A 115,343-nucleotide genomic window follows, 5' to 3' on the forward strand; every position below is an offset into this window, starting at 1 on the left:
CCTGTTCTGATAGTGTGACAAGATAACAAAAAGAGTCTGAAGTAATACAAAAAGAAATAACCCTAAGTTGCTATCACCAATATAAATATCCTTATAATAAAATTTAAATATTTGGGGTATTTCTAGTATTTCTCGTAAAATAAATAAATTTCTAGTACAAATTAGTAGGTTAACTTACAATAAATCTAAAATAGAAAAGTGGTTAAACAAGAGCGATTATGAAGAGATAAAAATATGACTTACGTTCCTTATATTCCATTAACTTTTTAATGTCTGTTACTTTATGAGTCGGTAAACTATCAACGATTACACAAGCTTATGGACATAGGCTTGTCTGGTAGTTACTTTTGTTTCATAAATAAGAAAACCTCTTTTGTCTATCTATCTTTCAAAAGGATAAGAGAGCAAGAAGCTCGATGTAGTGAGCGCTCCAATTAATGTAATATTTATTTTTAGATTATTAAGAAGTTTTCCATAAGCTAGTTCTCCTTTAGTTGCTATGACAGAGTGATGATTCTTAGCTATATAAACTCCGGTTTCATTAATCAAAATTATATCTAAAAATTTGAATCCTATTGTTGTAAAGTTCCATAGTATGAAGTGTTTTTTTAGGTTAAATTAAGTTTTTGGATGAAGTGGTATATGTTGGAGATCTGAACTTCAATATCGATTTTTTCTGTATAAGCAAGTACTTAGTTCTTATAGAAGAGCACCGTTATCTTATATTAATAATTGTTCTATAACATTAAGTAATTGTCTCAATTAAAGAGAATTTTCCTAGTCTGTTAGGCATCTTTGTCTACTTTTTATTTTTAATAAAGGTCTAAAAAGACGACTAATAAAATTATAATCGACCTGGAGACACCCTGCTAGTTGTTAAGTTTATTTATTGGTATTATTGTTAGTATATATTACTTTAGTGGTAATATTTATGAAGCCTGTTCTCATTTTTTTCTCTTGAGAGAAGCTCATGAATATCTCGATGTTTTCATTAAAATTTTGTGCGGTCAAAAAGAAATCATCTTAAATCTATAAACTATGATATTAAAGTGCATTTATAATATTTTTAGGTGTAACTATCTTCGGAAATAGACAATTCTGTATCGTACTTGATCTTTAATATCTACTTAATTAGATATAAAAAGCGCAAGCAAAGAGGGTTTTTAGTTAAAATTTTCTAAAGTAACTATTGAGATAAAAACTTTATTTGACTGTTTTGGTTAAATAATATCTATCTTCAAACATCAAATTTTTACCTGATGCCATTTTTTTTATCTACTATTTTAACATTTACTTCAACTAAACTATTTCTACATAATGAGTAACTATTATTAATAGTCACTCATTATGCATTCTTTTATTTTTGCTACTTTTTTATACTTCTCTAACTTTATTTTATACGATAAAAATTAATTTTCACATTCACTTTTGCTTCTTTCCATCTCTAGCTTTTTTAAATCTAAATTTTTTCGTAAATTAATTAGATTTTCTATCCATTTAAAGAAAATGATAGTTATTCAAACTATCTTATATCTTATTTTTTATAGTTTTCTGTTTCTATTATTGAATGATCCGCCCAGAAATTATTTTTTTAAAAAAAATTTACGCTATTGTCTAGCTATATAAAAACTTTTGGCGGTAAATTAACTTTGTATTATGCTTTTTCTTTAAATTAAACTAGTCTAAAACTTGGATAAGTTTATGTCTAAAAATTACTCTTAATTAGCTATTTTTTGTATTTATTATAACTAACCTTTTAAACTCACTTATTTAGTTAACAGTGTTACTGATAGTTATGCTTTAACTTTAATCTCCAAAGTAGCATTATAGCCAAAGTAGTGTGTACTAATTTATAAATTTTAGCAATGATGTTTTTAATTAACTTAAAAACATCATCGCTAAACATCCTGTCACTATTTTAATTTTTAGTAAAATTATCTAAAAAAAAGGATAGTCATTATATTTTTACAATTTTAAGTTTTAGATATTAAAATAAAAGTTTCGACAGCTTATAAGAGAAAATCAGGAAACTATCAAAAATATACTGATTACTAATATTTAAATTTTAATTAATAAAAAAGTTGTTAGTAAGCCTTGATCTAAACTATATTTACCTCTAATGGTAATATATAAATATATTTTATTTTTCTGTTTGCAATTATTTATCTCTGGTAATTATTAATTTGTTATTTAAATAATCTTTAAAAGATTGCATAAAAATTTAACTAAAATTTTAGAAAAAAACTCTCAAGTGCAACTAATTTGATTAGTATTTAATGCACTTATGTGAAGTTTTTTCTGGATATATTTGACATAATTGCTAAAACATGCGTAAAAAAGATAGGGACATCGGCTGCAACGAGTTGATGCCTCGATGTATCACAATGAAAAGGATTAACATCACTTAATCTATCCATGACCCAGAAAAAATCATTGAAACGTCTTCGCTGGCTTAGCCTGATTTGTATTACCATGTTCTCAGTATTGATACTGCGGCGGGTACCCGCGATCGCCCAAATTCCAAAACACTATACTGAACTGGAATTTCCTCCTCTCCCTGAAATTACTATTCCTGATTATGAACGCTATGAACTTGATAATGGAATGGTGGTCTATTTGATGGAGGATCATAAGTTGCCATTGATAAATGGCACCGCTATCATTCGTACTGGCTCACGACTGGAACCATCAGATAAAGTAGGATTAGCAGAAATCACTGGAATACTTATGCGAACGGGAGGAACCAAAGACCACCCCCCCGAAGAGTTAAATGAACTTCTTGAAAAACGAGCAGCTCACGTAGAAACCAGTATTAGTACTGCATCAGGGAAAGCAAGTTTTAATGCCCTGACTGAAGACATTGAAACTGTCTTTAACTTATTTAAAGAGGTGATTCGTGAACCAGCATTCACTCCAGAACAACTAGCATTAGTTAAAACCCAATATAAAGGGGCAATTGCACGACGCAATGATAACCCCAAAGATATTGCCAGTAGAGAATTTCGTAAGTTAGTCTATGGCGAGACCAGTCCTTACGCACGAACGGAGGAATATAGCACCATTGATAATATCTCTCGTGACGATATCATCACTTTTTATCAAAATTATGTGCGCCCCGATGGGATGATTTTGGGAATTGTGGGAGATTTTGAGCCCAAAGCTATGAAAACGTTGATTAATGAAACCTTTGGAGATTGGAAACCGTTAACTCCTAAACCAAACATTGCAATCCCGTCTACTCGACAGAAATATACTCGAGGACTCTTTTTGGTCGATCAACCTCAATTGACTCAAAGTAGTGTCCTAGTAGGACATTTAGGAGGACAATTTGATAGTCCTGATTATCCAGCATTGAGTGTATTAAATGGTGTGGTTAACGGATTTGGAGGAAGGTTATTTAATGAATTGCGATCACGTCAAGGACTTGCCTACTCAGTCTATGGCTATTGGAGTGCTGCTTATGACCATTCAGGAATGTTTTATGGCGGAGGACAGACTCGTTCTGAGACCACAGTTCCTTTTTTAGGATCTTTTATGCAAGAAATTGAACGGATAAGGACAACACCTATTACTGAAGAAGAACTCTCTAAGGCTAAAGAATCTATTCTCAATTCTTTCGTTTTTAAGTTTGAGAACCCCAGTCAAGTCTTATCCCGTTTGATGACCTATGAATATTATGGTTACCATAAAGACTTTATTTTTAGCTATCAACAAGGAGTCAAGGCTACTACTATTAAAGATGTTCAACGGGTTGCTCAAAAATACCTGATTCCTGAAAAGATGATTATCTTAGTCGTTGGTAATAGGGAAGTTATTGAACCTCCTCTTTCTCGTTTAGAGAAAACTATCACTACCATTGATATTACTATTCCCGAATCAAATAAAAGTTAAAAATTTGGGACTCAGGGGAATATACTAAGCACTGGGGGCTTGGCTAAGTTTCTATTCCCCGTTCCCTACCGTCTGGGTTGTACAATATTGGTGTCTTTGATCATAACCACATTGGAGGATCACAGTTTGTCCCCGTCTGTCTTTTGCCTTACACAAAACTAACCCATTTTTATCTCTGTCTTGTCCTTCACATTTCAAAGCGTTCAATTTGTTCCCGTGAGAGAAAGTTCTCAAATTTCTGATAGCTGGTCTTCTAATTTGATGGCTCTCTTGGGTTTCTAAGAGGTTATGAAGAGCAATAACAACAATAATGGTGAGAATTATCACTCCAATGATCAAATCAATTAGGGCAAAACCTCGGTGTTGTTTCCGTTTGAATTTTAAGGGCATTGTACGCTTAATTTAGTCATTAACTATAAATGTCTTATTTTCAACTTTTATTTTATATAAAATCTTAATAAGATTATTGCTGTAAAAAAACTAATCTCTTTAATTTAGGATATCTAGGGTAGATTTAAATACTATTGCCAACAACATAAATTGTAGTTACTCAGTAGAAATTATAATTTTTTTCTGTAAAGGATGATGCAAAATTAAGACAAGGACACTTCAAGATAATTACGGCAGAAATTTTCACTTGATATAAATTTTATGTTATTGATTCTTTTAAAAAAAGGAGCAAGAGTAAACACGGATCCTATGCCACTAGCAAAGTTAATAATTAAACTAGGATCAATATTTGTATTTGATTCTCCTAGCCTACTTGGAAAATAAAGTCCTGTCATGTTAGCTGACTAGGTGTAGCCTCTTATTTTTAATAAAATTAGCACTTACTAACTGCCATAATTTTTCTTGTCAAATTTTATTTGAAGTAAAACTGTAAAAAAATATTTTTCTCTTTAGATATTAATATTTAAGGTCTAGTTTGTATTGCTTTTATTTATATTTTATAATACTGAACTGATGGTACGCAGTTAACTGGTAGCAGGCAAAGTTAGAACCACCAAGAGTTAAAAAATTAACGCAATTTTTTATAGTTAAGACTGACATCTTCTGAAAAAAAGTGTTTTTAAACTATTTAGTTTTTAAAATTAATTTATTTATAATAAAATTATATATATAATAATCTTCGTTTAGATATAAACTAACCCCTTTTCCCAAAAATCTAGTTATTTTACTGTTTATTTAGATCTTTTTACTTTTATAATTTATAGACTTATACGCTCATTATTCTATCTAAATAGACTCATGCTATATGCTTATTTTTTTATTTTTTAATCATATTCTAAAATTTATTTATCTGCAATTTTTGTTCTAAATATTCAAAGATTATTTCTATTTTTCCGACTATATTTTTATTTTTAAAATTTAATATTTCTTGATTATTTTTGTCTCAAATATTTTAGTATCATGTTCTTTTCTTTCGATTTACTTCCATGTTAACTACATTTTATCTAAAGTTTTGAGATGATATATCTTGAGATAGACAACTTTTTTAGTTTAAGGTTAATTATTAATAATTAATTCATTAGTTTAATTAAATTTACTGGTGGTTAAACTACAATAAATGCAAATCAATGTGAGTCTATTTTTTGATAAATAAAATTAAAATCAAGACATTGAGTCTAGTGTATTGTAATTGACAAACAAAATTACCTGATATAGTAACTGTACGTTTTACAAAACTCATTATTGAAAATTAATACATTAATTTTTTTAGTAAAAATGATTAGCAAATATTTGCTAACTTAACTTTTGTAAGTATAGAGATTAAGCTGACTTAAAGATTAAAGATATTAGTAGATAAGCCTCGAGTTCATGAGTATCTTGAAATGGTTAATAAAATATAAAAAGTATTGTTTAATTATTGTTATTGTCTAAGTTAAGTAAAAGAAGAAAGAAATCTAACTTATTATCATTAGTTAGATTTACTCTAATCCTTAGAATAGAACAGTAAGATGATTTTGATCTTAGATGCTTTTCTTCATAGATTTTTTTATAAGCTAAAAATATAGGTAAATACACCAGAAAAATATTAAAAGTAATTTAAAACATTTTAATAAAAATTAAATTAGTTACTATACAGTTGTAATATCTTATCGCACTATTATCACAGTTATTTTTTGTTTAGCTACAATCGAACATATAGAAATGATGCTAATAGATAACAACAAAAGTTTCAACACTTTCATTCAAGTAATGAGCACTATTGATCGAATAATAAACAATAAAATTATAAGGAAAAACATAATCGTTACATTATTAGAATTCGCATTTTTTTTGAACTTTTAAAATTTAAACTTTTAACCTAAAAGCAGGAGTTAACCATCGTTAACCCCTGCTACACTCGGAAACTCGTCAAAGAAACTATTTTACACTGACTTTAGCACCAGCGTCTTCAAGTTTCTTCTTGGTTTCTTCAGCGTCATCTTTACCAGTAGCTTCTTTAATGGTTTTAGGTGCAGATTCCACCATATCTTTAGCTTCTTTGAGTCCCAAACCAGTAATAGCACGAACTACCTTAAGAATGGCGATTTTCTTATCGCTGGGGACTTCTTCGAGAATAACATCAAATTCAGTTTTCTCCTCTTCAGGTTCGGGCGTAGCCCCAGGAACCGCAGCCCCAGGAGCCATCATCATCATACCACCGCCCGCAGGAGCAGCAGCACTAACATCAAAGGCTTCTTCAATCTGTTTTACTAATTCTGAGGCTTCTAATAAGGTCAGAGATTTTAGCTTTTCGAGAATTTCATCAGTTGCAGTAGACATAATTTAACTCCTTGAAAGTAAATAAAAAAAGTGGACAATTGGACAAACAATAGTTTAAATGGAAGCAGACGCTTAAGCTACATCGCCATCTTTTTTGTTGGCCATTGCGTTGATAACGCGACCCAAAGAACTTGGAACTTCGTTGATGCCTCGTCCCACAGATGAAGGCACTTCCTTGATACCAACGGCTAGTTTTGTAGCTAGTGAATTAATCGCTCCAGCTAATTGACCCATCAGTTCCTCTTTCGAGGGTAAGTCAGCGATCGCCTTCACTTGGTTTTCGTCAAGGGCTTGGCCTTGCATGACACCACCGCGAAATTCGGTTTTTTTGGTATCTTTTTTAAAGCTTTGATAAGCCCTAATTGCACCCCCGACATCATCCTTGACGAGAACAAAAGCTGATGAACCTTTAAGAAACTTCATCATCGGTTTCCAGGTTTCATCTTCTTCGACTGCAATCCGCATTAAGGTGTTTTTCGTCACCTTACACACTGATCCTGTTGGACGCAATCGGCCACGTAGATCAGTGATGTCGGCGACTGTCAACCCTTGATAATCAATCACAAAGGCCAGCTGAGCTTCACTCAAGAGTCCCTTAAGATCTGTGATCACTGTTCCTTTGTTTTTATAGGTTCTTCCCATTGATGTTTTCACCTCCTTAAATTTAGGAACGTTAACTAATTAGCAAAAAAAAGAAACCCCCAGCGTTTTGCCGGGGCTGAGGTTGGATAAGAAGAAGACAAAAAGTAAATTAATCCTTTAAATCTTTACTACTTAACTTTCTTCAGGCCTCAACCTCGGCAGGATATTAAGCAAATCGCCCCTGCTGTCTGCGGCATAAGCCAAACAAGCATTTAGTTGTAGTGGATTGCTTTTTAACTGAAATTAACTGATAGTTATTTTTCAATCACGATAATCTTAAACATCAGCTAATTTTAGATCCCTTAGTTCGCTAATGTCAACGCTAATAGACGGTCCCATAGAAGCCGATACAAAGACACTGCGCCAATAACGCCCTTTTGCACCGGAGGGACGCTGACGGTCAATAGTTTCTTGCAAGGCTTTGAGATTGGCCAGCAAATCCTCGGGTGTGAAAGATGCCTTACCAAACATAACATGAACTATCCCTGTTCTGTCAGCCCTAAATTCTAATTTTCCTGCTTTAAATGCGACGATTGCACTTCCTAGATCAGCTGTTACTGTTCCCCCCTTGGGAGAAGGCATCAAACCGCGAGGACCGAGTATACGTCCTAATTTAGCAACTTTTGGCATCATATCAGGAGTAGCAATCAAAACCTCGAAGTCCATCATTCCGTTTTGGATTTCTTCAATCAATTCTTCTGAACCGTAAATATCCGCTCCCGCATTGCTAGCCTCTTGAACTTTTTCCCCTCTAGCAATGACAGCCACGCGAACTTCTTGACCGGTTCCCTTGGGTAAAGAAACCGTAGTCCTTAGTTGCTGGTCAGCATACTTGGGATCAATGCCTAAACGAATGTGAGCCTCTGCTGATTCGTTAAATTTAGCCGTTGCCGTTTCTTTTAGCAGTTGTAGAGCTTCTAAAGGCTCATACAGTTTATCTTCGTCAACCTTAGCTAATGCTTCTTTAAAGCGTTTTGAGAGTTTTTTGGACATGAGCAATTTTCTCCTTGGGTCAATAACGAAGTAATACTTCTCCCCTAAGTTAGTTTTTAGTGATTCAGACTATCCATTAATCGTCGATGGTAACTCCCATATTACGAGCAGTTCCTTCAACAATATTCATTGCCGCTTCAATATCATTGGCATTAAGATCAGGCATTTTAGTTTGAGCAATTTCCCGTAGTTGGTTACGAGTAATGCTGCCTACTTTCTCGTTATTGGGTTGGCTTGAACCTTTTTGAACTCCGGCCGCTTTCCGAATTAATACTGAGGCTGGAGGCGTTTTCAGGACAAAAGTAAAACTACGGTCTTCATAGACGGAGATTTCAACAGGAATTATCATTCCGGACTGATCGGCAGTTTTGCTATTGTATTCTTTGCAAAATGCCATAATATTCACCCCATGTTGACCCAAGGCAGGTCCTACGGGAGGGGCGGGGTTAGCCTTTCCCGCAGGAAGGGCAAGTTTAATCATTGCAACAACTTTCTTGGCCATCGCTAATTTTGCTTCTCTATTTGGTTAAATTCTAGTTCAACTGGGGTATCTCGTCCAAAGATGGAAAGTAAGGCTTTGACTTTACTACGTTCTGGACTTACTTCTACCACTTCTCCTTCAAAATCCTTAAACGGCCCTGAGAGAACGATTATTCTATCTCCCACTTCTGTATCGATTTTGACGACGGGTTCTTGGACTTCTACCTGCTTAAAGATCCGTTCTACTTCTCCTGGACTCAGGGGGACGGGTTTAACATGACCTCTTCCTCTACCGATGCTACGCCTTTGTTCTGACCCAACGAAGTTGATCACGTTAGGGGTATTCTTGACAACTAACCAAGCATCATCATCCATGATCATCCTCACCAATACATAACCGGGAAAGACTTTTTCTTCCCCATGGTGACGAGAACCATCTTTACGAACTTTGACCGTAGGGGTTTTAGGAATTTGGACCCGCAAGATTCTATCAGCTACATCAAGGGTATGAATTCGTTGCTCCAAGTTTGCTTTAACCCGCTTTTCGCAGCCAGAAGCAACCTGAACAGCATACCAACGAGCCGCTTTTTTCTTTTCTTCGAGCTGTTCTATTTCCGGTGAGTTATTTTGGGCAAAACTCATTAAAATACCTTCCCTGCTCCCCAACTGAAAAGATTATCAACAAGATAAATCACCGTAGCCACTAAACTAACCATCAGGATGACTGCCGCCGATTCACTAAGTAGTTGTTGTTTAGACGGCCAGACAACCTTGGTCAACTCATCTTGAGTATTCCCAACAAAATTGGATTTTTGGGCTTCGTCATTGTTGGTTTTTGGCTTTGTCTGATCAACTTTTAAGCTTTCCTTTTTAACCACAGTTACCTCTACTCACCTATAGCAGTTACCCATCATCAAGTTTTTGTTGTTATTTCGATAAATAGATAGTTCACTTGATTCGCACAAAAACACGCCCTGGAGGACTCGAACCTCCGACATCAGGTTTTGGAGACCTGCGTTCTACCAACTGAACTAAGAGCGCACAGTCTGGGCGGTAACTGACAGTTACGCCTTACCGCCTTTCAATCATAGCGCAATTCGATCAAATTTTACGCTTTTATTTGTGCGCGTCGTTGTTGGAGAAATTTATAAAGGGCGATCAAAACGTTGACGAATGCGGGTTGCTTTCCCGACGCGATCACGTAGATAGTAAAGCTTAGCACGACGGACTTTCCCTCTGCGTATAACTTTAATGTCAGCAATCCTAGGAGAGTGTAATAAAAAGACACGTTCAACTCCTACGCCTTGGAAAATCTTGCGAACAGTGATTGTTTCATTAATTCCACCATTACGCATAGCAATTACCGTCCCTTCATAGGGCTGGGTTCTTTCTTTACCCCCTTCTATAATACGGACTCCGACACGAACAGTATCTCCTACATGAATGGTAGGCAAATTCGTCTTAATGTGTTCGGTTTCAATTGACTTGATAGTTTCTTGGGCGCTCATGACCATAGCAAAAACTCACAATTTCTTATTGTATCTCACTTTTTTCAATTAGATACAGACTACCGTAAAATTTAGTAAAAAGTTTATATGAAGTGATTCTTACGTCTTTTAACTAAACATGTTCTTTCATAAATCCTTATTCCTTCTAAATTTCAGTATTTCGTTTGTCAATAACAATGGCAGACAGTTGTGTTGTTTATGACAAGGCATATTCGTTTTTTTTCAAAACAGAGTAAATTTAACCGAATGTGTAATCTCTAAAATAGAAAGTACTTACTGGTCTATTCGAGCTTTGTAACTAATCTGTTAACAGCTGGTGGTGATGGCAGTTTGCTGTTCTAAGTCAGTCCATGAAGATGGGATAAAAAATTTTTTAACAATTCAACTCTTTAATATATAAAACTCAATGCATTGAGCTAAAGGATTTAATTATCAGTAAATCAACAAAAAATACTTATAAGCAATCACTTATCAACAAATTCCATTGATTCAAAAAGTTAGTCACCAGAATAAACCTAATTGTCAACTAATACCAATACAACATCATCGATTAAACTATTTTCTTTCTGATTTTCTTAAGAAAGCAACTTTTGACAGTTAACTATTTTGATAATTGATGGCTTTTGTTTACAATGATGGTTTAATTACGCTATGCCCTATAAATCCGGACGGCGTTGCTTGCCTAGTACAGCAATAGTCCCTCGTAACTCGTTAACTAAATATTCTTTTATTATGGATTACTCAGGGAAAATTTTAGCCCATCTTTTTCATCACTGGGTCGTATGAAATTGTTAATCAAGAGGCCAATGTGTATTACCTAAAAGATTTAATACATAATTATGTTTGTTAAACGACAGAATTACCTCTAACAGATTTTCTCTCTAGTAGATGCCTTTTATTGCTTGGCTGAGAGAGGGTTTCTTGGTAGTCAATCAACTTTTGATAGTTCTCAGTTTTCTAATCCTGAATTATAAGAGGTATCAGGAGATTACTAGGCAGAATAGACAAGTATTACTCCATAATTGAAAGATATAGAGATTATTTAGCTAAGAGAGAATTAATATGATGAAATCAAAATCTCCTGCTAGTCTAAGAGAGTGTTCTTAAGAAGAGATATCAAGCGAAGTACGTTTAGAAAATAGGGTAGTTTGGGTGGTGTTTATTTTTTTTATTGTAAAGTACTACGCTAATGCACTCTGCAGTTTTTTTAAAGTTTACTTTGTAAATGATCTATGAAATGATTTTAAAATGTACTGCCATAATCCATTCTATTTTTGATTAACCTTTCTAATTAACCAATAACTAATAGAAAGTGCTAAACTTGCTGCGGCTAAGGCAAATAAATCTGACTTTTGATGTTTAATCGGATTGAAAATTATGATCTTTCGAGCAACAGCAATTAAGGCAGTTACAACCACTAATTCTACTTGAACAATATGTTTTTTTAGATAAGCAGTAATATTCTCCAGAAGTTCCAGCGCAATTAGAACATTCAGAAATAGACCAAAAATTTCAATAATAGTTGGACCAAAAAAGCCAACAGGTTCCTTTGCAAATAGATCTTTTGAAAGAATCAAAACAAGTTCAAAAAGAGAAACAAAAATAACAACAATTAAAGCTAATGACAATACCTTAGAGACAAGATTTTCAATAATGTGAATAAAGCCTAAAAATTTTTCATCTTCAAAGATTTTCATAATTATTTTTTATCTATTAAAAATAGTTTATTAATTGGTAATCATTTTTTTTTAAAACAATGATTTTGAAGGAACAATGAAATAATAACTGCCCAATTTTTTATTTTACATCTACTTATTAATCTCGTTAAACAGAGTGATCTTCCGATAAAACTTCTGAACTTACAGTGGAATCTCCTTTGATAGAAGATTTCCAATTAAAAAACTGAACTTCACTTGTATTTATCTATTCATTAATTTCTTTCAGCGTTTCTCCTTTGAGTTTAGCAACCGCAAGATGCAAGGCAGCTACCCGATTATCAAAGCGATTTTGTAGAGGAACGCGTTGAAAAATGTCAAACTTTTGTAACCGTTCTTTAATTTTGATATTAGCCCCAACAATATAAATTTCTATTGACTTCTTAGCGGCCTCATCGATCATTTTTTCAATAGCTAAAGTTGCTGTTACTCCCAATAAGGGGACGCCCTTTAAATCAATAATCAGAGCATCATAATTATCTAGAATTGCCTGTCGTTGAGTGATCGCTTTTGCGGCTCCAAAACTCATAGGACCGCTCAAATCTAAGAGCATAATTCGTCTGTTAGCTTTTTCCATAAGACGTCTGCTTGTATCACATAGTAGGGTCTTATCATCCGCTGTATCAATTGCTTTAACCAAATCAGATTGAATATCTGCTAGATGTTGAATAGTTAAAATATTAGCCATACACACTCCAATACCAACTGCTGTAATTAAGTCGTAAAATACAGTTAGCAGCATTACCCCATACATAATAACCGCTGCTTTAACTGAAAGTCTGTGAGCGCGCTTTAAGAATTTCCAGTCAATAATATCAATCCCCACCTTAAGGGCAATACCAGCTAAAACCGCTAAGGGAATATTCTTGGTTAAAGGAGCAGCCCAAAGTACTACAATCAGCAAAATAAAAGCCCGACTCAAACCAGATAAAGCGGTGCGTCCCCCTGCTTGGATATTAACTACCGTTCCCATGGTAGCCCCTGCCCCAGGAAGTCCCCCACACAGCCCAGAAACCAAGTTCCCAATTCCTTGACCGATTAGTTCTTTATCAGAGTCATGGTGAGTTTGAGTTAAGCTATCAGCAATGACAGAGGTTAATAAAGCATCAATACAACCAAGCATCCCTAAAACAAGACCATCCATCAACATTTCATTAATTTGGTCGAGGAAAAAGACAGGAAAATGCAACTGAGGAAGTCCCGTAGGAATTTTGCCAATGATACGAATATTTGCTTCCGATAAAAAGAAAATTGTAATTAAAGTTCCTGCTATGAGGGCAATTAATTGGGAGGGAACAAACTTTTTAAGTTTAGAGGGCACTAAGTAAAGAATGGCCATTGTCAACAATCCTAAAACTGTTTCAGTTGGACTTAGGGTGGTAACAAAAGAAGGTAATGCTTTCAATGCCTCAATGACTCCCCCTTTAGGGTTTACATGACCCAAAAATGGTCCTAACTGAAGAATGATGAGGATTAGTCCAACTCCTGACATAAACCCCGATATTACCGTATAGGGCATGAGGGTGACGTATTTTCCCAACTTTAACAAACCGAAGATGATCTGAAAAATCCCTGCTAACACTACTGTAGTAAAGGACATGGCTAGGCCATGTTCTGGATTGTGTGCAATCATCTTGGTTACAATGGCTGTCATCACTACTGTCATCGGACCTGTAGGTTCAGAAATTAAGGTAGGTGTTCCGCCAAATAGGGCAGCAAAAAAGCCAATTATTACTGCCCCCCATAGTCCGGCAATCGCTCCTGCGCCCGAAGCTACTCCGAAAGCAAGTGCCATGGGGAGGGCAATCACAGCTGCGGTAACTCCGCCAAAGATATCGCCCCGTAAATTTCTAAAGTGAATGCGATTAGTAATTTGCATATATTGTTAAAAGTTAATTACATTGTTCTGTTTAGTTATTTTCTCTAGATTCTTTGATTTATTTTAAGCATTTTTGCACGAGTCTTTTTAGATTATTATTCAACTTTGAGTTCAATCTCAGAACTACGTTGAGAATCTATCTATTTATTGCCAAAATGGTTTGTCCTCTATAAGACAGATTAGATTCTATAAATTACTCTCCTTTGTAGATTAAAAACTATCAAGAAGGTTACAACCTCACTGTCAAAAAAGTCAAGTTAATAATACTTAAGTTGATCACTGATTAACAGCATTAATTTAAGTATTGTTAAGATCAAAAAAATTAATTTTAGTTGTCTAAAATTTAATTTATAAAAACAATTTTGTCTCTAGAAAAATACAGAAAATAGGTTTTATAAAACCTAACTTATTAAAGTTATCTTTAATTTGGCAAATCTTACTGCTATAAACTCACCTATTTTTTTATTAATCAGCTTTTAGTAAAAGAAATTGCTTTTTGAGCATCAGTTCAAAGGAATTAATTGATAATTATTCTTGGGGATAAATTTTTTAATTTAAAAAAATTAAACATACGTTCTCTTCGACTTAATACTCTTTATAACTGCTTTTCTTAATGAACTTGATACTTTATCTTAAATTAAGAGAGAGAACCATTGAAGGAATAGAGATGTTCACCATTGTGTTTTCTGTCCTATTAATCATCAAGTTTTAAGGAGATCTCATGGACACAAAACCTACTATTCTAGTGACAGGAGGAGCAGGGTATATCGGTTCCCATACTGTACTTGCCCTCCAAGAGTCGGGATACAACGTAATTATCTTAGATAATCTCAGCGAAGGACACCCTGAATTTGTTGAAGATGTATTAAAAGTTAAATTGATTGTGGGAGATATGAATGATCGTCCCTTACTCGATAGACTTTTCGCTCGCCACGACATTGCAGCAGTGATGCACTTTGCTGCCTATATTGCTGTTGGGGAATCAGTAGCTAATCCTGATCGATATTATCGTAATAATGTAGTTGGCACTTTGACTTTATTAGAAGCTATGTTAGCTGCCAACATAAAAAGGTTTGTCTTTTCCTCTACTTGCGCCATCTATGGAATGTCTCAACAAATTCCCATGATGGAGAACCATCCCCAAAATCCCTTGAGTCCCTATGCAGTTAGTAAGGCAATGATAGAACAAATTTTGCAAGACTTTGATCGAGCCTATAATTTAAAGTCCGTAGCTTTCCGTTATTTTAATGCATCAGGAGCCAATCCTCAAGGAGGATTAGGAGAAGATCATCATCCTGAAACTCACTTAATTCCCTTAGCGTTATTAACAGCCTTAAAAATACAGAATTCTCTGTCTATTTTTGGAACGGATTATGATACTCCAGATGGAACAGCAGTTAGAGATTATATTCATGTTGATGATCTAGCTTCAGCTCATGTCCTAGGCTTAGAATACCTTTTGGAAGGAGGAAAAAGTGATATCTTTAATTTAGGTAATGGTAATGGATTTTCCGTACGCGAAGTGATTGAAACCGCTAAAAAAGTAACGCAAATTGATTTTCTGGTTCAAGAAAGTGATCGTCGTCCAGGAGATCCTCCTATCCTGCTCGGAAGTAGCCAAAAAGCCCGGAATACTTTGGGTTGGAAACCTAAGTATCCAGACTTAGAAACCATTGTGAATCATGCTTGGTATTGGCATCAAAAACGCCATGGAAATTTGAATAAGTAAGAAAAATATCTAATTTTTAGATCAAAATTCCTCAAACTTACGGATTTGTGATGAGTTTATATTTATTGATAATGACTCAAGTAGAAAATTGAGGTATTCAGCCAGTGATATATAGTTTACCTCACGGGCAAGTGAGGTAAACTATATATCTGTTTTGCGTAGATTGTCCTCAGTGTCAACTTACCAAAAGAATAAACTTGTTAAACTACTACTTCACAACTTAAAATTCCATCCTTCATAAGAAGGAAAATTATTATATAATATCAATCTGTTCAATTAAGTAACCCACATTATGAGTGATAAAACTGAGCAATTAACCAGCATCGTAAAACATATGGGAGAAGCAATAATTGCAACTACAAATACAGTAGAAAAATTAGCTAAAAAAATAAATGATATATCTGAAAAAATAGAACTACAAGAAAATCAAATACAACAGCAGGGATATCAAGTATTTGCTTTGACTGAATCTGTACAAACCTTAGTGGATAGCCAAAGTGAATCAAAGGAGCAGTTGACCCGGCTAACTAATATCCTCCGAACTCTAGTAACCAATACTACTTCTTCTAATTAGTTATAATGACTTTCTCAAAAAAATGTTTTATAAACGCTTCATTGTTAGTTATTTTATCGAATCTAATTTTGGTTAGTTGTTCTGAAAATAGAGTTTATCAATGTAAAAAAATAATCTCAATTACTCAAGAGATTGCTAAAGAAAGCCAAGCTAATCGTAAAACAGAAGATATCCAAGAAGCACTACAAGTGGCTGACTCTTTTGAAAAAGCAGCAGCCGAGATGAGAAATCTATCTATTTCTGATGAAAATTTAGTTAAATATCAGCTAGGATTTGCTAATATTTACCAAGGATACGCTCAAACAACTCGGAAATTCATACTTGCATTACAAAAAAGGGATATCAACACGGTTAAGTTAATGCAACAGCAACTACAACAATTAGGTCAGAAAGAACCAAAATTAGGAAATAGAATGAATAGTTATTGTCAATCTAAATAATAGTTGTTTATAAAGTAGAACATCTCCCTTAATTTAGGTACGCACTTTCAGTATCTCAGTATTATCCACTAGTTAGAATTCTCTGAATCATGTGATTAACCTGGGAGCCATATCCACCTCCAAACAAATTAAAATGATTTAGAATATGATAAAGATTATAAATTGTTTTTCTTTTTTGATAACCTTTTTCTAAAGGAAAAACTTCATTGTAGCCTCTATAAAATCTACCTGAAAATCCACCAAAGAGTTCTGTCATCGCTAGATCAACTTCATGATCGCCATAATAAGTAGCAGGGTCTAAAATAATCGGTTCTCCTTCCTGAGTTACCGCTACATTTCCAGACCATAAATCCCCGTGGACCAAAGAAGGTTGGGGTTTTCTATTGGACAATAACTTCCTAACCATCTCCACAACTTGAGTACATTCAGGAAAATTACCCCCACGTCGTCTTGCCAACTTCAATTGATAACCAATACGGTATTCTGCGAAAAAATCTGCCCAACTATCAGTCCAGATATTTATCTGAGGAATAGAACCAATCGTATTGTTTTGTTCCCAACCAAATTGATCAGCTCCTTGATAGTGATGCATTGTCCCCAATTTACGCCCCATCTCCTCCCAAGATTGATTAGTCCCTAGACTAAATTGTATCCATTCAAGTACAATGTAACTAATTTTTTCGGACATTCCCCAACAAATTGGTTGAGGAACACGAATGGTCTTAGTGTCTGATATCTGTTTCAAACCCAATGCTTCAGCCGCAAACATTTCCACTTGGGAAGCTTGGTTAATTTTGACAAAATAAGTAATGTTATCCCCAATTAAGGAGTAACATTGATTGATACAGCCTCCATTAACAGAACGTCGGTTTTTAGTCCGAAACTCCTGTTGGGTCGACTGAGAAATGTGTTGAGCGATTTGCGTCCACATTTTTGTTTAGTAATTAATAATTATTTATTAGTAGAATGTACTACCGTAATACCATAGGCATCAGGAGACAAATAGTCAAGAGCAGCTTGTTGTATATCTTCTAAACTCAGAGATTGTATCCGATTTGGATAAATCAAAGCTGATTCCAAATCCTGTAACTGAGAATAATAGTAACCATAAAGATTAGCACGATCACTCGGACTTTCACTACTAAACACAAACCTATTAGCCACCTGAATTCGTACACGATTCAATTCAGTTTCCATCACCAATGTTTGCCTAATATTGGTAATATGCTCAATAATAATTTGTTCCACTTTCAGAATATTTTCTGATAGTAATTGAGCTGAAATATAAAACATTCCTTGAATTTTTTGGGTCATATTACTAACGTTAATGCGGGAAACTAACTTCTTGTCTTCGCGTAAGTCCCGGAATAATCGCGACATTCTTCCCTGTCCTAAAATAACTGCTAATACATCCAAGGCATAGATTCGATCTAATTCAACCAACCCAGGAACTCGCCACATCATTATTAAGCGAGATTGCCGTAAGCTGGAATCATCAAATTCCCGACGTATAATTTTAGTAAAAGAAACTTCAGGTAAAAACTTAACTGCTTTTTTCTCTTGTGTATTTTTTGGCTTAATACTAGAAAACCTACAGGTTTGACTAAAACTCTTCGCTACAATATCAATTAACGTTTCTACCGGAAGATTACCTACTGTCACTGCTGTTACTGATTCAGGTTGATACCAAGTTTTGTGAAAGTCTCGCATTTGTTGGGCAATTAAGCCTTCAATGGTGGATGCTTGACCTAGTACACGACGACGATAGGGCAAGACTTCAAAACAAGTCTCCATCGCTCGGTAAAAAGTCTGAAGACGATGATTATCATTTGACCGACGAATTTCTTCTAAAACCACTAATCGTTCTCGTTCAAATGCCTCATCAGCAATACTAGGATTGAACACCACATCTAATTGCAATGGGGCAAGGTCTCTGAAATCTTGAGGCACACAATTGATGTAGTAATGGGTATAATCTTGGGAAGTCGCCGCATTAGTCAGTGCTCCTCGTCCTTCAACTAATCGTTCAAATTCTCCACTTTTGAGACGAGAAGTTCCTTTAAAAACCATATGTTCTAGGAAATGCGCCATCCCATTAATCTCATTGGATTCCAACACAGATCCTACTTTTAACCAGAGGTTGAAGTTGATCACTTCAACTGGTATTTGTTCGGCAATGATGGTCAACCCATTGGGAAGAAGACGAATTGTAGGAGCATCGAACGCCGAGGTTTTAAACAAAGTTGAAGTCATAAGTTATTTTTGAATAACGGTTATATTTACACAAATGTTAAACTTTTTTGACTCAGTAGAACCAAGGGGTTAGATCGCTCGCTCAATGTAAAAAGCCAAAATGTATTACTCTAAAAAGAGTTTATCTAATTTAAAAATGTTGGCTATAACTGACAGATTAGTGAAATAAAGATATTTTTTAATTTTTTCATAAAAAAACGAAAAAACTGCTAAACTTAGCAATCTTGTTGATATTACTTCTATGTGGTTCCAATTATGAAGTTTTGTCGAGAGCTTTACAAACACCAGAAACTTTATTCTTATCAGCTGAACGAGATTTTTTAGTCAAGGCGACTATTAAGGGTTTAAAGCTAAAACAGCAATTAGTGTAGAGACTGTTGTTTTACAAAATTATTAACCAAAACCAAATTTTATTTATTGTCGTTCTCGAAACTCTACTTTCCGTTTTTGTTTAGCACTTTATCGGATACGCATTAGCCCTAGATGAACTGTAATCAAGACTTATAATTTACTGAGTAATGGATATACAAGTAAATTCAATAAAATTTTGAATGAATATAGATATAGTTTGACTTAAAATTATTAGTGTATTCCAACTGTAACTTATCAAAATACGGAACGTGTTCGATAAAGCTTGTGAGTGTCTCGTTTAGAAAATAGGAGCTTCAAAACACGAGTAAACTCGCTAAAATCAAGAGGAAGACACCAAAAGATAGAGACTCTATGATTCCTACCGTTATTGAAACTTCTGGCCGTGGTGAACGCGCATTTGATATTTACTCTCGTCTGTTACGCGAACGTATTGTTTTTTTGGGACAAGAGGTCAGAGACGAGAATGCTAACCTTATCGTTGCTCAGTTATTATTCCTCGAAGCAGAAGATCCAGAGAAGGACATTTATCTTTATATCAACTCTCCAGGGGGGTCTGTATCGGCGGGACTAGGGATTTTTGATACCATGAATCAAATCCGCCCTGATGTCTCTACCATCTGCATTGGGTTAGCTGCTAGTATGGGAGCTTTCCTTCTCAGTGCAGGAGCTAAAGGAAAGAGGATGAGCTTGCCTAACTCTCGTATTATGATTCATCAACCTTTAGGGGGAGCCCAGGGACAAGCCACAGACATTGAAATTCAAGCTAAAGAGATTCTTTATCTAAAGCAACTACTCAACAGTCATTTAGCACATCATACAGGGAAACCCCTTGAGCAAATCGCTCAAGACACGGAACGAGACTTTTTCATGTCCGCTGAAGAATCTCAAGAATATGGATTAATTGACCAAGTGATTAACCGTAGTCCTTCGGCTAGCAATTCTCCCCCTTCTGCTGTTAATTAGGGAATTAGGGGAAAACCTAATTTAGGGGTTAACCGTCGCCGTTGACCCCTAAATTAGTTTAGCTAACAAGCGTTACTGAGTTATTTTTTAAAATAATTCTTTCCCTCAACTTTTAGGAAAAATTAAGGAGTTGGTAAACTTTCTAGGTAATAAAGAAATTCGAGGAGTTCTTCATCAGAGAGAACTTGACGTGATCGCTTCCCATAAGTTTGAATCAAATATTCGCGTCCTTGTACTTTTGTCCAGCCTAAACGCTTCATTTCTACATTAGAACGGGCAATAATTTCCGAAAACTCAAGAGGTTCTTCAATTGCCGTTATGGAAGATTGTTCTTCAGAAAAAGATCCATCTGGAAGCTCTTGACTCAAGATAGTCGTTGGCGTTGAAATTTTACCTATCTCTGGTTTTGAAATAAATGTTTCTTGTACTTGAGAAGAGCTTGGGGAAACCTCTTCTATCGGTTCAGCTAATTTCTCATTAGAACTAGTAGAATTTTCTTCTACTAAGGAGGGTTTGAGGAAAACTTTATCTACTGGTTCAGTTATGAACTCATTGATGTTGGAAATGGATAATATTTTGCTTGAAGATTGGCTTATAGTTTTTTCAGTAAGAGCTGATAGTTTAGAGGAGCTCGCTTCTACTATAGGAGTTTGGGGAATTTTTACAGAAGTCACAAACGGAACTTGTTGCTCAGGCAATGGTGTTTTAGAGTAGGTTTGAGCAACTACCGAAATGTTCGGAACCTCAGAAGAAAATGATGGGTCATGGATTTTAACTTTTGTCGCCATTGTGCCTAAATCGTAGTTTTCTTGAGTTTGAGAAGTGTTGAAATCATTAGGGTTCAAGGAAACACTATCTAGTTTTAGTACCCTTAAGGCTCTGTTTCTCGCAGCATCTTCAGCTTCTTCAACAGTATTAGCTCCTGCTAAACCTGTTCCTAAAGTAATTGAGCCAACTTGTATTAGTACTCGCACAATATACTTTCCGTGATTAATTGTTACTAATTCACTGATTACACCGCCTTGAGGATAAAGAATTCTGAATTGAGTCAACATAATTTTTTGAGCTACCCGCTACTATCTTTACTTAGTCTATTTGTACTATTTTAGAGGATAAAGGTAGGAAAATATTGAAGACAAACAAGTCAACTATTATAAATGCACCTTGATTTTATGGATTCGTGAAGTTTAGAATTCTTCTTTGTGGAAATATTTGTATTTCTCTTGAAAAGAGATTGCTATGGCTGAGTGAACCTATCTCTCACACTGTTCGTTTATAGCGCAGGTCCCACCGCGCTATAAACGAACAGAACGCATCAAGCCGTAGAGGAATACCTGCGACGGCTTGATAAAAGCGTGCTCAGGGCTTGACATCAAAGCAAGAAAAACTAGAAGATAAAGTAAAGTCCAATCGATACCTAAAACAGGCTAGACAATTAGAGGATAAACCTCATTGCCCTAGCTAGTGGTGGGAAAAATGCCTGAATTTTGCCGGACAATCAAAAGTACGAGAAAGTATTAGAATTGGTAGAAAAACTTTTCTGATAGTTAAGAAACAATACATTTACAGCTGATGAATATTCGGTAACGCTAATTATGGAAATATCTGAATAGAGGTGGATAAATGGCAACATTTTTTATATGAACAAAGTTAGTGAAGCAGTAAAATCCTATGGTTTGGATATGAAAAGCTGCACCGTGCGCTTACGCGACTCGTTAGGGGAATCTAGGATAAAAAATCAACACTGGCTTTCACTTTCGTCAAAGACAAACCTCGCAAGTGTCACTTAACCTTGGTAAAATTGAAGCCTGGATAAGTTTTTGAAAGGGAAGTGTTAGCGTATTAGTTCTTCACACCCACCTTGGACAGAGTTGACGTCCAATGAGAGTAGTCCTTCTCACTAGATAATACGACTCTCATTCTGTTCTCGTAGGACACGACTTTTCAAGTACAAAATCAAAGATTCCTAGGAGCAACTTCACTGTTAATATAGATTTCTAACAATAAATAATGCGGCAAATCCGGATATATCAGGGGTCGCTTCTTGATTGTAAACAGAGGTATAATTGGGAAAGCTAACTTAGCTGTTCTAAAGATTTGAATCTTAAGAATAAAGACAGAATAAAGACGGCAATCACTTAACTGAGCCACGACTTAGTTAGCCAAGCTCCCTAACTAACTAGGCAATCTCCTCATCGAAGAAAGAACTTTTCTTGCTTCATGGTGTCGGATATAGAAGACGTAACAGTTTAGGGAGCTGTCGAGCAACTCTTCTTCTATGATTCCAGCCACCAATAAAATCCACTCACATTTAGTAAGGAAGATTAATAGGTAAATGGAATTTTCAATCGCTACACTTTTGTCCAATTTTACAGATGACAAATTAGTCGCGGCTAAATTTCTGGAAAAAAAGTTGGGGTGTGAAGACGAAGAAAGCATCGAAAAGCTCCAAATCATTTTAGATGTTTTAGAAAAAATCGGAGTTCTAGTTAAGGAGAGGGGGAAATATCGCCGTTTTATAGAGAAAAATCTGGTTGAAGCTAAATTACGCTGTTCAAGCAAGGGATTTTGTTTTGCCATTCAAGATGAAGAAGACGCTGACGATATCTATGTACGAGAAACTCATCTTAGCAATGCGTGGAACGGTGACCGCGTCCTTGTCAAAGTGATTAAAGAAGGCACTCGTCGTCGTTCTCCAGAAGGAGAAGTGAAACTGATTTTAGAGCGGGCAAATCCATCTTTACTTGCTCAGGTAAAAAAAGATGATGGAGATTATAGAGCGATTCCTCTCGATGATCGCTTATTGTTTGAACTTTTACTTAAACAGAATGAGAATAGTTTAGAACAAGCAGTTAACCATCTAGTTCACGTCTCGGTAATACGCTATCCGATTGGAGAACAGCCTCCCTGGGGAACTATCACCCGCATTTTAGGAAGTGATGCTGAAGAAGCTGCAGATACAGATATTGTCTGTTGTAAACACGATTTGCCTCAAGTTTTCCCCGAAGCGGTGGAACGACTGGCGGAAACTTTGCCAAAAACTGTTGATCTGGCTGAAATTGATAAGCGGGTTGACTTGCGTCAACAGTTTACGTTTACCTTTGTTGAAGATGAGCAGCGAGACCACCCTCCTTTTGTTGAAACAGCCTTTACCCTTGAGAAAACTCCCGATCAATACTGGCAATTAGGTGTTCATATCACTGATGTTGCTCATTATGTGACCCCTGATTCGCTCCTCGATAAAACGGCAAAAAAACGAGGGACAACAATTTATTTGGGTGAAAAAGTTCTTCCCTTATTGCCAAAAGCTTTAACTGACTGTTGCTGTATTGTCCCAGGAAAAGATTGTTTAACCATCTCAGTGTTAATTACCTTTGATAAAAATGGTCAAATGACTGAATTCGAAATTCAGCCAACAGTTATTAATGTTGATGAACAACTGACTTACCAAGAAGCTCAAGGGTTATTAGTCCATCTTACCCAGGTGTCTGCCGAACAAGAGGAATTAGCTCAATGTCTTAACCAACTGTTTTTTACCCTTAGTCCCTTAGTTAAAGCACAACGGTTGCAACGAGGAGGGTTTGAACTACAGTTAGAGCCGCGATCACCTTGTCAAGATGAAGGACGTTTAGGAGTCATTATTGCTTCATCCAAGGTTCCTGTGCGATCGCTGTTAATGGAGTTGATAATCCTAGCAGGAAAATCGGTAGCAGATCATCTTTACGCTTTAGGAATTCCCTCCCTTTATTGCGCTCAACCTGAGCCAGATTGGGAAGAATTAGAAGATTTACTAAAACTGGTAGACAACTTAGGAATAGATATACAATTGTCTTCCGAAGAGGAGATTACCGCTCAAGATTATTACAATTTGACTCAAGGATTTAATCAATGTTCATCGGTGCGGGTGTTAAATTTTCTTTTGAAAGATACCCTAAAATCTGCTAAATACAGCAGTCATTCGGCTCCTCATTTCGGCTTGGCTTATCATGACTGTTACACTCATTGTGTTTCTCCTGGTCAACGGTATGGGGATTTATTAGTACAACGTATGATTAAGTTATTGTTTAGTGAAGGGCGTGATCGTCGTACCAAACAAACTAAAACGGGGGTGGATCTCCACAGCAGTCGTTGTCACGTTGACATTAACTGGAATGTTTTACCCCCCGCAATGCAAGAAAGTCTTGAAGAAGAATTTCACGTCTTAGTTTCTCATCTTAACGACCGTGAAAAGTTAGCTGAAGACGCAGAAAAAGATCTCGATGGCTTGAAAAAGGCTGAGAAAATGAAAGAACGCACTGGCCAGGTTTTTCGAGGCTTGATTACGGGAGTTCAATCCTATGGTTTCTTTGTCGAAATTGAAGACCTATTGGTGGAAGGACTCGTTCATGTTAGTTCTTTGAAAGATGATTGGTATGAATATCGCGCCCGTCACGGTTGTTTAGTAGGACGAAAAAACCGCATTGCTTATCGTTTAGGGGATGAAGTTGAAGTAGAGGTAAAAAGTGTAGACTATTATCGTCAGCAGATCGATTTAGTAACTGTCGGGGGCGGAAGCTCCGCTAGAAATGATGATTGGGACGATGACTAATTTTAGCTAAAAGTTAATGGTTAACCGTGAAAAATCAAGAACAGGATTTCAACCAAAAAAGTGAAAACCAGGCATTTAGAGGTTTGTTAAGTTTTTTTTTGGCGCCTCTAGTCATTAGTTTATTAACCCTATTAAGTGGCTGTGTTCACTATGGTGTGAGTGTAGATTTTTTTCAACAACATCGAGGAGAAATTGTACAACATATTAGCTTGGCTGAACAGTTAACTAACTTAAGTCAAACAGAAGCCAATAAATGGTTAGACAGTATTGAAAAACGGGCGAAAAATCTTCAAGGAAAAACTAAACGGATATCTCCTCAAGAGATCATTGTAAAAATCCCTTTCGGGAATGGTAAAGAACTGATTGAGAAATTCAATGAATTTTTTAACCCTCCTACGTCTAGGCTAACTCAGTCCTTTAAGGACAACGATTCAGATTTAGTGGATCTTAAAGCTAAAATGTCTTTAAAACAAGGTAATTGGCTATTCCTAGAACATAATTTACTTAATCTAGAAGTAGATTTACGAACGTTAGGAGTTTTGTCGAGTCAAGGCAATGTTATCCTTAGTACAGGATCGCTAGTAGATTTAGAATTTATTCTAAAGGCTCCTTTTGGACTTAAAAATATTGCCAGTAATACCTCTTTTGAGCAGAAAAATTATCAGATTGTTTGGGAATTAAAACCTGGTCAAATCAATACTATTGAAGCATCTTTTTGGGTCCCTAGTTATTTAGGAATTGGAACTGTTGGAATTATTTTATTGATGTTAATTGGATTTTATGTGAAATATCGACATCTTCCAGGAATACAACTGGCGAAATAAAAGATACAGAAACTTCAACTGATAGTAAAACTGTGACTTAAATACTAATCAATAAAAACTAAAGGTTTTCAAATTATCTAATTTATGATGATGTAATAGGTAATTTTTATGGATTCTAAAATAGAGATTTGTTACTAATAAATATACTAATATGTTGTTATGAATTAACTATTAGATTTCTATACCATTTTATATTAATAGTTCTTAGATAAGATTAAACTAAGTGAGCTTAGATAATAGAACCATGAAAATATAGTTCAAAAATAGTAAGAATTATTGAGGTTTATTTATAGACAAAAAATTTCCCAAAAACGAGAATGGAAGTACGTATAAGTAGTCACCATATCCTGAAGAGAAAGAAGTTTAAAAAATTGGAAAATATGACAAAAATAAAAGAATAGATTAAGTCATTGTTTTTTAACACTTACTAAGTACATACAAGTGGTTTAGTTAAAGCCGAACTAAAACAATGAGAAAATAAAGAATTATATCTATTTTTTCTATACAACTTATAGTCTAGAAATGGATATAATAGAGGTAGGATGGTTTTAAATAAAAATTTATAAAATCGTCGAAAAAATATTTTAAGGGTAAGTATGCCTTAGCTAAGGTGATTAAATAAGGCACCGCTCAAAGTGATTGATATAAATGGTGTCAATTAAAGCAATATAAGTATAATTTAAATTACTTAAATATAAAGATATAAAATAATTGGCTTTTTTGAAATCTATTTAAAGCTACTTGCTCACAAGTAATTTTTGTCATACTACGATTAATAATTACCGTATTCCTGATCAAACTGTGGCTCATTTTTTAAAACTAACCACAGTTTGATTAAGTGTTTAAGCAGTTATAGAATCGATCCTATTCTTCTCAGAAAGATTGTTAGTCCAGAACAAAATTGGAGATTATCCTTGTTCCTGAATATTGGACTGTTGATCCAGATAAATAAAAAGTGACAGTTTTATTACTGACAAAGAGATTATATAAGAAAGTCGTCTACCTCAATAAGGAAAGTTTCAGACTTGATACTTTCCTGCGATTAATGGTAACTGTCGACAATACTTCATGATTTTAGCTTGATAGTAATCAATAAATTAATCTTCATAGCCACTAATTTTTTCTTATCCTAGCTAAAACCTAAAGAAGTTTACTTGTCTATACTGGGTCTGATAAATTAGCAGCCAATGACTTCTAGAATTTTTATTACAACTATGTTTTATGACTCTAAAACTTAATTACATAAAAATAAAACATTCAGTAAAGTTGGGAACTTTGTAAAATGAAACTTTTAACTTTCGTCGATTGTTACTTTATCACGGCTAGCTTAAAAAAGCCAAGGAATTAAAGTCGCTAACATAAGAAACAGAATTAATAACCCCCATGCAGCACGAGTATCATCAGGCTCAGTTAACTCATTCAAACTTGGTCTTTCTAAGTCCCGTTGCAGAAAAAGAATCACAATTACCCAATAAAGAGGAAGGGAGTTTTCTGGGTTAATTAACGTTACAATTCCTAAGACAATTAAGGACACTATTGTAGTTCGCCTTGCAGTTTTTCGTCCATAAATAGCCTGAACAATTCGTCCCCCATCTAACTGACCAGCAGGAAGTAAATTAAGAGCATTAATAACTAATCCTAACCATCCTATAATCGTTAAGGGATGAACATCAATTAACGATTTTTGCAGCTCTTCTCCGAACACCACCCGAGCTAAACTGCCGACTAAAATTGAGCCTTGAAAAAATTGAGTAGGTACTTGAAACAAACTTCCTGGATGGGACAATACCAGTCCAACCGTCAGCAATACAAAGGAAAGTCCCCATCCTGCAGCCGAGCCAGCAAAAGCCACATCAAATAAGGCATTTCGGTTAGGCAGCAAAGATTCGAAGCGAGTAATTGCCCCAAAAGATCCAATTTGCCAGGTGGGAAGAAAAAACGGAACACTCAGGCGCACATTATGACGTTTTGCAATAAGACGATGACTAATTTCATGAGCAATTAAAACTGTCCACAGTCCTAAACTAAGGGGTATAGTTTCTTGATAACGACTCCAGTCACTGAACAAGTCGAATCCTAACAGAATTCCTGATGCTTCTAAACTAGTTAAAATAGTTCCTACAAACAGGACCAAAGCAACATTTTTTTGAACTAAAGTAGTTGGTCGCGGGTCAACAATACTCGGAAGCACTATCACCACAGGTTTCTTTTCCGTTCCTTCTACTAAAAAGAGACGGTACTTATCGAAAAAACGAGCTTTTAATTTTTCTGAAAGGCGATCATAAACTGTGTCAGGTTCCCCTCGCAAATTTCCTTTAAAAATTGCTCCCTCTTGATAAGAAATCGTTTCAGTCGCAAAAAAGGTATCAATGCCAAATATACCTTTAATAAGTTTAAGATCTTCTTCAGGAATGGGTAGAGCATCTGCTACAATTTTGGGGTTAGAGTCAATGCAGGACTTTTCAGATTGATTTACTTGAGACTTCTCAGTCTTACTTTGTTCTTGTAAGCGCCTAGCGGCCTTTTTTTGTAGAATGACATCTTGACCTTCGGCTCTTAGTCTTTTTCCTAGATAAATGTATATTGCTAATGAAGTGATCAACAACAGTAAAATTGCAACTAAATTAAGATAAATTCCGGCAGCGAATAATCCGAAAGATACTAGCCAAGGAACTATCAATACCAACGACTGCAACTCAGCAAAAATTGCTAACCTACCATATAATTTAGCTCGGTTATAACCCCAGGTTATAATTCCCAAGGCGACCAAAATAATTAAGAGTATAGTAGTTGTCTCAGATGGGTTTAACATGATTTATAAGTGCTTAGATAATTGGGGTAGTCGTCTTAGGAGTTATTAGTTAAAACACCAACTATACTGAATTTATATATTTATTATAGGGTACTCAAGCACACCACACTAACATCGACGCTTGTCAAGTTTAATAGATGAGCCTAAGCAGGGTTTTTATCGATTTGGACTGGATATATTTTAAACCCATAAAAACCGTCAATTTCTCCCCTCTCACTCCTTTATCTTCTTAGTCTCAATATATTGATTCAGATAATAAACAGCTTAGATCTTAACTTAAACTGAAAACGGAGGAAACTGTCGATGTTAATGACAGTTTCCTCCATGCTATGAAGTTAACTTATTTCTAACAAAGGTTGTTAACATTCCCTAAAAACATAAACAAATAGGGTAAAACTATAGTATGTCGCCCTCGACGAGGGGTGAGTAGAGTTGACATGATAGATAATTTACAATTAATCTTCATTTAGTGAAATCCTCTTTCCCAATTGGGGAGTATATAGTAATTTTAAAGATGTTTTTTGTACTGTTTCTTTTTTATCAATGGCGCAACTGACACTAAACTTAATTCAAGGAGCCGTTAGCTTTAATTTTAGTCCTGAAGCTGCTCAAACTCTTAAAGGAGAAATTGATGAGTTAATGATGGGTCTTAAAGCTATTTTGACCCAGTCTGTCAGTGGAGGTAGGACTCAGCCTCAAAGGGCTATGGAATATACTTATACAGGAGAGGTTTTTGTTGAACTATTTTGTAATCCTAATATTTATCCAAATCCCTTTGCAGCTAAAGTTTTATTGACGGTCAAAGATGACCATGTTCGACTGACCACAGAAGCTGAACTAACCCGCGTCATCGAAGACTTGGAACAATATCTTAAGCCAGTTGGCTAGTACTGGGACTGATTAATTAACAAGCAAAAGCATTGATTGGGAAGGTTCAGGAATGATGTAGGGAATAGATCATTGTTGATCTGCCATTCAAGGAATTTAACCTAAACTATTTTTGATATAACCAAACCATTTATGAATACAGACAATTAGTTATAACTATTTATGTTTTTTGGGGTTGTATTTTACATATATCCTGACCTTTCTCATCCTAATTACATAAAAATATCCCTTTTATTCTCAATAACTTCTGGGATATCATGAAACCTATTTTTTTAGAAGATTATTTGTTATCTGAACAACAAATAAGTTAAAAACAATTAGGTAGGGATAGAATAATTTTAAAATCGTAAAGTATAAAATTTGAACTTAATTGACCAACAGTCTTTGATTTTAGTCATTATCCCAAGTCGTGCAGGGAATCGGATCACCGATTTGGTCGCTTAGTAAATAATCATGTCTCTCTAATTCTGTTTCCACATACGCCCATCCACGAGGGGAGATATGCTTGCAAACGACATGAATAGGCTTACGATAATTTGTCGTTTCTCTTTTTACTAAGTTGACAGACTTCATCAGCGATAATACTGATTGTATAATGAGTACAGGAAGAGGACTTAAGGACAGGAAGAGCAGTAACACTCATAGCAATTGGTTAAGAAAGTCAATGAGGTCCAATATCTACTATTTTCGAAGTCAGTAGTTAATCAACATAATTTTTGCTGTAACAAAAGCTACAATCTTTTTAGATAAAACATTTAAATCTCTTTAAGAAAAGGTTTATAAGACGTCGGATTTAGCTATGAGGATCGGAAGGCTTAACGTGAACAATGAGGAGGGAAAAATAAGAAAGTCGAAGGTTTGATTGCTTCTCTAACTCATCATAAATCACTTGCCCCGGTTGAGTCGCCCGTTCCACTACCCAAGCATGCTCCAATAAATTTAACCGCCGCAAAATTTCCCACACTTGAGGGTAGACCGAACTAACTTTTAACAAAACTACCACATCAGCCCACCCCAATGTTTGTTCTAAGTCCTCTAAGGTGTAAAGAACAGGGAGAACAGCTAACCGTTGATTCCTAACCGTTAAAGGAAGGTTTAAAACCGAAGCCACAGCCATTGGAGAACAAACCCCTGGAACGGTTTTAATTTTTACTGAGGGGTAATAATATGTGAGTGTCTGGGCTAAATAAGTAAAGGTACTATAAAAGCTGATATCCCCTTCACAGGCAAAAGCCACATCCTTTCCTTGTTGAAGGTAAGACCAGACTTGTTCAGCAGACTGTTTCCAGGCTAATCGTAATTCTTCTTCATTTTGGACATAGGGAAAAGACAGAGGACAAGTTTCCTGCTCAGAAATTAGCCACGGGGAGATAATTGTTTGAGCAATTCCAGACTGATTCCCTACCCCCATGGGAAAAGCAACAACAGATGCCTGTTGCAATAGGCGTACCCCTTTAACTGTAATCAAGTCAGGGTCTCCTGTTCCTACACTGATGCCGTATAAAATTCCGGTTTTTGCTACCATTCGTTTACTTTTCTATTTTAAAACGCAGACTGTTCTCTAAGTTCGGAAACGGTCGGTCAATTTTTAATCCAAAGATGAAAATTGAGCTTTTGCGGCTTAAGAACTGTTGAACTTATTGTAGGTCTGCAGAAAAAATGTTAAATGCTGCTTAACTTACCACAATCTAAAATAAGTCCAATAACAATCAAAACAAACTAATCAATCATAATTTCCTCTTGAGATGGTTTTATAAGTTTAATGAACTTTTTATCTTTACTATTTATAGCTTAGAATCGCCCACAAATAAAGTCTCAATAAGTATATTTAGGATAAGTTATTCTCAAGTTTCAGCAAATAAAATATTTGTTCTTTTACTAATTTTGTTTGATTTGAGTAATTACATTATCGATTTACAATCTTGTTTAGATAATTTTAAAGAAAAACTTCGTCAAATATTGACAAGTTGAAAGCTATCTAAACTCATAGTAGACTCGTAATGATTTAAGGATTCTATCCCACTAACACATTCAATAATGAGATAATTTTACGTTAATTATGTCTGAATCAATTTTCAAAACTTTGAATTACTCAAATGTAGTATCCTCTAAACTTTAGAGTAGTAAATCTTAGTAAATTTGTTGTTTTATTACTTTTTTACAATTTAATTGTAGTTAATTACTTTAAAAGTGATACGCTATATCTAATTTTATTAAAAAACCATTTTTAAATAAAAGTGAATTGATTGATTTATCTAGACCAGAATATTTATATTTTTTTATAAAAAATCTTTGACTATTTTTTAAATCAATATAAGAATCAACTTCTAATTACAATAAAGGTTATATATTTTACTTTATAAAAAATTTTAACAAAAAAAATATATTGTATATAATAAAGGTTTAAAAAACACATAATATATATTTTTTAAAAAAAAGATTATTAACCAGCTACTTCAAAAAAGTTATTTTATTTATTTGTAAAATAGAGAATATTCTCAAATATTAGTTATAAAAATTATTTGCTAAAATTACTCGGTCTTCTCTTTGATTTGCTCCTTGAAAGAGAATAGCGAGCTTTTTTTGTTCTTCATTTAAACTAATTAAAATAAAATTATTTTTATCTATCAAAGTTTTTAATTATATTTAAGACAGTGACAATCTAATCTTAGAAGGAATATAATATTTCTGATACTTTCTTAAAGAGGAGATAGAACTTTAAATATATTTGTTTTTTTACGAAATTTAAGGTTAAATTACTCTGATTTTTAATGATTATCTATGTTAATTTTTAACATAAATTGTAAAAAGTTACACACAAATTAAACTAGAAATAAAATAGAACTGTAAGTTAGCTTGCTAGACAAAATTTTTTGTTGTCTAACATACTACTTTTATGAAATAAATCAAACATCTAAAAAATGTCTTGAATATTATGTTATTCATATTAGTGATATCTTTCATTTGGGAAATCAACGTATAGGTGAAATTTACCATTCTCGTAGATTAGAGCATGGTTGCTGCAGTAGTTACAATAGACATAGTGGATGTGGTAGTGATTAACCACAAACTGTTTTTTTTGTTTAAGATTAAGAATAAAATATTTGTTTAGGTAAAAAGACTATGAAAATATCCGGATTTGGCAAAAAATTAGCCCTACCTACTCCTGAGACAGCATTGTCTGGACGAGAAACGAAAATGTTGGTCTCGGCTTTCCACTATGTTCATGGAAATCCTATTAAACCCCCCTTTCCTGAAGGAATGAAAACCGCAATGTTTGGGTTAGGATGTTTTTGGGGAGCGGAACGTAAATTCTGGCAACTTGAAGGGGTATATACTACTGCAGTAGGGTACACAGCCGGATTAACTCCGAATCCTACTTATCAAGAAGTTTGTACTGGACTTACTGGTCACAATGAAGTAGTGTTAGTAATTTTTAATCCCAAAGTTATTAGTTATGAAAGACTGTTAAAGATATTTTGGGAAAGTCATAATCCTACCCAGGGAATGTGTCAGGGAAATGATATAGGAACTCAGTATCGTTCAGGAATTTACGTTTATTCCCCCGAACAAAAGCAACAAGCAGAAGCCTCCCAAAAAGTTTACCAAAAAGCATTAACTAGAGCGGGATATGGTGAAATTACTACAGAAATTTTAGATGCTTCTGAATTTTACTATGCAGAAATTTATCATCAACAGTATCTGGCTAAAAATCCTAACGGTTATTGTGGGTTAGGAGGAACGAATGTTAGCTTTTCTGTGGGTTTTAATACCACGGTTAATTAACTGTTAATCAATGATTTTATATCAGGTGTTAAGTTTATTTAAAATCTGACTAAACTATATAAATAGTTTCCTTTTTAGTAAAAAAATATTTGTTGATGTCAGAAAAGTAAACTTCTTATCATAGATACATATTAAACTATTTTTTGTTCTATCCCTAAAAAATAGTTATATTTAGTTTTTTTTAAAACCTTATTTATAATATACAAAAAGTGATTTAAACTGCTTAAAAATTCAATAAAAACTAAAAATCAATTATATTAATGGTGTTATTAATATAATTGATTGTACATTAATATACTAAGATATATATAAACAATATAAGTAATAAATAGTACTGATAAAATGATCTATTTAGATTTAAAAATTAGTTTAAGACTGACCATCTTATTAAGAGACATATAAACTTTTAATAGTCTATATATTCAGGCTAAGAAGTACTTCAATTTCCGTTTATAAGATTTTAGATTAAATAGAATTAATTTGATTTATCAAACAAGTGGATTTAAGGAGGAACTTGTATTTATTTTAATTTAACCACCAGGCAACTTCATCTAAAGGAGAGATTAACTATGAGAAGTTCGATGTGAAAACAAATTTAGAGAAAATTTAAGTATTTTAAATAAAAAAATATATATTAAAAATATCTCAATATAATTATTGAAAACCTTAGTATAAATAAGTGTTATAAACTGAATTATTGGCATATATATTCAATATAACTGAATCAGTTATATTGTAACTATACAATCAAATTAAAGTTTTAAAAAAAATCAAAAATCAAAATAATAAGATGTATAAAACTTCACTAATTTTCTCAAAAATATACCTATTTTAAAAAATTGTTTTTTTACAAAAAAAGTCCATATAGTGTATCAGAACTATTGAGATTAGTTAATTTTTAGGAAAACTAACTTTATCATATTCAAAATGTATAAAACAATTAAGCGTTATGTTACAAGAACAATTACCTCTTTTTATTAAAAAATTAGTCAAGTAATAGTAGAAGTATTAACAATAAATCGAAGTTAATTAAAAAGAAAGCTTATAGATTAATAAATTATGTTAATTTTTAACTCTTAAGTATTTTAATTTGGTATTTGACCAGTTAATTTTATATCATCAGTTCGGTATGCTGTATATATTAAAATAACCCTAAACTATAGAGAATAGTAGCATAGTATAAGACACAAAAATACTTTTTAGTGCATTACTTAAAAAAAAGAAAAAAATTACTTATAATACTGTAATTTATCTAACTTTTCCTACGTAACATTTTGCCGGTTAATATTTTATTTGGCATCTAATCCTTAAGAAGGATTCTTGTTTATTTACTTATAAATTAACTAATTTACTGTTTAATATTGCACTCCAATTCAGCAAAATAAAGTTAAATTATTTAGGGTATTTATCATGACAGTAATAGCCGATTATCTCTAATTGAATTAAAGTAATACAATAATTGTATTTTACAAGAATTGGTGTTAAACATAGAGAAAATAATCGATTTTTAAGATTATAGATTGATAGTATTTGGATGATTAATTCAGGCTAAATATATTGAGCAGAGGGATAAAAATTAGATGTTCTAGCTCTCTATGCTAACAAACATAACGTTCGAGCAGCCCCTTCGTCATAAGTAGGAGTCGTTATAATTTCTACCAACTCATCCGTGATTGCTGAATAATCTTCATAAGCTAATTTAACCAAAAATAAGGATGACACCAGGACGGCGTATAATTAATTATTAACAATCCTTTGAGTAATAAAGGGAAAAAAACTAAATTTCCTACCGTTGTAACTACTGGTTGCAACCATCGAGGAATAATTTCTTGTCGCAAAGAAGTATTAGGTAAACTCAACATAACAATTTATGTCACCATATTAGAATAATTATCTGCCGCCGTTAAACAAATTAAGGAACCGATTGAATTCCCCACTAAAATGACAGGTTTACCAATAAAAGTCTGCCAAAAATAATAAACTAATTCTGTCCACAAATAGATACTGTAGTTCGTAGCTGCTTTTTGCGAGCGACCAAAGTCTAATAAATCTAAAGTGTAAACTGTAGCTGTTCGGCTAGGATAGAAATATTATGTCGCTAATGTTCAATAGCAGCGCCAAACCCATGCAATAAGATTAGAGGAGGATATTGCTCAGGGCTTAAATTTAGAGAAGATCGAAAATAAGCATATCGAATCTTCCAACCGCGCCAAATCCAGTCTAGCTGTTGTCCAATGCGTTGCTCCCAAACTCCCAAGATTTCATCTGAGACACTCAATCTTTGCCGTTGTACATCTTTGAACCTTGTTTATTCTGAAAAAATTTCAAGGATGAGCAGAAAAAATCACAAAACCTAGTATTATCAAGGTTTTCAATAGTTTTCATTTAAATCATTGATAAGTTTTAGGAGTTACGCATTAAGAGATAAACTTGAACATAAGATGTGTTAGGATATAGAGCGGTCGCTAGAATTAAAAAAAAGAAAATTGATAGAAAAAAGGAGATACTTGTCCAAACTATCAGAAGGAATTCAAGAGCTAATTGTCATTTAGACTCCTACGTTTGGCGTTTACTCCTTAATCTCAGCATTTGAGCTGTAATTGTTTGTTCTATACGTTTAAGAGGTTATACAATAACTAGAAATTAGGGTTAACAACAAGAATAGTTGACAAGAATAGCTAAACATAGATAAGTCTCAATCAAAAAAGGAGTGTACCAGTCAGTTGAAAGCCTAAATATAAAGGAAAATAAGATAATCATTCATTTAAAAGAGTTTGAAAAAGTCTAAATTTTTTTTAAAAAATTTACAGACAATACTACTCAATACTTTTTTTAAAAAAAAGTATCGAAATTTAAATGCAGTTATTAAAGACATATTTCTTCAGTCAAAATATTAGGTTATTTAATATTACCTCTAAGTCCTAAAACAATAATGTGGAACTGATAAAATCTTAGTTGAAAAGTCTGAGACTATCTTGACTCTCCTTTTTAGTGTTCTGTGAGCTTTTATCTAATTAGAATTAATGAGGGCTAAAAAATTGATTGATAATTGGTGTTAAACTGAAAGGAAATTATTCTTTGAGGTTGACCGTAGTTTTATTAGTGATTGCTTTATCCATTCTAGATAGTGCATCTTTGACATGATTTTTCAATAGGTGGCTTCTATTTTAAAATAGAACCTAGTTAAAAGTTAGTAAAATAAAACTGGTCACTCTATTCATCTATATTCATTTAAGTTCGTCCATCTATTTAAGATACAACAACAAACGCCTGTGATAGATAAAAGACGCTCCCAACGAGATCTCCCCAAAATCAACGAAAGAATTCGTTTTCCTGAAATCCGGGTCATCGATAGCGATGGCGCGCAAGTCGGTCTTCTGACTCCTGATGAAGCGTTAACTATAGCGCAAGAAAAAGAGCTTGATTTAGTCTTGGTGAGTGAAACGGCTAAACCTCCTGTCTGCCGAATCATGGATTATGGCAAATATAAATTTGAACAGGAGAAAAAAGCCAGGGAAGCCAAGAAAAAGCAACATACAGCCGATGTTAAGGAAGTAAAAATGCGCTACAAAATCGGCGAAAGCGATTATATGGTACGTATTAATCAAGCCAAACGTTTTCTTAAGTCTGGTGACAAAGTTAAAGCGACGGTTACATTCCGAGGTCGGGAAATTCAACATTCCAATTTGGCTTTAGATTTACTGGACCGTATGGCTCAAGATCTTAAAGACATCGCTGACATTCAACAAAGTCCTAAACGGGAGGGACGAAACATGATGATGTTCTTAACCCCCAAGAAATAAAGAAAGACTAAAAACTTGTTGATAATTTAGTCACAATTAAACTCGTTAACTCCCCTCTTTAGTCTGAGGGGATTGTTTTATCTTCTTATTACAGTTAGTCGGAATTTTTAGAAATAAATATTTTGATATTGTTATCTAATAACAAGGGATTGTTTTTCTGTTAGATTGTGGAGTTGTGATTCTTGATTATTTGATGAAATCTTTTTCTGATTAGACTTTGTTTGGAGTGAAAACTATTTTTTTCTTTGTTTTATCTTCATCTGTTTCAGCTAAAATCGTCTTTGATAAATTTAAAAATTATAGTTTACAAAGTATTTTAGGATATTTACAAACTGTTCTGACAACCCATCAAGTAAAAAAATCGCTGCAACATGGTTAAGATATTTAACTATAATTTGCTATGATCCCTTAAGATTTCAACATGTTGATTAGGTCTGATGTCCTGCTACAGTTGCCTACACTGCATTTATTTATTGGTACTATTAGTAGTAGCATTTGATTAAATGTTTTGTTATAAACAGTAATTTCTTGTCGTTTCTACATTGTTTAAAAAATATCTAAGATCGATATTACTCAGTCGACTTTATCTGTCTATTGAATATTTTAGTTAGTGTTACTCTCCGTCAGTAATATAGTTTTTCTGTTCAAGCTGTTAGCTTTTTCTTTTTAGTCTAGATTTTCTATTCGATTCTGTTAAGATTATTTTTTGTAGTTATTTATTTTACTGTTGAATATATTTGAAAAGTTCTTCTAAGATTCAAATACAAAATTATTAGGTTTTCCTCCTATAAAATTTAATTGTGATTGGTTGTTTTTCTGCCATTGATCAGGAATTAGTTTGTGGGGTAGTCTGTTTATTACTTGTCATCAACCTAGACATCTCACATTCTATTTTTTCTGTATTTATATACATAAGATTAACAGCCGTATTTGTGATTAATTAGTACAGTCTTTGGAAAATTAAGAGTATTTAAAATAGTTATTTTTTTGATTGTTTTTTAAAACAATATCCAATATATGTCAGAAATATTAATGACTTATCGAGTAGCTTACTATTTTTTAAGCTAATCTTTAATTTGTTTCAATTCACCAAGTTAAATAATACAAAAATCAGTTAATTACTATCTATAAAATACTAGATTTAATTTAAAAAAATTATATACAAAACTTTTTGATTATCTATTGAAAGTTAATCATAAGGACTAAAGGTATTTGTTTTTTCTATTGGAACTTATGAGTTATGCTTGCAAGCCCATGCTAAGGAACAACAGCAAATTCACACTCATCATTTCTATCTATCTAAAAAATCTTTTATTGAAATCTTTTACAAATTTTAAAAAAATGTATTTATTCTAAAACTATTAATTATGTCATCTTCAATCATGTGAATGGTAACTATACAGAAGCCCTAAAAGCCTTATTATAAATAGCACATAAATTACCCTTATTTATTCTAATTATGAGCAATCTTATCATCCAATATTTTATTATTTCAATTTTCAGAACACTTGAAGTTATTGAAAATAATTAAGGAAAAAGATAGCTTTTAAACCAAAATTTTGGTTGATAGAATCCCAAAAAGTGAAAACAGAGCAAGTATTAGGGTGTATTTTGAGTTCATTGTATATTGTAACTTGTCGACACAAAAAAGTTGGGGAGCATGTTGGCCTTTTATATGTTTTGAGCCACCTTTAATCCCCCTGATTCTACCATTACAGTCTCAAAATAAAAAATGAGGTATTTTTTTGAACTCTTTAGACTTAGAGAAGATTGTTTTGAGGAGATAAAAATTAAAACAGCTGACAATAGTTTTCTAATTTTGAAAGATGCCTTATTCTTCTATATAGAGTGTCAAATAGGAGATTGCATGGAATGTAACTATCACTGGATCATTTATAGAGTAACTAAAAAGACAAGGTTTTATATGATGGGGTAATGGCGGTTCACTATCCCAAATTAGGACGTGGTTACTAATAGTTGAATAGTACTAAATGTGTAGTAATAATAAAAATTAGCCTCTCTAACATTTTTTATCTTGTGGGGTGGGTATTGCCCAACCTACAATTAGGGTTCAGCCTCTACCGGACGATGACATCTAAACCAAACCAAGCAACTTAGTCAAATATAAAATGTATGTCCACTGTTCAAGTCATCGGAGGAGGATTAGCCGGAACCGAAGCGGCCTGGCAAATTGCCCAAACAGGGGTTCCTGTTATCCTCTATGAAATGCGTCCCCACACAACAAGTCCAGCACACCATAGCGAAGAATTAGCTGAATTGGTTTGTAGTAACTCCTTTGGGGCAATGTCGAGCGATCGCGCTTCTGGACTTCTCCACGAAGAATTACGCCGTTTAGGGTCAATTATCATTCAAACCGCCGATAAAAATTCAATCCCTGCGGGAGGGGCATTGGCAGTAGATCGAGGGATCTTCAGCCATGAGTTAACTCAAGCCTTAGCTAAACATCCTCTAATTACTTTAAAAAGAGTAGAAACAGCTAGAATTCCCTCAGAAGGGATAATTGTCCTTGCTACCGGACCGTTGACCACTTCTGCTTTAGCAGAAGACTTACGAAGATTTACAGGAATGGACTATTTAAGCTTTTTTGATGCAGCTAGTCCCATCATTGTCGGGGACTCAATTGACCGTGATATTGTTTTTCTGGCTTCCCGTTATGACAAAGGAGAAGCGGCGTATCTTAACTGTCCCTTCAATAAAAAACAATATCTACACTTTCGAGAGGAATTATGTCGAGCAGAACAAGTAAAATTAAAGGATTTTGAGCAAGAAACTGCTAAATTTTTTGAAGGTTGTCTTCCTATAGAAGAATTGGCTAGGCGGGGAGAAGATACCATGCGCTATGGACCGATAAAACCGGTGGGACTATTTGATCCACGTTTAGGAGACTTCCGTGATCCTAAAAATAAAGGAAAACGCCCTTATGGGGTGGTACAACTGCGTCAAGAGGATAAACATGGTCGTTTATGGAACATGGTAGGGTTTCAAACCAATTTGCATTGGGGAGAGCAAAAACGGATATTTAGATTAATTCCAGGGTTAGAAAAGGCAGAATTTATTCGTATGGGGGTTATGCACCGCAATACCTTTATTAATTCTCCTCAATTACTTGAACCTACCTTACAGTTTAAATCTCGTCCTACTCTATTAGCAGCTGGTCAATTGGTAGGAACAGAAGGATATACAGCGGCCACAGCTGGAGGTTGGTTAGCTGGGATAAATGCTGCACGGTTAGTTTTAGGATTAAATCCTGTTACTATTCCTAAAATGACTATGATGGGAGCGTTATTTGAATTTATTAGTAATGCATCTCCTAAATATTTTCAACCGATGCCGCCTAATTTTGGTATCATGCCGGAACTACCACAAAAGGTTCGCAATAAACGAGAACGCTACGAACAATACCGTGATCGTGCTTTAGAGAATTTAGATCAATGGATTTTAACCAAATTTCGAGCAGATTTTCCTCTTACTCTATTAGGTTAGGGAAATTTGCCAATTGTGATTAGAAGTTGAAAAAATAGTCACTTAAGGTATTAGATTTCGATTTAAATACTTTAATATAAGATCGCAGTTGACTTTAAGAAATAATTCTAGATTTAAGTTTTAATCATCTTAGCTAAATAAAATAGAACAAGATTATTTATGAAAACTTTTCAAAACCTTAACTTTTTATAACTTGTTTGAATAAACAGTCGTTATATTTTTCTTTATATCTAAGTTTTTAACCCAAAATTATCTTTCTTTTTCTTACTGAGACCAGTAGATCTTTGGATGTTTCTATCGTCAAACTTAATTACTAGTCATGAGATATATTATTAAATATCTCAAATAAATAGCCACAGTCCAAATATTGAGATTCAGTGATCAAGTACAATGACACTTAGCTATTGATTTCTTTATAAAAGTGCCGATAGCCATCTCCTATTTTGATAGTTTTCTGTCCTTTATTTTTTACAATCGTTTTATGTTTTTGGACTAGATTATATTTAAGTTTACCTGTCAATATTTAACTACTGTCTACTTATCCTTCGTACTTTTGTATAGGAATAATTCAGGAGTTATTTTGTTCTATTAACTAGGGATTATTTTGTTTCAGGTTTCAGAATTTATCCTTTGGACTTAATTACTTACCATAATATCTCTTGCCAAAGTTAATTTTCACTTTATCGGTCGTTCAATGGTTGCTTATCAAAAAAGAAATACTCTTACCTGAAAAAATAAAAAACTGTACCACTACAAGACTTTGTTCGTCATCTCGGAAAAGATTAGCAGTCTCAATAGGAAATGTCTTTAGTGTCAGTCTCTTTATTCTAACTGTTGGCTATGGAGCCATGAACACTATGTCCGCAGCAGTGGTCTTTCTGCTTGTATTTTAGCGTTTAGTTTAGTAAGCTTATTTATCTTTAACGAAATCTTTTAACCTTATTTTTATCTAGATTTAAGCTTCAATCTAAGGGCAATTATACAGATGATAATTTTTAAAAAAAGCTATCACGATATGAGCTAGATTGATTAGAAAGTAAAAAGAGCACGCTAAAATTAACTAATGTAGTCAGCAGTACCACTCAAAAGTGGAAACAAAGTCTTTACCAACACAGGTAATCTTAACATGTCCTCATCAAACCCTAGATAATTACCAAATTGATTGGAGACTTCAAGCTGATAATTATCTAGAATTAAAAGGATAAATATATACGATTCTTGAAGACCATTATCACTATTAATACAAGGTTAATGGCTGTTTTTTTGCGTAAAGTTTTTTTCTATGTCTAATCAACTTAACCCCCTAGAAAAAAACTATTGGATGGCCCTCTGATAATTGAAAATATTCGTTACTGTCTCACCGCCTATTTAGAGACAATACACTGTTTAGTAAATTAAAATTGACATTATTAAGGAATAATATCTATATAAGCCAATAAATCATCTGAAAGCTAGTCATAAAAAGATTTCTCCCACCTTTACACGAGTTCCATTAAAAAAATCCCACCCTGACTGACGGCGTTTTCCCGATAATTGTACTTCTTGTAAGAGAAGCAGTCCTTCTCCTGTCTGTACGACAGGTCCAAAGTTTTTAATCTTACTCAGAATTTCCCCTGGTTTTCCTTGAAGATTTAGTAAATTTGTTGATTGTTGCCGAAGGGGTTGAAACGTTAAGGGCAAAGACTCCCAATCAATATTTTCTAATGGAATAGTCGTCATGACTTTCAGGGATTGATCACGAAAATTGGTAATACAATTAGGATAAAATCCCCGCACTTGATTATGAATCGCGATTGCGGATCTAGACCAATCAATTTCATAGTCAGATTTTTGAATTAACGGAGCGTAGGTGGCTTCTGTTGGATTTTGAGGAGTGGCAATGATATCCCCAACTTTTAGTTTTTGTAGGGTTTCCAATAATAAATCTGCCCCATTTTGAGCTAGTTCTTCGGCAATTTTCTGATAATTATCTAATAAACCAATAGGTTTGATAAGTTTAAGCAATACATCTCCTGTATCCATTCCCTCGTTCATTAACATAGTAGTAACTCCCGTTTGTTGCTCTCCGTTATATAAACTCCACTGAATGGGGGCTGCTCCGCGATATTGAGGCAGAATTGAGCCGTGAACATTAATACAGCCCAGTTTAGGAATAGATAAGATCTCAGAGGACAGGATTTGTCCATAAGCCACAACAACAAAAATATCTGCCCGGGCTTCCTTAAGCTCAGATAGGGTCTTTTGTGCATTTCTGATTCTTTTAGGTTGCCAGACAGGTAAATTATGTTGTAGAGCAACTTTTTTGACAGCAGAGGGTACTAATTGCTTACCCCGTCCCCGTCGTTTATCGGGTTGAGTAACGACTCCTATAACTTTACAGTCAGGATGATCTAGCAATCTTTGCAACGTAGGGACGGCAAATTGGGGAGTTCCAAAAAGAATAACCTGCATATAAAGAAGTGGAAAAAAAGAGGAAGAAGGGAGGAAGAATACCCCCAATACAATCTTAAAGCCTATTTATCGGCAAAATGTTAAGCCTTGGTGTAGAGTAGGTAGGCGATCATTGTTAATTAATCATAATATCTGATTAAACAATTCGCCATAAACCACTAGCTAAAAGACTTTTCACTACTCTTGAAATTTATTTAATAAATACTTTTCGATTTTAACAAATTGACAGAGGTTCTTATTTTATCCTCTTAAAGAAGAGTTTATCTCTGCTGGATAACAGTCAAACAATATCTATTTTTTTCTTAATTAGTCATTAATTAAATGTTTATTTATCCAAATAAATTGGTAAATTTAAAATGCACCTATTGGTAAGTAATATTAACGATACAATGGGTAAGCCCTATATTACTTAAATGTATTAAACAATATTTAAAGAGCTTACAAATTACCTGAATAGTAATGAAACAAGACTTAAAGAAACTAAAACAAATCGAGTTCATTTAAATTCAGACTTAAAATTGTTGAGATATAATTATAAATTAATCCTGTTCAATCACTCAAAAGATATTCACAAAATGACCTTACTTTTGGATTCCTGTTAATACTAACTATTCCCTTTTCTTAAACAAAAAATTTTAATCTACCCTCATTAATTACACTATCAAGTACAGATCAATGTTCAGTCTGGCTTTGATTAAATATAGTTTTACGGCAATTTTAGAAATGATGGCTAGTATTAATGAAGTTGGTCTATTACGAAGTTTTGTTTGAGAGACGGGAGATAGAATCCTATCCTATGTTAGGAATAAGATTTAACAGAGTAAATACATCCAAATTATCATCAATTAAATTAAAATATTCAACAACAGAGCTTAATTTTAAGTAAACTTCTTGCAAAATCACATTATTTTGGAGGTAAATCTAAATAAATAACTAAAATCCCTGAAAAATGTAGGACATCAATTAAAACGCGTTATGTCAATCAATCTGGGTGCAATATCTATACTTTTCCTAGTTTTTCTAATGTCAAACAGACGAAAGTTTTTTTAAAAAAATCTATATTATTATTTATAATAGGATGGAAATAATTGTCACGTAGGAGAAATTATTATAGTTGTTAGAAACAATGCCAAACTCTACTAAAATAGCAAAATAATTGCCTATTTTGAATTTACTAAAGCCTAACTATTGACCTGAGTAAGTACCAAATTTATTTAGCACTATCTAGAGCATTTATACTAATCTTACTTTCCTTGATGGGGTTGATTAAAATATAGAATTATCCGTTGGAGAAGTTTATGAGGGATTATTCTAATTGTAATTGGAAAGATTATTACCTAAACCACCTAAATTCTCTGGGGCAGGTGATATCTGCCCCAGAGAATTTAGGTGGTTTTAAAAGTTAATTAGTTTCTCGACTTGGAGCTAATTTAACATTAGTTGCTAACCCCAGTGACTTTAATACCTGAATAGTCATCCAAGTAATATCAATCTCCCACCAAGCTAAACCATGACGGGCAGAATGTTGATAAGCATGGTGATTATTATGCCAGCCTTCTCCAAAAGTGAGAAGAGCTACCCACCAACAGTTTTTAGAATTATCGTTAGATTCATGACTTTTATAGCCAAATTTGTGGGTAGCACTGTTGACAAACCAAGTAAAGTGGAAAACTATTACTAGACGAACAAAAATACCCCAAATAACGAAAGGCCATCCTCCCAAGAAATAAAGGAGTAATCCCAACGCCATTTGAATTAAAATCATATACTTTTGGCAAAATTGATAAAAGGGGTCTCCCGCAATATCTTGAGTATAACGGGGAACTTCATTATCAGCACTAATCTCATGTAGCATCCATCCCATGTGACTCCACCAAAATCCTAGATTGGAATCATGAGGATCATTTTCAGTATCAGAATATTTGTGATGAAGTCGGTGTAACCCCACCCATCGAATGGGTCCACCTTGACAGGCTAAAGTTCCACAAAAAACGAGTATATATTCCAGCCATTTTGGAACTTGAAAACTACAATGAGTAACCATACGGTGAAACCCTAAGGTAATCCCTAAAGCCCCTGTTACCCAATACAGAAAAAATGCAAGACCAACTGCTCCCCAACTAAAATTGCTAGGTAACAAAGACAGTAATGCTACTAGATGAATCGTAGCCATGTATATGATAACTGTCCAGTCGAGGGGAAGTTTTTGAGAAGTAGCAACAGTCATGTAGTAACCTAAATGTAAACGTATTTAGACGAGATTACGCCAGAGTGCGTAACTTAAAAACTAGCCTTTCAATTATGAAGACAATCGATCATGTATAAAGACAATCGGTCATGAAAATTAGATTATTAGGTTTTTCACGAAAACGGTCATCTCCGTATTTTACCATAATTGAACTAGTCTAGATTTCCCTATTTGACACAAATAACTGTTTCGTCTTTAGAATCAGTAATCAGCAACAGAATTGTCTTTTTGGAGAACAAATGAAAAGCACAACGATTCTAGAAGAGGCAGAAAAAGCTCTCCTCCCGATTTTTTCGGAAATCGACGCCAAGGTCAAGCAAAATCTCAAAAAAATCTTAAGTGCTTTTCGCCTTCACCGCGTTGGGGTTCACCATTTTGCCAGTGTTAGTGGCTATGGACACAACGACTTAGGACGAGAAACCCTAGACAAGGTTTTTGCAGAAGTTATGGGAGCTAAAACAGCCGTCGTTAGAGTACAGTTCGTCTCAGGGACCCATGCGATTACCTGTGCTTTATTCGGTATTCTCCGTCCAGGGGATGAAATGTTGTCGGTTGCTGGTTCTCCCTATGACACCCTCGAAGAGGTTATTGGTCTACGAGGGAATTATCAAGGTTCCTTGAAAGAGTTTAACATTGATTACCGAGAAGTGCCGTTACTTGATTCAGGAACCCTCGATTGGGAAACTCTAAAAACTGTTATTAGTGACAATACTCGACTTGTTTTGATTCAACGTTCATGTGGCTATTCTTGGCGTAAAAGCCTTTCGATTGCAGAGATTGAAGAAATTATTGCTGTCATTAAACGGCAAAACCCTAATACAGTTTGTTTTGTGGATAATTGTTATGGGGAATTTATTGAAACCATTGAACCGACAGCTGTCGGTGCAGATTTGATTGCAGGTTCTTTAATCAAAAATCCTGGGGGAACTTTAGTTACGGCTGGAGGCTATGTTGCAGGACAAAAAGAGTTGGTAGAAATGGCAGCTTGTCGCTTAACTGCTCCAGGAATTGGCACAGAAGGAGGAGCAACTTTTAATCAAAATCGGTTGTTATTTCAGGGATTGTTTTTAGCACCACAAATAGTAGGGGAAGCAGTCAAAGGAAGTCATTTAATTGCCTATGTTTTCAACAAATTAGGATATCCTGTTAATCCACTGCCGTTAGTTCCCCGTCGGGATGTTATTCAGGCGATTCAATTAGGTTCTCCAGAGAAATTAATTTCCTTCTGTCGGGCAATTCAAAGCTGTTCTCCAGTAGGTTCCTATTTAGACCCTGTTCCCGCCATAATGCCAGGATATGAAAGTCAATTAGTCATGGCTGGAGGAACCTTTGTAGATGGAAGTACCTCAGAACTTTCTGCTGACGGACCCCTGCGAGAACCTTACATTGTTTTTTGCCAGGGGGGAACCCATTGGACTCATATTTCCATCGCATTAGAAGCAGCACTTAAGACAATAATCTAACATTATGAAGAGGATTAACTCATTTCTTTCGTTTCATCAGTCAATAACGACTTCTTCATTTTAATGTCTGTAGGAGTCACATTCTGTTCGGTTTTCCACAAAATATGTTGTCCGGAATAAATAAGGCAATTACAACATATTGTATTGACTTAAAATTGCTTAATAACAACTAATTTTTTAAAAAATAAGTAGATCAAAATGAGAGAATTAAATTTTAGTTCAAATACTCTGAAACTAAAATAGGGTAAAAGTTAACTTTAAGAGACAACCATATATCGATTAACTCCTTAGCCTCATTATTTATGTTTTGACTGTCTTGAAAAGACATAGTCTAAAAACTGGACGATATCTTTTAAAAAAGAATTCAAAACCTTGAATTTTAAATAAATAGGTTTTCCATCTTTCTTAATTTCTAGGCTTCCAAATAACTGGTACTTTCTTAAGTTAATTAAGACTCGTTGATTTTTAGCTATTCCTAATCATAAGATCATATTCCTGGTTATAGGATAAATAGTCAAACATCTTAGACCAATTGTCATAGCATGAATATTGAGTTTAGTTATAAAAAAATGTAGAAGTCTAAATAACACTTAATTTCTAGACAAAAGTCTTCACACCTATCTTTTCTTTCGATAATCTACTCTTTTAGATCAGTTTTATGCTCTTTAATTTTAGCGATTACCTATGCTTTCATATAGTCTATATTCAAGTTTATCTATCAATTTATGACTGGTAACCTATATAATCAGTTTTAGCTAAACTTCACTTAAATGGATGATCAAAGTAAGTGAGGCATAAGCTAGAACTCCACCTAGAACAAGATAAGGCAAGTAAATAAATACAGATGTAAAAAGGAAACCTAACTATAATTCATGAATTCATGCATTTCGATAAAGAATTGATCAATCTATCATCAAAGCTCATCAACTAGACTGCAAACATAACTCTAAAGTGGCTACGGCATGGGATAAGATAACGAAACTCCTTATTTACGTTTTCATCGATAAGAACCCACTAACTTACGACGGTATTGTCGAGAATACCCCGAAGCTGATGAATACCGCATTTATGATGTTTAATCTAAGAATACTTTACCCCTTGTATTATCATTTATCACACCTTACAAGATTACCATATGTAGTAGAGTGTTTTTTACGAAAATTGATGATTATGAAGCATAGGAAGTGACCATTTTCCTAAGCTTAGAAGTCATTTACAATTTAGAATAAGGTGGTAAAACCAATAGAGATGTAAAACTATCCATTTTGAGTCTATCTTGCTGATACTTTTGACAACAATTCAAGAAATTATTAGACGCCGGTGGTCAGAGTTTGCCCTGCAAACCAGATTAATGGCAGGAGCTACTCTAGCTGTTTCTTTGTTCATGAGTGGGTTAACCTTTTGGGCAGTCAATAGCATTCAGCAAGAAGCCCAGTTGAATGATACTCGCTTCGGCCGAGATTTGGGGCTTTTGTTGGCATCTAACGTTGCTCACCTGATCGCTGAAGATCACTTAACTGATGTTGCTCACATTTTCAGTCGTTTCTATCAAAGCACCTCTAGCGTCCGTTATATCATATATGCTGATCGCAATGGTCAAATTTTGTTCGGTATTCCCTATTCCGCCGCAGAAGTTCGAAATTCTCTAACCATCGAACGGCATATCCAGTTACCTAAAACTGATCTGACAAATGCTAATTTTCCTCTTGTCCGTCAACATCTCGGTCCTGATGGAAAGGTAACTGATGTTTTTATTCCATTGAAACATGACGGTAACTATTTAGGAATTCTCGCTATTGGCATTAATCCTAATCCTACAGTGGTAAACTCCTCCAACCTTACTCGAGATGTTACAATTGCGGTTTTTGTCGCTATTTGGGCTATGGTTATTTTAGGGGCCGTTTTTAACGCTTTAACCATTACCCGACCAATTAAAGAATTGTTAGTCGGGGTCAAAAATATTGCCGCCGGAAACTTTAAACAACGGATTAATCTACCTTTTAAAGGAGAATTAGGAGAATTAATCTGTAGTTTCAATGAAATGGCTGAACGTCTCGAACGCTATGAAGAACAAAATATTGAAGAATTAACCGCCGAGAAGGCTAAGCTGGAAACCCTCGTTTCAACTATCGTTGATGGGGCCATTCTGCTTGACTCTAACTTGCAATTACTATTAGTTAACCCACGGGCACGGCGGATGTTTGGTTGGGAAGGAAAAGATGTCATTGGAACTAATATCTTTGAACTTTTGTCCCCAGAATTAACCTGGCAATTGACAGCTCCTCTTCAAGAGATGGCTCAGGAAGACACTCACACAAACGAAGACCAAAACTCCTCAGAATTACTTTCTGAAATTTCTGATAGTCATCAAGGAGAACCTCCTTGGGAGTTTCGTATTACGCTAACCCAGCCGACCCAGCGTATTATCCGGGTTCTCTTAACCCAAGTTTTTGACCAATACCGCGAAACCCTCAAAGGCATTGCGATGACGGTGCAAGATATTACCCGTGAAGTGGAGCTAAATACAGCTAAAAGCCAATTTATAAGTAATGTTTCCCATGAGTTAAGAACCCCTTTATTCAATATCAAATCTTTTATTGAAACTCTAAGTGAATTTGGCAAAGATCTAACAGAAAACGAACGTAGAGAGTTCTTAGAAACTGCCAACAACGAAACCGATCGCCTCACTCGTTTGGTGAATGATGTTCTTGATCTATCTCGTTTAGAATCTTCAAAAATTTATCATCTTGATCGGGTTGATATTAATCAGGTGGTCGAACAAATTCTGCGTACTTACCAACTAAATGCTAAGGATAAACAATTAACCTTAACTCAAGAGATAGAACCAAATTTAACTCCTATCTTAGGACATTACGACCTTTTACTCCAAGTTATGACTAATCTAGTCGGTAATAGCTTAAAATTTACCGAGGCGGGTGGAAAAATCGTGATTCGAGCTTACCAAATGACGAAAAGCGCTCATAACCCTACTTATCAACCTCAGGTAAGAATAGAGATTGCTGATACAGGAATTGGGATTGATCCTGAAGATCAAGAGGCGATTTTTGACCGTTTCTTTCGTGTGGAAAACCGTGTTCATACACTAGAAGGAACAGGACTAGGACTCTCCATTGTTAAAAACATTATTGATAAACACCATAGTCGGATTCATTTAATTAGTGAGGTCGGCGTTGGAACAACTTTCTGGTTTGACTTAGTTACATATAAAGATAGTTGCATCTCCCTCGAAGAAAGTCAAAACCCCAAAAAATCAACCTCAACTTCTCTTGGAACTTAAGGTTGTTAAAAAGGTTGCTACAATCACAGCAAAAAAAATAACAGCACCACCTGCAGGGACAGTCTCGAACCTGCCTTTGCGGTACAGCTGCTGTGCCTTAGTTTTATTTACCTACTGCAGTTAGTATCCCAGAAAGTGAGTTCACCCCCGACTCAACTGTAAAGGAGATAATCTGCCAGAAAAGTCCCAGCCAAAATAAGGGAAAGAGATATAAGCTCCATGGGGGTTCTCCTGCTTAGACTAGACAATAAAAAATGAGAACGAAAGACTTTTATTTGATGCCGTGACTTAGTTAGTGTCGTTAAGCACCTCTCACGATATCCAGTTTAGAAGTTTATCTATTTTTGTACTTCCCCCAGATAGCTCACCCATTTGGGTTAAATTTTTCAACTGGCTATTATAATGTGTATCCTCAAGTTGTGCAAAACAATCAACAATGCTAGAAAGCTTGAAACGTGTAAGAAAGTTTTTCTTGTGATTCAACTATAAATTTACAGCCGATAGATAGTCGATAGTATTGATTATGGAAGTATTTGGTAGAGGGCTAGATGGATAGTAATATTTTTTATCTAGAAAAAATCGATTGAATAGTAACACATTATACTGACGTAGGGAAGCCTGCACCGTGTACTTGCGTTACTCATCGATAGAAATATCAATTTAATTTTAGTCTTTTCATTGTACTGACTACTCCCTAGATTTTGGCTTATCATTGTAGAGCGAGGTGTGGTGCCGTACAAAAACACGGCTTTGGTTAGTTTAGTGTTGTGATTGCAAATGGTCTTTTTGCCTTGCACTGTGATAGTCGAAACTAATCTCGTTTATTTTAACTTGTTTGAAGTTGACGGACATTTACTATTAGGTAGTAATAATTATATGGGTATAGCCAATCAGGTTTTGCTTTACGACACAACTTTAAGAGATGGAGCGCAACGGGAGGGAATTTCCCTATCTCTAGAGGACAAGCTGAAAATTGCTCACCAACTCGATAAGCTAGGGATTCCTTTTATTGAAGGAGGGTGGCCAGGAGCTAATCCGAAAGATGCACAATTTTTCTGGAAGTTACGGGAAGAACCTCTCACTCAAGCCGAAGTCGTCGCTTTTTGTTCCACCCGTCGTCCGTATATTTCCTCAGATCGTGATCGAATGTTACAAATGATTTTGGCCGCCGGAACTCGTTGGGTAACTATTTTTGGCAAGTCTTGGGATCTCCACGTTATTGAGGGGTTGAAAACCACCTTGGAAGAAAATTTAGCAATGATAAGAGATACGATTGAATATCTGTGCAGCCAGGGAAGAAAAGTAATTTACGATGCAGAACATTGGTTTGATGGCTATAAACAAAATCCTGATTATGCTTTACAAACGCTGAAAGCTGCTAAAAATGCAGGGGCTATTTGGTTAGTCTTATGCGATACCAATGGTGGAACTTTGCCTCAAGAAGTGAGCCAAATTGTTAAAGAAGTGGTAGAAGAGTTAGATGTAGGTCCTGATAAAGAGACCTTTCCTAAATTAGGTATTCATACTCATAATGATTCAGGGACTGCCGTAGCGAATGGGTTAGCTGGGGTAGTAGAAGGTGTGAGAATGATTCATGGAACAATCAATGGATATGGGGAAAGGTGTGGTAATGCTAATTTATGTACCCTGATTCCCAATTTACAGTTTAAAATGGGATATTCTTGTTTAAGAGATACTCAATTAACGCAATTAAGTCAAACTAGCCGTTTAATTAGTGAAATTGTCAATTTAGCACCGGATGATCATGCTCCTTTTGTAGGGCGTTCTGCCTTTGCCCATAAAGGAGGAGTTCATGTTTCAGCTGTTCAAAAAAATCCCCTAACCTATGAACATATTAAACCTGAAAAAATTGGAAATAAGCGGCGTATTGTTATTTCTGAGCAGTCGGGATTAAGTAATGTTTTATTAAAAGCAAAAACCTTTGGAATTGAGTTAAAAAAAGAAGATATTGCTTGTCGCGATATTTTAGAACGGATTAAAAAATTAGAACATGAAGGATATCAATTTGAAGCAGCTGAATCTAGTTTTGAACTTTTAATGCGTCAAGCATTGGGACAACGAAAAACTATGTTTCAACTTAAAGGATTTCAAGTACATTGTGATATGTTACAAGAACAAGAAATATCTTACAGTAATGCTTTAGCAACTATTAAAGTTACAGTTAATGGAGAAGATAGATTGGAGGTAGCCGAAGGGAATGGTCCCGTTGCCGCCCTAGATAGTGCTTTACGGAAAGCTTTAGAAAATTTCTATCCGGAAGTTGCAGAGTTTCATCTAACGGATTATAAGGTTAGGATCCTAGATGGAGAATCAGGAACATCTTCTAAAACAAGAGTTTTGGTTGAGTCTAGTAATGGCAAAGAACGTTGGACTACCGTCGGGGTTTCCCCCAATATTTTGGAAGCCTCCTATGAGGCAGTTGTTGAAGGAATTGAATATGGTTTATTTTTAAAAAATTCGATGGGAGATACAGTAACCATATGAGTTTAAGTTGTATCTCTATCACGGGATCTTTGTTTAAAAAGCATCGAAAGTCAACCATAAAAATAAACTAAAGAAACAGAGAAAGCTTTGGAGTAGGAGTTAGCCAATCCATTTTCTGGTAGTAAAGCAATCCAAGTTTTAGTGTTAATAGCGGTTTTAAACCGGGTAGCTCGATAATGACAGCAGTGGATGAATTGGCCAATTATGTCTTCATCAGTTGCTAAATAAATCGCTCTATTGAGAATTTTACTAAAGCCTCTAGAATTACGGTATTCTTGAATTTGCTAATGTTCTCTAATTTTCTATTAATAGCTTTTGAAGTTGGATTGATGATATCAAAACTGCTGTTTTTTCAATGAAAAAAGTTTATTTAAATTCGTCTATTCTTCACAAAGTCAAGAGGAGTCAAAAAGAACGATGTGGCGATTACCTTAATTCTAAGATAATATTTTTTCTTCTACTGAGATATTCCGTATAAGCTTATTTTCTTTTAATTGCTGTGAATGAAGAATTGGAATGAGATTGTTTGTAATGACTTCATTAATATCCTGTGTCTTCAAACTTAATTTTTATTTTCGTGAGGTAGGAAGGTTAAAAGATTTAAGGAGTGCGCATTAACAAAAAAAAATTGTGTCAAATATATATCAAATATATAATTCCTGGACTGGGATAGATAAAGTGAGCACTGTATGATTGCAGTAACTAAAAATTATTTAATTATATCTAAACTTTCAACTGAGTGATATACTACTTCTTTGGATTGAGACTTGTCAATTTTTAACTATTACCATAATTAAATCTAACTCTTGATTATGATATAAGTTGTTAAACATCTCGGATAAACTCTTACAGCCTGAATATTGAGACTCAACAATCAAACACCAAGTATAGAGATCTTAATAACACTTAGTCATTGATTTATTAGAAATAGTTTAGATAGTTTTTTACTCTTTGGTTTTTAGTGATTACTTTATATTTTTATATATACTATATTTATGTTTGTTTGTCAATATCTGAACTCATAAATATATAAAAATATTGCCTACGATACAAGCATTAATTATATATTAAAAAATATAGATTAATTAGTAAAAAACTATATTTTTCAGTCGACAGAAATAACAATTATATATTGTTCATATTGTTCGCCTTAAAGAAGAACTTATTTTAATTTATGTATGAACTTACTTTTTCTCTTGATATATTTTCTTCTACCCATAAAGCAAAAGATTTAATTATTTAGTTAAGAGAAAACTATACAAATGTTGTCATCGATGACATACAACAAGCAACCAAAATAGTAGATTATACCGCTTTTTTTATGCTTAAGAATCGGCTAAAGGAAATTGTCATAGCTAATTAACAGAACAGCTTGTATTTTAAAAAAAATTCAGTTTTAAATTGTATTTATCGGCAATATTTACTCCTTTTTACTGAAGTATTAATTCTTAAAGATCACTAAAATATCTGAATATTTCTCTGATTTTTTATCTTTATTATTTCCCATTCTCTGCTCCGTATTCCTAGCTATCATTTAATTATTCTAAGTATAGAAGAACTATCTTTTTTCTTAGGCAATATCCAAGTTAGGTAATATCCAAGTTAGTTTAACTCTTCTTTAAACGATACGCTTCCGCGCTAACTAATAATGATTGAGCAAATTCAATCGCTTCTTGTTCTGAATGTCCTACTGTTAATTGGGCTAATTCTTCTCGTCTAGTCTCTCGATTATCTAAATTAGTAACTCGAACAACCGTTCTAATTTTGGGTAAACTTAGTTGCTCATTTTCTAGCTTTCTAGTCTTGGAAGATTCCTCAATCATTTGCTTAGTAACTCGAAAATGATTATCTGCCATTGCAGCTACTAAAGGTTGATGAGTTACACATAAAACTTTATATTTTTGGCTAAGTTTATGTAACTTTTCGCCAATAGCCTGGGCAACTTTTCCCGAAACTCCTGCATCAATTTCATCGAAAATTAATGTTCGAGGGTTCTTCTCTGATTTTGCAAAACAAGCTTTCAAGGCTAATAAGAAACGGCTCATTTCTCCCCCTGATGCTGTACTAGAAAGAGGTTTTACTTTTTCACCAGGGTTCGGACTGAAATAAAAGATAACTTCATCACTTCCCGTTCTTCTTGGTAAAGAAGGGGTGATCTGGCAGACAAAGATTACCTTATCCATTGCCAGTGGTTTTAATTCTTCAACTAATTGTTTTTCTAATTTTATAGCCGCTTTCTGACGTAATTCTGTTAGTATTTTACAGGTTTTATCGAAGGTTTCTCTAGCAACTCTAGTATGTTGTTCTAACTGTTCAATAGACTGTTGATCGTCAGTTAATTCTTCTAATTCTTGCTGTAATTTCTGATGATAATTAATCACTTCTGCTAAAGAAGGACCATATTTACGACAAATACGCTTTAACAAGTTAATCCTTTCTTCTATCTCTGTTAATCTTTCAGGATCAGCTTCTAATCTATCCCCATAGCCATTAATCTGCTGTCCTGCTTCTACTACCTGAGTCAAGGCAGATCTTATCATTTCTAAAATAAACTTTATTTCCTTGTCATATTCTGCTATTTTCGCCAATATACCTTCAGCTTCTCCCAATTGGTCGGCGATCGCTGGTTCTCCAGTATCATTTTGATAAAGCAGTTGGTAGGTATGGTAACTCAACTGTTGTAGCTCTCCTACATGGGAGAGGCGGTCACGTTCTTGGTTAAGTTGTTCAAGTTCTTCAGGATTGATTAATTCAGCTTCTTCTAATTCTCTCAATTTATATTCCATTATATCAAGGCGTTGTAATCTTTCTTCCTCTGATTTACGGCGTTTTTCGAGTATTTTATCCGTAAATTTCCATTTTTTGTAAGCTGACTCTACTAATTCTCGCTGTTTAAGAAGATTTATCCCCCCATACAAGTCTAGTAATTCTCGTTGTCGTATAGAGTCCATCAGTTGAACAGTTTGTCCCTGTCCAGTAATTTCTACAAGGCGATCACGCAATTTTCCCATCAGTTGTAAATTCACTACCACCCCATTGATCCGTGAGCGTGATCGCATGGTTTCCCCTGTGAGGGTTAGCTCTCTATAACACAATAGAGTTTTATCTTCCAACGGTTCAATTTCTTGTTCCTCTAGCCACGCGTATAAAGCATTATTCATTTCAAAAGTTGCTTCAATAGATGCTTGTTGCATTCCCTGACGAATTAAACGATGATTGATTTTTCCACCTAAAACAATATCAATCGCATCGAGAATAATGGACTTACCTGCTCCAGTTTCCCCTGTAAGGACATTTAACCCTTGACCAAATTCCAAGGTTAGCTGGTCTACCAAGGTAAAGTTTTTAATCTGCAATAGAGAGAGCATTGAATAACCTTGACTTAATCAATACCAAAGACTTCTGTTTATCTTAACCTAAGGTGAATATTTCAGACACAAAGGATTGAATTTTATGATAAAGTCCCTGGCTTAGTCTTGATATGCCAATGATCTCAGTATATCGATAATAAATTTTAAGTAAAAATAATAGTCCTTTTAAACCAACTATAATTAATTTTTTATAAAAGTGAAAAATCTTGTCCTTTATAAAATTTTTAGTTCCCCAAAAACATCTCTTTATTAAGAAAAGGGGCTTTGTATTTTTACAATACAGTCAAAACGATAAAATTAGAAACTATTAGCTATTAATTTAGTATTGTTTGTTTAGAAGAGCAGTAATAAATTTAAGATCAATCTTTGATATAAAATAAATGCTTATCAAATTTTTAATTAAATCCAATGTATACAAATTAATTATAGAGAAATTGTCTCTGTTCTAAGCAATTTTAAGCTCACTGAGCAACTCACTATTTTAGTCTGATCACAACTAGGAGATTTTGATAGATTCAAATACGCTTGGTAGATACAACAGTAGTTAACACAATTGAAAAATTTAAAAATCATAATTCGTACAATTGGGATTGGTGATTATAATTCTAGGATTAGGTTTTGTGATTATGCAAAATTTAATAAAGATTAGTTATTTGTTGATCAACAAGTAGAAATTTATGATAAATTTAAACCTTATAAAGTATTACTATGAGGATCCGTGAGTTTTTAACTAGTCAAAATGTTTTGCTAGGTTTAATGTCGATGTTTGCTGAACTTGGAAATCCATCAACTATTTCTGAAGTCTTTCGTGGTAATAAAGGTGATCGTAATGAACCTCAATTGATTGATGCTCAGAAAGTGATTTATACCATATTTTCACCTCTTCTAAAAGAGTCATTTGTAAAAGTTGCTAGAGATAGCGGTTTTTAACAACTTCTTGAATTAGCCATCCTCCGATTATAAAATCGGGTATAAATCATAAGTGACTTACTAATTTATATTTTAAATTATACTTATTTGACTCAATGAGTAGATATATTTTTATTTAATTTACTAAAAAAGTTACTTTATGAACATCGTGATTAAAATACTCTTATCTTTGCTGAAATATGAATAGTCTTTTGTAATTTTTATGGAGTAACTCAATTAGTTATGAAATGGCGTTTAATCCCTCCTATTGAAGCATCAGGAATGATCCAAATGGCTATTGATAATTGGCTATTTATCCAACACGAAAAGGGACAACATCCTCCTACATTACGCTTTTATACTTGGTCATCACCTACAATTTCTATAGGTCGTTTACAAAAACAATGGCCTTTATCCTGGTGTAATTTGACTTGGGAAAAACGTCCTATAGAACTAGTTCGTCGTTCCACAGGAGGACGAGCAGTTCTTCATCAAGGAGACTTAACTTATGGGATAATTACTCCAATCAATAATCGGAAAACTATAGATATTTATCAACAAATTTGTCAGTTTTTAATTAAAGGCTGGTCAGCTTTAGGGATTGAGTTAGATTACGGAATAGCTAAACGAGGTCATATTCATAACCCTAGTTGTTTCAATACAGTGACTGTTTCTGATTTAATTACTTCTGATGGAAGTAAACTTATTGGAAGCGCACAACTAAGGGGAAAACAATCTGTATTACAACATGGATCTATGGTTTTATCAACTGATAAAACACTATTTAAAACTGTTTTTAATCAAGCTGCACCTTGGAGTATAGGACTCCTTGAACAATTACCTAAAAACTGTTGTTTAGAAACTATTATTAATATTTTGATTGAAACTGCAAAACAATATTTTAATATAAATTTTATTTCTCAACCTTTATCCTCAAAAGAATGGCAAGATGTGATTCAATTATCGAGTCATTTAAAACTGTAGTAAATTTTGTTACATTATTAACTTTTTTTAAAAAGGTGATAGAAATAAAAGCTTTTATTTTAAAATAAATAATTTTTATATCTTTCCTGTTATCTCTTTAATTAGATAAATCTAAGTTTGGTTCTACAAAAAAAGTAATCTTAATAATTTTTAATATAAAGATTTATCTTAAAACTAAAAATGTTCAAAATTGCAGTAGTAAATAAAATAGCTCAAACTTAACTTGTTTAAAATTGACAAATTTATTTTTTTCATAACTATAATAATTGTCATTATAATTTGTTTGAGATCATTCTCATGACTGGACTTTATATTAATCAATAATACATTTTCTAGTTATACTAACTTAATGATGTGTAATTACATAGTAAAATTTTAGTTTGAGAAACTTGGAAGTTAAAAGTTAACAAAACTTCTAAATTTAAATACTTTTTTTACTATTTTCTGAGTCGCTTCCTGGTAATGTTAGGCATTTTTTCTCAACGCCTAATATTATATAGATTTTTAACCATAACTAACTTTAATAGTCTTCATATTCAGTATGTTTTTATTTAAAAACTATATTTTTTAAAGTTAGTGAGTTTTTTTAGGAAAAAATTTGAACTTTATATATTTAGTTTAATTTAGTTTTTTATTTCTTTACTTAAGTTTTATTTATTTGTTGATAACAACATATTTACTGTTAAATTTAACTTAAAATTTTAAAAATTTTAAATAATTTTTTTAGACTTTTTAACTTCTGGTTTTAAAAAAGTAATTTTATCAAACGTTAAAATCTTCTTTTAATCCATTTTAAAATTGATTGTATTCTATCTTATGAGTATTTATATTGATATAGATATATCTATCTCTAAGAAATAAATATTTTATAGTTAATCGATTATTTTTATAAATTTTAGGGGTGGTTAAACCACAATTAATATAAGTTAATATTTAGTTTGTTTTTTACCATTAAACTATTTTTAGTTTGTTAAAAATATGATAATTAACAATGTATAAATTTTGCTTAATTCAAAATTAAATATAATTAACTAAGTTAAAAATTTAACATTTTATATATAAATTTAGTTCGTTTATTTTATGTCTGCATAATTCAATTTAAATATAAAATTTATAATATTAAAATAATTACGGTATTTTAATTTGTAAAAATAAATAATAGTACTATCATAAAATAATGAAGTACTTCGTTCACACAAAAAATAGGTATTAAAGTTAATATTTATACTATATGTTATCTAATCCAAAAACTTCAGTAAACCCGAAATAAAACTTTATATTTTAGCGGGTTACATAAATGAAGTTTAAATTTCAAGATTTAGTTATAATTGACAGAACTGGAGTTTAGCTAGCCATGACTTTTCACTTCACTAAAGCAACTCAAAAAAAACAAGCTTATAGAAAATATTTCAATAATCGAGAAAAAATCTCCTCTTAAGTGGAGTGCTTACCATATCAGATCTTGTAGTAGCTTTTATTTTTGAACAATAGACAAATAAAATAAAAGTACTGATACCATACATTTTGTCAAATACTTGTGCTACTGCAAATAATTGATAAACTAGTAAAACAATAAAAGTTAGAGAACTGATGGAATCTATAGAAGCAAAAGTTTTATTTTTATCATCTTATTTCTCTTACTATCTTAATTTTAACCTCACTGGAAACTTTTAATAAAAAACTGAATAATATTTATAAATTCAATAATCTTAAAATTTTATAAATCTCAGTAAAACTTTTAATAAAGCGATTGATTTAGTGACTGATAAAGATATAACTAGTTGCTTCATCTACTCTTATTAGATCTTTATGAGATACCCAATTGAAATCCACTATGATTCTACATTCTTAATTATATATTATCCTTATGATAAGGTTTTATGACTAGATAAACTGAGATAAATATTAATAATTTGTTTTTTAATTTACTGAGAGATATTTAAGAAATCTTATATTTTCCTAGTTCTAAGTTTTTGTATGTTTTAGATAATCTTATATTTTTTCTATTCTTTAAAGAATTTATATAGAAATTATATTCCTAATTGTATTTTTTTATAATTCTACTCAATCTTAAATTTTTTTAACCTTCCATGCCCTTGTATTTAAATACAATACTTCTATTCTCCTTGTAAAGGAATTTATTCAGTTACAAGTTAATTTTGATAATGCTTGCTCTTCTAATTATATTAACTTAATTTTTAGTTAGGTTGATATATGGTAGGCATTTTTTTATATTATAGTCATTTAATTTTACCTATTTATAAAACTTTTAATTATCTTAATTATTTTTATTTTTTGATACTCAAAACAAATGATATTCCAGACTAGTTGTCACATTATTTCACTAAATAAACCTTAAAAATTTTACCAGGTAAAAGATTATAAACTTGCGAAAACTTTATTTTTGCAACTAAGTTCTTGAAGCTATAAAGTATAGTTCAAAATAATAGTTTGATAAGTGATTAGCGACCAAGCTAATCACACTCAGTCTATAAGAGTTGGAATAAATAACTTATTGACTTTTGATTAATTGTGGGAGATTTTTCTAAAAAAATTGATTTAAAGTTTAAACAGGCAAGTAAAGAAAGCCATTATAAAAACGGCTTTTTCAAAATATCATGGAGTTAAGCTTTTTCTGACTTTCACTTACTATATTAGTGACTTAATTCATGTTTTTTCTGGAAAAGTAAATTCAAATTCGTCAATTAACTCATCGAGTTCCTCAATAGCCTGCTTAACATCGATACTTAAAATTCCCAAATCGGGTTTATTAAGAAGTTGGACTAAAAATTCTCGCTCACTTTCGATAGCTTTAACCTTTTTTCGAATAGTATCTGGGTTCATTAGCACTTTCCTAAAACTAGAACTCATCCTAGCATAATCAATCGTATCTTTCTACACTAGAACATTAAACTTTTCTACCCAAACAAAGAAGTCTATTTTAATGGCATAGTACAATCTTAACTAAGATGAAAGCAGCCTAATAGTCAATTATAGGTTTTCTCTACTTCTTTTTTCTCTCTAAACAAGGAGAATAAAATTTGGAGTAATCACATTTATAAAAAATTGATACATTATCAAGAATTTTATTAGTATCAGTGGAGTTTACTGTAAATAAATTTTTTATAATAATTGTTTTTGTGGTCTATGCTCAAAGAAATATCGCCTTCAACTTAGTCAAGTTTTTCTATAATGTTTCTATTTTACTGGGAAAGTTAACCCACATTGCTGGAAGTATTAGCTATCAAAGAAAAGCAAACCACCGATACCAAAAACTAGATTTATAAAAATATCACTCGTTATCGTTATGGATAAGAAGTTCATCTTTATAAGTTCCTAGAAAGAAAGGTTATAGTTTAAATTTAACAAATGATAAAAGACCTATATTAGCTATTCTATCAATGGAAGAATTTGCTGATTTTATGCTTATTTAAACATCTCTTAATTTTTGTTTATCGATAACTAAATTTTTAGTTTTTTAAATTTATCTCTTGCCTTAATTTTAGAAAAAGTTCATGTTCTATTATGTACATGTTAGAACATATAAAGTAGTCTATAATTTTTTATGAGTGTTACTGCTTTTTTATTTGAGAAGACTAATAAGCACTTTTTTTCTGTATGTTGATTCAGTAGACAAACTTTCTTACTCAAATAAGTATGAGATTAGGTTACCTCACTTACCTTTATTAGAAACTCACCATTGTGACGTTTTTCCAGTTAAATTTAGTTTGGTAATTTTTGGCTAGACAAAATCTAGTTACCGATATAATTGACATACTATATCTATCTAAGTTAATAGAAATATTAATGAATTATATTTCTTAAAAAGAATTAGGGTGACTTCCTCAAATTCAATACATTTAGCTGCTAAGTATTAAATAATTTTAATTAAAAACTAAAGCTTTTATATTTTTATATATAAATGATATATTTTATATATAAATTGTTTTTTACTAGTGTATTTATAACTCAAGTTACAATAACTAAGACTAATATTACTAAATATATAAGTAAGAAACTTATGAACTAATTATCTCTATTGCTAAGCTATTTTGATTGCAAATATTTCTGTAAAAATAAATTTCTATTTAAATGAGGAGATTAATGATGACAGCTATCGAGAATAATAACACTCTAAATATTAGGAGCTAGATTATATATATCAATAAAAAGTAAGATGGCATATTTCTAATTATTAAACAATTTTAAGGAAGGTTTACTGGGAAATATATAATTATTTTACTCAAAATAAGTTAGTATAATAATAAAGATCAAAGCATTCTACTAACTTAGTTATATCATCACTATACAATCAATCAAATAAAGTTTTTTTATAAAAAAAATGTTAAATATAAAAACCTCAACATACAGTAACTGAGTTTATATAAAGCTAAACTAAAGTGGAAATATTTTTAAAAAATAGTGTTTACTAGATATCAACCTAACTTGAAATTCAACTGGGATAAACTAATATAATTAGAAAAGTAAGCGCTATTATGGTTAACTTCCAACTGAACAATTTCTTTCAGAACAATAACAATAGTGAAAATATTATGTTTAAATACAAGAAACTTGAAAATCAAAGAAGTTTCATACTTAGTATGATAAGTAAAAAATGAAATTAGAAATATTAATTTTTTGCAAAGTATAATAAAATCTACAAAAAAATTTTCATAAGTAAATAGATATAGATAATGTGATAGTCGACAATTCTTAAAAAAACAAAAAAAAATAACCTAATTTTGGAGATAATATTTTATATATAAATATTCAAATTTTAACTAAAGTAAAATAAAACAATAAAAATAATAATTATACTTATGTTTTCTACAGATTTACAGTCCAAGACTAAATATAATAGAAGGGAAATTCTATCACATAAAAACTTAGGCAATTGTCAGAAAGATGTTTAAGGATAAATACGATTTAGTTAAAGCAGCTTAGATGAAGTATTACTCAAAGTGAATACTCTAAAAAATATCATTTTAACTAATATTTTTTAACTTTAATTGCTTAAATATAAAATAATAAATTTTAATAAAATTTATTGAAAATTACTGAAATATTAATAGTTTTATTCGTATTTTTTGGGGGTAATTCAGATTAAAAACCCTGTTAGAGCAATTTTAGTTTTTTTTCTTTGAATAAATTTAAAGAAGTTTCTGTTTAGTTGACTGATTTTATATTTTTTTTATAAAAATTATGGAGTTAAGAACAGAATAAAAAGCTGCAATTAAAATATTTTACTTAGTGGACATAGACTTTATGTCTATAATAGTTTTCTCTTTAAATATGATTTAAATCAGCAAGAAACTTGATTAGTACATAAGTAACATAATTTTTATTTAGATTTTTAATTTTTTCTATTATTAATATTGTTTGAAACAAATAGTAATAAATGATATTTATTGCTAACTAGGGTTCTGAAAGATTATGATTGTGAATTAGAGAACGTTATTTAAGAGTGATTGATTATGCCTCCCTATACTTCTATATCCCTAAAGGCCGAGTTAAACGCCAGAGGTTGGCGTTTAACTGCCCAACGGGAAAAAATTCTTTACGTATTTCAAAATCTTCCCAGGGGCAATCATTTAAGTGCCGAAGAACTCTATGAACTCCTTGAAGAAAAAAAAGAAGGGATTAGTTTGTCAACGATTTATCGCAGCATCAAATTAATGTCTCGTATGGGAATCCTACGAGAATTAGAACTAGCCGAAGGTCATAAACATTATGAACTAAACCATCCTTTTCCTCACCATCACCATCATATGGTGTGTATTCAGTGTAATAAAACTATTGAATTTAAAAATAAATCTATCCTAGAACACAGCTTAAGACAATGTAAAAAACAAGGGTTTCAGTTAATAGACTGTCAACTTACAGTAATGACAATTTGTTCAGAAGCGATTCGCATGGGGTGGCCGTCTTCCCTTCCAAGTAACTGGGCTTGTACTCGTGCTATTTCCGATAGTCGGCCCTTGAACCCTATTGATGAAGAATCAGAATAGAAAAATATAACATTGAATTTTAAATAACCATTACAAATTTTAATTTAAGTTTTACTAAACAGTTAGATATCAATATCCTTGAACCAAACTTTCTATTGTTTTAGTGTTCTTCATAAGATAGTAAACTAACTACTATAGATTTTCCTTGGACAAAAAGAGCAGTCTGTATTGAGATACATTCTCGTCAAATTAAACGTAATTAATGTAGCATAGGGTAAGTGAAGAATAAATGATGCTCAACAGTTTAGTTAAAGAATTATATAGAGGAAAACCTCAGAAATTAGAACAGTTGGCAATTGATACAATTGCTGTGTTTGAAGGAGAAGGAGGAAAAAAAGTTTTTACTGCAATTAAAGAAGTTAACATAGGTTTTAAAAAGTTTTATAGGTTTTATTGTGAGTAAATTAATGCCACAGACTGAAGTAATAGCGGGTAGATTTTATATGATAGGATCAGTTGGTGCTTAATTAGATAATAAAAAAAAACGTGATCTAAAAGTTAAGTAGCTTAAGCTATTAGACAATTTTAGACAAAAAAGTCTGAGTAAAATAATAGATAATATGTTTTTTTAAGGAAAAAAATATCAAATAAAAAATAGAAATTAAACTTCATGAAAACTATTTTTTTAGGTCTATGTTAATCAAAAAAGGCTAAAGATATTTTTCAAAAAAACACAAACCCTGTTATTAAGGACATTTGAATTAGCTAATTTTAACAAAAAAAGCAATTTTTTTGTTAAAAAACATAGGATATCATTGATGTAAAATGTCATTTATTGGACAAAAGAAAATATTGTACATTTTGTACCATTAATAACTCAGAAGATAATAGAAAGTATTAATGATAAATCAGAGTTAATTAAAAGAAAAGCCTATAGAGCAAAAAAATATCAAGTTTAACGCCGAAGTTTCTTAATAGAGAATTTTACCAATTGATTTTATACTATCAGTTTGGAATAGACTCATCTCTTTATTATTTTTTTATTTCTGTTAACTTTAAATAGTATTCGACTACTTACCTATTTGTAATGACTGATTTTTTCTTTATTTCTTTTATTCCAGAACTTCTACAACGAATTGTAGAGCATTTAATTCTAGTTCTCATTGCTATGGGAATAGCGATTTTGATAGGTATTCCTCTCGGTATTTTGATCACCCGATATCCTAAATTAGCAAATTATATTTTTTTTATCGTGAACTCTGTTCAAACAGTTCCTAGTCTTGCCATGTTTGGCTTTTTGATTACCGTTCCTGTGATAGGAGGAATCGGAAAAAAACCTGCTATCTTTGCCTTAATTCTTTATGCTTTACTTCCTATTATTCAGAATACTTATATTGGAATGATACAAGTTGATAAAGGAGTTATAGAAGCAGGAAAAGCAATGGGTATGACGGATCAACAAACATTGTTATTGATTGAAATCCCACTTGCTGTAGGTATGATACTAGCAGGAGTAAGAGTCTCTATAGTAATTTGTGTGGGTGTTGCCACTATTGCTGCTGCTATCGGTGGAGGAGGCTTAGGGGTTTTTATTTTTCGAGGAATTTCAATGGTTAATAATCAATTAATTTTATTGGGTGCAATTCCAGCGGTCTTAATTGCCTTAGTAGCTGATTGGGGAATTAGTTCGTTAGAGAAATCCCTAACGCAGTATGAAAAATCACGAACTAAATCTAAAAAAAGTGTTTTAATTATCTGGGGCGTAGTAGTAGGAATTTTATTAAGTTTATTTGGGATAATCTACAAACAGTTATTTTTAGGAAGTCAGGAAAGTGAAACTGTAGTAATTGGCTCTAAAAATTTTACAGAAAGTATTATTCTAGGAGAATTTTTAGCTCAAAATATCGAGATAAGAACTAGTCTTCATGTGGAACGTAAATTTAATTTAGGAGGAACTTTTATCTGCCATGAAGCAGTTAAAAATCGACAAATTGATGGTTACGTCGAATATAGTGGGACTGCTTTCACAGCAATTCTTAATCAAAAACCGATTAGCAATTCCAAACAACTGTATCAACAAGTCAAAGTAGCTTACAATAAAAAATTTAATTTAGAAGTTATGCCTTCTTTAGGATTTAAAAATACCTACGCTATTTTAATTCGTCAACAGGATGCAGAGAAATATAATATAAAAACTATTTCGGAAGTTAGTAAATATACTCCTAAATGGCAAGCTGGTTTCGGCTATGAATTTTTAACTAGAGAAGACGGCTATCCAGGATTAGCTAAAATTTATAACTTAAATTTTGACCTTCCCCCTAATACTGTAGATCTAGGTTTAATATATCGTGTCTTAGCTAATAAAAAAGTGGATCTAGTTGCTGGAAACTCTACCGATGGCTCAATACCTATTTTAAAATTAACAATATTAGAAGACGATAAAAATTATTTTCCTCCTTATGAAGCAATTCCCATTTTTAACAAAGAAACCCTCCAAAAATATCCCCAGATAAAAACAGTAATTCAACAATTAGCTGGACAGATTTCTACCTCAGCAATGCAGCAATTAAATTATCAAGTAGACAATAGTCAAGGATCAGTTACTGAAGTGGTACATAACTTTTTAATCAAAAATAGGTTAAAGCCTTAAGCTAATCTCTAAATAATCAAAATTATATTGAACCTATTATGTAGCATTTTTACTACTAAAGTTTTAAAAAATTATTTAAAAATTGTTTTAGTTTATAACAGTTTTAATAAGAGGCAAACTGTTATAAACTAAACTCTCTTAAGAGCCAGCAGACTTTCCCTATCCTAGGTTTGGCAGAATTATAATTAATTTTATGGCTAAAATAATTAAAATAGTCCATAAAACCTTCACTAAAATTGAGTTAATCTACCATTTTAGTATGGTCTTCTAACCTTATTCTTATCTCCTAAAAACGATAATTATTTTTAATCTTGCTCGAAATCAAACTACAAATCTTTTACAACGAACCAAATTACAATTAGCCGTCTAGAGTGAAACTCTGTCCTTGACTGATAAACCTATTATCTTTTCCTTCACTAAAAAAAGATTTATATGATTAACTAGGTGTAACTGTTATCAAACTAGCTATAAAATTATCGAAGATTTATTTACCCTCAGTCCTACGTTGCTACTTGCATAGCTTGTGCTAAACTCTTGAGGAAATAAAAATCTGTCTTTTTAAAAAAATTACAAAAAGCGAAACTTTATAATACTGCTAGTATAAATTAACTATGAATTGCCTACGAAACTTAAAAAAAAAGTCAAGATTTATGATTTTTAAACCAAAATTGTAGTCCAATAAACTCAAGACAGATTTGTTTAACATTAATGTAAATCAAAAAAATAAATAACGTAGCAGAATATTATAGTAGAGCTGTCGATATTTTTTTAAAATACTTAAACTCCACAAATATCGTTTTTAACTTATGTGAATTAATTGAATGACTATTTTTTAAAGTATTTGTTATAGAATACAAAAAAGTACAGTTAATTATCAACTAAATTCTATGCTTAGAATAAATAAATACTGTACTTTTTTTAGAAAATTATGATTATTTTAATCAATTTTAATCTTAAAAGTTACTATTTTTGCTCACAAATACATATAATATAAGTTATGTATTTATGTCCATGATTTTAGTAATTAAGTATAAATAATAATTAAATATAGAGGATAGTCTTTTTAAAGAAGACATTTTTTGTATCTTCCTAGTTACAATTGTATTTTTTGAATTAGTAAAGTATGTTATAAATAACAGTTTTTTAAAATGTGTTATTTTATTGTAAAGTGCTGCAAATAAAGTAATTCTTAACTATAAAAGATTAAGATAAGAAAATCAAGATTGCTATCCTTCCGAGACATCTAGTTCCTTTTGGGATAATTATTTCTTGTAAAATTAAGTCCTTGTTTGTAGTTAATTCTTCTGTTTAATATTGATCACTGATTAGCTTATGTTATTATTACAGTTTAGTACCTCTCATTATTGCCGTAAAGCTAGATTAGCATTAGGTTATAAAAAAATTTCTTATCAAGTTGAAAACCTAACACCAGGCTTACATTTATTTAAATTAAGACCTCTTACAGGGTTAACAACAGTTCCAGTCTTATTACCTCAAAAAGTAGAAGAGCCTCAAGTTATTGCTGACTCAACTCGAATTTTTCAATACCTCGAAACCTATCAAAATAATCCTCCATTAATACTACCTGATGCCAATAAACAAACTCAAGCTTGGTTGTTAGAAGACTGGTTAGATGAGAGCATCGGAACCGCCACTCGTTTTATTTATTATCATTTTCGTGCAGGAAAAGGAAAATCTATTGATTCTTCCTTGTTTAGTCAAATAGTGATTAATATTGTCCGTCATCAATATAATATTACCCCTGCTACTGTAAGATTAGCCTCAGAACGGTTAAAAAATGCCATAAATGTGTTATCCTATTGGCAACATCAGCCCTATTTAGTGGGTGATCGCTTAAGTGTTGCTGATTTAACAGCTTCAGCTCTATTGAGTCCTTTAGGATTAATTCCTGAGTATCGTAAAAATTATCCTTGGTTGTTTAAAAAAATAATCACAATCCATGAAATCTGTGGAGAAAAGCTACCAGCAGGGTTGAACTAACTAAGAAAGTTTCTATGAATCATCATCTGTTAAAATGGTCAATTTTTGTTAACCTAGTTGGGTTGGTAGCTAAATTAAATTCAGCAGTAGCCTTGCCTCCTCCTGAAGATATACCTGAAGAAATTTTGCGGACAGAAATTGTGACTGAAGGGCGATCACCCATTGATGGAAAACCTTTAACAGCCGGAGAATATGCTGAGATTAAAGCTAAATTAGCTGAGAGTCCTTACCCTTCCGAACTTAATTCTAAATTGAAACACATTATCTTTTTATTGAAGGTGAGAAAAATGTTAAAAACATTTTTTCCGTTGAATCTTTTTTAAAGAATTCTATAAAATGACGTATATATTTAAAATATTGATAGGGTTACAAAACCTTGTAGGTCAATAGACTGCTCGTATTGCAGTAATATAATAATCTTTTCCTGTACTTCTATATAGTTTTTTGCATAAATTATGTTGTGTATATAATAAAAGTAAAATTTATCTGCTACGTCAGTTTGTAAATATTCTTGACAGGGCTGTTTTTTTTTACTTTTCCCTTTTTTGATAGGTTACTTCTACTAGGATACTAATTTCTGAGCAGTTTTGCAAACTTGAGAATGATGGCTAAGTTTTTCACAAAAACTACGAACTCCGGTAATGTATCTGTTAATTTATCAAGTAAACAGCTGTTCTTTAAGGTTATAAATAAAATTATTTGCTATTAAAAAACAGATATATGAAATAATCCTTGGAAGTTTATCTTTTAGAACATTGGAGCACAATAAATCTACGTATAAGTAAACAATTCAACTGTGTATTCTACTTCCAAGTCTAGATCAGTCACAATGAAGAGTTTTGTCATTATTTCATAATATAGAGTCTTTCTAAGATCTTTTCTAAAGACAATAGCTGTGTTAACAACATTAGTTTTTGTAACGCTTGCATAAGTGTCTTGGAGATTATTTAATTTAAGTGTGAAATTAAATAATCTTTATTCTTACATAAAGAGAACTGCTTAAGCAATAGACAAAAAACGACTGACTATTATAAGATTTTTCTGGAAATTTTTATCATCATTTTCTGCTCTTAACAGATTAAAAGTTTTGTTTTTCGCTCAGGCTAGAGTCTTTTATTTCTGTTACAACCTATTTTTTGTATTCGGTTATTCTTAATTAAGCTAATTTAATTATAAACTATAAACTATATTAACAGATAGTTAAAGTCCAGTAAAAATAAGACTGTTATTTTACAATTTATTGACTAGCTATATTTGTTTGAAAATCATGGAGTCTAAGTAAAAACTATCTTAAGTAAGAAGCTTACGATAGTTTTTACTGACAACAATTTTTTTTAGAAAAAAGAAAAATTTAGTTTTCTTAATCAACAACAGAGAAGCGATGAGTAAGAACAGATATAGTTTCTTGAAAGATTGAACATCCATAATACTTCTGAAATTAAAAACTTGGCTTATGAGTCCATAACATATATTTCTTTGTCAAACAAAAATATACTAAATTGACTTAATAAAGAACGGATAATCGTCAGTTTTAGTTTTTGTTTATTAAATAAAATCATTCTACACGATTGGTTATATTAATGCTTTGAAGTACTCTATTTGATAAATTAAATTGGATAAGCTTTTGATCAAAAAGTAAAATTCAGCTAATATTAAATAGAATAAATTTAATAAAAAGATTAAAAATAATCTAGTTTTTCGCGCCAGTTAACTTATTAGAACAATAGTTTCTCATGTTTTTTTTAAAAAAAAGCTGCTATGATATGGGTCTATCGGTTTTTGATGAATAAAAAAAATATCCTTTGAGCTAAAAGTTTATTTTGATTTTTTTCAATATTTTAAGATTAAATTTAAAAGTTCTCTAAGAGTGTGAGGAAACAGACTCTAAATAAGATCAATCATATTAAGAATTCTTAGAGGTCTGAGCTATTCTTGATTATTCTTAACTTGGTATAAAAACAGTGATAATTATAAGTTATTTCCATCCTGATAATAGACCTTGAATAAGGTTTTGAACAGATACTTACTTTGATAGTTAATCAAATCAGACAATTGTATTAATATTAGACTCGGAAGCTATAATCAGTGCAATCTTAGAATTTAGCTTATCTCTATAAATTCACATCACAGCATTATCTGAGATATAGATTAATTCAGTTAACAATATTTGAGAACTAAGAACTTAGTAATAGGATAAAAATTATTTTAAATAAAAAGTAAATAAAAAATCTAAAAAAACTTATAGGAAGTTAACAAAAATAATCATAGCAAAATTGATAAACAAAAATTGAGACAATGATTGGAAGTGATCTAAGGGCAGAATACAGATACCGATCTAACGGAAGTCGTTCAAGCAACATCTGATAAATGTGATTTTAGTCAAGACGATTTTCTTCTTTTTGAAGAGGTAATATCTCTAGCTGATTAAAAATAATTTAAAATAAATTCCTAAAAGGATACTGATTTACTATTGAAATACCTTTGGCTTTTCTAGCTTAGCTGTAATAAAATTACAATAAATAAAAGCTAAAAGTCCTATCGAATAAGTTTTCTAATATCCCAAAAACTTAATCCTCATAAAAGGATAAATATTCAAAATAATAGAATATAGTCAGAATAAAAATTTTGGAAGTTATTAACCTCTAATTTAGTAAACTTAACCTAAAAGAGCCACACTTTTTAGTGGTTACTTATTTTCAGTCAAAAATCAAGAATATTTAACCCTAAACTCTTTAGATAAAAATAAATTTTAATGTTTTCAAATTTTTATATTTTTGCTATTCTATCCTAGAGAAATAAATGCTAATTTTATATACATAAAATTGCATCGAACTATTTTATATTGATGCTTTTCAGTAATTTCTATAATATTTTAATTTTTTTCTTTCTCAAGACAAAGCCAACTAATCTGATCAAAACTGGTACTTAAAAAAAGTAAACAACCTTTATTGTTATTTAGTCACTTATTTAGGGTTAGTCAAACTTATAAAAACTATTTCTTAATACTAAATAACTTTCAGATAAACATTCTTTTTATTTCTAACAATGTTATTCATAGTTTCATAATTATTTTGGAGTGTTGTAGTTATTATTTACTCATTTCAAAATTTGTTTACTAATTAAGAGAAAAAGTGGGAGAAGCTTAATATTTAGCTAAGGCATCAAATATTTTAAAAAAAATTTTAGTATCAGGTCTATCGTAAATGGTAATAACAATGATAGGTTAACTATTCCATCGAAATGAGTTAACGTTAGCAGCAAGTTTTCAACTTTAAAATAAGTATCTCAGTTTCATAAAGGCAATAATTTTTAACATTAATAATATAATTGTTGAAGCTACTTATGATCACATTTCTTTACTAATAGTTAATCTACTTATAATCTACATTATCTTTTTTGATGAACTTGACAGATTTACAAGGGGTTAAAGTATATACTAGGTATTAGGCGTAGAAAAAATACATAACTAAGGTTAGCAAAAGTAAATTATAACAAATTGGCTTTTTATCTCCCAATTGTTCTTGATATAACCTTACGCATTAACAATTTTTCTCTATACTCTACCTCAATTTAACGCTGGATTTTTATCTTGTGAAGTGACATACTTTCGATATTAACTACCTAAACGGTATCTTGTGTGCTTCTCAGTGACTTCTAAGCAATCTAATAAATCCGTCCGAGCAATTACCAGTAGAAAATAGATAGTAATTGAATTGCTCGGACGGATTTATATAAACTGTAAGCTATTAAAAATTACATTCCTGGAAGATTCAAACCACTGGTAAGTTCTTCCATTTTAGTCCGCATCATCTCGGCAGACTTAGCATAAGCATCTTTCATTGCCTCAGTAACTAATTGAGAAAGGCTATCAGCCCCTTTTTCTATCGCGTCTTGGGTAATTTCAACGTAAAGAGGCTCTTGGTTGCCACTCATGACAACTTTAACCAATTCTCCCCCACAAGCTCCCTCAATTTCCATTTCCTCCAATTGCTTTTGAAGTTCTTGTGCTCCAACTTGAACTTGTTGTGCTTTTTGGAAAGCTTCTTGCAATTCTCTAATTTTGCCTAATCCGAACCCAAATCCTTGTCCTTTTGTCATATTCTTTTAAGAGTATTGATTCTAATGATAATGAGCTAGAGCCTAATGGGGAACTCCATTAGTTAATCTTAGTATTCCTGTGGTGTTTCTGACAGCCTTAGGAAGCAGAAAACTCACCTAATATTTTGACTTCTGGTTCCAGTAATAAAGACCAACGAGCTTCTACTTGTTCTTGAGCATGATAAATCAGGCGAAAAATATCCTGTGCTTTAGCTTGACCACAGTTAAGGATAAAATTAGCATGACGATGAGAGATTTCTGCGTTGCCAATACGATATCCTTTTAAGCCTAATTGTTCAATCAACCATCCTGCAGCATGAGAAGTAGGATTACGAAATACACTTCCACAACTAGGTTTATCATAAGGCTGAGAACTTTTGCGCTGTTGGAGATTGTGTTGAGTAGTTACCATAACTTCTTGACGACTGAATCCCATCTCTAATTGAAAAGTAGCTTCTAAAACAAGTTTTTCAGCTCCTTGTAAGGAAGAAGTGCGGTAACTATAGTTAAGGTCTTTGGAGGTTAGAGTTTCTACTGTGCCATCAGGAGATACTACCATTGCACTGACCAAACAATCAGCAGCACACTGACGATGAGCTCCCGCATTCATCACTACTGCTCCCCCTACAGTCCCCGGAATACCTACCGCCCATTCCAAGCCACGCCAGCCCCGTCTAGCAGCTTCCCAAGCAATTTTAGCAACAGGATCACCAGCTGCTACAGTAACACGTCCTGTTTCGGGGTTAAAGTCACGATAACGTAGATAGCGGGTGCTTAGCACCAAGCCATCGATTCCACGATCGCTAATCAAAAGATTAGAACCTGCCCCCAATAATATTAGAGGAATGTCTTGCTTTTGAAACCATTCAAAAGTTGCTTGTAAAGCTTCCCAGGTACGGGGAGCCACATACCATTGAGCTTCACCTCCTACTCGATAGGAAGTTTGATTAGCTAGAGAAAAATTAGGGAAAATATGACAATTGGCTGCTGGCAGTCGGATCGGAGAAGATAAAGCTTTAATCATTAGTTTGCTAGTTTAATGGGAGGTCAATTGAAGACGGTGAATTGAAAATCATTTAAATTGTTTCCAGACACAAGGGTCTGAGAAATGGAGTCAAGACTAAATCTTAAAAAAAACTTGAAACCCTAAAACTGATAGGATGTTTCAAAAACCAGCGATTACCTGGGGAATAATTTGATTAAGATTCCCCGCGCCTAAAAACAAAACTAAGTCTCCAGGTCGCAAGAGTTTAGGAAGAGATTCAATCAAAGCTTCTAAAGAGGGTTGATAAATCACCTCACAATGATGACGTTTAATCTCATTAGCTAAGTCTTGACTTGTGATGTTAGCAACATTAGCTTCCCCTGCACTGTAAATATCAGTTAGAACAATAAAATCTGCATCTTGAAAAGAAGTGGTAAATTCTTCTAAAAATGTAGCGGTGCGACTATAACGATGAGGTTGAAAAACAGCAACCACACGAGAGTTTTGCTCAACCTTAGAACGAGCTGCCGAGAGGGTAGCTCGGATTTCACTAGGATGATGAGCGTAATCATCAATAAACGTAATACCATGAGTTTGACCCCGGTATTCAAAACGCCGTTTTGCCCCGGTAAAGGTAGCTAATGCTTCAGCAATTATCTTAAATTCCAGTCCCAATTTGCGCCCTACAGCTACAGTAGCTAAAGCATTACTAACATTATGTTTTCCCGGAATGGTTAGACACATTTGCCCCAAAAACTGCCCTCTTTCCCAAACTTCAAACGTTGTGTTCTCAAGACTATAAGTAATTTCCTTAACAATGTAATCTGCTTTTTGATGAATATCAAGACTATAGGTAATAGTGGGGTTTAGCTGTGTTCTCACTGTTTCACAGTCAACACACCCTACTAATATTTCACATTGAGTTTCAAAAATTTTGAAAGTTTTGACTACATCTTCTAGACTTTTGTAGTGATCCGGATGATCAAGTTCAATATTAGTGACAATTCCGATACTGGGAAAATGTTTCACTAGAGAGCCGTCGGATTCATCGGCTTCAGCTACTAAGTATTTGCCAGAACCAAAATGAGCGTTACCTTTCCAAGCATCTACTTCTCCTCCAACGATAATAGTTGGATCAAGTCCTGCTTTGAGCAGCACGTAACCTAAAAGACTGCTAGTAGTGGTTTTCCCATGAGTTCCGGCCACCGCAATGCTTTGATAATCTTTAATTAAAGCGGCTAAGACATCAGAACGGTGGAAAATCGGACATCCCTTTTCCTGGGCAGCCCGATATTCTGAATTATCTTGAGCAATCGCTGTTGAAAATATAACTTGAGGTAACTGTTTAGTTAAAATCCCTTTCGAACTCAATTCGTGATCATGTCCATTTTGATTAACCGAAGATGTTGTCGAATTATTGACCAAAGGTGGGACAGGTTCAGTGATTTGTCCGTTGTTGGAGTGAAAGAGTTCTAGGTTAGTCGCTTCTTGACGACTAAAAATATGCGCTCCAATTTCTTGCAATCTTTTTGTAATATGACTTGATCGTAAATCAGAACCAGACACGGGAATCTGACGCTTAGCTAGAACATAAGCTAAAGCCGACATCCCTATTCCGCCGATTCCGATGAAATGGAAAGGCCGTCCACTAAAATCAACCGTTTTCACCGTTACATCTCCTGACACACCGCACGATTACCGCAAAACGTCGTTGCTTATTAATTACGGGCTATGATATCAAAAACTGACCACTTGGTCATCAATTGTGTTTTTATTGATTGTGGTGTTTGGTACTGTTTTTTACCTTAATCAGGGTAGCTAAGAAGGAGTTAAAATTAGATTTATTCTATATTTTGCCATTATTATCTTGGAAGTTTACTGTTCATGACTAAATTTGTCCGGTTAAAAAAAATTGTAATTTAAGGCTCGAGTTTTTCAGTCTTTAACGGTATGATTGGGGTCATTAATAAATATTTAATGTATTGATCTTAGGCACAGAAGGAAAAATAGAGTGATTAGAGTAGCCATCAACGGGTTCGGACGTATTGGACGTAATTTTCTACGATGTTGGTTGGGACGGAGAGATAGTCAGCTAGAATTGGTTGGAATCAACGATATCTCTGATTCTAAAACCAATGCCCATTTACTTAAATATGATTCGATCTTAGGTAAGTTAGACGCAGATATTCAGGTTGATGAAAACTCCCTCATCGTTAACGAAAAAACGATTAAATGTGTTTCTGAGCGCAACCCTCTAAATTTACCTTGGACTAAGTGGAGAGTTGATTTGATTATCGAATCTACTGGGGTTTTTGTTACTGAAGAAAGTGCTTCTAAGCACTTAGTCGCAGGAGCAAAAAAAGTCTTGATCACTGCTCCGAGTAAGGATAATAAGGTAGGAACCTATGTGGTTGGGGTTAATCATAAAGACTACGATCATGATAAATATAATGTGATAAGTAATGCCAGTTGTACTACCAACTGTTTGGCTCCCGTGGTAAAGGTTATCCATGATAATTTTGGTATCATCAAAGGAACTATGACCACCACCCACAGTTACACAGGAGATCAACGCATTCTTGATGCTAGTCACCGTGATTTACGTCGAGCGCGAGCTGCTGCCGTTAATATTGTTCCTACATTCACAGGAGCAGCTAAAGCAGTTGCTTTGGTCATTCCTGAGATGAAAGGTAAGCTTAATGGGATTGCGATGCGAGTTCCTACTCCTAATGTTTCTGTTGTGGACTTAGTCGTACAGGTTAAGAAAAACACCATTGCCGAACAAGTGAACGACGTGCTGCGAGAAGCTTCTCAGAGTTCTATGAAGGGTATTATTTTATACAACGACTTACCTTTAGTTTCCTGTGACTATCGTGGAACTGACCATTCTTCTATTATCGATTCTAGCTTAACCATGGTAATGAGTGGCGACATGGTTAAAGTCGTTGCTTGGTATGACAATGAGTGGGGATATTCTCAACGGGTTGTAGACTTAGCTGAAATCGTTGCTCGCAACTGGAAAGGTTAATCCTAGTTAGGTAGATACTGGAGAAGTTAAGGGTTGTTATTATGTTGGGTGATAAAGATAGCTGTTTTTAGTTTCTCTCATTTGATTATTTTATATATTATTTATAATATTGAGATTTTTAACAAAATAAGTTTATAATCTCTTTCATAAGATTCAGTAGAATCAATCCTAGGTTTAATGAGTACAATTCCCGTGGAATTGATGGCTATATGACTTTTATAAAAGTAACTTTTAATGTGCTTAAAACTAATCGCTTCAGTGATGTTAAAAAACTGATGTAGTTACCGTACATATACGAATAAACTATCGTACTCAAAAATACGACAATTTTCATATTTAAAATAACTAATATATGTCGACTTAAAATTGAAGTATACTAGCAAATATTTGCTAGTATACTTCAATTAATTAGATAGTCTAACTATGTTGTAGTAGTTAAATTACTTTTTTTCTAAACCAATTTAAAGTTTAAGACGGAAAAATAATATTTTATTTTTGAGCCTCTTTAGTTGTTGTAAATTCCATTTTATAAATCCCATTATTGCCTATATTATAAATTCGGTTATTAATAGCATCGATTTTTTCTTAATTATACTGGATAAAAATCTATAGATTTTGCTACGAGCTTATAAAACAAGCTATTCAACATTTGAATTATTTTTGAGGATAGATTACTAACAATTGTATAAGTTATTTTACCACAAAGACGAAAAATATAACCCTTTCTGTATAGATACAATTAGAGTTGATGTACACCTCATGTAAATATTAAACACCATTGATTAAATCATGAATTTTTTCTTCTAATTCTTAGAATATCTAGTCAATTTTTTCAAAAAACTCATGAAAAATAGAGATAAAAATCATATATATTAGTTCTTTAATAGCCTAAAGAATTAATATAAGGTAAGTTCATAGACAAGCATATAGAACATATAAATGGTTATATTTAGAGCTTATTTTAAGCTATCTTATTTATATATTTTTGTATTTTTATCTAATGTAACTTAATTACAAAATTGAGAAAATTTTTGACTAAAAAATATTCCTGTACTCTTGGTATTATACCGTTGATTATACAAAATATATCAATTAATAGTTCTATTATTTATTCTTTAATCATTAATTATTTACGGCAGTAGTTAAAGTCTACAGTTATTAGATATTTACTTTTTTATTCTAATCTTTATTTTTTGTATAAATTAAAATATAATTGGTATTTTTCGTTAAAAATTGCGTTTTTAACTTATCAATTCATAAATCATAACTCTTTATAATCTTAACTTTTTTAAAATCTAAATTAGCAATAATTTTCTATAAACTTTAGATTTTAAAGGCAATATGTCTTAGTCCAGAATATTTTTAGTTACTAATCCTAAGAGCAAGATCAAAAAAGTATACTCATATTTTTAATTTCTTACTCTTAAATCTAGCTTAGAATGTTCTTTTATTCTTTAAAAGTTTTGTTTATTTTTAAAATATCAAGGATTTTGGCATCAAAATCCTTGATATTTTCGTAGTCATAATAAACAATATCAATTTTGATATATTTCAAAAATTTCTATCTTATAAAAGTTAATTTTAAGAGATATTAATTTTTAATTATGAATATTGTTTAGATATATAGATTCATTATTTCCCTCGATACCATTGCGCTAATTTCTTCGGAGGAACTCCTAGATAGTATCCTAGAATAATTAGTTGATTAATGAGCGTTGTTTTAATTACTCCTAATTTTAGCCAACGACGGATAGAGGTTACTACTTTAGCTGATACGATGAAGATTTTACCTCGTTTGTTGAGTTTTTGCATAAACTCGAAATCTTCCATGATGGGCAAGTTTGTAAACCCTCCTATTTCTCGAAATCCTGAGGTATTAACAAAAATTGCTTGATAACCATAAGGAATAGAGAAAATTTGTGATCGCAAGTTAACTAAAATTTAAATTAAACGGAGTGAAAATAGGGAAAGATCCATCTTTAATTGAAACGCTCCCCCAACGATTTTTGAGTTTGAAAAACTATTAAGTATCAGTTCATCATATCCTTGGGGTAATATAGTATCTACATGAAGAAATAAAAGAATATTTCCTGTTGCTAATAATGTCCCTTGATTCATTTGTAATACTTGACTAGCTTGAGTAAGCTTTATTATTTTTACTCCCATATTCTGCACTAATTGAACGGTATTATCTTTACTTACACCATCAACAATAATTACTTCGATAGCTTCATTTTTCTGCATATTATTCAAGGTTTTTATGATAAAAGTTTCTTCATTTAATACAGGAATAACAATACTAATCTCTATTATTTAATCTTTTATATAAAATAATAATTACTTTATATATAAAACGATTTACGCCTTATGAATCCTAAATTCTTGCTTCAGACTAGTTTTTGTATCTTTTCTCAAATTAGGTACTTGTTGTTCATTACACGTTGCCAATCCCTCTAAAATTCCTTGACAAACTAATGATTCTGTTTCTTTGGTTAACATTAATTTAAAATAATCTCTAAGCTGCTGGTGGTAATGATGGTTAAACCACTGTTTCTTTAAAAGATTTGCCAAACTTCTAACAGCAATTAATCGTTTAAGAGGATCAGTACTAGTTAAATCTAATTTCCATTGATTAAATTGATTTTCATAACTCTCCTCTCTAACTTGAACGATTTGCCAGAGCAACAGTCCAAGACTGATTAGGGTTCCTATCCCTTGTGTAATAAATCCTATAGCTAACCAACGGTTTTCTGAATTAGCCCAGACAGATGCAGCAATGTAGGCTAATATAGCACCTAAACCTCCACTACTCACTGCTAGGATTAATTTACCTGAGAATCCTCTGAGAAATTCACGGTAGTACGACCATCGACGTTGCCAGTTTCCCCCTTGAATTTGATACATTAGTATCATTAAGAGAACACCTGTGGTGGTTGCTAGTACTAGTTTCCAATCCCAAGCAACCATAAAGGTTAGACCGGTTGACCCCATTAACCATAATCCCCTTTTACGCCATCTTCTTTGGCTCAGGATAGTCATTATTGAATCCTTGAAACATTTCAACAATGAAGGTGAGAGAAGATACTGGGGTTGTCTAGACTGAAATGAAACCTGTGTCACCGAGGTAGCCTAACGAAAAATTGTTCTGATGTTCACTATATCGTTGATTGGTCAAGTCTTACCTTACACTTTAAGTATTTTTACACGAGCTGTTCTAGGATTTTTTAAGGGAGATTTTTGTTAACAAGTCAAATTCCCCAGAATGGTTTGGGCACTAGTACTTTAGCGTAACTAAATAAAATCGCAAAATAGATTTATTAGACAAAATACCTGTGTTATCAATTATGAATTCTGTTGTTGTTTATGGATTCGAATCAATAATACGTAGCCTTTTTTTAAAAAAAAATTCATTTAGTCGGTAATATTGTTAATTTAGCCATATTAACTATGATCCCCGTTAGGACTGGAGTCTCAGATTACTATATAGATTGAAACCATTTTGATATTTTAACAGGTTTTTATCCGATTCGTTATAATAATAAAATATAAACGTTTAACTAAAAAAATAAAAATATTAAGTGCTTTATGAACTAAATGTCCAGAAAAGAAGCAGTCAATATTGTACTTTCTTGTGAACATAAGTTAAGTCAAACAAGTTTCATAAAACTATACTATATCCATAGTATAGTTTTATTCCTATTATTAATAAATAGAATTAATGAATAAATTTTATTTCTATTTTTTCTTTTTTGATTTTTTAAGCATTAATTTGATAATTAACTTTTGCGATTACGACTAGGAAAAAGACTAAATAGTAAAAATCGGTCAGGAAAAATATTACTCAGGTCTGGAGTGAACTAAATCGTACACTTATTGCAATTATTTCTGTAATAGCCAAGTTTTTGGAGTTTTGAAATACAGCTATAATGAAAGTCTCAGAAGTCATTAGTCACTAATTCTGTATGCATCAGAACTCAGCCTAGAAGAGCTATATTTTTATATGTTCAACAGTTCAAGTTGGTCAAGCCGATTATTTTATATCCGGAAATCGACAATTAATTAAACTGATCGCTAACTCCCAGTTATTTAATTAGAAAAATTTTTATTAAAAAATATTTACCTTATAGATTATATTTTAACAATTGAGGTTAAAGATAGATTATCTTTTAATTTATATTCATCAATATAAACGCATCTAAGCCAACTATGGATTTAATTTTATGTCGTCAGACCGTAGATTTTGACGCACTAGGGGCAGCCGTAGGACTTTCTTGCCTTAAAATAGATAGTCGAATTGTCCTTGCGGGGGGCGTACATCCAGCAGTTAAAGATTTTTTAGCCCTTTACAGAGACAAATTGTCCCTAATTGAACTGTCTAGCATTAATCCTGAACAAATTCGTACTTTAATGGTGGTGAATAGTCAAAAATACGATCACCTAGGAACAGTGTCCTCTTGGTTTGATTTACCTCATATTAAAATTATTGAAATCTATGATCACCACCTTGACACTACTTCAGGTTTAGACATTCCCGCTACATTCACTGAAATTGAACCTGTCGGGGCAACTACAACCCTTATAGTGGAGAGAATGCAACGAGAAAGCGTTTATCCTAATCCTATCGAAGCAACGGTGATGGCTTTGGGTATTCATGTCAATACGGGCTCTCTTACTTTTTCTCAGTCTACTCCCCGTGATGCCTATGCCCTAGCTTGGTTAATGGAAAAGGGGGCAAATATAAAAACCATTGCTGAATATTGCGATTCTGGTTTTTCTTCAAAATTACAACAATTCTTACAAGAAGCGTTAGAAAATTTTCAAAAAACTGACATTAATGGTTACACTATCACTTCAGTTTTATTAACAACAGAAACTCTTATTTCTGGGTTATCTAATTTAGCTAAAAAATTAATTAAATTAACTAAAAGTGATGCCTTATTATTAGGTCATTTTTATGATAAAAATCGTAATGACAAACCTTATAAAAAAGGGTGTCTAACGATTATTGGTCGCACCAGAATTGAGGGCATTAATCTTAATCAATTATTTCAAGTTTATGGGGGAGTAGGACATGAACAAGCTGTTTATTTAAAGTTCCACGGGGTAGAACCTAAAAGCACTTTAGATAAGTTATTTCAAGAATTGATAACCCAAATCCCTTACCCTTTAACCGCTAGAGATTTAATGTCTTTTCCTGTTAGGACAATTCGCCCAGAGACAACTATAGAACAAGCGCAAAAAATATTATTTCGCTATGGTCATTCGGGATTATCAGTCGTAGATGAAAGTGATCACTTAGTAGGCATTATTTCTCGTCGAGATATTGATTTAGCTTTTCATCATGGACTTAGTCATACCCCAGTAAAAGGATATATAGCACAACATCTTAAAACTATTACTCCTGATACTATGCTACCTGAAATTGAATCAATGATGGTAACTAATGATGTGGAAAGATTACCTGTTGTTGAAAACAATAAATTATTAGGAATTGTTACGCGAACCGATTTATTACGGCAAATTTATCAAGATCGAAGAAAAAAACAAGATAACAATAGTAAACTAATTCCCTTAGTTTCTTCTTTTTTACCTTCTATTAGTCAGCGTTTATCTTCTCCTATTTGGAAATTTTTGCAATTTGCTGCAAAAGAAGCAGAAAAACAGGGCTGGCATTTGTATATAGTTGGTGGGGCAGTCCGAGATTTTTTTTTATCAAAAGAAGAGAAATTTTTATTACTACAGGATATTGATCTAGTTGTCGATGGGTTTCGTCATTCCGCTGATGTGGGAGCTGGGGTTGAATTAGCTTCAACCCTACGAAAAACTTTCCCAAATTCTAGGCTATCAGTACATGGAGAATTCCAAACGGCTGCTTTATCATGGCATAGAGATCCCCAATTAGGGTCCTTATGGGTAGATATTGCCACTTCAAGAACGGAATTTTATCCTTATCCTGCAGCTAATCCGAAAGTTGAAGCGAGTTCTATTCGTCAAGATTTATATCGAAGAGATTTTACAATCAATGCTCTAGCGGTTAGGTTGACGTCCCCAAGGGAAGGGGAGTTGTTAGACTTTTTTGGGGGGATGTTAGATCTGCAATTGCGTAAAATTCGAGCACTTCATGCTAATAGTTTCATTGAAGATCCTACCAGAATTTATCGGGCAGTACGCTTTGCTGTGCGGTTGGGATTTGAAATTGAACCCCAAACAAAAGCTTATATTAACAATGCAGTTAAAAGCGGTATTTATGACCAGTTAATAATCAAAAATTATGCAGTTCCTGCGTTAAAAACTAGATTAAAAACGGAATTAAAATATATTTTAGAAGCTAATTATTGGAAACCATCTTTAAAATTATTAGCTGATCTAAACGCTTTATCATGTTTGCATAATAGGTTAATTTTAGATGATATATTATGGTGGCAAGTTCGCTATATTTCTCGCTGGTTAAGATATCTCGATCCTAAAAATAATTTAGAGCATTGGTTGATTCGTTTAGAAGTATTAATAAGTCGACTAGAGATAGCAGAATCTAGTAAAATTGCTCTTGATTTTCAATTACCAAAAGATAGTATTCAACGCTTAAAAACATTATCAAAAATTGAATTAGATATCAAAGATAAGCTACTAAAATATAACACAACAAGTGAAATAACTAGACTATTTAATTCATATCAATTGCCGGTTTTAATTTTAGTAGCGGTTCGTTTTTCTAAACAAATTCGGCGCACAATTTGGCAATTTATTACAAAATGGTCGAATGTTCAGCCTCTATTAAATGGCAATGATTTAAAAACAATGGGTTATAAACCAGGGCCTAAATACAAAATTATTTTAGATAGGTTATTAAGTGCTTCTTTAGATAAGAAGATTCAAACTAAGAAAGAAGCAGAAGAATTAGTTAAACAAATGATGAGCGATTAATCGATTTATATCGACTTACAATTCTTCAATTGTTACTAACTCACCTTTTGTAAACTGAATGACTAGTTCTTACTCATCTAGAAAAAAAATTTTATTGAGTGTTTCTCGCTAAGATTTCAAAATATTTTCAAGTTGCATTAACTTCATAATCTTCTGCCTAGATGTCAACAATAACTATCTTTTTAAGATTATTGTTTACCGCTATTTGTTTGACAAATACTGTTTCTATATAAACACTTTATACATTGTGCAACTGCGCCACGTCTTAAAAGAATCACTTGTATATAGTGATTTGTGATTGTTACTTCTCAAAATTTTTTATAGTATCTCATAAACTATTAGAGTAAATACTGTTCACTTGACTCATTAACTACCTTTTACCATCTCGCTTTATCTCCTCATTCATTATGATGAAGATCATTGGAAAGAATTGAACCTGCAAACCTCAGCAAGTACGCCTCTGGCGTAACTATGCTATCAGCAATTAAACAAATTTAAACACCTGCCATTGCAAATACTGAAGCATGGTCCTCAGTTATTCAACAAATTTATTGAGGACGGAAATGTTTATATGTTGCCCTGATATGCAAAAAATTTTTCCTTAACTTATCTGTTATACGAAAATGTGATTGTAACTTATTTAAGTTAATAACTTCGTAATCTAATGCACCGTACTATATATTAATTCCGTCTGTATAGATCAATAATACTATAAATATATTAAACTTAATTCTATTGTTGATTTACTTATTCTCTCAATTCTGTACCTTTTTGATACTGTTTCAATTGAACTTCTTTGTTCAATAAATTTAGGACTAACTGAATTCATATTCTCATAACCAGGGATGGCTTGATCTCTAAACTAAAAGTTAGTTACTGATTTTTATTTATAATTTTCATTTATAATCTAATTTCTTATATAGGTATCCTACCTCTATTTAGTTTAATTAGTTAATCTCATTAAGTTACGCAAAAACTATATATGTATAAATACATATTTAATAAAAAATATATATATAGTTTCAATAAACTTTTTATTTAAAAAATAAATATCTATATTTGTAGATGAGGATTAAAGAAGTAACTGCCATGATAGTTGTAAGTAAAACTATATGTATTTATTTAGTAGCTATTTTTTTATTTAGATATTGATTTTTTCTAAAAAATATTAGGCTGATCATAAGTTAAATTAAAAACATAAAAAAAAGAAAGTAATTTTAATTAGTTTTTTATTAAAAAATGTCTTATATCTAAAGATTAGATTACAAATAATCATTCTATTTTTTTATAAAAATTATAATATCAAGTTTAGATTAACTATTGGTTAGTCGATCTAACATTTAAGATAAATATGGATTGACGATAGCAGTAACATAAGTTATATAATCACACTCAGAATAAAATAGTTTGGAAGTGGAGAAATTTATTGTTAAGAATTAGGAAATTATAGACACAGTAATTGTTATTGATGATTCTTAAGTGTATACAAATGTTTTGTTAGTTATATATTAAATCTAATAGAAGGGGATAGTTTCAAATAAAAGCTTATAAGCTTATCATAAATATACTTAAATATAAATATTGTTTAGCTAAGATGATAAAAGAAAATCTCCTTCAAGGAGAAATCATAAAAATACTAATTTAAGTAATACAAATTATATTTTCAACGTTTCTTTGTATATATCTACTTGAAAAGTAAATATGAAAGTTAAAAGTTCATTAGACCAGATTTAAAATCAGTATATTATTGACAGTAACTAATGTTTTTTTATTGATTTTAAACCTTTCTTAGTTTTTTTATCAGAATAACTTCCTAATTATTTAAGAATAAGCAAACAATATATTTAATATCTTAAAAGGTTTAAATGTTCCAAACATGGTTTTATTAATTCATGTCCAAAGATATAGAATTTAGTTTTTCTTAAAATACAAAATCTATTACTATTAGTAATAGATATTTACTAACTGAGTAAAGTATTCTTTTTGATTTTTTTTCAAGAAAATCAAAAAGAACAAATTTTAATTGTTTTCTTAACAAGAAATATATAATCATGAGTAGTCCGGGTTTCTCCGAAGGTGATTCATTAAATGAATGATATTTTGGTGTTATGAATAACCCAATCTTTACAAAGAGATTAAATAAATACAAAATTATTGTAGCTTTAATTCTTTAGTTAACTGTGAGCCTTTATACTTTTCTCTAAGTTAGAGTAATATTATTTCCAAGTCTGAAAAGACAGTTGTTTAAAATAAGTTCAGGGAAAAACATAACTGTTACCATTTTTTAGAGTCGAGCCTATGGCCCTTATCAAAAAAAATTAGTAATCGCAACGAACCGACAATTACTAATTTATCAAACGGAAAGTTAAGTTGTCTCAGTAATTGCCACTGACATTGATGATTCGAAAATCAAGTTTGAGGTCAATCATCCCATAGTGGGTTAAAACTTAATTTTTGATGTCAAACTCGCCAGAGTTCAGTAGTTTGGAAGAATTTATGACTATCCATACTATAGAACACTAGTTAACATCACCAACTTATGTTAGGAGTGTTACTTTTTTTATTAAACTCTTAATTTAAGAACTGTGTTAATAGCAGTTTCCAATTCTTGACGACTTAACTTTGTAACGATAAAGACTTCTTGAACTGTTTTTCCTTGTCTCGCGATCACCTTATAACCGCCACGAACGGGAACAGAGATCCGCAACTTTAAATAAGGATAGTTACTCTTAGAACAGCCGATTACCCCGGGAGTAACCGTAATAATTCCGGTGCAATTAATCAGCTTTTCAAGGACAGGAATCAGTCCCTGAAGGTGAGTTGAATGATTCCAAACAAGCCGTCCTTTAGATCTGGCCATAATTTCAAGCTTCCTCTAAAGGAGCCATAGTTAATCCTTCCCGCCGTAACTGCTGGTGATAAAGTTCGGCAGGTTCTTGAGGACCGACCCAAACAATTGCCTGTCCCTCATAATGAACTTGGTATGTCAATTCCCAAGCGTGATCAACAGTCATGTTCGGTATGTGCTTCATTAAGCAGTTAGCAACATGCTCAAAAGTATTAAAATCATCATTAAGTACTATAACTTTATAGTTAGGGTAAACATTTCGTATAATTGAGGTTGACCCTTTGGGTTTAACCGAGGGGACAGCCACCATTAATTTTAGTTTAACTCCCATAGACGGACCTATACTCATTGCTCTTAATGTCCAAACTGGGTACTTCTCAAATAATTTTAGTTACACTAAGTTTATATCCTAACAATCTTTTTTGATTTAGAGAAGTAATCACTGTTGATAGAGAAATAGTGATTGTCTTTAGGAATCTCATTAATTTTTGACGAACTTAAACAGAAATTTCACTAAAACCACGAATTCTGTGATTAGAGAATTCATCGATGAATGACATATCTTTAACCCCAGTATCAGCTACTATGTTTTTGAACATATCTTTCATAATTTAGATTTCCTTAATTGTTAAGCCAATGGGAACTATCAAAAAGTTATAGATTTAACGTAACTTTTTGATAGTTCCCATTCATCAAGAACATTGAAATCACCAGCTACCAAAGGATAACTAGTCTAGCGTAGATATATAGTTTATAGACTCTAGAAAAGCTAAATAAAAAAGATTAGTATAAGTATTTACTCCAGGAAAAACTAATTCAGATACTTATTCAAATAATTGAAGTCCTGCTTGTCTTAAAAACTTCAGGATAATTGGTATAAATGACCACAGCCGCATTGATACCAGATATACTAGGAAATAGTCATTAAGTCTATCCATCGCGTTCCAACTCATATAACGTACGGTCAGATCATAATTTCTAATTAGATTAGTAACTGCGTCAACAATTTTTTATAGACTACTATGAAGTAGTAATGTTTTTTTCTATATGTCATCTAACAAGGCTGAACCTTTATTTGAATTTACTTCCTAAGTTTTTTAAAGAATAAAAATATATTTAATTATTGAGATGTTCTTTATCTAAGAATTTGGTCTTTTTTTCTAAAAAGGGTGGAACAGTGATTAAATAGTAATGTATTAATACATGCTAACTATTTCAAAGTAATTGCCATAGATAAATTCTAAAGTTATGTTAATATTAGTTAATTAGAGTTTTTATTATTAACTGATATTATTTTTTAGTTTAAGTGTATTTCTCAACACTAAGAAGAAAAAGACTTTATGTAAGTAAAGTGAAGTCCTAAAAATATATTTAAAAAAATATTATAGAACTAATACAATTAAATTATTAGTAATGATGTGGAAAATAAAAAAAATTGCCACTTATTTAAAAGGGGTTTTCTCGACAGTTTCTACAACAATTTACTGATTGAACAAAATTGGGTTGATGGGGTTATTACGATTATGAGTATGCTCCGCAAAATAGGAGAAAAATAAAAATATTTTCAAAACTTGTCAAATTCGCGTTAACATAGTGTTGTCCATTTATGTCCGACTACTTAGGTTGCAGAGTAGCTTCAAAACTTTGCATTATCTACAGATTTAAACAAGGATGCCTGTATCATGGAATACAAAATATCTTGTGACCTATCTTTAGGGTTGGTGGTTTGAGGCTGAATAAAATAGGAGTCTGTCCATGGCTAAAACCCCTCAAGAAGTCTTGAAAATAGTTCAAGACAACAACATAAAAATTGTTGACCTGAAATTCATTGATACCCCAGGGATTTGGCAACATTGCTCATTCTACTACAATCAAATTGACGAAAGTTCTTTTGTCGATGGGGTTCCCTTCGACGGTTCGAGTATTCGGGGGTGGAAAGCCATCAACGAGTCTGATATGGTCATGATTCCCGATCCGACGACGGCTTGGATCGATCCCTTTTATGAAGAACCTACCCTCAGTATGATTTGTAGTATCAAGGAACCTCGTACAGGAGAATGGTACAGCCGCGATCCTCGTACCATTGCTGCTAGAGCGGTTGAATTTCTCAAAACTACGGGGATTGGCGACACTGCTTTTTTTGGACCTGAAGCTGAATTCTTTGTCTTCGATGATGTTCGTTTTGACCAAACTGAGAGTAAAGGATATTACTACATAGACAGTGTGGAAGGACGTTGGAATACAGGACGCAAAGAAGACGGTGGAAATCTCGCCTATAAACCTGGCTACAAACAGGGTTACTTTCCTGTACCTCCGACAGATACCCTACAGGATATGCGTACAGAAATGCTGCTGACTATGGCTGAATGTGGAGTACCAATTGAGAAACACCACCACGAAGTAGCTACAGGAGGACAAAACGAATTAGGTTTTCGTTTTGCTACCCTTGTCGAAGCGGCAGATTATTTAATGACCTACAAATATGTCATAAAAAATGTGGCTAGGAAATATGGTAAAACCGTGACGTTTATGCCCAAACCCGTGTTCAATGACAATGGTTCTGGGATGCACACTCACCAGTCTATCTGGAAAGATGGACTGCCACTGTTCTGGGGTGACGGTTACGCGGATTTGAGCAAAATGGCCTTAAATTACATTGGCGGTATTCTTAGGCACGCTCCTGCTTTGTTAGCGTTTACTAATCCCACTACTAACTCTTATAAGCGTTTAGTTCCTGGGTTTGAAGCTCCTGTTAACTTAGCTTATTCTCAAGGGAACCGTTCTGCCTCTATCCGTATTCCTTTATCGGGACCCAACCCTAAAGCTAAACGGTTGGAGTTTCGATGTCCTGATGCTACATGCAACCCCTATTTGGCATTTGCAGCGATGCTATGTGCAGGGATTGATGGAATTAAGAATGAAATTGATCCAGGGCAGTCTTTAGACGTGGACATCTACGATCTTACCCTTGAAGAGTTAAGTAAGATTCCCTCAACTCCCGGCTCTCTTGAAGCAGCGCTAGAAGCCCTTGAAAAAGATCAGGCATTCTTGACGAATACAGGAGTTTTCACTAAGGATTTTGTCGAAAGTTGGATTGAATACAAACTTGATAATGAAGTTAACCCTTTACGGTTACGTCCTCATCCTTATGAGTTTGCTTTGTACTATGATGTCTAAGCTTTTATCAAATAGTTGAATCTTTATAATTGCTGCCAATGAAGGTGGCAATTTTTAGATTTTATTGATTTTCAATATTATCAACATGATGGCTGATTTGGCCGATTACAGCACGAATAAAAATTTATTGGTTTTCGTTCAAGATAAATGTTTTACGTGACTTACCATACTTAAACGTAGTTTGAAGGAAATTTATGGAGAGAAAAAGAAGTCGCAGCTTTATGAGAGAAGTAACATCTTGCTTAATTTTAGCGCTATGGATATAAAATCTAATCTCGGTCCTACTGAAGTATTTTGTTATCTAAATCACTCCTATTTTTGATGGAGACAACATTATTATTTTATTTCTTAATTAGACAGATAGAATTTTTTCAGAAGAAAATATAGTTCTCATTTGATTCAAAGTGAGCAATGGCTATGAAAATTACTTTTATTAAGTAAGGATACCGAACTTTTAAAGAATATTTAATGTTACAGGTTTTTTCAACGTAAAAAATTATTTCTTAATCTAGTCAATTAGACTTCTTTTGCAGAGCTTATGCTCTGAGCAATAATATGACTATGGTATCTTTTTAAAGAGTTAGTTAGACAAGATTAGAATTTTGTTGGACGACATTTTAGATTATTGATTTTTAAGTTAATTTAAGGCAAAATAGATAACTATAAACCAATTTTTTAGTTATTATTAATAACTAATTAAAATTATTGTTAACAATAATTTTAATTAGTTACTCGTCATCAATAAAATATGAAGTAAAAGTTAGTGAAACTAATTAACAAAACTTTCTTTTTACTTTGTAAGTATTTTTTAACTAGAAAAATAATCCGCCAACTTGATAACATATATTCATATCAAATATTTGATAAATTGAAGTGTGTGTAAATGTTTTGTTAACGTTTTTGCTTGACTTCTCGACTTGAGGTTAAAAGGTTAACTAGATTTGTTTCCTGTTGTTTTTAGAGAACCATTATAGTCTTGATTGTTGGTAGTTATTATTTTAGATAATTGTTAACCTCGTTGTATTTTTACTTAGATATTAAGAATGAAAACTATATTTTTAAATATCTTTAAAACTAAATTTTTTAAAAAAAACTAAAAACAGATTTATTTAGAGGAAAAATCTAAAACACTAGAGAAATAATTTTATAACAGTACTGGTAGACATAAAAAGATAGTGGCAGAGTGTTTGTTCAGTTATAGTTCAGATTTACTTAGCTAAATAAAAGATGTCAATATAAATTTGTAGATTTTCTATAAAAAGATTAATCTTGAAAAGCTTTTTAATATTAAAGTAACATCGGATAGACCTCTAATTATAAAACAGATTAATAAAGAGTTAAATAAAAAAAGAGTCTGAGTGAAAGAGCAAGAAAAAAACTAAAAAATAAAAGAAAAAGAAATAAGAAATTAGCTACGATAACTTATAAATAAGTATTCCTAAATTAAAAAATATAGATTTTGGGCAGAAAAAATGAACAAAAATAGAGAAAAAAATATCCTAAATTTTAGAGAAAATAAGAGATTTTATTGAAACTAAAACAATGAGTGATAAGGTTTTCGTTCAATTCCTATTGTGGACAGAAACTAATTACCAAAATTTTCTGAGTAGTTTTAAACTAATAAGTGGATGAACTTACGAAATTAAAATTTATCATAGTAATTGAATTACCCAAGAAGTGGTGGAAGAGATCAATAAAAAATTAAATTTATTTAAATACAAACTTATGGCTTAACCAACTTTAATAAGTTTATAAGGAGAGTCTTATTAAACTGGTATTTTTTATATTCAACTCAATTAGACCCAGCCTCGGAAAGTTCTATAAGTCAATAAAGCACTTATATAACTCATAAGTAGTCGAATTTAAAATAAACGGCTTGATACTAAAAAAATTTAATAAAAATGAAAATTACCACTATTTTTAATTTCCTTCTTCTCATGCCTAACTTAAATTGTATCCGAAGACTTAATTTTGAATTCTGGTAATTAAATACCAATTGGGAAAGACTTCATCCAATGGGTAAACATATTCCAGGGGAAGTTTTTGCCAAGTTTCTAAGGTAATGAGAAAATAGGGATCAGGTAGAGTATGCCAGTACCGCAAAAGAGTTTCAGGAGTTGTTGGGATAACATGGTGATCGCTATAAAAATTTAATGCTTGATTTTCTTGGGCTAAATCAGCATATACCACTTTGTGGGGAGGAACCCTATTCCTTAACATCTGCGCTAAGGGTTGAATGAATTTCTGAGACTGAATTTCCCCATTCCAGTAGGGAGAATTCACTAACAACATCAACGACACATACATCCCCCAAAACAATATGATGATAAACTGACGATTACGACAAGTGATGAAAATTGCTGTTGTGGCAAAAGTAGAAGCTGCAACAGCCAAAACGAGCATTAAAGACAAGCGGTAGGATGAATTGCCAAAATTGACAGGAAAATTAAGCCAAAAACTAAAAAAACTTAGACTAACTAACCCAAATAAAATAAACAAGGCTATTTGCCAAAATTTGGGATAAGGTAGTTTACTTGGCCCATCAAAAACTTCTGCCAACACAAGTCCGCCTGCTAAAGCCAAAGGAGGATAAAGGGGTATCAGATAGCTTATTCCAGGCAAGGGTAACACAGTAAAAATTATTAAATAACTGCCGCCCCAAACTAAAATTAATTTTGCCCATCCCCATATCAAAGATTTTCTTGCTAACTCCAGTCCAGAATAGGCGAAAATTAGCCAAGGGAAGGAAAAAGTGACAAATTGTAGTCCATAGAGACTCCATAATCCTCGAAAGATTCCTTGGTGTTCTTGAAAAGGAACTAGAAAGATTCCCTCAATCGAGGCTGAACCAAACAAGATCCATTGGCAACCATACCAGGTAATCGCTGGTATTAACCCCAAGATGATTCCTAGCCAGAAATAGTCACTGTTTAACAGTCGTGGGGTATCCCATACCAGAAAAAGCAAAATAGCAACACTCACACATAAGCTTATGACTCCTTGGGTGAGGAATAAACACGAAAGACTTAAACCTACCCCAATAGACCAACGAAGATCTCGGCGTGATCGCAAAACGCACCACATTGTGAGAATTTCAAAACAAATAACTGCTCCATCCAACCAAGCTGACCGCCCTTGGCGCACTACAGGAAATAGGGTTAAAAAAATCAAGGCGGAAAACAAAGCTGGCATTCGTCTACCAAACGCCTCGCGTCCGAGACCATAGAGCAAGGGAATGGAAAGAGCAGCTAGTATTCCACCTGACAAGCGGGTTGTTTCTTCTCCGACCCCTCCCCAAAGATAAGTAAGAGCAATAAAAAAAATACCTAAAGGGGGGTGCTGATGATAGGATTCACCCCAAAGAGTCGGAAAGAGCCATCGACCCGATAAAAAGTTATTATTGACCATTTCCTTAGCCATCTGAGCTACTAAACTTTCTTGCCCATCGAGAAAAGGGGACGCTAAATTAAAACTAAACAGGGGGAAAGCTGTTAAGAATAATCCAGCCCAAACCGAAAATTCTCGCCAGTGATTTTCTGGTGGTCCTTGGTCCTGTGATTTATTCCAAACAAATGTCAGATGATTCATCTTAGGGAAATAAAGGTGATAAATAAGAGACAAAAAGAATACTAGGATGATCGAGTGTTCCCTAGAAGCTGAACCAATCACATTTATCGGATTCAATATCTAGTATTGGTCCATCATTTAATTTAATTGTTGACTGGATGACGGCTTCTAGAATCTAAATGTTAGAATACCCAGAGTGACTATGAAACTGTAAAGTCCTATTATTTTAATATTTAGGGAAAATTTGAGGCTGCAATAAGCTATTAATTTGAAGCTGAAAGTCATCGATAGTAATCGTCCCTTTAAACATTGCCGGCCACTGAAGTAAGCCTATGGAAGGATCGTTTCAACTGACCCTGCAAATTGTGATCGCTGTTCTTGCTGGCATTACTGCCCAAGTGACCGCTGAATTTTTCAAGGTTCCAAGTATTGTTTTTTTGCTACTGTTTGGAATTTTACTTGGACCTGATGTCTTGAACTTTCTCTATCCTCATCAACTAGGAGTAGGACTAGAAGTTTTGGTTGCCTTATCTGTGGCTATTATTTTATTCGAAGGAGGATTAAGCCTAGAACTGCGAGATTTAGGAAAAGTATCAGGTAGCTTGCAAAATCTCGTCACCATTGGTATTCTTGTTACCTTAATTGGTGGCGGTATGGCAGCCCATTGGTTGGCGGAATTTCCCTGGTCTATTGCTTTTCTCTACGCGGCGTTAGTGGTAGTTACCGGACCTACAGTAATTAGTCCCTTACTTAAACAGGTTTCAGTGGATCGTCAAGTGGCTACTCTTCTCGAAAGCGAAGGAGTTCTCATTGATCCGGTAGGAGCCATCTTAGCAGTGGTAGTTTTAGATACTATTCTGAACAGTAATGCAAGTCCGGTAGAAATTTTTGGTAGCGTTCTCCTACGATTAGGGATTGGAGCAATTATTGGGGGACTTAGTGGAGCTTTACTGGGCTTTATCCTTAAAAATACCAGTTTTATTTCAGAAGATTTGAAAAATCTGGTTGTTTTAGCGGGAGTCTGGGGATTATTTGGACTAGCTCAACTCAGTCGCAGTGAATCGGGACTGATGGCTACCGTGGTTGCCGGAATTGTAGTTAGAGCTTCCTCTGTTCCAGAAGAACGCTTATTACGGCGGTTTAAAGAACAATTAACTGTTCTTTGTGTCTCGGTTCTCTTCATTCTTTTGGCAGCTGATCTTTCCATTGATAGTATTTTTGCTTTAGGATGGGGAAGTGTGTTCACCGTTCTCATCCTGATGTTAGTGGTCAGACCGCTCAGTGTTGTTCTGTGTACATGGAACAGTGATCTTCATTGGCGGCAAAAACTCTTTTTAGCTTGGATTGCCCCACGAGGAATTGTTTCGGCCTCTGTTGCTTCCTTATTTGCCATTTTACTAACAGAAAAGGGGATTAACGGTGGAGAGTCGATTAAGGCCTTAGTGTTCTTAACGATTATGATGACTGTCTTTGTTCAAGGATTATCAGCCCGTTGGGTTGCCAAAGCATTAAAGATTAATTCTATAGAGGCTACCGGGGCAGTTATTGTCGGGGGTAACGATATAGGACGCTTAATTGGAAGACTATTTCAACAACAGGGAGAGTCTGTTGTGTTGATTGATACAGATCCTGAAGCATGTCAGCAAGCTGAAGCTGAAGGTTTATCAGTATTTCAAAGCAGTGGACTAGATCCTGACGTTCTAGAACAAGCAGGGATCGATTCAATGGGAAATTTTATGGCTTTGACCAGTAATGGAGAAGTCAATCTTGTCTTAGCTCAGCGAGCGGTGGAAGAATTTCAACCCCCTAGAGTATTTGCAGTCTTTCCGAGTAATACACCTAATAATTCTACGACAAACAAAACCAAAGTTAATGCAGCTTTCATAGACCAACAATTAATTAAAACTTGGAATCAATACTTGCGGGAAGAACAAATGAAGTTAGGGAAAACCCAATTTAAAGAACCTGGACTTTCCTTACAACAAGCTCATTTTCAAGCCTTGATTCGATCAGGAGAACTATTACCTCTATTAATCAAACGACAAGGAAGCTTACAGGTGGTTAAAGCGACTCAAGATTGGCAACAAGATGATGAAATTATTTATCTACTTCATGATCCTCGTCCCAAACTGCTTAAACGCCTATCCGGTGGTATTAAAAGTTCTAAGGAGTTGAAAGAGTTGGTAGTAGAGCCTTTACCAGAAGTCGAAGAAGTCCCCATTGCTTCCCCTGTGGATGAATCTACTAGGGAGAACTTTTTTCAACAGACCGTGAACTCTTAAGAAAGTTATCACTTTTGAAGGCATCAAAAACATCAACAGCTATACTATTTGTTGTTCGACATTAAAGAATTAGAGTAGGAAGTCACTCAATATATTATGGATGTTAAATTAGTTTTAGTAATTTTGACCGGTTTATTTATTGTTTCGAGCCTCTTTTTCGGAACAAAAAATGGATTCTATAACTCTGATGACTACAATGGCAATGGATCGGCTCACTAAAGGACTTTGGGGGGGGTAAGAACGAAAATAAATAACTCCCCCGGCAGATTTTTGTTTTAAACCTTTTCTGTTAAGACGACTGACTCAAAGAGTTCATGAATACGAAAGCTCTAACTTCTACTGTTTATTCAATTGGTTTGTACTGTTACTATTTTATCCGGTGATCGCCAATTAGACTTTTTGAAAATCTAATCATTAAACTACTACCGGTGAGTCACCTACCAGGAGAGAGGGTCTTATTCTTGATCTTATCGAGTACTTCGACGTACCTATCTATGCATTTTCTATTACCGTCAGTAAGAAGAATATCCAACTAAAGCACATTCATGAGTCTTCTGCTCAGAGAAGGAGAATGCTGTTACCGGGTTTTCTCCTAAGATTAGAACAAGGAGTTTTAAGGTTCTTGTGCTCCCATACATCAAATATCAATTTACGAGACAAAATATTAAATACCTGAGTGGATGGCAACATAGCCTATGCCTGTGATGTTCACTTAGATTTATTGCCGTAATTTTCTTCCTCTATCAGTTCAAAGTCTTGCTGGGACAACTCTTCTATATTCTTCTTAAAGAGAATGTTGGTTGATCTCCACAAGGAAGAACATTTGATGTCGAAATCTTAGCCAATTTTGCTGCTGGAAAAACACTAGTTCACTTTAGAGCTTAATTTCTCTGTGATTTTGGAATTAACATAATTGTCTTCAGTTCAATTCATAGATCTCTATCTTTTAGATGAGCATAATGATGACTGTAATATAACCAAACTTATCGGTAATCTATGATTACAACATATTATATTAGTTAATAGTCTCCCCACTTAATTTAGCCGATCTAACTAACTCAAAAAAACTTTACAATCGTTATTAGTCACATTCTTCCGCCGTGGAGACTTTAGTTGAACTGCCCATTGAGGATAAATTCCTCTAACTGTCTGCTAAACTAACAGTTTATGAAGGAGAGTTAAACGAATTAGAGGAGAACATTATTATAATTCTGTTTAGGGTACTCTATTAAAATCTTCTGGAAAGAATTGATTTTGCCGAGTACTTCTCAGCATCTATTCTTGAACTAAACGTAGTCAAACTCAGAAAGTTAGCAAATCAAATTGTTTCTTAACATGTCTTCACCATCGAAGCCAATAGTGTTGGAATTTTCACTTTCCTCTTTATAATATTCAAAGTGATTCCAGGGGATGTTGTTGTACATTCTTTGAATACTAAAATTAATAAAGACCAGTAAAATTAAATTATAATAATGGTCTCTGCATCTTAATTTCTTTTATAAAATTGTGGCTAAATTATACTCTTCTGTTGATCTCCTACGTACCCCTCTATATAATTTGATCATTCAACAAAAAGCCAAACTAACAGAATTTTCTGGGTGGGAAATGCCGGTTCAATTTGGAGGGCTTAAACTTGAACATCAAGCAGTCCGTACTGATGTTGGGGTATTTGATATCTCTCACATGGGCAAATTTGTTCTCCAAGGAACCCAAGTAATCTCATCATTACAGTCCTTGGTCCCTTCAGATTTAGAACGGTTACAACGAGGACAAGCTCAATATACAGTACTTCTAAATTCGCAAGGAGGCATTATTGACGACATTATTATATATAATCAGGGAAAAACGGAGACAGGGAAAGAAAAAGTCGTCATTATTGTGAATGCAGGTACAACCCAGAAAGATAAAATCTGGTTTTTAGAACATTTAGATAAAAAAACGATTACTTTTAAAGATTTGTCCCAGGAAAAAGTTCTAATTGCTATTCAAGGTCCTCAATCTATTTTGAAATTACAGCCCTTAGTGAAAGAAGATCTAAGTCAACTCAAGTTTTTTGGACACCTAGAAGGAACGGTTTTAGGAAAATCTGCCTTTATCGCACGCACAGGTTATACGGGAGAGGATGGCTTTGAGGTGATGGTTGATCCGGAGACAGGACAAAAACTTTGGCAATCACTATGTCAAACTGGTGTCACTCCCTGTGGATTGGGAGCTAGGGATACTCTTCGGTTGGAAGCGGCTATGTCTTTGTATGGACAGGATATCGGAGATGGTACGACTCCTCTAGAAGCTGGCTTAGCATGGTTGGTCCATCTTGATTCTAAAGGAGAATTCATCGGACGGAGGATTTTAGAGCAACAAAAAGCTCAAAGAGTCAACCATCGTCTGGTGGGGTTACAGATGGAAGGACGACATATTGCCCGTCATGGTTACCCAGTATTTTCAGACGGTAACAAGGTTGGGGAAGTCACCAGTGGAACTTTATCCCCCACCTTAGAAAAAGCTATCGCTCTTGCTTATGTTCCTCGTGCTTTAAGTAAAGTGGGAAGCACTCTTGAGATAGAAGTTCGGGGTAAATTATATCCGACAAAAGTTGTTAAAAAACCTTTTTATCGGTCTCTTAATCGACCTTATAACTAAAATATGAGCGGTTACTTCTGTATAAAAGCCAATATCCGACCTAGGAACTTAAACCATCAGTAAACGCTTCGGTACGGAAAGGATATCTAACGGCGACTAAAACACTAATTTTTTTTATCTGTAATTGTCCAATTTGATCTGGACATTATTGTAGATCAGCCTTGAGCTCATTAGTTTTTTAAATAATTAGTAAGATGAAAGAAGTCTTACTGAATTAGTATAATATACTCAGTCAAATAAAAAAAAATCAAAAATTTAACCAATAACAACGAGTTAAGTCTTTAATTTTTCAGAAAGGTATAGCTATCTGGTGTAGTATCATTAATTGGTACTATATAATTAGTTTTCTATCACTTTTTTTATTAAAAAAGTTGTTCTAAAAAACATCAATAAAAATAACATAAATTTATTTTTAATTTCTTAAAGGTGGACATGATAATATCTTTGGGTTAGCGTTAAATAAATATAGATTGGTGGTAAAAACTGATCTGACAAATCCTTCTAACTATGGAACTAAACATACTTCTTTAGGACGATTTCACCTGAAACAGTGGCGTTCTGAGCTTTTAAGGAACAAAAATTAGTAGTTTATTCAGGATATGGTCGCCGAGGAGAACATCTTCATAAATTTGTTTCTAATAAGGTAATTACTTTTATGAAGAATAAAAATTTCACTCAATGGAACATTTAATTCTCTATTGGACATTATTTAAACCTAACGAGACAGTATAATGAATTTCCTTAAATCCAAATACTAAAATTGATCATGTATTGCTTTGCCAAGTCCAAGTAGATTTAGTTACTTTACTTAATCCGAATCGAACCGAAGGAGGAATAATTAAAGTTATAAATAATCAAGGGATTGTTACGTTTAAAAAAAATTAAAATGCTTAATGATCTTTAATCTAGGTAATTTTCAATAAAAACAAGCTTTAATTCTAATAAATGCTTATTTTGCAGAAAATACGGCTATAATTATCTGTACAATTTCAGACTAAAGACATAAAAGTTACTCTGGATAGAAGCGTGTATATCACCTTTGCTGCTGGGAGTTAAGTGAGAGATAGGGTCCAGATATGGAAGTTTTCCGCAGTCCTAATAAGAAAACAAATTATGAATTTGGATTAATTCTACTATGACAAGAAGATAACAATGATTTAAATTCTATGAGCTTTTTATAGGAATTATTACCTGTAGGGAGAGAAATAACTGAAAGGAGACTGGGGCTTTCTAACCTTGAAAACTTAGAATTTGATAAAAATAGTAATCTGTTGATGGTGATGGATATGTCCACCACTAAACGGAATCAAAAAGTCATTAGTCTAACTAAAGATAGTCAACTGCTAAGCATCAAAGATAAGGTAGGATTATTTGATAACAATGCAATGTAGTATCTTTTCCTGTCGGGAGTCAATCAAGGTGAAGCTTATCCTTTTGTGATCAGTCTAATGAAAGTGGAAATGACTGGACCTTAGTTTACCCAAAATCGACGAACTATCTTCTTTTCGGTACAATTTCCTAGGGAAAGAAATAGGGACCGTATTGATATAGCTTCAGAAGTTCGTCAGTTTGCTTTGTCAACTACATTAGCTCGAAAGTTCATTCAAGAAAAGACAATCCTTCTGGGATCTAATCGGTTGAGTAAACAGCCCAATAATCCACCTATACCGGCAGTTATTACTGTTAAGAGAATTTCTAAAAAAGCTGTTTATAGTTAACTTATAGCCCAGTTGCTACAAACAATTAGTGGAGACTCCATATTCAATAATTTAATAAATATCTCTACTTTAAAAGAATTAAAAAAACTGAGGTTTCCTCAAGTTTTTAGTTATAAAATATCTATAATTTCGCCTGTATAATAATGGTCCGATGACGAGAACTTATGGAAGTAATTTAAATAAAATTAAATCTTGCATCAATTAAAGCAGTAGTTAAATCTCAAGTAAAATATTCATCTAAATAGGGTTCGGTATTCTTGAGCAATGTAAACACATACACTGCAACCAATATATAAAATTTTCGAAAAGAGCTCTTTCATTATTCAGTTAACATCCCGTAATAATTATTATGTAAATAAGGCTCTACATTCACACCTACTTCATACAAAATCTCCACATGAACTATATAAGCTGCCAATTCTATTTCTAGAGCTAATTTAGATCTCAAATTTCCACTTTCATAAATGTGAAAAAAATATAAATAATAAGTAAGATAAATTAATCCTAGATTTTCTATCCTTATAATTATTTTCTCAGTTATGACAGATTAATAGATGTATATTTTCTCGGTTAGTAACTTCTATTTTTTATCCAGATTAGTAATTACTTTGCGGAACTAATATTTAAGAAACCTAGCTAAAAGTTAAATATTTAAAACTTTACTGGTGACAAAATATACTAGGTGATATTTAGTTATAAATGAGGAAGATATCATAATTTTTAACGAAAAGATAACTAAAAAATAATTATAACACATCTCTAAACTATAAACTTATACCTAAATTTACTGTTTTGCTATTCTACTATAGAAGTTTAAAATATCTCAGAATCAGGTATTCGATATTTAAGTATATTTAAAAAATCTTGATCATTAAAAAACTTGAATGTCTAAATGTTAATAACGAAAAATAATAAAAATAAATAATTCTTATTATATCTTATTTTTGTTCTGATTTTGCTCTCAATCTTTTTTTACAGAAATAAATATAAAAAAATTTTCCATATTATTCTCAGGAGATTATTCAATCAACAGTACTGTTAACAGTATAAATATTTGTAAGTAAAAATTAATCAATAGAAACTCTATTTTTTTAGAAAATAGCAAAAGTAAGATTCAGGGTAATTCATTCCATTTTTTATACTGAAAACTAGTTATTAGGTATTATATTATACCCTATTTTACTACACTTTATTTTAGATATTTATTTTAGATAATTGGTCATACATACGCAGTTATTATGATTCAATTTACTTAAACAATAAAAATTATTCTGATAAAGAATTGTCTGATATTTACCATCGACAACAGCAAATTTTACTAGCTCGTGACATCGCTTCACTCAAATGTTTTTTCTTGACTTATAGCTGTTGTATACGGGTAATCTTGTTTTTATCTTACCAGGATAATTAAGAATTTCTACTCTATTTCTTCGCAATTTCGTCAAGACACTTCATAAAAGTATTCTTCGTTGATGTAAAAATATAAAGCATTGTCAGAGCTGCCACAATATACTAACAAAAATTTGATAAATTAAGATGATTTTCTCAGTTCATTTTATGTTAACAATAACCAGTGTAAAATCTTTACTTGATAATTGTTGATTAAATGTTGGTTTTCCTTTAGCCAATATAGTTTTATTATAATTAAAAATTTATAGCTAGCTAAAATGGTAGTTTGAACCTAAATCGACTTTGTTGATTAAATCTATAATGAGAAAAAGTAGTATTTTTGGGGTAAAGTGAATTTTGATAATTTTACGTTCTTATTGGAGATTTAATTATTAGTAAATCGTGCAGTTCTAGTAGAATAGACACTCTTCTGTAATAAGAATAGAAAAAACTTACTCTCAAAAAAAAGTCTAAATTTGTAAAAATTTAGACTTTTTTTATAAAAATGAAATAATGATATTTGAATGACAATTAGTATTTTAATTATACGATACATCTTGTAGATACAAATATAACAGAATTTTTTTTAAATTATTATCAAAAATACGAACTTATTCCAGATTATGAACGATAAGATAATTAATAATTACAAACGAGCGATATTATGTTTTTATATCACTGTAAGGAACTTTACTTAATCATTTAGACTGAGTGTTTAAATATTTTTATATAAAAAAATAAGAACTAACATAAGCAAGTCATCTATCGTAATTCCTATTTTTCTTAATTTCTAAAGATGTTTTTAAATAAGCGTTAACTTGTGAGTCCATCAATTTTTTCCCAAGCCAATCTAGCCGCCCCAATCATTCCCGCTTGATTCCCCAATTTAGCAGAAACTAATTGTAATCCTTCTCTATAACTAGGAATAACTCGCCGTTCAATTTCTAAGAGAGTAGCTGGGAAAAAATAGGGGGCACTCGCACTCACCCCACCTCCGATAACAACCGCTTCGGGGGTTAAGATATATATTAAATTGGCTAATCCTGCCCCTAATAAACAACCATAATTTTCCCAAAACTTTAGGGCTTCTTGGTTGCCTTTTGCAGCTAGTTGCCCCAATTCGATCGGTTCTTTCTTTGTCATCCGACGAATTGTTTGAACTGAAGCATATTGTTCTAATGACCCCTGATTTCCGCTTTTACATGGGGGTCCGTCAAAATCAAGGGTAATCAATCCCAATTCTCCTGCGGCTCCTAAATGCCCAGTAAACAGGTGTCCATCGAGAATAATAGCTCCTCCTACGCCAGTTCCTAGAGTCAACAAAATCAGATTTTTGAAGTTTTTACCTGCTCCTAGCCAAGTCTCTCCTAACCCTGCACAATTAGCATCATTGGCAATGGTGGTGGGAAGTCCGGTTTCTGTCTCCAACCAATCCGCGAGAGGGACATCTTGCCACCCAGACAAGTTAATAGCTACTTTAGCAATTCTTCCTTGAGCATCAGTCGGACCAGGGGTCCCCACTCCCAAAGCGTGACAGGTTTGATGAAATTCAAGCTGTTTGATAGCCTCCACCATCGTCCTCAGAACTATCTTTGGACTAGAGGGTTGGGGTGTTGCAATCGTTAAAGACTTTAAACAGGTACCATCCCTGAGAAACTGCCCTAATTTGATAGCAGTTCCCCCTAAATCAATTCCAATAACTGATTGCTGTTTCATAAATCAGTAGACAGTAAATACGTCATAAATCGGAGTTTTAAAAATCGCTAACCCAACCTTTATAAAAAATAATGTAGATTAAGATGGACTGATTTACGTGGGAACAAATTTTCCTAGACGTAATTTTAACCACTTACCTGCCTCTTGTTGAAGACTATCACAATTGACCACATCCCATTCCATTTCGATATAATCATCTTCGGAAGAAATGTTAACATTGATGATGGGTTCAATCAGTTCAAATGTTGGATGACTGGTTAAATTTTAGTTGTTCGTCTTTAAGTTACACCGTATGATAAGCCGTACGGCGATCAGTGCAATAGCAGTTAACGTAAATACACACTCCCTCTCTTCTATCTATCTTCTTATTGTTAATCTAACTTAGGCAACGCTACAATAAGCGACTTTCTTAAGTTTATCTTTATTAATTTTAATGATTCAGCAAAATAGTTTGACTTATTTATCAGCAGACTCTTTACCATTTAGTTTAAAGTGGCTACCTCCAACTGCTTGTTTAGTAGGAGGTGCGGTTCGTGATGCGTTTCTTAATTGTTCGAGAAATTATTTAGATTTAGATTTTGTTTTACCGGATTTAGCTATAGAAACTGCCAGAACTATGGCAAATCATTATCATGCTGGATTCGTAATTTTAGATAAAAAAAGAAAAATTGCTAGGGTTGTATTCAAACAAGGAACAGTAGATTTCGCTCAACAGGAAGGGAATAGTTTAGAAATTGATTTAAAGCGGCGCGATTTTACCATTAATGCAATTGCTTATAATTTTCATGAGCAGAAATTGATTGATCCTTTACATGGATTACAAGATTTAAAACAAGGGATTTTAAAAATGGTATCCCCAAAAAATCTTCAAGATGATCCTTTACGATTGTTACGAGCATATCGTCAAAGTACTCAGTTGAATTTTACCATTGAACATGAAACTAGACAAACTATTCGTAAGTTAGCTCCTTTGATTGGGCAAGTTGCGGTAGAAAGAGTACAAAATGAATTAAATCACTTATTATCAAATATTCGGGGAAGTGAAAATTTAATTAATGCGGCTAAAGATGGTTTATTTGACCCATGGTTTAAACAACTAACCGAGGAAAAACTATACCAGTTTATTGAAATAGATCAGGTAGTTTCTTTGTTAAAAGAGAAGCTAACTCCAGATAAATTTTGCCGGTTTTTAAACTATCATTTGAATGATTATAAATATTATTCTACAACTGTTAAACAAGCAAAGTTAGCAATTTTAACTTCTTCTATTCCCAACAAAGCTGAGTTAGAATTAGTTAATTTAAAGTACTCTCGTGTTGACATTCGTACTGTAACTAACGCTCTAAAATATTTACCTGAATTACAACACAATCAAGGTATTATGAACCTAAGAGAATTGTATTTCTTCTTTGCAAAAGTAGGAGATTTTTTTCCAGTATTAGCTGTTTTAACTTTAGCAAAAAGGATAGATTCTCAGGCTATTTTTTCTTTAATTAATCGTTATCTTGATCCTACAGATCAAGTAGTCTATCCTTGTTCCTTAGTAACTGGACATGATTTAATTAAACAGTTAAATATAGAGCCAAGTCCCAAAATTGGGGAATTATTAACGGAAATTAAATTGGCTTGTATTGAAGGAAAAATTTCAACGATAGAAGAAGCTTTTGAATTAGCTAGAAGGAGCTAAACGAAATAATAATTATACTTTCAAAAGAAAACTACATTATTTTAGATAAACCGTTAATTAAATAATCTTTAACTTGGGTATATATTTTTATTATATAAATTCTATTGACCATATACATGAAAAGATATATAAACTTTTCAAAGTATTTGAAACGCTTATAAATTAAGTTTTTAAGTAAAAAAATACATTTACTATAGTTAATAGTTAGATAGCTAAGCTTAAAACAAGTGTAGACTAAAAAAGTAGTTTAAAAAATCTGAATATAAATCAAACTAAAAATTTAGCTAATAAAATTAGAATAATAAACACTGTCAAAGTAATTTACAACAAAATAACTTCAAAATGAAAGCATAAATATTCTGTTTAAATAAACTTAATCTTTTCCTATGATTTTCTTGGATTGTCCTTTACTTATACTTAGCTTGACAATTTTAGAAAAATTCAGTGGTTAAACAACTAAAAAATCGAGAATGAATAAGTATTTTTCTTTATTTTTACCAGAAACAGTGTACATTACTGATAAGTTAATAGGTGTAGCTTTTAATCGCTATCTTGTTGTATGCTAAATAGCCAGACGAGCTAAACGTTGTCGCTATAAAGAGATGGATACCTTAGATACTTTCATGATGAAACCGATTATGCGTGTTGTATTTGAAACTGTCTTATGAATTAATAAAACATGAAATCTTAGGAGATAAAGTGAATTTAAAAAGCTTTTACTCTTTAACCCCAATTTGTCTACACATATCTAGATGAACTTTAAACCTTAAGTTAATTAATCTCAATTAGTGATATTAATAGTGAAGGCAAGAGTCGACAGGTGGTCTTATGACTGAGCAAAGCATCGCTGCAGTTTGGAATACAAGAGATGATTTTTCACCAGAGGTGAGTAAGTTTTTAGTAGAGTCCACTAAAAAACAGCTTCAGACGATTCCCCAGTTAATAAATATGGGGGAGGCAAGTTGGGAGGTATTGATGACATTTTTGCTGTTATCGGAGATGAGAATCCCCAATATAGTGATGGGGAAAGCGTATCAAGCCCTTTACCAAATAAAAATACCAAAAATTCAAGAATTTTTACAAATTAATTTTCCTTATGGGGTTGTCCCTCTCGAGTCAGAATGCAACACTGATTATCAACTCCTCAAGGACCTACTCATCAATCAAAAATTTAAAGACGCTGATACTATTACACGACAAAAACTATGTGAATTGGCAGGAGAGGCATCAGTCAAGCGCAAATGGATTTATTTTACTGAAGTTGAACAATTCCCTACTACCGATTTACATACCATTAATTCTTTATGGTGGGTTTATTCAGAAGGAAGATTTGGCTTCTCAGTACAACGGAAACTTTGGCTATCTGTAGGAAAAGATTTTACTAAATTATGGCCAAAAATTGGCTGGAAAAAAGATAATAATTGGACGTTTTATCCCAATGAGTTTATCTGGGATTTAAGCGCGCCTGTAGGACACCTTCCTCTATTAAATCAATTACGAGGAGTTCGGGTTACAGCTTCTTTGTTTACTCATCCAGTTTGGTTAGAAAATAACTGGTAACTTTGAATTAACTTGTTTTTTTTATAAAAGGGAAGAATTTCGAACAACAAAAATTTGCTATGTTTGATATGAGTCTCAATTATCAATTGGGAGTTGTACTAATCAAAAATGGTATCATTGAATTGATTAATCGTTAACGACTTGAAATAAAACACTTATTAGCAAATACAATAAATATCCTGGGGATTGATTTAGGGAAATTTTTCCTAAAGGCCGACGCTGTTGTTACTGTGAGCTGTATTCTAGAATATAATCACTTTTTACATAGCTTTCATCTATGCTAAAAGTCTAACCTCTAAATCTAAATCTCATTTGCAAGGTGGATGGTTTGAACTGAATATCGATTATCTGGACTAATATTAGATACTAATACTGAATGTGGGATATTATCTACAGTTTTTAGTTTTTCTGAATTGAATTATACTCTTTATTCTAAAGAGAGACCTTGTCAGAATTTTGGGGTTGTATTAGAACAATTGTAAGAGAAAATTTATTAATGAAAAGATTATTGTCTTTTGGCATTATTTCTATCTTCTTTAATCTACCTCTTAATATAAGCAATACTATTATTAGTTAGTGGTAAAAAATTACACTGATTAAAATTAATTTTTTAAAAAATTATCGGTAATATTTTTCTTTGGCGTCGCTAATTGACTCATGAAGTGATTTATTAAAAATCTATTAATTATTTTATAATAAATTTATATTTTACATAAAAGTGCAATTAACAGGTTAAAAAATCAAGAAAGAACTATCTTATACAAGGTTTTATTATACTTTGATGATAAAACCTTGTATAAGACAATTTTGGTAATTATAGAAATAAATTTAGCTAAATATCTGCAATAAGAACAGTGATTAATCTAACTAAAGTTAAGAAATATCAAATCAGTACTGAAATGCTATCGAGCTTTTGGTAAAGTTATCAGTTTTTTTAGAGAAAAGATTGAAGTTTAAAATCATCTATAAGACTCAAGTAATTATTTCAATAATGCTAGGATTTTATCTAGAAAGATGTTCTGTTATTTCTAGTCAGTAAGGAAGATACTATTCATTGCATTAGTTGCTACCAGCGGTTATTCTATATATTATTTGTGGGATATCTTCTTCTCTTAGTTATTCAATAAGTAATATTAAAAAATATAAATCAAACTATTTATTAATTAACATAAACAAGTTAGTTAAAATATAGATCAAGAAATATTATTGTGATATTCGAAACTTATAGCAGACAATACAACTATAAATTATATTTACACATGCTCTGTAATAGACTAACATTAGTGCGATGTAATTATTTCGACTATTTTAAATTTGAATGATTACATAGATTTACCTTGTAAAAAAAAAGAAGCTATGTTTTTTTATTCTTTGACTTGAAAATACCAGCAAAAAAGTTTCTTTTGAGTTGGTGTTTGGTTTTATCTCCAGCAACTCTTTTTGGCAATGTCTCAAAACTGGATGTTTCCATACCATAGTACATTGCATTAAGACAATGACTTATTCTTCTCTCATACCAAACTGGATATTTACTTAATTACCTTGAAGGGGTTTCAATCTTTCAAGACAATTTTAACGATACGACTAATTTATATATTGTCTAAATTTGGTGATTTTATTGTTAAAGTAATTGATATTCACTATTAAGTTGAGATATTTCCTAGTTCTAGTTGATGGATTAAACTTTCGAAACAATTAAGCTTTAAATAAAACTCTATTCCTCCCATTAATACTTAAATAAGTGAATTTTTTTTCTTTTTTAAAGCACTAATTAAACTAGCCTTTTCATTTGTGTATTTATATCTTAAAGAGTGTAGTAGCTTTACTTATATTTAACTGTTGCCTGTGGACAATCTTATCTATTATTAGATCTTAATTCATCTATACACACCATTCTATTCTTAGCTATTTTTAACATTTTTTTATAAAACTTTTTATGCCAGTTAACTTATTGCTTAATATCTGTAATCTTTTTCTCTGATTATCTCTAATTTTCGATATATATAGTATATATATTATTCAATAATATTATTATTTCACAATTGAGCTATCTTTACATAACTAAAATTTGTATATCTTAATGATAAGCTTATTTTCTATTAAAAAAATAATAACATAATGTCTATTTCACTCTACTTACTTCAATAAGTAATCTTTAAGTATTACTCATTGATTCATCTAAATGCTTCATTAAAGTTTGCTGTGACAGGGGTCCGTGTAAATGATGCCAAGGTAATATTTGCTCTCTTTTCCAATCTCTATGAATATAAAAATCTAAGGAAGGTAATTCTTCTTTTAATTCTTTAAATGCTCGTTTATAACTTCCTAATGTATCTCCATAATTTCGGGTTAACTCTAATAACTTTGATAAGCGGCGATCCCCCCTAGAAATTAAAGCTTGAATCAAGGACCAATTGTAGCTTTCTGGACGAAAATTAATTCCTCTTTGACCCAACTGTTTCTCTAAATATTTCAGTCTTTTTTTAGCTTCATTATTAACCCCAAACCATTGAAACGGAGTGTGAGATTTAGGGACAAAAGTACTGCAACCAAAGGTTAACCTCAATCCCGGTGTAACTTTTTTAACATCTTCTAAGATTCTAATAGTGGCTTCTATATCTGAGTCTTTTTCCTTAGGAAGTCCAGCCATACCATAAAACTTTATTGCTTTCAATCCCCCTGCTTTAGCATTAATTGCTGCTTGAATTATTTCTTTGTTAGTTAACTTTTTATTGATGATTTCACGAATTTGCTCTGATCCACTTTCAATCGCAATGGTAATCGAACGAGTTCCCCTATTAGCTAAAGTTCTAGCTAACTTTTTAGTAACTGTGTTAGTTCGAACCGAAGCAATACTAAGGCGAATATCTTCATATTTAGATTGAGATAAATAATCTAGTAAAATTTCAAATTCAGGATGTTGGGTGACAGATGGGCCTAACAATCCAATTCTATTTGTTACCGTCAAACCCTTTTCAATAGCGGGAATCAAAGAATTTTCTAAACTAGCTTTACGAAAGGGTAATGTTAAATAACTAGCAAGACAAAAACGACACATTTCGGGACAACTTCTCACTACTTCTACCATATAGATATTTTCCCAAGCAGCTTTCTCTGTAACTACTGTCGAAGCAGACAATATGTTCCCTTGATAGGTCTGTTTTTTGATAACAGCTGGAATATCATTGTCAATAGGTTCAATCGATTTGACTCCACCATCAAGACTATAATAAGTCACCTCATATAAACTGGGAATATAAACTCCTGGTATCTTGGCTAGATATCGTAATTTAATTTTACGATCTGCTGTTCTTATTTCTTGATAAGCATCAATGAAATTATCTAATAACTCTTCTCCATCTCCCAATAAAATTACATCAAAAAAGGCAGCAAACGGTTCAGGGTTAGCCGTTAACACCGGACCTCCGCCAAATACTAAAGGTTGATAATTATTTCGTTGATTACTATAAAGAGGAATCTCGAAAGATTCCAGCAGATTAAGAATATTGATATAATCTAATTCCCAGGAAAAAGAAAAGCCCAAGAGTTCAGGTGACCGCGGTAAAGGTTCATAAATATCCGTAAATAAACGACTAATATCAACATCCGATCTTAACGCCAAAGTTTTCCAAACTAATTGATAGCCTAAACTAGTAATTCCTATAGTGTACTCATTAGGAAAGGCAAAAATAGTAGGTATGGCGTCAGATTGAGGAGGTGCAGGAGTAAATAGTAAATGTTCTTGGTTAAATACAGTCATTTTAATTTAGAGAATACAACTACTAAAAAAGTGGTTAGGAATTAGATCCCCAACCACTACATTACAAAAAGTCAATTTGTTGAGAAGACGGTCAATTAAATAGTAACTAGTGCATCCCGAATAGTTTTATTGTAGATAATTCGACCTGGGGTAGTACGAACAAATTGAGCGAGAATTTCCCCATCTTTTTCCCGTGTTCGACGTTCACGGTAATGTTTGACCAAACTTCCATCGTCTAGGGTCTCTGTTTTGAGAACCTCTTCATCAGGTTTTAGAGTTACTACTTGTTCATCTACACCAATACGGAGCCAAATGTAGGTATGTAAATCTAATTTTTCCTGTTCGTAAGCTTTTAGTGCATCATCAAAACTTCCAAAATATTTACCTGCTCCTTTTTGTGCTTTTGGATTTTCAGCAGTGAGATAATAGCATCCCAATACCATATCCTGAGAAGGAGCCACAATCGGTCTACCTGTCGCAGGAGATAGAATGTTATGACATGCTAACATCAGTAGTCGCGCTTCAGATTGAGATTCTAATGAAAGGGGGACATGAACTGCCATTTGGTCGCCGTCAAAGTCGGCGTTGAACGCCGGACATACCAACGGGTGTAACTGAATTGCCCGACCTTCTACTAAAATTGGTTCAAAAGCTTGAATCCCTAAACGGTGTAAAGTTGGCGCACGATTAAGCATGACAGGGTGGCCCGTAATGACTTCCTCTAGTACATTCCATACGCTAGGTTCTTCACGAACAATCAGCTTTTTAGCCGCCTTAATATTATTAACTAACCCTAAACGGATCAAGCGGTGAATGACAAAAGGTTGGAACAACTCGATTGCCATTTCTCTTGGTAAGCCACACTGATAAATCTTTAGTTTAGGACCAACGACAATAACTGAGCGTCCAGAGTAGTCTACTCGTTTTCCTAAGAGATTTTGACGGAAGCGACCTTGTTTCCCTTCGATAATATCCGAGAGAGACTTTAATGCGCGATTATTAGCACCGACAACCGTACGTCCTCGCCGTCCGTTATCAATTAGTGCGTCAACTGCTTCTTGCAACATCCGTTTTTCGTTGCGAACAATTATTTCAGGCGCTAAAATTTCCTGCAAACGGGCGAGACGATTATTCCGATTAATCACTCGTCGATAAAGGTCATTGAGATCAGAGGTAGCAAAGCGACCTCCATCCAGTTGAACCATAGGGCGTAAATCAGGAGGAATTACTGGAATCACTTCTAATACCATCCATTCCGGACGAGATTCTGTCGCAATAAAGTTATCGATGACTCGTAACCGCTTAATTAATTTGGCTCGTTTTTGTCCTTTACTTTCGAGAATTTCTTCTCGGAGTTTTTCAGCAACTTCATCTAAATTAATTTCTCGTAATAATCGTTGAATAGCTTCTGCACCAATTCCCACCTCAATCCCTTGTAGTTCAGAGTCTTCAGCGTAAATTTGGTCTTCGATTTCAATCCACTGATCTTCGGTTAAAAGTTGTTTGTAAGATAAGTTACTGGCATTACCTGGATCAAGGACAACATAGGAGTTGAAATAAACAATTTGTTCCACATCCCGTAAAGCCATATCTAAAAGGATACTCAGATAACTTGGAATCCCCTTAAGATACCAAACGTGGGTAACAGAGGCCGCTAATTTAATAAAACCCATACGATGGCGACGTACGCGAGATTCTGTTACCTCTACGCCACACCGTTCGCAGACAATTCCTCGGTGACGTACTCGCTTATATTTACCACACCAACATTCCCAGTCTTTGGAAGGTCCAAAAATACGTTCACAGAATAAACCATCCATTTCTGGTTTTAGAGTCCGGTAGTTAATAGTCTCCGGTTTAGTAACTTCTCCGACCACCACACCGTTGGGAAGAGTTCTTTCTCCCCACTGACGAACACGCTCTGGAGAGGCTAAATTGATCTTAACGTAGTCAAACTGTGAATCTGCTTGTGGTTTCATACTTTATGCTTGAATAAAAGATTGGAAATTTCCATAGATAGTTAAACCCGGATAAAACTTCCATTCCAGGATAGATAATCCCGCTACAACTTTGGGTGTCACAGCACTTTAATCCATAGACTTATCAATTATCATAAAGGAAGTACCATAATCCCTTAGTTATAATAATACTTTTATCTCTAAAATAGAGGATTAAACTTCAATAAGTAACTTAATTTGGATAAAATGGAAATTTTTCACTTTTGGATTATTTTAAGATAATTAACTAAAAAATAGTCTTCGATCATGGAAACCGCGCCTAAAATCATAGAGATAATGACTGCACAGGGTCACTAGTATAGTTTGTATAGTTCAACCTATAATTATACTAATTATACTATTTTTTTTCTTTTCCACCATAATTATCCCTATTATGAGACATCAAAATTTCCTGTTTGAGGAATTTGATATACTAATAATTATCGCTATTAAGCTTATTTTTGACTACTTTCTCCCTAAAAATCAATTTTTTTTGTGTGTAGATTGTTAATACGAATTCTATAGAAAATACCTGTGTTTTTTTATAAAAAAATTTCAAAATCTATTTCTCTGACTTGTTCAGAGCGGGTTTCAGCAGGAAAAACTACTAACTATATATCAAGAAATAAAACTCTAAAAGCCTTAATTAATATAAATTAAGGCTTTTTATTGTAAGTTAACTTACAATAAGTTATTTTAGTTTTGCTTTAACTAAACTACTTGTAAACAACAAATAATTATCTTTAATAAGTACTGTGTTTATCTATTTATTTTTTCTGTATTTCTTAAAGTTGATATGTATTTAGATTAATTAAAAACTTAATTAAAATTAAGTTTTTAATTAATCTAGTTCGTGTACTCCTATACTTATTGTTTAATGAATTATTTTATAATTTACTTTTTAATTTTTTTTTAGACGATCAATAAATTCTTACTCTCATTTATATTCTTTTCTATTCTATTTCAAATCATTCTTTAAATATCCTACTAGTTATCCTGGGCGTTAGTAATTATTTTTCTTTCTTTAAGATTTTAGATGATTATCATTGTTTTTATATTTTCCAAAAAGTTATTGATAATATTTAATTCACTTCTTTTTTTTTTTTAAATCTTTTGCTACTTAAACAATCCATGTAAAACGTTTTTAGATTTAAGTTAAATTACATCTAATAATAGATTAGTTTAATCTATTATTAGATGTCTTATTACTGTTGTTGAGTAAATCTTTAGATCGCAAATAGACTTTGATAATTATTAATTTTTTAATTCTATTAAATTATCTTTTAGATAGATTTACGTCGAAGAATTAGCTGTTTCTAACTACTTTTATGTTGTACGTTTATCTAAAAACATATTTGTGATGTGTAATTAACTAGTGAAATATAAAGTCAAAAAACTTGAAATTGAGAATTTACATGATTTATAAATCAATAAAATTTACTTTTAATTAACTTTGGCACAAAAAATATAATAATTATATTTTTTGTGCCATAAAACAATACTTATTTTTAATAGAAAAGTAATTTAAATAGTTAAAATACCCAATTTTATCTTGATTAAATCACTTATTATAGATTTTTTTAACTAGCGCTTTTTTGAAAAAATTATAATAAAGTATATATTTTATACGCTTAGTTGATTTAGATTTTTGTTTTTTACTCTAAATCTAAAATATTTTTATAATCTAGTTTTTTGAAAATTTTTAATTTATTTTCTGCAAAAATATTTACTACTAATTTAGTCAGACTTGTTAATTCATTTACATAAATTTTAAAAAAATAAGCTTAATGCTGTTTTTAACATTTTAATTTTATATGTTCACTTATTTATCCAAAACTACTAAAGCTGAATAATAATTTATCTCTCTTGTAAGTACATTAAATCGATTGTCAACCTTTTTAACATTTGAGTATTTTATGACTATTGTTTTAATTTTTTATAAAAATTTCTGTTTTTTGTTAGCTAACTCTATTATTTTTAGTGGAATTTTAGTTTTACTAACTAAGGGTTTTAAATTTTTGTCTTAAGTTCTTATAATATAAGTTTTTCATAGGAAAAGATCCTAACTCTTTTTTAGATGTATTTATATACAAGTTAGATTAACTTAATAATAATTAACCTTAAAACAAACAGTTTTTTTGCCCTATGCACATCTCTAATAGTTAAAAAACTCATAAATATTATTAAGTTGCTGTTGGGTCTATTTTTTCAAAAATTATACTCTTTCTATCTTATTTCAAATCTGAATTATGCGGAATTGTATATTTTCCTAAGGAAAGTATATTTTCCTAAATTTAGGATCTTATTTATTAAACTAAGTTGAGTATTTGGCACTTTAAGTAAAAATTAAGTTTAAATCTTAAAATTAAGATTATTTAATTTAAAAATAGAATTTACAGTAATAATATAGAGATAAAGTTTTATTGACAATAAAACTTTATCTCTATATTTTAAATATTTATATACTCCTGAATAGATTCAGAAAATTTCAATAAGTTTAACTTATGATTGAGAAGGAAAAACAAAATAACTTTTACTTATAAAAAGAATTTATTCTGAACAGATAAGGGATTTAGGGACATCTTCCCTTAGAATGAATCTGTTGTCTTGTGATTAAGCCGATAGATTGTTAATCTAAGGATCGTATCTATGCGAATACTAGCCCTTGTTCCTGGGGGAATTGGCGACCAAATCTTATTTTTTCCTACCCTCGAAGATCTCAAAACCCAATATCCAAACGCCACAATTGATGTCATAGTTGAATCCCGTGCTAAATCAGCTTATCGGGTGTGTCCCTGTATTCATGAGGTTCTCATCTTTGATTATCAAGCTCACAGTGGATTGGCTGATTATTTGAACGTCTTGGGTATAATCCGCGATCGTGAATATGATATCGCTCTTAACTTAGGACAAAAGTGGACCATTGACCTACTTTTGTGGTTGAATGGCATTCCTTTAAGAATTGGGTATCGAAGCCAAACCTCCTGGTTTGTATCTAACCCTGTTCCTCTTAAAACAGAACAGTACGCTTCCCATGTTGCCCACGATCTGCTAACCGGTTTAGGGATTAAATCTTCTTGTCCTCCCCTAAAAATTGCCGTCCCGACAGAAGATATTGACTGGGCGCAAGCTGAACAGCAACGACTTGACCTGAAAGACAATTATGTGCTGATCTACAACGGTTCGAGTCGAGTTCCTCAAGAGTCTAAAGCTATTTATCCAGTTGAGCAATGGAGGACTATTATCGATAGTTTTAAACAAAAACAGCCAAATTTATCAGTAGTATTATTGCAAGATAGCAATAATTCAGAGCAAACCATCTTGATGCAAGAAAATTATCCTATGCTCAAAGTAACTCGACCTGGTGATGTCGGTAAACTGGCAGCTATAATCGCCGGGGCTAATTCGATCCTCTGTACTGATAGTGATCCTCTTCAGTTAGCCGTCGCCGTAGGGACTTATACTTTTGCTTTGTTTGGACCTACAGACTCGACAAAACTGTTACCATCGGGATCTGAGCGTTATATTGGCATTCAATCCTCTACTGATAAAGTGGCTGATATTCCACCAGAAACTATTATGGTCAAAATGTGGGGAAGCTAGATTCTAGCTTAGCAAAGGTATTACCATATATACCAAACTTATAGAGACGTTGCTTGTAACGTCTCTGCTCCCATTTAATCCAACATCTAATCTAAACTAATACGAGATCCCCATAAATCTTGG

Annotated in this window: 69 protein-coding genes, 1 tRNA gene, 2 pseudogenes and 1 other annotated feature (1 of these 73 running past the window's edge); of the genes and pseudogenes, 31 read left to right on the forward strand and 41 right to left on the reverse strand. The window is 32.7% G+C overall.

The window, feature by feature from the left end; translation table 11 throughout:
* Nucleotides 1-2,415 precede the first annotated feature (2,415 nt).
* Nucleotides 2,416-3,891, forward strand: coding sequence for a M16 family metallopeptidase (locus tag RGRSB_RS06455; RefSeq protein WP_119260342.1), 1,476 nt, complete (start codon nt 2,416-2,418; stop codon nt 3,889-3,891).
* 51 nt (nt 3,892-3,942) lie between these two features.
* Here the strand turns inward: RGRSB_RS06455 and RGRSB_RS06460 are convergent, their stop codons facing one another.
* The 11 genes from RGRSB_RS06460 to RGRSB_RS06510 all read right to left on the reverse strand — a co-directional run bounded on the left by RGRSB_RS06460 (nt 3,943) and on the right by RGRSB_RS06510 (nt 13,877).
* On the reverse strand, nt 3,943-4,281 hold the full coding sequence (locus RGRSB_RS06460) for a hypothetical protein (protein WP_119260343.1): 339 nt from the start codon (nt 4,279-4,281) through the stop codon (nt 3,943-3,945).
* Between the two features lie 1,977 nt (nt 4,282-6,258).
* Nucleotides 6,259-6,660 carry a 50S ribosomal protein L7/L12 gene (gene rplL / locus RGRSB_RS06465; RefSeq protein ID WP_119260344.1) on the reverse strand — a complete coding sequence of 134 codons (402 nt, stop codon included), beginning with the start codon at nt 6,658-6,660 and terminating at the stop codon, nt 6,259-6,261.
* Nucleotides 6,661-6,732: 72 nt separating this feature from the next.
* A complete protein-coding gene (gene rplJ / locus RGRSB_RS06470; protein ID WP_119260345.1) occupies nt 6,733-7,302 on the reverse strand; it encodes a 50S ribosomal protein L10 in 570 nt (189 codons plus the stop codon).
* 41 nt (nt 7,303-7,343) lie between these two features.
* Nucleotides 7,344-7,514 (reverse strand) — a sequence feature (ribosomal protein L10 leader region).
* 64 nt (nt 7,515-7,578) lie between these two features.
* Entirely contained in the window at nt 7,579-8,295 is a 717-nt protein-coding gene (rplA, locus tag RGRSB_RS06475; protein WP_119260346.1) for a 50S ribosomal protein L1, read from the reverse strand.
* Between the two features lie 76 nt (nt 8,296-8,371).
* The gene (gene rplK, locus RGRSB_RS06480) at nt 8,372-8,797 is read right to left on the reverse strand and encodes a 50S ribosomal protein L11 (RefSeq protein WP_119260347.1); all 426 of its coding nucleotides are present in this window, start codon (nt 8,795-8,797) and stop codon (nt 8,372-8,374) included.
* 2 nt (nt 8,798-8,799) lie between these two features.
* Nucleotides 8,800-9,417: a transcription termination/antitermination protein NusG gene (gene nusG, locus RGRSB_RS06485; protein ID WP_119260348.1), complete on the reverse strand. Its 618-nt coding sequence runs from the start codon at nt 9,415-9,417 to the stop codon at nt 8,800-8,802.
* Nucleotides 9,417-9,653, reverse strand: a complete 237-nt coding sequence (gene secE, locus RGRSB_RS06490) for a preprotein translocase subunit SecE (protein WP_119260349.1) — start codon at nt 9,651-9,653, stop codon at nt 9,417-9,419. The genes nusG and secE overlap by 1 nt, the downstream gene beginning before the upstream one ends.
* Nucleotides 9,654-9,743: 90 nt before the next feature.
* Nucleotides 9,744-9,816: transfer RNA gene (locus tag RGRSB_RS06495), tRNA-Trp, on the reverse strand.
* A gap of 104 nt (nt 9,817-9,920) precedes the next feature.
* The gene (gene rplS / locus RGRSB_RS06500; RefSeq protein WP_119260991.1) at nt 9,921-10,283 is read right to left on the reverse strand and encodes a 50S ribosomal protein L19; all 363 of its coding nucleotides are present in this window, start codon (nt 10,281-10,283) and stop codon (nt 9,921-9,923) included.
* A gap of 1,268 nt (nt 10,284-11,551) precedes the next feature.
* On the reverse strand, nt 11,552-11,980 hold the full coding sequence (locus tag RGRSB_RS06505) for a phosphate-starvation-inducible PsiE family protein (protein ID WP_172582061.1): 429 nt from the start codon (nt 11,978-11,980) through the stop codon (nt 11,552-11,554).
* A 226-nt stretch (nt 11,981-12,206) separates the two neighbouring features.
* A complete protein-coding gene (locus RGRSB_RS06510; protein ID WP_119260351.1) occupies nt 12,207-13,877 on the reverse strand; it encodes a SulP family inorganic anion transporter in 1,671 nt (556 codons plus the stop codon).
* Nucleotides 13,878-14,598: 721 nt separating this feature from the next.
* Here RGRSB_RS06510 and galE point away from each other — a divergent pair.
* The 3 genes from galE (at nt 14,599) to RGRSB_RS06525 (ending at nt 16,620) form a co-directional block, all read left to right on the forward strand.
* Nucleotides 14,599-15,606, forward strand: a complete 1,008-nt coding sequence (galE, locus tag RGRSB_RS06515; RefSeq protein WP_119260352.1) for a UDP-glucose 4-epimerase GalE — start codon at nt 14,599-14,601, stop codon at nt 15,604-15,606.
* 292 nt (nt 15,607-15,898) lie between these two features.
* On the forward strand, nt 15,899-16,180 hold the full coding sequence (locus tag RGRSB_RS06520; RefSeq protein ID WP_119260353.1) for a hypothetical protein: 282 nt from the start codon (nt 15,899-15,901) through the stop codon (nt 16,178-16,180).
* Between the two features lie 68 nt (nt 16,181-16,248).
* A complete protein-coding gene (locus tag RGRSB_RS06525; protein ID WP_232014482.1) occupies nt 16,249-16,620 on the forward strand; it encodes a hypothetical protein in 372 nt (123 codons plus the stop codon).
* Nucleotides 16,621-16,681: 61 nt separating this feature from the next.
* Here the strand turns inward: RGRSB_RS06525 and RGRSB_RS06530 are convergent, their stop codons facing one another.
* Nucleotides 16,682-17,551, reverse strand: a complete 870-nt coding sequence (locus RGRSB_RS06530; protein WP_119260354.1) for a fructosamine kinase family protein — start codon at nt 17,549-17,551, stop codon at nt 16,682-16,684.
* A 20-nt stretch (nt 17,552-17,571) separates the two neighbouring features.
* The gene (locus RGRSB_RS06535; RefSeq protein ID WP_119260355.1) at nt 17,572-18,873 is read right to left on the reverse strand and encodes a M16 family metallopeptidase; all 1,302 of its coding nucleotides are present in this window, start codon (nt 18,871-18,873) and stop codon (nt 17,572-17,574) included.
* Nucleotides 18,874-19,563: 690 nt separating this feature from the next.
* Here RGRSB_RS06535 and clpP point away from each other — a divergent pair.
* The gene (gene clpP, locus RGRSB_RS06540) at nt 19,564-20,208 is read left to right on the forward strand and encodes an ATP-dependent Clp endopeptidase proteolytic subunit ClpP (protein ID WP_269460810.1); all 645 of its coding nucleotides are present in this window, start codon (nt 19,564-19,566) and stop codon (nt 20,206-20,208) included.
* Between the two features lie 122 nt (nt 20,209-20,330).
* Here clpP and RGRSB_RS06545 read toward each other — a convergent pair whose 3' ends face one another.
* Nucleotides 20,331-21,266 carry a hypothetical protein gene (locus RGRSB_RS06545; RefSeq protein WP_420823010.1) on the reverse strand — a complete coding sequence of 312 codons (936 nt, stop codon included), beginning with the start codon at nt 21,264-21,266 and terminating at the stop codon, nt 20,331-20,333.
* A 582-nt stretch (nt 21,267-21,848) separates the two neighbouring features.
* On the opposite strand from RGRSB_RS06545, the gene RGRSB_RS10155 reads away from it, so the two are divergent.
* The gene (locus RGRSB_RS10155; RefSeq protein WP_172582062.1) at nt 21,849-21,998 is read left to right on the forward strand and encodes a hypothetical protein; all 150 of its coding nucleotides are present in this window, start codon (nt 21,849-21,851) and stop codon (nt 21,996-21,998) included.
* A 385-nt stretch (nt 21,999-22,383) separates the two neighbouring features.
* On the opposite strand, the gene RGRSB_RS10160 is transcribed toward RGRSB_RS10155, so the two are convergent.
* Nucleotides 22,384-22,575 (reverse strand): hypothetical protein, encoded by a 192-nt coding sequence (locus tag RGRSB_RS10160; protein WP_172581996.1) that lies wholly within the window; start codon nt 22,573-22,575, stop codon nt 22,384-22,386.
* On the opposite strand from RGRSB_RS10160, the gene RGRSB_RS06550 reads away from it, so the two are divergent.
* Both RGRSB_RS06550 and RGRSB_RS06555 read left to right on the forward strand, forming a co-directional pair.
* Nucleotides 22,544-24,796, forward strand: a complete 2,253-nt coding sequence (locus RGRSB_RS06550; RefSeq protein ID WP_119260358.1) for a ribonuclease R family protein — start codon at nt 22,544-22,546, stop codon at nt 24,794-24,796. The two genes, RGRSB_RS10160 and RGRSB_RS06550, sit on opposite strands and share 32 nt — an antisense overlap.
* Nucleotides 24,797-24,879: 83 nt before the next feature.
* The gene (locus tag RGRSB_RS06555; RefSeq protein ID WP_232014607.1) at nt 24,880-25,620 is read left to right on the forward strand and encodes a DUF3153 domain-containing protein; all 741 of its coding nucleotides are present in this window, start codon (nt 24,880-24,882) and stop codon (nt 25,618-25,620) included.
* A gap of 1,327 nt (nt 25,621-26,947) precedes the next feature.
* Here the strand turns inward: RGRSB_RS06555 and RGRSB_RS06560 are convergent.
* Nucleotides 26,948-28,432, reverse strand: coding sequence for a site-2 protease family protein (locus RGRSB_RS06560; protein ID WP_119260360.1), 1,485 nt, complete (start codon nt 28,430-28,432; stop codon nt 26,948-26,950).
* Nucleotides 28,433-28,975: 543 nt separating this feature from the next.
* On the opposite strand from RGRSB_RS06560, the gene RGRSB_RS06565 reads away from it, so the two are divergent.
* Nucleotides 28,976-29,320: a hypothetical protein gene (locus RGRSB_RS06565; RefSeq protein WP_119260361.1), complete on the forward strand. Its 345-nt coding sequence runs from the start codon at nt 28,976-28,978 to the stop codon at nt 29,318-29,320.
* A gap of 390 nt (nt 29,321-29,710) precedes the next feature.
* Here RGRSB_RS06565 and RGRSB_RS06570 read toward each other — a convergent pair whose 3' ends face one another.
* Both RGRSB_RS06570 and RGRSB_RS06575 read right to left on the reverse strand, forming a co-directional pair.
* Nucleotides 29,711-29,893, reverse strand: a complete 183-nt coding sequence (locus RGRSB_RS06570; protein ID WP_338063323.1) for a DUF4327 family protein — start codon at nt 29,891-29,893, stop codon at nt 29,711-29,713.
* Between the two features lie 220 nt (nt 29,894-30,113).
* Nucleotides 30,114-30,845, reverse strand: a complete 732-nt coding sequence (locus tag RGRSB_RS06575; protein ID WP_119260362.1) for a precorrin-2 C(20)-methyltransferase — start codon at nt 30,843-30,845, stop codon at nt 30,114-30,116.
* A 1,598-nt stretch (nt 30,846-32,443) separates the two neighbouring features.
* On the opposite strand from RGRSB_RS06575, the gene msrA reads away from it, so the two are divergent.
* A complete protein-coding gene (msrA, locus tag RGRSB_RS06580; RefSeq protein WP_119260363.1) occupies nt 32,444-33,106 on the forward strand; it encodes a peptide-methionine (S)-S-oxide reductase MsrA in 663 nt (220 codons plus the stop codon).
* Nucleotides 33,107-34,800: 1,694 nt separating this feature from the next.
* Here the strand turns inward: msrA and RGRSB_RS10925 are convergent.
* From RGRSB_RS10925 to RGRSB_RS10935, 3 genes and pseudogenes are all read right to left on the reverse strand, one after another.
* Complete coding sequence (locus RGRSB_RS10925) at nt 34,801-34,968, reverse strand: hypothetical protein (protein ID WP_338063324.1); 168 nt, start codon at nt 34,966-34,968, stop codon at nt 34,801-34,803.
* Nucleotides 34,969-34,974: 6 nt separating this feature from the next.
* Nucleotides 34,975-35,118, reverse strand: a pseudogene (locus RGRSB_RS10930) (alpha/beta fold hydrolase); the annotation flags it as partial.
* A gap of 86 nt (nt 35,119-35,204) precedes the next feature.
* On the reverse strand, nt 35,205-35,384 hold the full coding sequence (locus tag RGRSB_RS10935) for a hypothetical protein (RefSeq protein ID WP_338063325.1): 180 nt from the start codon (nt 35,382-35,384) through the stop codon (nt 35,205-35,207).
* 994 nt (nt 35,385-36,378) lie between these two features.
* Here RGRSB_RS10935 and infC point away from each other — a divergent pair.
* Both infC and trmFO read left to right on the forward strand, forming a co-directional pair.
* Nucleotides 36,379-36,909, forward strand: coding sequence for a translation initiation factor IF-3 (infC, locus tag RGRSB_RS06590; protein WP_119260364.1), 531 nt, complete (start codon nt 36,379-36,381; stop codon nt 36,907-36,909).
* Between the two features lie 2,133 nt (nt 36,910-39,042).
* Nucleotides 39,043-40,413 carry an FADH(2)-oxidizing methylenetetrahydrofolate--tRNA-(uracil(54)-C(5))-methyltransferase TrmFO gene (gene trmFO / locus RGRSB_RS06595; RefSeq protein WP_119260365.1) on the forward strand — a complete coding sequence of 457 codons (1,371 nt, stop codon included), beginning with the start codon at nt 39,043-39,045 and terminating at the stop codon, nt 40,411-40,413.
* Between the two features lie 1,455 nt (nt 40,414-41,868).
* On the opposite strand, the gene fmt is transcribed toward trmFO, so the two are convergent.
* Together fmt and RGRSB_RS06605 are read right to left on the reverse strand one after the other, a co-directional pair.
* A complete protein-coding gene (fmt, locus tag RGRSB_RS06600) occupies nt 41,869-42,864 on the reverse strand; it encodes a methionyl-tRNA formyltransferase (RefSeq protein ID WP_119260993.1) in 996 nt (331 codons plus the stop codon).
* Between the two features lie 1,402 nt (nt 42,865-44,266).
* A complete protein-coding gene (locus tag RGRSB_RS06605) occupies nt 44,267-45,091 on the reverse strand; it encodes an acyl-CoA desaturase (RefSeq protein WP_119260366.1) in 825 nt (274 codons plus the stop codon).
* A gap of 260 nt (nt 45,092-45,351) precedes the next feature.
* Between RGRSB_RS06605 and RGRSB_RS06610 the strand changes: the two genes are divergently transcribed.
* The 4 genes and pseudogenes from RGRSB_RS06610 (at nt 45,352) to cimA (ending at nt 52,378) form a co-directional block, all read left to right on the forward strand.
* A complete protein-coding gene (locus RGRSB_RS06610) occupies nt 45,352-46,575 on the forward strand; it encodes a methionine gamma-lyase family protein (RefSeq protein ID WP_119260367.1) in 1,224 nt (407 codons plus the stop codon).
* A gap of 1,013 nt (nt 46,576-47,588) precedes the next feature.
* A pseudogene (locus RGRSB_RS11120) lies at nt 47,589-47,654 on the forward strand (CP12 domain-containing protein); the annotation flags it as partial.
* 197 nt (nt 47,655-47,851) lie between these two features.
* A complete protein-coding gene (gene nblS, locus RGRSB_RS06620) occupies nt 47,852-49,873 on the forward strand; it encodes a two-component system sensor histidine kinase NblS (protein ID WP_119260368.1) in 2,022 nt (673 codons plus the stop codon).
* A gap of 876 nt (nt 49,874-50,749) precedes the next feature.
* Complete coding sequence (cimA, locus tag RGRSB_RS06625; RefSeq protein ID WP_119260369.1) at nt 50,750-52,378, forward strand: citramalate synthase; 1,629 nt, start codon at nt 50,750-50,752, stop codon at nt 52,376-52,378.
* 1,607 nt (nt 52,379-53,985) lie between these two features.
* Here cimA and recN read toward each other — a convergent pair.
* The gene (gene recN, locus RGRSB_RS06630) at nt 53,986-55,746 is read right to left on the reverse strand and encodes a DNA repair protein RecN (protein ID WP_119260370.1); all 1,761 of its coding nucleotides are present in this window, start codon (nt 55,744-55,746) and stop codon (nt 53,986-53,988) included.
* A gap of 711 nt (nt 55,747-56,457) precedes the next feature.
* Between recN and RGRSB_RS06635 the strand changes: the two genes are divergently transcribed.
* Complete coding sequence (locus RGRSB_RS06635; RefSeq protein WP_119260371.1) at nt 56,458-56,679, forward strand: hypothetical protein; 222 nt, start codon at nt 56,458-56,460, stop codon at nt 56,677-56,679.
* Between the two features lie 222 nt (nt 56,680-56,901).
* Nucleotides 56,902-57,642 (forward strand): lipoate--protein ligase family protein, encoded by a 741-nt coding sequence (locus tag RGRSB_RS06640; RefSeq protein ID WP_232014484.1) that lies wholly within the window; start codon nt 56,902-56,904, stop codon nt 57,640-57,642.
* Between the two features lie 2,667 nt (nt 57,643-60,309).
* Here RGRSB_RS06640 and RGRSB_RS10165 read toward each other — a convergent pair.
* Nucleotides 60,310-60,486, reverse strand: a complete 177-nt coding sequence (locus RGRSB_RS10165) for a hypothetical protein (protein WP_172582063.1) — start codon at nt 60,484-60,486, stop codon at nt 60,310-60,312.
* A gap of 2,630 nt (nt 60,487-63,116) precedes the next feature.
* On the opposite strand from RGRSB_RS10165, the gene RGRSB_RS06645 reads away from it, so the two are divergent.
* From RGRSB_RS06645 to RGRSB_RS06660, 5 genes are all read left to right on the forward strand, one after another.
* Nucleotides 63,117-63,650 (forward strand): transcriptional repressor, encoded by a 534-nt coding sequence (locus RGRSB_RS06645; RefSeq protein ID WP_119260372.1) that lies wholly within the window; start codon nt 63,117-63,119, stop codon nt 63,648-63,650.
* A gap of 229 nt (nt 63,651-63,879) precedes the next feature.
* Complete coding sequence (locus tag RGRSB_RS10170; RefSeq protein ID WP_172582064.1) at nt 63,880-64,053, forward strand: hypothetical protein; 174 nt, start codon at nt 63,880-63,882, stop codon at nt 64,051-64,053.
* A gap of 624 nt (nt 64,054-64,677) precedes the next feature.
* Nucleotides 64,678-66,240: a glycine betaine ABC transporter substrate-binding protein gene (locus tag RGRSB_RS06650; RefSeq protein WP_119260373.1), complete on the forward strand. Its 1,563-nt coding sequence runs from the start codon at nt 64,678-64,680 to the stop codon at nt 66,238-66,240.
* Nucleotides 66,241-67,572: 1,332 nt separating this feature from the next.
* Nucleotides 67,573-68,241: a glutathione S-transferase family protein gene (locus tag RGRSB_RS06655; RefSeq protein ID WP_119260374.1), complete on the forward strand. Its 669-nt coding sequence runs from the start codon at nt 67,573-67,575 to the stop codon at nt 68,239-68,241.
* Between the two features lie 14 nt (nt 68,242-68,255).
* On the forward strand, nt 68,256-68,564 hold the full coding sequence (locus RGRSB_RS06660) for a hypothetical protein (RefSeq protein WP_119260375.1): 309 nt from the start codon (nt 68,256-68,258) through the stop codon (nt 68,562-68,564).
* 3,430 nt (nt 68,565-71,994) lie between these two features.
* On the opposite strand, the gene RGRSB_RS06665 is transcribed toward RGRSB_RS06660, so the two are convergent.
* From RGRSB_RS06665 to murC, 3 genes are all read right to left on the reverse strand, one after another.
* Nucleotides 71,995-72,339: a YbaB/EbfC family nucleoid-associated protein gene (locus tag RGRSB_RS06665; protein ID WP_119260376.1), complete on the reverse strand. Its 345-nt coding sequence runs from the start codon at nt 72,337-72,339 to the stop codon at nt 71,995-71,997.
* 97 nt (nt 72,340-72,436) lie between these two features.
* The gene (murB, locus tag RGRSB_RS06670) at nt 72,437-73,363 is read right to left on the reverse strand and encodes a UDP-N-acetylmuramate dehydrogenase (RefSeq protein WP_119260377.1); all 927 of its coding nucleotides are present in this window, start codon (nt 73,361-73,363) and stop codon (nt 72,437-72,439) included.
* A 141-nt stretch (nt 73,364-73,504) separates the two neighbouring features.
* Complete coding sequence (murC, locus tag RGRSB_RS06675) at nt 73,505-74,932, reverse strand: UDP-N-acetylmuramate--L-alanine ligase (RefSeq protein WP_232014608.1); 1,428 nt, start codon at nt 74,930-74,932, stop codon at nt 73,505-73,507.
* A 403-nt stretch (nt 74,933-75,335) separates the two neighbouring features.
* Between murC and RGRSB_RS06680 the strand changes: the two genes are divergently transcribed.
* Nucleotides 75,336-76,352: a type I glyceraldehyde-3-phosphate dehydrogenase gene (locus RGRSB_RS06680; RefSeq protein ID WP_119260379.1), complete on the forward strand. Its 1,017-nt coding sequence runs from the start codon at nt 75,336-75,338 to the stop codon at nt 76,350-76,352.
* 1,632 nt (nt 76,353-77,984) lie between these two features.
* Here the strand turns inward: RGRSB_RS06680 and RGRSB_RS10940 are convergent.
* Genes RGRSB_RS10940 through RGRSB_RS06690 form a run of 3 tightly spaced genes read right to left on the reverse strand, consistent with a single transcriptional unit; the run spans nt 77,985 to nt 79,391 of the window.
* Entirely contained in the window at nt 77,985-78,281 is a 297-nt protein-coding gene (locus RGRSB_RS10940) for a hypothetical protein (protein WP_338063326.1), read from the reverse strand.
* A 12-nt stretch (nt 78,282-78,293) separates the two neighbouring features.
* Nucleotides 78,294-78,665 (reverse strand): glycosyltransferase, encoded by a 372-nt coding sequence (locus RGRSB_RS10945; RefSeq protein ID WP_338063347.1) that lies wholly within the window; start codon nt 78,663-78,665, stop codon nt 78,294-78,296.
* A 45-nt stretch (nt 78,666-78,710) separates the two neighbouring features.
* On the reverse strand, nt 78,711-79,391 hold the full coding sequence (locus tag RGRSB_RS06690; RefSeq protein ID WP_232014485.1) for a hypothetical protein: 681 nt from the start codon (nt 79,389-79,391) through the stop codon (nt 78,711-78,713).
* Between the two features lie 1,167 nt (nt 79,392-80,558).
* On the opposite strand from RGRSB_RS06690, the gene RGRSB_RS06695 reads away from it, so the two are divergent.
* The gene (locus tag RGRSB_RS06695; RefSeq protein ID WP_119260381.1) at nt 80,559-83,276 is read left to right on the forward strand and encodes a CBS domain-containing protein; all 2,718 of its coding nucleotides are present in this window, start codon (nt 80,559-80,561) and stop codon (nt 83,274-83,276) included.
* 1,034 nt (nt 83,277-84,310) lie between these two features.
* Here the strand turns inward: RGRSB_RS06695 and RGRSB_RS11125 are convergent.
* The 3 genes from RGRSB_RS11125 to clpS all read right to left on the reverse strand — a co-directional run bounded on the left by RGRSB_RS11125 (nt 84,311) and on the right by clpS (nt 86,434).
* Nucleotides 84,311-84,394 (reverse strand): sortase B protein-sorting domain-containing protein, encoded by an 84-nt coding sequence (locus RGRSB_RS11125; protein WP_119260995.1) that lies wholly within the window; start codon nt 84,392-84,394, stop codon nt 84,311-84,313.
* A gap of 1,445 nt (nt 84,395-85,839) precedes the next feature.
* Entirely contained in the window at nt 85,840-86,136 is a 297-nt protein-coding gene (locus RGRSB_RS06705) for a DUF2103 domain-containing protein (RefSeq protein WP_119260382.1), read from the reverse strand.
* Nucleotides 86,137-86,140: 4 nt separating this feature from the next.
* Nucleotides 86,141-86,434: an ATP-dependent Clp protease adapter ClpS gene (gene clpS / locus RGRSB_RS06710; RefSeq protein ID WP_119260996.1), complete on the reverse strand. Its 294-nt coding sequence runs from the start codon at nt 86,432-86,434 to the stop codon at nt 86,141-86,143.
* Nucleotides 86,435-87,879: 1,445 nt separating this feature from the next.
* Here clpS and glnA point away from each other — a divergent pair.
* Nucleotides 87,880-89,301, forward strand: a complete 1,422-nt coding sequence (gene glnA, locus RGRSB_RS06720; protein ID WP_119260383.1) for a type I glutamate--ammonia ligase — start codon at nt 87,880-87,882, stop codon at nt 89,299-89,301.
* 1,965 nt (nt 89,302-91,266) lie between these two features.
* On the opposite strand, the gene RGRSB_RS06725 is transcribed toward glnA, so the two are convergent.
* Nucleotides 91,267-92,889 (reverse strand): ArnT family glycosyltransferase, encoded by a 1,623-nt coding sequence (locus RGRSB_RS06725; RefSeq protein ID WP_119260384.1) that lies wholly within the window; start codon nt 92,887-92,889, stop codon nt 91,267-91,269.
* 311 nt (nt 92,890-93,200) lie between these two features.
* On the opposite strand from RGRSB_RS06725, the gene RGRSB_RS06730 reads away from it, so the two are divergent.
* On the forward strand, nt 93,201-95,150 hold the full coding sequence (locus RGRSB_RS06730; RefSeq protein WP_119260385.1) for a cation:proton antiporter: 1,950 nt from the start codon (nt 93,201-93,203) through the stop codon (nt 95,148-95,150).
* A 1,506-nt stretch (nt 95,151-96,656) separates the two neighbouring features.
* Complete coding sequence (gene gcvT, locus RGRSB_RS06735) at nt 96,657-97,790, forward strand: glycine cleavage system aminomethyltransferase GcvT (RefSeq protein WP_119260386.1); 1,134 nt, start codon at nt 96,657-96,659, stop codon at nt 97,788-97,790.
* 3,920 nt (nt 97,791-101,710) lie between these two features.
* Here gcvT and RGRSB_RS06740 read toward each other — a convergent pair.
* Nucleotides 101,711-102,613: an ROK family protein gene (locus RGRSB_RS06740; RefSeq protein WP_119260387.1), complete on the reverse strand. Its 903-nt coding sequence runs from the start codon at nt 102,611-102,613 to the stop codon at nt 101,711-101,713.
* A 93-nt stretch (nt 102,614-102,706) separates the two neighbouring features.
* Complete coding sequence (locus tag RGRSB_RS11130; protein WP_420823011.1) at nt 102,707-102,850, reverse strand: Ycf34 family protein; 144 nt, start codon at nt 102,848-102,850, stop codon at nt 102,707-102,709.
* Between the two features lie 196 nt (nt 102,851-103,046).
* On the opposite strand from RGRSB_RS11130, the gene RGRSB_RS06750 reads away from it, so the two are divergent.
* Entirely contained in the window at nt 103,047-104,300 is a 1,254-nt protein-coding gene (locus RGRSB_RS06750) for a tRNA nucleotidyltransferase/poly(A) polymerase-related protein (RefSeq protein ID WP_119260388.1), read from the forward strand.
* 828 nt (nt 104,301-105,128) lie between these two features.
* Nucleotides 105,129-105,860 carry a GUN4 domain-containing protein gene (locus RGRSB_RS06760; RefSeq protein ID WP_119260389.1) on the forward strand — a complete coding sequence of 244 codons (732 nt, stop codon included), beginning with the start codon at nt 105,129-105,131 and terminating at the stop codon, nt 105,858-105,860.
* A gap of 1,354 nt (nt 105,861-107,214) precedes the next feature.
* On the opposite strand, the gene RGRSB_RS11135 is transcribed toward RGRSB_RS06760, so the two are convergent.
* From RGRSB_RS11135 to RGRSB_RS06775, 3 genes are all read right to left on the reverse strand, one after another.
* Complete coding sequence (locus tag RGRSB_RS11135; protein ID WP_119260390.1) at nt 107,215-107,343, reverse strand: DUF2805 domain-containing protein; 129 nt, start codon at nt 107,341-107,343, stop codon at nt 107,215-107,217.
* A gap of 672 nt (nt 107,344-108,015) precedes the next feature.
* A complete protein-coding gene (locus RGRSB_RS06770) occupies nt 108,016-109,620 on the reverse strand; it encodes a B12-binding domain-containing radical SAM protein (RefSeq protein ID WP_119260391.1) in 1,605 nt (534 codons plus the stop codon).
* 95 nt (nt 109,621-109,715) lie between these two features.
* Nucleotides 109,716-111,599 (reverse strand): DNA-directed RNA polymerase subunit gamma, encoded by a 1,884-nt coding sequence (locus RGRSB_RS06775; RefSeq protein ID WP_119260392.1) that lies wholly within the window; start codon nt 111,597-111,599, stop codon nt 109,716-109,718.
* A 2,667-nt stretch (nt 111,600-114,266) separates the two neighbouring features.
* On the opposite strand from RGRSB_RS06775, the gene RGRSB_RS06780 reads away from it, so the two are divergent.
* On the forward strand, nt 114,267-115,220 hold the full coding sequence (locus RGRSB_RS06780) for a glycosyltransferase family 9 protein (RefSeq protein WP_119260393.1): 954 nt from the start codon (nt 114,267-114,269) through the stop codon (nt 115,218-115,220).
* An 86-nt stretch (nt 115,221-115,306) separates the two neighbouring features.
* Here the strand turns inward: RGRSB_RS06780 and RGRSB_RS06785 are convergent, their stop codons facing one another.
* A protein-coding gene (locus tag RGRSB_RS06785) for a homocysteine biosynthesis protein (RefSeq protein WP_119260394.1) crosses the window boundary here: on the reverse strand, nt 115,307-115,343 show its final stretch. 1,178 nt of this gene lie beyond the right edge of the window; the window shows 37 of its 1,215 coding nt (coding positions 1,179-1,215); the start codon falls outside the window, past its right edge; it ends in the stop codon at nt 115,307-115,309.

The sequence above is a fragment of the cyanobacterium endosymbiont of Rhopalodia gibberula genome (assembly GCF_003574135.1).
In the GTDB taxonomy this organism is placed as follows: domain Bacteria; phylum Cyanobacteriota; class Cyanobacteriia; order Cyanobacteriales; family Microcystaceae; genus Rippkaea.

Bases quoted from the DNA above. Each gene is read 5' to 3' on its own strand.
- RGRSB_RS06455 (WP_119260342.1), top strand. From the start codon at position 2,416: ATGACCCAGAAAAAATCATTGAAACGTCTTCGCTGGCTTAGCCTGATT.
- RGRSB_RS06460 (WP_119260343.1), bottom strand. From the start codon at position 4,281: ATGCCCTTAAAATTCAAACGGAAACAACACCGAGGTTTTGCCCTAATT.
- rplL (WP_119260344.1), bottom strand. From the start codon at position 6,660: ATGTCTACTGCAACTGATGAAATTCTCGAAAAGCTAAAATCTCTGACC.
- rplJ (WP_119260345.1), bottom strand. From the start codon at position 7,302: ATGGGAAGAACCTATAAAAACAAAGGAACAGTGATCACAGATCTTAAG.
- rplA (WP_119260346.1), bottom strand. From the start codon at position 8,295: ATGTCCAAAAAACTCTCAAAACGCTTTAAAGAAGCATTAGCTAAGGTT.
- rplK (WP_119260347.1), bottom strand. From the start codon at position 8,797: ATGGCCAAGAAAGTTGTTGCAATGATTAAACTTGCCCTTCCTGCGGGA.
- nusG (WP_119260348.1), bottom strand. From the start codon at position 9,417: ATGAGTTTTGCCCAAAATAACTCACCGGAAATAGAACAGCTCGAAGAA.
- rplS (WP_119260991.1), bottom strand. From the start codon at position 10,283: ATGAGCGCCCAAGAAACTATCAAGTCAATTGAAACCGAACACATTAAG.
- RGRSB_RS06505 (WP_172582061.1), bottom strand. From the start codon at position 11,980: ATGAAAATCTTTGAAGATGAAAAATTTTTAGGCTTTATTCACATTATT.
- RGRSB_RS06510 (WP_119260351.1), bottom strand. From the start codon at position 13,877: ATGCAAATTACTAATCGCATTCACTTTAGAAATTTACGGGGCGATATC.
- galE (WP_119260352.1), top strand. From the start codon at position 14,599: ATGGACACAAAACCTACTATTCTAGTGACAGGAGGAGCAGGGTATATC.
- RGRSB_RS06520 (WP_119260353.1), top strand. From the start codon at position 15,899: ATGAGTGATAAAACTGAGCAATTAACCAGCATCGTAAAACATATGGGA.
- RGRSB_RS06530 (WP_119260354.1), bottom strand. From the start codon at position 17,551: ATGTGGACGCAAATCGCTCAACACATTTCTCAGTCGACCCAACAGGAG.
- RGRSB_RS06535 (WP_119260355.1), bottom strand. From the start codon at position 18,873: ATGACTTCAACTTTGTTTAAAACCTCGGCGTTCGATGCTCCTACAATT.
- RGRSB_RS10155 (WP_172582062.1), top strand. From the start codon at position 21,849: ATGAACAAAGTTAGTGAAGCAGTAAAATCCTATGGTTTGGATATGAAA.
- RGRSB_RS06550 (WP_119260358.1), top strand. From the start codon at position 22,544: ATGGAATTTTCAATCGCTACACTTTTGTCCAATTTTACAGATGACAAA.
- RGRSB_RS06560 (WP_119260360.1), bottom strand. From the start codon at position 28,432: ATGTTAAACCCATCTGAGACAACTACTATACTCTTAATTATTTTGGTC.
- RGRSB_RS06565 (WP_119260361.1), top strand. From the start codon at position 28,976: ATGGCGCAACTGACACTAAACTTAATTCAAGGAGCCGTTAGCTTTAAT.
- RGRSB_RS06570 (WP_338063323.1), bottom strand. From the start codon at position 29,893: ATGAAGTCTGTCAACTTAGTAAAAAGAGAAACGACAAATTATCGTAAG.
- RGRSB_RS06575 (WP_119260362.1), bottom strand. From the start codon at position 30,845: ATGGTAGCAAAAACCGGAATTTTATACGGCATCAGTGTAGGAACAGGA.
- msrA (WP_119260363.1), top strand. From the start codon at position 32,444: ATGAAAATATCCGGATTTGGCAAAAAATTAGCCCTACCTACTCCTGAG.
- RGRSB_RS10925 (WP_338063324.1), bottom strand. From the start codon at position 34,968: ATGTTGAGTTTACCTAATACTTCTTTGCGACAAGAAATTATTCCTCGA.
- trmFO (WP_119260365.1), top strand. From the start codon at position 39,043: ATGTCCACTGTTCAAGTCATCGGAGGAGGATTAGCCGGAACCGAAGCG.
- fmt (WP_119260993.1), bottom strand. From the start codon at position 42,864: ATGCAGGTTATTCTTTTTGGAACTCCCCAATTTGCCGTCCCTACGTTG.
- RGRSB_RS06605 (WP_119260366.1), bottom strand. From the start codon at position 45,091: ATGACTGTTGCTACTTCTCAAAAACTTCCCCTCGACTGGACAGTTATC.
- RGRSB_RS06610 (WP_119260367.1), top strand. From the start codon at position 45,352: ATGAAAAGCACAACGATTCTAGAAGAGGCAGAAAAAGCTCTCCTCCCG.
- cimA (WP_119260369.1), top strand. From the start codon at position 50,750: ATGGGTATAGCCAATCAGGTTTTGCTTTACGACACAACTTTAAGAGAT.
- recN (WP_119260370.1), bottom strand. From the start codon at position 55,746: ATGCTCTCTCTATTGCAGATTAAAAACTTTACCTTGGTAGACCAGCTA.
- RGRSB_RS06635 (WP_119260371.1), top strand. From the start codon at position 56,458: ATGAGGATCCGTGAGTTTTTAACTAGTCAAAATGTTTTGCTAGGTTTA.
- RGRSB_RS06640 (WP_232014484.1), top strand. From the start codon at position 56,902: ATGAAATGGCGTTTAATCCCTCCTATTGAAGCATCAGGAATGATCCAA.
- RGRSB_RS10165 (WP_172582063.1), bottom strand. From the start codon at position 60,486: ATGAACCCAGATACTATTCGAAAAAAGGTTAAAGCTATCGAAAGTGAG.
- RGRSB_RS06645 (WP_119260372.1), top strand. From the start codon at position 63,117: ATGCCTCCCTATACTTCTATATCCCTAAAGGCCGAGTTAAACGCCAGA.
- RGRSB_RS10170 (WP_172582064.1), top strand. From the start codon at position 63,880: ATGATGCTCAACAGTTTAGTTAAAGAATTATATAGAGGAAAACCTCAG.
- RGRSB_RS06650 (WP_119260373.1), top strand. From the start codon at position 64,678: ATGACTGATTTTTTCTTTATTTCTTTTATTCCAGAACTTCTACAACGA.
- RGRSB_RS06655 (WP_119260374.1), top strand. From the start codon at position 67,573: ATGTTATTATTACAGTTTAGTACCTCTCATTATTGCCGTAAAGCTAGA.
- RGRSB_RS06660 (WP_119260375.1), top strand. From the start codon at position 68,256: ATGAATCATCATCTGTTAAAATGGTCAATTTTTGTTAACCTAGTTGGG.
- RGRSB_RS06665 (WP_119260376.1), bottom strand. From the start codon at position 72,339: ATGACAAAAGGACAAGGATTTGGGTTCGGATTAGGCAAAATTAGAGAA.
- murB (WP_119260377.1), bottom strand. From the start codon at position 73,363: ATGATTAAAGCTTTATCTTCTCCGATCCGACTGCCAGCAGCCAATTGT.
- murC (WP_232014608.1), bottom strand. From the start codon at position 74,932: ATGTCGGCTTTAGCTTATGTTCTAGCTAAGCGTCAGATTCCCGTGTCT.
- RGRSB_RS06690 (WP_232014485.1), bottom strand. From the start codon at position 79,391: ATGACTATCCTGAGCCAAAGAAGATGGCGTAAAAGGGGATTATGGTTA.
- RGRSB_RS06695 (WP_119260381.1), top strand. From the start codon at position 80,559: ATGGATTTAATTTTATGTCGTCAGACCGTAGATTTTGACGCACTAGGG.
- RGRSB_RS06705 (WP_119260382.1), bottom strand. From the start codon at position 86,136: ATGGCCAGATCTAAAGGACGGCTTGTTTGGAATCATTCAACTCACCTT.
- clpS (WP_119260996.1), bottom strand. From the start codon at position 86,434: ATGGTGGCTGTCCCCTCGGTTAAACCCAAAGGGTCAACCTCAATTATA.
- glnA (WP_119260383.1), top strand. From the start codon at position 87,880: ATGGCTAAAACCCCTCAAGAAGTCTTGAAAATAGTTCAAGACAACAAC.
- RGRSB_RS06725 (WP_119260384.1), bottom strand. From the start codon at position 92,889: ATGAATCATCTGACATTTGTTTGGAATAAATCACAGGACCAAGGACCA.
- RGRSB_RS06730 (WP_119260385.1), top strand. From the start codon at position 93,201: ATGGAAGGATCGTTTCAACTGACCCTGCAAATTGTGATCGCTGTTCTT.
- RGRSB_RS06740 (WP_119260387.1), bottom strand. From the start codon at position 102,613: ATGAAACAGCAATCAGTTATTGGAATTGATTTAGGGGGAACTGCTATC.
- RGRSB_RS06750 (WP_119260388.1), top strand. From the start codon at position 103,047: ATGATTCAGCAAAATAGTTTGACTTATTTATCAGCAGACTCTTTACCA.
- RGRSB_RS06760 (WP_119260389.1), top strand. From the start codon at position 105,129: ATGACTGAGCAAAGCATCGCTGCAGTTTGGAATACAAGAGATGATTTT.
- RGRSB_RS11135 (WP_119260390.1), bottom strand. From the start codon at position 107,343: ATGTACTATGGTATGGAAACATCCAGTTTTGAGACATTGCCAAAAAGA.
- RGRSB_RS06770 (WP_119260391.1), bottom strand. From the start codon at position 109,620: ATGACTGTATTTAACCAAGAACATTTACTATTTACTCCTGCACCTCCT.
- RGRSB_RS06775 (WP_119260392.1), bottom strand. From the start codon at position 111,599: ATGAAACCACAAGCAGATTCACAGTTTGACTACGTTAAGATCAATTTA.
- RGRSB_RS06780 (WP_119260393.1), top strand. From the start codon at position 114,267: ATGCGAATACTAGCCCTTGTTCCTGGGGGAATTGGCGACCAAATCTTA.